Here is a 115,343-nt window from a genome sequence, read left to right on the forward strand (position 1 = left end):
ACAAAAATATATTATAAGACGTGGTATGAAAAATAATGCTGGATATTCTGCTAATAACGTTAAGTGGTATAGTATCCTCGTGGACTGTGTATAATGGTATATTATCAATACTCGGGGTAACGTGGAAACCGTTCGAGAGCAAAAATCATAGTGGAATAACATTTAGTCTGATAGTTCCAGTCAAAAATGAGGAAAGAGTGCTTCCTAGATTATTAGATCGGCTCGTAAATCTAGAATATGACAAGTCTAAATATGAAATAATAGTAGTAGAAGATGGTTCTACTGATAGAACCTTCCAAATTTGTAAAGAGTACGAGATAAAGTATAACAACCTTATAAGATGCTATAGTCTTCCGAGAGCTAACGTACCGAATGGGAAAAGTAGAGCGTTAAATTTTGCCTTAAGGATTAGTAAGGGAGAAATTATAGGTATATTCGATGGAGATACAGTACCAAGATTAGATATTTTGGAGTACGTTGAACCAAAATTTGAGGATATTACCGTTGGTGCAGTTCAAGGAAAATTAGTTCCAATAAATGTGAGGGAAAGTGTAACAAGTAGATTAGCTGCTATTGAGGAATTAATATATGAATATTCAATAGCTGGAAGAGCTAAAGTTGGGCTCTTTGTACCAATTGAAGGAACTTGTTCTTTCATAAGGAAAAGTATAATTATGGAGTTAGGCGGATGGAATGAATATTCTCTCACTGAAGATCTAGATATTAGCCTCAAAATCGTTAATAAAGGCTGTAAGATCGTTTATTCTCCCACAACTATTAGTTGGAGGGAAGTTCCAGTTAGCTTGAGGGTTTTAATTAGGCAAAGATTAAGATGGTATAGAGGGCATTTAGAAGTGCAATTAGGCAAACTTAGAAAGATCGATTTAAGAATAATAGACGGTATACTAATAGTGCTTACGCCATTCTTTATGGTCTTAAATCTGGTGAATTACTCTCTAGTATTAGTATACTCTTCTTCCCTATACATTGTCGCAGCAAGCTTAGTTTCTTTAGCCTCTCTGCTTTCATTATTACTTATAATCTTAATAGCAAGGAGACATATGATAGAGTATTTCTATATGATTCCTTCGTTCGTTTATATGAACTTTATTGTCGCACTAAACTTCACTGCAATATTTTTAGAGTTAATAAGAGCACCTAGAGTGTGGGTAAAAACTGAAAGAAGTGCCAAGGTTACGGGGGAGGTCATGGGATGATAACTGAATTTTTACTTAAAAAGAAATTAGAAGAACATTTAAGCCATGTAAAGGAAGAGAATACGATATATGTAACAGATTTAGTAAGATGCCCCAGAAGAGTAAGATATGAGAGTGAATACAAGGAGCTTGCAATCTCTCAGGTTTACGCGCCTTCAGCTATTTTAGGGGACATATTGCATCTCGGTCTTGAAAGCGTATTAAAAGGGAACTTTAATGCAGAAACTGAAGTTGAAACTCTGAGAGAAATTAACGTCGGAGGTAAAGTTTATAAAATTAAAGGAAGAGCCGATGCAATAATTAGAAATGACAACGGGAAGAGTATTGTAATTGAGATAAAAACTTCTAGAAGTGATAAAGGATTACCTCTAATTCATCATAAAATGCAGCTACAGATATATTTATGGTTATTTAGTGCAGAAAAAGGTATACTAGTTTACATAACTCCAGATAGGATAGCTGAGTATGAAATAAACGAACCTTTAGATGAAGCAACAATAGTAAGACTTGCAGAGGATACAATAATGTTACAAAACTCACCTAGATTCAACTGGGAATGTAAATATTGCATATTTTCCGTCATTTGCCCAGCTAAACTAACCTAAAATTAAAATCTCTCATCGATATAATTAAATTGTGCACACTAGACCAGTAGTTGCCACAATAGCTGGGAGTGACAGTGGAGGAGGTGCTGGATTACAGGCTGATCTAAAGACGTTTAGCGCATTAGGAGTTTTTGGTACAACAATAATAACCGGTTTAACAGCACAGAATACAAGAACAGTTACAAAAGTATTAGAGATACCATTAGATTTCATTGAAGCTCAGTTTGATGCGGTTTGCCTAGATTTACATCCAACTCACGCCAAAACTGGAATGTTAGCTTCTGGTAAAGTGGTAGAACTTGTACTGAGAAAAATTAGAGAGTATAACATAAAACTAGTTTTAGATCCAGTGATGGTTGCGAAATCTGGATCATTATTGGTAACAGAGGATATCTCGGAGCAAATAAAAAAGGCGATGAAGGAGGCCATAATATCTACTCCAAACAGATATGAAGCTGAGATAATAAATAAGACAAAGATTAATAGTCAAGATGATGTTATAAAAGCGGCAAGGGAAATTTATTCTAAGTATGGGAATGTTGTAGTTAAAGGATTTAATGGAGTAGATTACGCCATAATTGACGGAGAAGAAATAGAGTTAAAAGGTGATTACATCAGTACTAAAAATACACATGGTAGTGGAGACGTATTTTCTGCCTCCATAACTGCATATCTTGCCTTGGGATACAAACTTAAAGATGCATTAATAAGAGCTAAAAAATTCGCTACAATGACAGTCAAATACGGTTTGGACTTAGGAGGAGGATATGGACCAGTAGATCCCTTTGCCCCTATAGAGTCCATAGTGAAGAGAGAAGAAGGAAGAAATCAGCTAGAAAACTTACTTTGGTACTTAGAGTCTAATCTTAACGTTATACTTAAACTAATTAACGATACCTCGAAAGTAAATGTGGCATATATGACAAAGTATAATGATGTATTAAGTTTAGCTGGAGGATTAATAAAATATTTGGACAAGCTGAAGATTGATGGACCGATACTTAATAATGTAAATAACGAGATAACTAGAATCATGAGAGAAACACCAGATGAGAAAATAGGAATATTATTGCCATTTACTGATAAAATATTAGACGCTGCGGAAAAAGGTAAAATAAAATTAAATAAAAGTGGTATTAATGGGGACGCAATACTACGAGATAATATGGTATTAATTATAGCCAAGGATAAGGATGAGTTAATAAGAAAGTTAAAAGAGGTAGCTATAGGTTGATAATCGTAGTAGGAAGTTACAACGTTGATGTAATATTGAAAGTTAATAAAATACCTGAAATTGGAGAAACTGTAATAGCTGATGAATTATACATAACGCATGGAGGTAAAGGCTCAAATCAGGCAGTATCAGCTTCAAGATTAGGAAGCCATGTTAAAATAATCGTTGCAGTGGGAGATGATAAACATGGAACTGATGCGATCGAATTTTGGAAATCAGAAAATATTGACGTATCTAAAGTGAAAGTAAAGAGTGGTATAAACACTGGAACTGCATATATATTCGTTGACAAGAAAGGAAGAAATATCATTGTTGTAAACAGAGGTGCAAATTACTATTTGTCAGAAGACGATTTAAATAATAGCCTCGAGGGTGACATATTATTAATGCAATTGGAAATAAGGGAAAGTGTAGTTAAAAAGGCAGCAAAGGAGTTTAACGGAATAAAAATACTTAATCCCGCCCCAGCTAACCTTAAAGATACTGAAATTTTGTCATTAGTAGATATTATAACACCTAATGAAATAGAGTTCAAAGAGTTAGTAAATACTGACGATTTCGAATATGGTTTAAATCTATTGCTAAAGAAAGTAAAAAAGGCGGTGATAGTTACGCTAGGGGAAAGAGGAGCACTTCTGGCAACTAGAGACGGAAAAAAGGTACTTATACCAGCTCCTAAAGTAAATGTTATCGATGAAACGGGAGCTGGTGACGTATTTAATGCAGCGCTTTCCGTGTATTTAGAAAAGGGGTATGACCTTGAGACTGCAGTTGAATATGCGAATAAGGTTGCAGCGCTTTCCGTAACTAAGATAGGAGCTTTAGGACCAAAATTAGATGAGGTGGTGAGATTTCTTGAAGAAATCGACAAAGCGTAAAATGAAAAGTGATAGAAAAGAAGAGGAACATTGCATAGCAGGATTTTGTGATCTAGATTTTGTAGATATAACGGAGCGAGAGGATCTATGAAAATTACCTTTATTGGAACTGGAGCTGGTTCTAGTCTAGGGCTAAAAAGGGTTAAGTCCAGTATATTAATTAACGATAAAGTACTTCTTGACTTAGGTCCTGGGGCTGAGTTAAGATTAGAAGATCTAAGAATACATCCGAAAGCTCTCTTTATTACTCATTTGCATATTGATCATTTCAGTGGAGTTTTTGACTATTTAGTCCAGAGGAAAATAAGACAAATCCCCGAATTAGTAATCTATTCTCCCAAAGGCTTTTCAGAAGTCCTAAACATATACACTAGAATAGGAAATAATATTTCGGCTAAAATATATGAAAGCGACTTACCCAGCGGTAAAATTGACGAAATGGAAATATATTCGATTCAAGCTTGTCACTCGATTTATGCCGTTAGCTACATTATAAGCGATGGAAATACGAGAGTATTATATACTGGTGATACTAAAGAACCTTGTAATGCTATACTAGAAAACATAAAAGATGTTGATTTGATCATTCATGAAACAACTTGTGTAGATGACTGTAGTATTTGGGGACATACTTCAATAAAACAAATATTTGAGTTATTTAGCAATAAGAGAATTTTTGCTACACACATTCCGGCCGAAATTGAAGAAAAAATAATAAGCCTTGCTAATAATAAAATAAATATTGCTTTTGACGGGTTGTCATTAAATGTGTAGAATTTTGGCTTTTCATACTAAGGGCGAAATTTCAAAAGAATACGTAAATGCATTAATAAGGGCAAGTAGAAATGATATTTTCTCTAAATATGGAAGTCATCCAGATGGATGGGGTCTAAGTATATTTCTCAAGAGAAATGATAAATGGAAGGTAATTTATTATAGATCAGAAGATCCAATATATGAGGATCCTAACATCAGTTATCTAATTGATATTGCCAAGGGAGAGGACATAGTTGGAGTTATTCATGCAAGAAAAGCCGGTAGGAAATTTCTTACCGGACTATCTCACGCTCATCCCTATTACATGCGAGCAAACATCTATGATCTCTACTTTGCTCATAATGGTTCAGTTAGTAGAACAAGCTTTAAAGATAGCAATAGACCATTCACAGATAGCTATCTAATTCTAGAAGAGATTAAGACTTTAATAGAGAGTAATATGTCTCCATTTGACGCGTATGCAATAACTCTAGATAAACTGAAGGACTGTTCTACGAGCTTAAATTCAAGTTTGATTTATTACAATAAGAAGGAAGGACCCTCTATTCTAATTGGATATTATTATAATAGGAATAGATTATCAAAAGAGACTAATGAAGAGTATTACAAGCTATATACAGACAATAAAAGATACATCTTTTCATCAACAATAAAATATTATCTAGGAGTAGATGCAGAGGAACTTATAATGGGAAGTATTATACATCTTTAAGAGGTATAAATTCTTAAGCATGAAGATTATAATATTTATTTATGAAGGAGAGTCTCATAGAAGCAAAAGTTATGGATTATGGTAAACTAAAGGACATTCAAAAGGAAATTTTATATTACAAGCTCTATGTTGACGCATTGAAAAAGAAAGGGATTAAGGAAAAAGTGGACCCACCCCCTACCTTGCCCAAATCTATTGTATCTTCAGTGCTCACTGGAGGAATCCCTAGAGATGGCCCACTACAGATAGAATTAGTTAGTAATGATGTAGTAAAGATAAAGGAGTATAACACTTTAGTAAAAATACAGAGTGATTCTAGGCTACCGTTATATGCCATAGTAGAGTACAGGGATACTGATATAAGGGTTTATTTAGCTTATCGAGAGAATCCTAGCATAGTTGGATTAGACCTAGGCTTACGGCATCTAATAACAATTGTTGCAATAAAAGATACCAAACCATGGAAAGTGAGATTCTTTGATGAGCCTAAACTTATGGAGAAATTTGCAAATTTCTTAAGTGAAAATCAAGGAATTATTAAGTTAGAAGAAATGAAGAGTAACGCTAAAAGAATTATTTACGAAGCTGTAAGCTTTATTGAAGATTTAGAACCAAAAGTAGTTGCGATGGAGAATTTGGAATATTTTGAGACCAAAACGGGTAAAGGATTAAGAGCTTTACAGAATATGCTAGAGAACGAAATACGAAGAAGAGGTATTAGATATAGAAAAATAGACCCATATAACACATCAAGGGTATGTGCAAAGTGTGGATACAAGAAAGGTGAAATATTAGGCTCGCTATTTGTATGTCCAGCATGTGGATATAAAGCGGATAGAGATTATAACGCAGCATATAATATAGCACTAAAATGTTATTACACTTGCTAATACTAAATACTCCAATAATTCCTCAAAATATTCTTCTCTTCACTCAGATAATTCATAAATCTGGATCTCACCGAATCGTTTGACTGATATTTTTTATACTCCATTTTTATGTTTGCAAATCCTTCTAAAAACGCCTTTAAACCTTTTATTAAACCTTTATCGTAGCCCCCCTCTAAAACTGCATACTTTTTAGTGAATTTATTACTGAGTACTCCAAAACTATAGAATGTGTATTCAGTAGCGTTCACTGATGCTAGACCGTCGCCCATGTAAGAGTCAAATCCAGCAGAATAAGCGATAACTGCTGGTTTGAAGTCATCTAAAATTGCCTGGATAATTGGAATTAATTCCTCATATAAATCGTCACTACCTAAAGGAGGAATTAGTAAGTTAATCTTCGTCCCTTCTGCATCTTTCTCGCCTATCATATCTGGGAAACCGTTTCCAGGATAGATAGTTCTAGGATCTTGATGCACATCAATATGCAAAATATCTGGATCATCATAAAAAATCTCTTGAGTGCCATTGCCGTAATGCACATCAAAATCAATAATTGCAACTCTCTTTAGCTTGTACTTCTTAATGGGATATGCTACATTATTAAAAATGCAAAAACCTAGGGTAGGAGCACCAAACGCTCTACCGTTAACTCCAGCGTGATGACCAGGTGGCCTAACTAATGCAAAACCATTAGTCTCAAATGCCTCTAATGCACCACCCATTGCATAAAGTGCGGACTCATAGGTGTACCTATTAGTATAAGTATCTTCGTCTAAGTTCTCTTCTAATTTGGAGTGTTTTTCAACTAATTTAACGTAATCTTCCGAATGTATTATTTGTGGATCATCAACTTTAATAGGTTTTTTGAACTTAACCTTAAGTTGATTAATTGCAGATAATGCCTTGTCTATTCTACTGGGATTCTCAACGTGATACCCCTTTGGAGCATGATACTTGTATATATCATCATAAACAATAGTTATCATTTAGCCTATCTTTTTATAACACGTCTATTTAAGTTTAAAACATGAATCGAATACAGAGAGTACAAAAAGAATTGGAGAGAGCTAATGCAGATTACTTAATAACTGGCACTACTAGCAATATGTACTATTTAATAGGATTTTCTGAGGAACAAATGGAAAGGCCACTTTTACTTTTCATTACCAGAGACGATTATTTTCTACTTGTACCAAAACTTTATGAGGAGCAATTAAAGCAATTTCCGCTTATCGTCTACAGAGACGGAGAGGATCCTTACTCCAAGCTAAATTTGAAGGAAAATTCTAATGTTTTAATTGACGATACAACCTTCTCGCTATTTACTATAGAAATACTAAATAGATTCAAACCTGGAAGAATAGGCAGAGCCTCACGTATATTGGGAAAGCTTAGACAAGTAAAGGATGATGAGGAATTAGAAAAAATGGAGAAAGGTGTTAAGAAAGCGGAACAACTTATTTTAGAATTTGTATCGAACATAAAGGAAAATATGACAGAGTGCCAAATAGAGAGAAAATTAAAGAGTTTCTTGATCGAAGAGGCGGGTAATATATCGTTTGATCCAATAGTAACCTCCGGTCCTAACTCTTCTATGCCTCACTTAAGATGTAGTGATAAAAAGGTAAAACGAGGTGAGGCAATAGTTATAGATTATGGGATAAAGCATGATGGCTACTCTACTGACACCACAAGAGTGTTCTCCTTAGGTAAACCTAATGATCCTTTAATTTTAGAAATTGTCGAAATTGTTAAAACTGCGAATGAAGAGGCTGAAAAGCATGTAAGAGAAGGTATGAGAGCAAAGGAAATTGACTATTTTGCTAGAGAAGTCATAACTAATAAAGGGTATGGGGACTATTTTATTCACAGAACTGGACATGGTATAGGAATCGACGTTCATGAAGATCCATATATTTCGCCGGATAACGATGATGTAATAGAGCAAAATATGGTGTTTACTATAGAGCCTGGAATTTATCTACCAGGCAAATTTGGGATAAGGATAGAAGACGAAGTAGTAGTAAAAAAAGGTTATGGGAAAACACTAAACATGTTACAAAAAGAATTATACATTATATAATTTCGGCCATAATTTTTTAATTTCAGAATTTCTCTTCAAATGGTAATATTACATCTATGGTCGTTCTTAGTACTATAAAGAACGGAAGAAGGAAAACACTTAAAAGCATTTAGATATATCTTTTTGAAGGTGATTTCGGTGAAAAAGAGTTTGATAATATTACTTTTTGTAATATTATCTCCTATAACATATTTAACATTACCACTATCCTCACAATCCACTCCTATTCAAGGATATGCGACAAGTAGTGAGTTGATAACACCCGGCGAAATTGAGGTACCAATAACCTTTCATTTGATTAACTTAGGTCAAACCTTAACTGAGGTTACAATAACCCCTGCAGATACTTATCCGTTTTACCTTTACCCCTATAATAATGGAACTGAACTTACACACATACCCTTGTGGAATCAAGGACAGACAGTAAATGTTACTTACTTGTTTGATATAGCTAGTACTGCTAAGACTGGTACATATACTGATGTAGTTGTAGTTCAAGGTATCACTACCTCTGGTACCCAAGTAACTTATGATGTTTTAGTACCAGTAGTAATAGCTGGCTATGTTAATTTCTCCGCATCATCAGTATGGGGAACAACATCAAACCCAATGGTAGTAGGACCAGGAGAAAACAACATCCCACTAACAATAATACTACAAAACTTAGGTAATTCGTTAGTCACCAATATAACATTAGAACTAAACTCACAGTTTCCAGTTGGATTCCTACAAAATAACGCTACAATTTCCGCAATACCAGCAGGATATTATGGAGAGGTAACTGTAATGACTTCAGTATATCCTAATGCAACTGAAGGTTTGTATTACATCAAGCTAAATGTAATATACTATCATAATGCGACTACTACAGTATTAGTACCTATTGATATAGGATCATCTAATCAAGTGTCACTAGAGGACGCATGGGGTACACCATCAGACCCGATGGTAGCTGCGCCTGGTGAAACTTTACTTCCCCTCACTATTTACGTAAAGAATCTTGGCGAGAACCTACTATCCAATGTCATGTTAATATTGCAATCTCACTATCCAATTCAATTCCTCCAAAATTACACAATGATAGGTTTCGTACCAGCTGGAGGTTATAATTACGTTACAGTAGTAGCAAACGTCTATAAGAACGTAACACCTGGAGTATATTACGTACCAATAACCTTAGTGGCATACGATGGAGGGTTCATGCAGACTTTTGAAATGCCAGTCTACGTTTTAGGCTATGTTAATTTCTCCGCATCATCAGTATGGGGAACAACATCAAACCCAATGGTAGTAGGACCAGGAGAAAACAACATCCCACTAACAATAATACTACAAAACTCTGGGATAGTTACTGTAACTAACGCAACCTTGTTCCTACAATCACAGTATCCGGTACAGTTTCTACAGAACAATGTAACCCTTGGGAACGTCCCAGCCGGCTATCCTATACCAGTAACAGTACTAGCAAACGTTTATCCTAACGTAACAAATACCGGTGTTTACTACATAACCGCAAAAGTGATGTATTACGATGGTGTGATACAATATGTAAAGGTCCCAATATATATAGAGTCACTAAATCAAGTTTCGGTAGAGGGTATATGGGGTTCTTTATCTAATCCAATACTGGTAGCTCCGGGTGAGAACAATGTACCACTAACGCTAGTGATAAAGAATCTTGGTGAAAACCTACTATCAAACGTAAGCCTAATATTGCAATCTCATTATCCGATACAATTCCTCCAGCAAAACGCCTCCGTTGGTTTCGTTCCCGCTGGTAGCTACAATTACGTAACAGTGACGGCCAACGTGTTTCCAAATGCAACTCCAGGAGTATACTACATACCAGCAACCCTAGTGGCTTATGGTGGATTTAAGGAAAACATAATGATAACTGTTGATATCCTAGGATATGTTACAATACAAGCTCAAAGCTTGTGGGGAGAAGTAACATCCCCAATAACGGTCTCCTCAGGTGAGACTGATGTACCTTTAACGGTTTTACTCAAAAACACTGGTGACGTTAATATTCTTAATGCTACCCTAGTTTTCCAGAACGTAGAGTATCCATTAATCTTCCATCAGGCCACTGCACAAATCGGTATTGTACCAGCTGGTCAAGAGAATTATGCAACAGTTACTGTAAGTGTGTTTCCAAATGCAACTCCAGGAGTATACTACATACCAGCAACTCTATATTACTTCAATCATCAAACCACAATAACAGTTCCAATAACAATTTATTCACCTAATATTTCAGTAAATTTAGTAACTATTCCACCTCAAGTATTTCCTAGCTATTATGATGTTAGATTATTGGTAATTTTAACAAACTTTGGAGGTGGTATAGCGGAAAACGCTAACGTGAGCATTCAATCACCATTCCAAGTTATATCTTCTAATCCACTACACTTAGGAGCACTACCAGTGGGAGTCCCCATCAATGCCACATTTCTTATTAATGTTCCAAATAATACAGTGCCTAAAATCTACATTGTAAACATTACTATTAACTATGATGGTGGAAAAGAAACGTATCAATATCCATTACAGATATATCCCAAGGCTAATCTGATAGTAGTAGGAGTTTCTTATCCTTCACTAAGTGCAGGAGACAGCAACGTGCCAATTACAATAACTCTTAAAAACGCTGGAAATTCGACAGCTAAGAACGTTATAGTTAGGCTAGGAACTTCCAATCTAATATATCCTCATGTGAGTTCATCAAACCCATTGCAAGCATTAACAGCATCTGAGGTATTCGCTGGAGATATTGCACCCGGACAAGCAATAAATGTAACTTTTGTAGTCGATGTAAGTGGTGGAGCGTCTGCTGGAACTTACCCATTAGCAATTGCTTTGATATGGAATCAAACTGGTGCACTATTTCCATTTGAGCAGTCTGATACATTCTACGTAACAATATCTCCTCCATTCTATGAACAGTTCTTTAAATCACCTATTGGCATAATAACAATTATAGTAATAATAGTTATAATTATAGTGATTGCTGCCGTACTCCTAAGAGTAAGAAATAAAAGAAGATAAAAATATCTTTAAAATTATGATAAGAGCTTTTCTACTTTTAACATTGTTTTTTAGACCAATTTATTCGGAGTTAGCCTTAGTCCTCTCTTTAATACTCATACTATTAATACTTCTTCTTTCTTCTTTATCCTTATTAATAAAAATCTTAAGGCTACTGAAAAATATATATTAAACTAGAAACTAAAGAAAACATGTTAGGGTAAAATCTGTAATTTAATGATGCTGTTAATTTTACATAGGTTGAAAATAATGAAGTTAAATGGTTTATCGTTAGAATACGATAGAGCATTTGACTTAACAAGACTTTGAATGTAAGTTAGAAGATCTTTTAATAACTGCTTTGTGGACTTGTTAATTTTCGCATAGGGTTAAGAGGTCTTGCAAACATAAACTGTACATATGATCACTAATTGAAACAAAGATAATAGTAAGCTTAATGAAAAATATCCAACATATCAATTAAGCGTTTAACAATCATTTCTTTATGTAGAAGAAGTGGATTTTCTTTAGATCTAGCATTGATATATATTATCGTTATACATAATATAGAATTTTTAATTAAAAATTAAAAATATAAAAATATAATTATCATAAACCTATAATATATGCAAGCTTGCGATAGCTTAGAGGAAAAATTATAAGTTTCTAAGAGTTTCTCTGAAAATGTATATGATCCTAGAATTACTTAACATAATTGGTATAATTGCATTTACAATTTCTGGTTCTCTTAAGGGAACTAATAAGGGACTAGATATTTTTGGTGTTGTAACTCTAGGTGTAATAACTAGTTATGCCGGAGGTATAATTGCAGATATCTTACTGGGCATATATCCACCACAGATACTAAAGGAATTGAATTACCTACTACTAAGTGTAGGTATTTCCATTTTCGTCTTTTACTTCTATAAATGGTTACAGACTAATCCTATAAAGATGATAATTGCGATAAGTGATGCAGTAGGACTTTCAACTTTTGCTACATTAGGTGCATCATTAGCTTACTCTTATGGGTTAAATCCAATATCAGTTGGATTAATTGCGGCTATTGTTGGCACTGGTGGAGGTGTGATAAGAGATGTTCTTGTAAACGAAATTCCTATGGTACTTACAAAGGAAATATATGCTACTGCAGCCCTTCTTAGTGGATTTATATACTATTTCACTACTCCTTATTTACATCATGATAGTTTATTTGTAGCTTTTCTGGGTTCATTTTTATTGAGAATACTTTCAATAAAATACAATTTTAATTTACCTAAAAGGGAAGACAACAAAAGCTAATCCTTGCTATCTCTTTATATAGTAGAAATATCTCCCTCTTCTGCCTACCTTATTTTCCTTAATAAGTTGGGACAACGCATTGTAAACTTCTGGGGCAGGGTACGGTATATATTTCAATAAGTCATTAAATGTTATCCACTCCCTATCCTTTATTATTTTTTCTACAGACTGTTTAACATCTTCCATATATATTATAATATAACTAAATGTAAAATAAGTTTGTGTTAAAAAGGTTTGTAGATGTGTTATAAGATAATTTTATATTTATGGTCAATCTTTTACCACTGCATTGTTATTATACTTTAAGCCTACCAAAAAAGAAAGAGATATAAACGTTGCTTTGGAAATTGTATCTGAGTTATTCGCTTCGAGAATTGGTAAACTAATGGGTTTGCCTATTCTAGAAGTGTCTTTAATAAAACATGGGGATGAAATAGGATTATTAATGGATTATTTACCGGATAAAGCTACAGAGCAGAATATATATAATTTAGATGAAATCAAGATGAGTTTAGCATTTGAAGAATGGATTCTAAACATAGATTTAAAAGAGGATCATGTACTATCAAAGAACGGAAAGGGATTCATCATTGATCATGGACATTCATTGTCTGCTTGGAAACCATTATACTATATAATACAAATCATAGATAAAAAGGTAAGTAGATTTAATTTGTGGGCTAGTGAGGATGATTTTAGAGATGGAATAGAACTGTTATCGTCAATAGATCATAATACTATATCTGAAATTCTTAAGGAAAGCTTCTCCGAGGTAGTTGAGAGTAATTTCTGCAAATTATTTACTAGGGAAGTTGCTGCCGAGTACATGGACTTGAATATTAAGATTTTGGAAAAAAGAATGAAATATCTGAAAGATGGTAAGATTTTATTTACCTATAATTATAGGCAATAGAAATATAGCAAACATTAGATTAAAAAATACAATTATAGTTATTATTGTATATAGCTTATTTCTCTCTGACGCAAACTGCGCAATCCCTAATAACACTCTAAGTACGGGGGTAGCTATTAGAACCATTAAGCCTAAGTATATATAATCTAAACCGTATAGCTTAGGCAGTCCACTAAATATTTCAGAGGGTTTGAAAATTGAACTATTAACAATTGAATTTGAACTTGATATCTGAGTGATAGTAAAGCCGTTTGAACCATTATTCACAAATAGTAGAGCAACTCCGAAAATTATTATTATTGCACTAATTATTACGCCTATTCTTAACGTATTACCTATAATATTGTTAAAGTCCATATCCGAACCCCCTTAGTATCATTTGAATTCCTAGAAAGATGAGAATTGCAGTAAAAATGTACCTTATAGTTTTATTTGTAACTCTAACTAATATTTTAGTCCCAACAAACGCACCAATTAAAACACCCAATGCAGTACCTGCTGCCAAAAATGGCTGTATGTATCCGAATATCCAGTAAATTGAGCTCCCAGTTGCAGCTGTCACGCCAATCATGAAGTTACTAGTAGTAGTACTAACTTTCATCGGTAAGTTCATAGCCCAATCCATACCTAAAACCTTGAGCGCACCGGAACCTATTCCCAACAAACCAGAGATGAAACCAGCAAAGAACATAATTATTTCACCTAACCACCATCTAACACCATGATATTCAACCTCTTGTTTTAGGACTGTATCGTAATATTTCCCATAGAGCTCAAAAACTCTAGTTGTCCAATCTGGCTTAATGGGTTTAGGAAGTTCAAATTTAGACTTAGCAAGTTGTACATAAACCTGGGAAAGTAAGACAATTCCAAAGACAATGTATACTATAAATTCCAAGTGATGAGCGTAAATATAGGCCACTGTTAAGGCTCCAGCTATAGAGCCTGTTGTAGTAGCTATTTCAAGTCCCATTCCTATTTTGACGTTAGTTATTCTATCCTTAACGTAAGCACTTGCTGCACCACTAGAGGTTGCTATGGTTGAGATTAGACTAGCTCCAGAAGCATAGGCAATAGGCACATTTAGATATAATGTATAAATTGGTACTAAAAACGTGGCTCCACCTAAACCGGTTAAAGCGCCTAGTATACCTGAAAGAGCACTTATTAGCACAACTGTAACAAAAAATTCTATTGGCGTCAACATAAAATATACTACTAACTAAATGGTTATTAAAGTATTCTATCACTCTTCATCATATTCAACTGGATCTTTAAGTCCATTGATCCTAAACGCCATCTTCCTCATATAACAAGGCCCACATTTCCCACAATGTTTTTGCCCACCTTCATAACAGCTCCAGGTCAAATGTAGTGGGGCACCAATTTCGTATCCCAGCTTTACTATTTCGTGCTTTACTAAATTACCAACTGGCATTAATATCTCAATTCTCTTGTTTGGACCAGTTGCATATGGGCTTAACTTATTTAACATCCTTATGAATTCCATCTCGTTATCTGGATAAGCTCCAGCTTCCTCTAAATTTATTCCAGATGCTATGGCATCATATCCATAGGCTTCGGCAATTGCTAATGAAACAGAGAAGAAAATTAGATTTCTTGCAGGAACCCATTCATGTGCAAACTCTGCTCCTTCTTCTCCTTTCCTATCCTTAACTATCTCTCCTCCTCCCTTTATTAACGTGGCATGACCTATTATTTTGAATAAATCTGTATTTATTTCAAGCAGTGGTATTTGCAAATATTCGGCAATTTTCCTCACGGCCTCTCTTTCCTTTTCCTCAGCCTTATGGTGGTAATTAAAGTGTATTAGAGTAACTTCATGACCTTCTCTTAGAAGTTTAGTTGCTGCTACAGTGGAATCTAACCCACCACTTGCCACAACAAGTACCCTATACTTCTTTCTTTTTTCCATGATAGGCAACGTAGTTATTAGTTTATTCGAAGTGACCATTACTACCGAATATGGTTCCAATTTAGTTATATTTACTGGGTCGAATGGTTTTGCATCAAAATATTCGTCAAGAGATGTAAAGAATAGGGACTCCAACGAGTGGTCATAAGCCATGTATAATGGCTTAAAGTTCTGAGCTAGAAATATTCTATCAGGGTTTTTCTTATCTCCTATAACCAAAGCAAAACTTCCTTTGATTTGCTCTAATATTCCCTTTAGTGCTTCAAGATTACCGTCCCACGTCTTGTCCAAAAGTAGTGGAAGAATTGCACTATCTATCTTAGTTTTTCTTTTTAATTCATATTTTTTCTCTAATTCTAAATCATTTGCGATTATTCCATTATGAGTTACAATATATCTGTCTCCAATAAAAGGTTGAATGTCGTCCTCAGTTTTCTGTCTAACGTATTCAGTAGTGGGTTCTGCCCTATTATTAGCTATGACAACCCTAGAGTCTTCATCTAAAATGCCGTATAGTAATTCCTCTTTTTCTGAGGGCTTTCCTATGGATTTTCTTACTTTTACTGTACCATCCTTTTGAATTACAACAATACCAAAACTGTCCCTACCCCTATCTTCTGCCTTTTTGAGGATACTAGCTAATTTCAGCTCAACTTTCTCAAAATTTTTAGGGTTTAATATGAGGACTCCAGATACACTGCACACTTGTTTATACCTTTATAACTTACCTAAAAATCTGTCTAAACTCTAATTTTATCATAATTAGGTCTTCTTCTAAATTTTCGCCATCGACCATGGAGAATCCATATTTAGACGCTATGAAGGGAATGCTTTCTAATGTGTCTTCTGTTGTCACAAACGTAACAATATCTCCTAATTTACATTTGTCTTTCTGTTTAGATAGAAATGTCTCTACATCTTTTGTACTATTAAGGATATCCACCATACTTTTAACCTACATGAAATAGTTAATAAAATTGTGGAGATTCTAAGTGAAGTAAATGACAAGCTAAAAACGTTTAACGCTAAGATAGCTCACGTTCATACAGAAACTTTTCTGGAACCGGAATATGGACCATCCATAAACGAAATAGATATTGATGATAAGCTAAAGAAATCTATTATAGAATATGGAATAGAGAGATTATATAAATATCAATATGATGCATACCGAAAAATAAAAAATAAGGAAAACGTCATGATCATATCAGGTACTGGAACCGGTAAAACTGAAGCATTTTTAATCCCAATTCTAGACCTAGCATTAAAGGGCGAAAGAAGTGTTTTAGTTTATCCTACAAAAGCTCTAGCAAGGGATCAACTTACTAGAGTTTACAAATTAGCAAGAGAATTAGGATTGAATGTTGGGATTTTCGATGGAGATACACCGGAAAAAGAGAGAGAAAGATTGTATAGAAATCCTCCTCACATACTAATAACTAATCCAGATATGATACATTTAGGCCTAGCTTTAAGTACTAGATTCAGGTTTTTGTTAAGAACTGCTGATCATTTTATATTTGATGAAGTTCATGTATATGAAGGCGTTTTAGGTGCTCATATAAGAAATCTAGCTGATAGAATCAAGGAATTTAAGAACGATATTCATATAGTAGCGTCAAGTGCCACAGTAGGCGCTACAAAATACTTGTTTGAGGAGCTGTTCGGGGTTGAGGGGGAAATAATAGAGGGGATAAGAAGAAGAAAAGGAATCGCAATACATAGCATTATTGATAGTGGTAATTCTAGTAGGTGGACGTTGGCTGCTTATTTGGCGGCAGTTCTAGTTAAAAATGGGCTAAAAGTACTAGTGTTTACTGATTCTCAACAGATGGCAGAGTTAGTAGCTAAGATAGCTGATAGATTTAGAGTAAATCTAGAGGTGCATAGAGCAGGTTTAATTGCAGAAGAAAGGATAAAAGTAGAGGAGAAGCTAAGAAATGGAGAATTGGATGGAGTAGTGGCCACACCTACTTTAGAGCTAGGAATAGACATAGGAACCATTGATGCAGTAATAATGGCAGAGAATCCACCAAGTTATACTAAATACGTTCAGAGAGCTGGGAGAGCAGGGAGAAGGAATAACGCTGGTTTAGTATTTACAATCTTAGGAGATGATCCTATAGATAGTTACTATCTTAGGCACCCAGAGGAGTTCTTTACCAGAAAAATACAAGCATTAACATTTGATCCTACAAACATAGAAGTAATTAAAATTCATGCTTTAGCATATTTGGCTGAAAAATATAGAGTAAAGTTGAATAATTTACCTCCTCTTTGGAAAAAAGCATATGAGATATTAGCTACCGAAAGCAGAGCTAAAATTGTAGGTAGTTATGTCTTAGCTACTCCAGAAACTAAAAAATATGTTGCCACAACCTCTCTTAGGAGTGTAGGCCCCATAGTAAGAATATATGAAGATAAGAAGAAAATCGGCGAAAGAGAACTGCCTGCGGCATTGCATGACCTATATCCAAATGCAGTATATTTGATTTCAAAGAAGACTTACATTATAGAGGAATTTGATATTGACAGATTAATAGCAAAGGTAAGAAAAGTTAATAGTGAGTTATCGTATTACACTAAACCCCTTTATTCAATGGATCTATTGGAGTTTAATAAAAAAGATGAGAGAGAAGTATACGGAGAAAAAGTGGAATATGGGGACATGAAATTAGTCATGAGAGTGGAAGGTTATGTAACTTATGATGTATATTCTAAAAGGGGGAAAAATGAGTACTTTTATGAAAACCCTATTTCATTTACATATAATACGAAGGGGCTTCTAATATACCACCCATTAATAGATGACTTCACTCTCATAGATCATATGGAGACCTACCATGCAACCGAGCACGTATTAATATCTGCAGCCAGAGTTGCCGCAGGAGCGTCGTTAACTGACTTGGGAGGAATAAGCTATCCTAGTGGACACGTTGTAATATACGACTCCTCCATAGGAGGAAGCGGAGTTTCTAAATTATTATTTGAAAGATTGGAGCAAGCTTACGAAGTTGCATTAGATATAGTTAAGAGTTGCAATTGTGAGGATGGTTGTCCTAATTGTGTATACAGTCCATATTGTGGTAATAATAATAAATATTTATCTAGGAAAAAATCGTTAAGATTAATAGACGGGTTAATAAAGGGTACAATAAAAGGAGTAAACAAGGATAGAGAGGGAAACCCAATTGCATAATAACTTTTACAGAATATTAAAGCCAACAAAAGTAGGCAATGTTGAGGTAAAGAACGTAATAAAATACTCAGAAGGTATATCTATCTTACCAAATGCCGTACCTAGATATGAATACTTTAGGGGATTAGAGGGTGAGAATGTAATTGATTTCATTGATTATAAGGGTGTAGATGACTTAGGTGACAAGCTACGAGTAAAGGCTGGTACTAAATGGAGTGAAGTTCTGGAAAAATATAAAGTAGAATTTTGGTCTAATGCGGATTTTTCTATTGGAGGGTCTGTATTCTTTAATGACCCAATTACAGGCTTTAATGAATTTGGAAAGATAAATGGGAGAGTTGAAGTTGATGCCTACTTGGATGGCAAATATTACTCTGGACGATATAAGGGTGGAATTGTAATACATGTCTATTTGAAAAAAGAGGAAAAGGAAATAGTGTATAAAAGGTTATATGGAAACTTATCCGAATTAATTTCTATTATAAAAAGTTGGTATACTTCAAGAATACCAGTATTTAGGGAAGTTAGTCTAGTAAAGAAAGATAAGGAGAGTTATATACTGGTATCATATCCCAAAACAAGAGAAGTACTGCTACAGGGTTTATTAAGCGAGTTTAACGAAGAAAGTTCACCTATTGTTGAGAAGATAGAGTATGAGTATTGGTATCTAGGTTACTCACCTCTAAACACAATTGATAGTATAATTAATCTTGCAAAAGAATCTCAGCTGTCGGTAATACGATTTAGAAAGGATGAAATCGCTTATTCAATTTACTCTAATAAGCGACTAGAGTCTATAAGAAACACTCTAGAGTATTCTACCATAGAGGGAGAAGGCTTATTCAATGGATGCATTCTATGCGGTAAATGTGTTAGTGTTTGCCCTTACGGTAAACAAACTAATGACGTATTCCATACTCCTCTTGGTTTCTATTCAATCACATATTTTGAGAAAGAGAACGATCTGGCTAATTGTCACATGTGTGGTTTATGTGAACAAGTTTGTCCTGTAAGATTAGATATCACTAATGAATTAAGAAAAGCTACAAAAATTAATCAAATATCCCCTAAGAATCTACTCAGAAGTATTAACAGCGATCTAAGTAGTGTTCTGATAATAACATCTTTATCAGAAGAACTTAATGATCAAATAATTAAGTCTCTTATATACTTAATTAAAAAAGGTAAGAGAGTAGGTATATTTTACCTAGCAGAAGACTTTTCGAAAATAGTGAAGAATGAGTTTAGTTTAGAGGGATTGTTAAAATTTAAAGAAATTTATACCATAACACCTGAAGAATATTTCTATTTACAGAAACTAAAGAAAAGGACTGTAATAGATATATACAATATACAATTATTAGCAATGAACGACTTAAAAATGAATAAAGATAACCTTCATATACCATGCTTGTTAGGGAGTGAGTTAAACGAGTCAAATTTTACTTGCACCAATGTGTTTCTTAATATCCTTAATAATAAGGATAATATTAATAGGACAATTGATAAAAAAGTTACACTATGCCCATTAACTGCAAGGGAATTAAATATTAAAACACCGTTAGATTTAGTTGAAATAAACTTAGATGAAAATTATATTAGCGATTTTTACAAAAAGCTTGAGATCGGTACTAAAGATTTAGGAGAAGATATTGAGGAAGATTTAGGTTGGTACAAGGATATTGAGGATAGAATAGTAGATGAAGTATACTCTACACTAATAGATGGAATAATTAAAGGCGAGAACATAGAGAACTTAGTTCTACTGTATTTCAAACTAAATAGTATGGACTTAACCAAAAATATTAAAGAGATCTTAATGGATAAGTTAACTAAAATTATTTTCTCCTAACAATATAAAGCAGATGGCCAATTTCTGGTAATATCAATTCCTTCATAGCTAATCTTACAGCGTCAGGTGAACCGGGCAACAGGAAAATTACCTTGTCGTTTATTATTCCAGCAGTAGCTTTTGTCAAATATGATGCGGATTTAACTTCAGGATCATTATAGCTCACCAGTCTAAATACATCGGAAAAACCCTCGATTTCTCTATCGAATATTCTTCTTATAGTCTCTACTGTGACATCACTCTGCGTATAACCAGTACCGCCTGTTGATATAATTACGTCAGTTTGGGAATTATCTAAGGCGTTTGCAAAAGCTTTAAGTATTTTTACTTTCTCATCCGGCACTAATTCGTAACCTATTATATTATAGTTCGATTGTATAATTAACTGTTTTATAATATCCCCGGACTCATCTATTAAAGGTTCCTTTCTCACTAATTTCTCATATCTAGAAGTACTTATTGTAATTACGTAAAAGTTTATATTAGTAGGAGCGTGTTGCCTATGTTGTTTATGAGCTGACATAAGATTATTCAATCTTCAAAATGATTTTAACTTTACTATTTCAGCTATATCTAAATCCATATCGTTAAATTCATCCCTCACCAGAATCTTTCCTTTAATAAAAATTTCCATATTAGGTAATAGTTCTGTAAATCTAGTCCTAAAACTAGTTAAAATATACTCGTTGCCATGATTGTCAGTTACAAGATACTTTACTGGAATAGTAAATGGTTTAATTGATTTTAAAATTCTCACATATCCTTCAAATTCCTTTACTTCCCTAACTGGACCAAATTTTTCACATTGGACAATTTTAAATGTATATCCTCGCCCTTCAAAAATGCCTTCTAAAATCCTTTTACTTTTTAAAATCTTAAATGAAGAATAGTCTAGAGTCTCTATTTCAGACTCTTCGACAGTGGATAACGGTTTAGTGATCCCCTTTTTTCTTAACTCCTCTAAGACGTAATAATGTTCTGGTTTGAAGCTCAAGAAGTCCATATCATTACCCTTGCCTAAATACAAATAGCTCCCAGTAATTCCTACATCTCCATTAAAAAAGCGCAGGAATTCTCTTACTCTGTTATTGAATATCTTAGCATTGAATGGATCTAAGATTTCACTTTCGTTTAGGGGAACTAAAGGTACATTAAATCCTATCTCATCAACATATTTTAATAAATTGCTAAATTTAGTTCTTACTACTTCTAACGCATCATTTAACCTCTTGATCTTTACCCCATTGAATAATCTAGGTATTGCAACAGCATACCCATCTGGATGATAGCATCCTTTAATGCTCCATATTACATCTCTATATTTTAGAAAATAACCCTCAACTATCATACTCTTAGTTAACTTTTTAATAACTATGACTTATCAACATTACGATTTGAAGGTCATTATAGTCGGAGGAGGAATAGTAGGTAGTTCGATTTATAGATTGTTAAAGAAAAATGGAATTGAAGTACAATTAATTGATCCTAAAGTAAAAAGACCATTTCCAAGTCTAATCCATTCTTTGTTGTTAAAGGGAAAAGATATTGAATTAGCTAAATTGTCTTTAAATTTTTATAAAAAATTTAACATCCCTTATTACCCTTTTAAATCATACACTTTAGGTAAAATCAACTCTTCAATAATAGACTCGTGGATCTCTGCCGGAGTTAATATTAACGTAAAATATGTAAATTGGATAAATGACCAGGCCATTGAGGCCATTGGCGGAGATGGATTAGTGTCCATCGGAAGTTTAATAAACAGTACAGAAAAGATTATATATCAGTCCAATATTGTCATCGACAAGGGTAAGGGATTTGTTAAAATTAATAATAAACTATATGAAAGCGATTTGATAATTCTCTCTGCTGGAGCGTGGAGTAAATATTTAATTAACGTTAAGCTCCCTGTAAAGACTTACTATTGTTGGGCTTCACTATTTTTAAGTAAAAAGAAAGAGGTAGGATCTAATATAATATATGATTACGTTAATAACTTCTATTCTAGACCAGTTATAGGGCTTGGATTTCCGTTAGCTATTATGGGAGATGGAAAAGCTATAGAAACTACTCCTTTACAGCAAAATATCTGTATAGAAGATAAGAATGAAGTTTCCGCTAGAATTTCCAGGAGGCTAGGTGAAGTCAAGGAGTTATATACTTCTGGTAGTTTTTGTGAAGCCACGCCAGACATGAGACCAGCATATGGAAAAATAGCTGAAAATGTATATTTTATAGGTGGATTTAACGGTTATGGAGCTGAGGTAGGGCCAGGGTTAGCTCATGTCCTTGTAGAGGAGATTTTATCTAAAAAAGAAGATACTTATTTTACGGAATATAGACTAGAAAGGCTTAATGGGTATGATGGCAATTTCGAAATAGGGCAAGAACCTCATGAGTTATAGATTCTTAAATGAGCTTTTATCGTTTCATCCTCACTTATGGATAGCTTGCTAATTTCTAAATGAGACCTCTGCTTATCTCTACATTTTATGCAATCGTATAGTATCCACGCTCCTAAAAATTCGTCACCATAATAATATTTAATTCCTCTCCATCCCTCTTTGATAAGCAAACTATCGGCTACTTTCTCATTCGTAGTTGGAAATGCCACCATTTTCTCTAATTTTATGTAATACGGAGAGTAATTCTTGAAATATTTTGCGTGTATAAGTACTGAAAATGGTGTGTAAAATTCATCTATATCACTTACCTTAACTATTTGTACAATGTTATTATTGTCAACGTATATCGCTACGTTTCTATAATCTTGGAACAGATCTTCCAGAAATGACCAAGGGGAAGGTTGTGATCCTAATAGCCATGATATCATAGTTAGTAGACTTTTTAACTGGAAAATAAAAAATTATTTCGAAAATGATGAAGTGACGGTTTTCTGAGTTGTGAAGACCATTCCCCTCACTGAGGCAGATATTATATGAGATCCAAATTGATGTTTATTAGTGATCTAGAAAAATTAGCTAAAAGACTAGAGGAATTGTATGGAGATATAGAACTAGATGATATAGTACAAAGACTAATAGATTTTTATGAATTAGGATTCACAAATATTAACCACTCCAGTCTACAATTAATATTATCTGCTTACTTCAAGAGTCTAGGCTATAGAGTATTCGTGGAGTATGAGAAGAAAGGAAAACTACTTGATCTCTACGTTAGTGATGAAGATATGGGAATAGAAGTAGAATATGGTTATATACCCAATTCAGATGCCATAGATGCTGAAGAGTATCTATTAAGTAGAATTTCACTAAAAATTCTGAGGTATAGTAGTTTATCATCGAAGTTCTATATTGCAGTGCCCTCTTTTTATATGCCACCTATCCCCGAGGAATTAACAGCTGACGTAAAAGATAAAGCAAAACTGAGGAGAGTAATTGAAATAATTAGAAAATTTTATAAAATTAATGATGTAACTTTTAATGATGTAAAATTAGCTAAAATTAATGGTATAATATCTGTAGATATTAGCAACTTAAGTATAAGTGTAATCGATATTAGAAAGTATAAACAGCTAAAGGACTCTTACAAATAGATAAAGAAATAGAAACGATAAAAACGGCACAGAAATATTATCATCGATATACGGTAATAGTTCAGCAACGGTAGCAAGGATTCCGGCTATTAAACCAGGTATATTTAATACAAAGTAGCCTACTGTAGCGCAGAATATTAACATTCCCATTGATCCCCAAAGTCCTTTAACTCTCCTCTTATACACAAAATTTCTTATTATTCCGGTTATGCCATCACCAAAAGACATGAAGATTAAGGGAAGAACAGCAACGTAAATTAGATCAGTGCTAGTCCAATAATTGGGATCTAAAATAAACATTACTAATAAAACAGTCCCAAAGGAGAACGCGAAGAACACTTCCCCTAAATTTTCCTTATCCATAAACCAACTCATCTCTTTCCTTAGCACTCTTATGGTTATCAAATACGCCATAATGAGATAAGATGTAATTATTGGAACTAAGGGAGAGTTAAAAACAAATGGAGATAGTACTGCTACAATCCCCCCTCCTAACATGTGTATTGCCTTTCTAGTTACATATGCTCCGAATTTTTTTGAGATTAACTTAGAAATGTACAGAACAACAATCGCCACCCATATACTTAGCGCTATTCCCCAAGCGATATCGCTAATAGTTATTAACATCCACCATAATTCTCAATGAATCCTTTAAAAATTAATCCACAATAATCAAATTATGCAATTATACAAATACTCATTAAAGGACGGATATTTGGTTCCAAATGAAAATGGTGATGTTACAGTATTCGTGGAAGGAAATTTTATCTCAATAACTGATAAAAACGGTAATAAGATAGAAGGCGCTAGATTTAAGTATCTAGGGAATGAATACCTCCTCTTAGAAAAACTTAGGTATTTGGCGAAGTTAGTTAACGTAGATGTAGATGAGGATGTTCTTTTGGCTCACCCTACATTAAGAAATAGAACACTTGCAATAAACAAACTTATGGGCGAACTATTTGAAGTTTTCATTTATAATCTCTTGCTAGCAAAGGACTATAAGGTAAAAAGACAATTTGAAATTTATCCTTCGCTTCGTAAATTCACTCATACTAGATGGCATAATAGGCCCGACTTTATAGTAGAAGACAAGCTCGTAATTGAGGCCAAAATTCACAAAAATGATTACCTACAGACTCTAGAGTACTCTAAATATTTCAAGTACGGTATGGCAGTATTTCCATTTACTGGAGAGTGTAGAGTACCTAAAGGTTGGATTTGTATATTTAACACCACAAAGGATCAGTCTAGATTCTACTCTCTTCTTGAAGATTTATTATCTAGAGTTAAGTAATTGCCATATGGAAATTGGCACTCCCTTATTTGAAGGTTCGAAGAAAATCCTTCTACTTGGAAGTGGAGAGTTAGGAAAGGAAATGGCTATTGAGGCACAAAGAATGGGATTAGAAGTTGTTGCTTTAGATAGATACGATCTAGCTCCTGCCATGCACGTTGCTCACAGAAAGTATGTAGTAGATATGATGAATCCAAACGCTATTAAGGCAGTAGTGAAAAGGGAAAGACCAGATGCGATTATAGCTGAAATAGAGGCAATTAATACAGACGCATTAATTGAACTTGAAAGCAACGGCTTTAGAGTGGTTCCTAATGCAAATGCAGTAAAAGCTTGCATGAATAGAATTGAATTAAGAAGATTTGCTGCAGAAAAACTTAAACTTCCAACTACGAAATACGCATTTGCCGAAAATGAAGAAGAGGTAAAACGAGCTTGTAAGGATATTGGTTTTCCTTGTCTGATTAAACCGGAGATGAGCTCTAGTGGGCATGGCCATGTATTAGTCAATAAAATCGAGAATGTAGAGGAAGCTTATAGAGAGTCTATATCTCACGCTAGAGGTAAGAGTAGAAGAGTCATTGTAGAAGAGTTCGTAAAAATAGATACTGAGCTAACAGTATTAACGTATAGATATCATTCGAATTCTGATAGCATAATAACTAAGACCATTGAACCAATAGAACATAAGAGACCAAGCTATTATTATGTTGAGTCATGGCATCCTTCTAATGTAAGCCAAGGAGTGAAAGAGACTGCTAGGGGAATCGCACAAAAGGTTGCAGAAGAACTAGGAGGTCTAGGAATATATGGTGTTGAAATAATAGTTAGTGGAAATAGAATTCTCTTTAGCGAAGTAGCGCCCAGACCCCATGATACTGGATTAGTTACATTAGCTAGTAGCGATATAAATGAATTCCAAATTCATGTTAGAAGTGCAATAGGCTTGCCGACTCCAGAAGTTAAGTTAGTTTCCCCAGCGGCCTCTCATGTGATTTTAGCACAAACAGAAAATGTTTGGGGACCTAAATTTCTAAACATAGAGAAGGCAATGGAGATTCCGGGCGTACAAGTTAGGTTGTTCGGAAAACCTGTTACATACGAGAAGAGAAGAATGGGTGTAGTATTGGCAACTGGAAATAGTGTAGAAGAGGCGTTAGAAAAAGTTAGAAAGGCATCTTCAATAATATTAGTTAAGTGAATGTATCTTCTTTATTAGACTTATAGTGTTTCTTATTTTCTCCATAACAAACTGCGACGATTTAGTTGAGAAGGAGTCATGAAGAGTTTCATATTCTAAGTCGTATATTCCAGCTATCTCGGCTATTGAAATTGTCCAAATTCTGGCAGTCGCATCGTAATTATATCCACCCCCACCTAACATTATGAGCCTACCATTAGAATATTCGTGAACTAGGCGATGGATCTTGGTTACCACATCTAAATAGCCATGGGTAGATAATTTTAACTCAACTAAAGGGTCGTTAAAATGAGAATCACCACCTGCTACAAGAATAATTAGTTCTGGCTTATATCTTTCTATAGCGGGGACTACTATTTCGTCGAAGGCTAAGAGATAACCATCATCTCCAGTACCAGGTGGAAGAGGGATATTGATAGTATACCCTTCCCCTTTCCCTAGCCCGATCTCGTTCACATCCCCGGTACCCGGGAAGAAATTAGGATGAAACATGTGTAAAGAAATTTTCAAAATATTATTATCATCAATTAATAGCTCTTGTGTACCATCAGCGTGATGACCATCTATATCAACTATGGCTATTCTTGAAAAGAAACTCTCCCCTAATTTAGATATTAGAGCCACATCGTTAAAAACGCAAAAACCAGCTGCTCTATTCCTCTTTGCATGATGAAAACCTCCACCAATATTGATAGTGTGGTTAAATTCTCCACTTTTTATTAACTCTAATGCCTTTACACTACCACTTACTCTGATTAATGCCGCCTCATATATACCCTTAAACGCTGGAGTATCTCCGTCATCCAAATAGCCTTGACCCTCCTTACTTTTATATTTTACAAATTCTATATATTCTTTGGAGTGTACCAGCTGAAGAGCCTCTTCTGGAATCGACTTGGGTTCAACTAGTGTGATGAAATGAAATGCACCTCTTTCTTCTAGGAGCCTTTTAGTCATGCTTTCTCTCAGGGATTTAAATGGATGATAGTCTGGGAACGAATAGTTATAATATTCGTCTGTCCATATAAAAGCCGTTTTGTGCAAAGTATATCACTACTTTTTTATTTTTCAATTTAAAATACTTATCTAGTATGATAGATAACACACTCATCACAAAGCCGAGTTATGTTGCGCATAGTATGGATAAATTGAGCGATATTATTTCTAAGATGAAAGAAAACAAGATGTGGACTGTACCCGTTATCAAGGATAGGAAATTAATAGGTTTGATCTCTTATAAAGATCTTCTTTCTAGAAGGGTGAGTCTAGAGACTAAAGCGATAAACATTATGAGTCCCAGTGTTACTGTACAAATTGATGAGGATATTAATAGATTAATTGCAAAATTCTATACTACTAAGGCTAGAGTAATACCAGTCATAAATGAGAAGCGGGAATTTATTGGTTTAGTAACAAGGGAGTCATTACTCTCGTATTTGCTGAAAGCAAACGAAATCCCAGAAAATAGGACTGCAAGAGAATACATGACCTCTCCAGCTACATCAATAGACGAAAACGATTCTATAGCCAGGGCAAGATGGTTAATGATAAGAGATAATATAAGCAGACTGCCAGCAACTAAAGAGTATAGACTAACTGGAATCATAAGTGCAAGAGACATAGTTGATGCTTTGTACAGTGTAAGTGGAAGGAAAAGAGAGTCGATAATGAAAGATGAAGAAAGGGTTATGGCGATGCCAGTTAAAGAAATTATGAAGTACCCGGTTATAACGGCAAATGGAAAAGACTCACTGACGGATGTAGTAGAGAAACTACTTAAATTTAGAATCTCTGGAATGCCCGTTATGGAAGGCGATAGATTAAGCGGTGTAATAAGCGGATTAGATATTATTAAGGCAGTAGCTGAAAAAATGCAACTATCAATACCCATTGAAGCTAAAATACCTCAAGAGCTAAAATCCAACTTAGAGTTTAAGGCAAACATAGATGACATACTTGAAAGATATTTAAGTAAAATAGAAAGGTTAACCGAAGTTATAAACTTTAAGGTATCGTTTAAGGAAGAAATGAGGAGTAGTACGGGAAATAAAAAACTATATACTGCAATGGTAAGGGTAACTACTAAAATAGGTGATTATGTAGCTAGGGATACAGATTGGGAACCCGTAGTTGCGTTAAAGAATGCTGTAGAAAAAATAGAGGAAAGAATATTAAGAAAACTAAGAAAAATAGAAGAGAGTAACAAAAAAGGGATTAAGGCAGAAGAGGCTTGAAAATTGGAGTAGTGCAACCTTTAGAAGTTAAGTCAGCAATTTTACTAGCTGAAAAAGCATTAAAGGAGGGAGCAGAGCTAGTACTATTACCAGAAAAATGGACAAGAAATATAGATGATGTACCACTGCTTGAATTTCAGAAATTAGCTAAAAGATACACCGCTTATATCTTACCTGGAGCATTTGAAGATGGAGTATCAGTAATCACTCCAATAATTGATGATAGTGGAAACCTAAAAGGAATAGCGAAGAAAATTCACCTATTTAATGAAGAAAGAGTGAGACTCATTCCAGGTAATGAAGCAGTCCTCTTTACCTATAGAGGAATAAGGTTCGGAATCTCAATATGCTATGATATAGACTTCCCTGAAGTGGTCAGAGAATTATTTTCTAAAGGAGCCGAGATAATATTGGTACCCTCAAAAATAAGAAGCAATGGTTTAGATATTTGGAATGAATTCCTTAGGATAAGAGTCTTGGAAAATAGGATAGGAATAGTAAACGCAAACGTATACAATCCACCAGATTTCCCTGGAAGAAGTGTGGCTATCGTTCCGGAACAGAGACAAGATGGTATTGTTATACCTAAAGTAGTAGGAGAATTAGGAAGTGAAGAAAGTTATATGATAGTTGATATAGACCCGTTAAAATACATGTATCTACGAGGAGATAGATTAAAAGAGTACGTCAAATTTACAGTTAAGGAATTATAAGGGAATTTTATAAGCTAGACCTTCCGCTATTTCCTCCTTTAAAATCCTTTTGAACTTATAATCGTAATATAGTTCAAGCTTAAATCTAGGATGCAAAGTATCCCCCATAACTACCCTATCACCAGAAACCTTTCCGTTAATTATCCTAAAATCAAGACTTTCCCCTTCCCTAATTACCAAAACTTCATTTTCATAAGGCAAAACATTCATAGAAACTAGAGAAGGAATTAGATAATAACTACTTGGTAATGTTAAATTTAATAAAACCTCCTTATTAGATGATATTATTTTACTAACGACATTTGCATCAGTAAATATATTCCTTTTCCTGTTATGCGACTTAATTTTACCGTTTTCGAATTCTATAACAATATCTTCCTCTTCTCTTGAGGCTACATGATCCTCTAACTCTTGAAAACTCCTATATGCCATAAAAGTAAACCTTACGACTCCCTTCATTATTAAAGCCTTAGGAGGTATAGTAGAATTATCGATAAATTTAACCTTCGTCTCTTTACTAATTGGAATTGCATAATATGGATAATATGCGAAATCGTCTTCCTTAATGCCTAAAGTTTTTGACGCATTCTTTACAAATAGGGTTCTATCAAATTTGTAATCTTCGTATATATTCTTGACTTTAGACTCCAGACTCTTCACTACGTTAGAAATTATCTCATTTTCAAAATATGCATGAATAGCAAAAACTAAACTTAACTTGCTTGCATATTCTTTCGTTAATTCTAAAATTTTTGTAAGATTATCGTATTTTGATAGAAGTTTAAGTGAATCCATCATCAATACTACTTTCTATAACCTAAAATACTTAACGAGACTCAGAAAACGTTAAAATCTTTGAGAAAAGGTAATTTTCGAAAACCTAGACCTTTCTACAATACTTAGTTAAAAAAAATGATGATGAGCGCGCCCTTATCGGATCATGTGAAGAATACCACCGGCACTGATTCTTTCCAGAATTTCTTTTCTAGCAATTAATCTTATCTTATTAACGTCCCAAATTTTCTCTATGATTTCCATACTTTTTTTCTTAAAATTTTTACTTACGAATATTCTACTCTCTAGACCCTTAGACTCTAGTAAGTCTTCTGGATCATAACCTTTGTTACTAATTCTTAAAATTATTTTACCTCCATCACAATTAATACAAACTCCATCAATTCCGTATCTCGAAATTGGATATAATTTATGCCTAGGTGAATAGACTTTACCAGAAGGCATTACGTTATAAACAGCATCTAATCCCATCCTTAAGAATGCCGCACATAAATTCTTACCAATTATTGGAAGATCCTCATAAAGGAACGCTATGTAGGCTGAAGCTATCTCTAAGTCATCTACACCTCTTCCCAATAGTATTTTTTTAAATTCATCAGAATAAATTATTGCACTATAGAGCTTCTCAAACATACTTATACTTTTTAAAAATCTAGCATATAAATATTATCATTATAATATGGTGGACTCGTCAGTATTATCATGTAGAATTCCTTATTAAACGTTATAGATAGAAGAGTCTAGACATGATAGTCACAGTAATAAATCAGAAAGGAGGAGTAGGCAAAACAACGACTTCAGTAAATTTATCTTACTATTTAAGCAAGGAAAAGAAGACAGGATTGCTCGATTTGGACCCGGAAGGAGGAGCGACCATATCTTATGGAATGAAAAGAGAACTTAAAGAGCTCCCATTAGGCGAAAAAAGTGTAAATATCTTTAATGTGGAAGTGTTTCCAGCACACATTGGACTGTTAAAGTTAGAATTGAATGGAGATGTAGAAGAAATTAGTAACAAAATTAAGGAAATAGGGAAACAGTTCGATTTCCTCGTTATAGATACTCCACCAAATCTGGGTACGTTAGCAATATCAGCAATGTTGGTTGCTGACAGAATAGTTTCACCGGTAACACCACAACCCTTAGCACTAGAGGCAATAAAGAATCTCGACTCTAGATTAAAGAGTATAGGGAAGAACGCTTATTCTTTTACAAATTTTTCAAAAAAGGTAGTTAAGCTAGATAATCTATCATCAGTAAAATTCACAGAAATTACAATACCACCCTCTAGATTATTCATTGAAGCTTCTAGACTAGGAGTTCCAGCGTTAAGATATGAGGAAGTTAGAATAAAGAAACCTAAGCTAGCTAACTATTATCAGCAATTAGCAAAGGTGATTAGTGAATGAGTGAATTAGATTTCCTATTGAAGAAGAAAAGAAAAAGTGAGGACGAAGAGAAAATCATTAATAATAACGAGAATGCAAAAAAAGAGGAAATTACAAATGAAGAGGAAAAAATTAAGAACGATATGTTGAAGTATATTGAGAAAGATCCAAAAATAGGTGTATGGAGTTATCCCGCATTTTTAGTTCTTCAATACCTCTATCATACAGTTCCGGGATTTAAAATGAGTAGAACAGCCAAGGAAGCGTTAGAAAAGGGATTGAAAGAAATGTACCCTACACTATTTACCATTGCAGAAAAAATTGCAAAAGAGAGATTTAAAGAGTAATATCTGGTAATATTTCTAGGAAGTATTACTAATCAGGTTTAAATGCTAGAGATTATATTTATCTGTAACTGTTAAGGTGATTAGAATGGACATATGTGTAAAGGCTAGAAACGATGAAGAAGCTACAAGGGCTCTACAATTAAATTACAATTGTGTTGTGTACAGTAGACCTTTAAATAATATATTAACATTTATACCAGATCAATATATATCTGATATAAATATTAATAATGAACGTACCGTTGTAATCACAGATAGTTTAGAATTAATTAATACACTAAAAAGTAGAAATCTCAAAATTGCGTATAGAGTTAATAAGCCTTATATGAATATTTTGATATATGATTATTTTGTACTAGAGTTTATACCAAAAAATATTAGAGATCTGAGATTCTACAAAGGTAAAGTTTATATAGATAATATCGATAATTTAGATATATATAGTAAATTGGAAAACTTAAAGATATCAGGAGTATTCACCAATAACTTAGATTTTATAGTAAATCTCAAAAAATTAGGATTATATAAAAATAGGATTATATAAAAGGGAGATTTTAAGTCTAGAGAGTGTCACTCTTGACTGAAGAAAGACGAGTATAGAGCGAGGAGTTAGCGGACTTTAAAACCGCGTTGAGTTACAAAAATATATGCATAGATAGCGTTTAGGCATTGAGGAGGCCAAAATTTTGAGGTTACCATGAGTAATACCTTATAATACTAAATCTAATTATACCACTTTCCATTTTAGGGAATACTACCAGTACTAGCGTTAAATAGTAATCGGAAAATTTGCTAAATATAATATCACGTAGTCACCCTATAGAATTGCTTCTCTATGAAATTAGTAACAATGAACGGTGACTAGAGGATCTAGAATATGTGAAAATTTTATATTAGTAGAGTTAAATTATTACTTAGGAATGCACAGTTTATCATAGTTAATAAAAAAGCTATATAGTAATAATTATGTCTACGATGCTAAAAGATCTAATATACCATGAAAGAGATAAGATAAAAAATCATACTAAGTCAACGATCGATAGTTTCAACATAGACTCTCTTCTCTTAAACGTGAATTTTTAACATGAAAAAGGGAATATCATCAATCCTAGGTGCAATTATATTAATACAAATAGTAGTATCCTCTGTGGGATTAATTCTTTACTTAACTTCATTAAACGCTAAAATGTCTAACATAGCATACTCACAAATATATGAAGAACTTCAAAACGCACCTATATCTGTAATTCCCACTTACCAAGGACCAATGATAATCTCAACCAGCTCATCTCACATGGCAATAACATATATAATATATCCTAATGGGAAAATAATTCACACAAACATTCCACTAACACAGAACGGAGTATATATAAATTTCGATAATAATCCTTGGAGCGTAATAGTACTTAATGATGGAAATTGGTATAACATCTCTGCAAATGATAGACTAGTAAGTCCTAATACTACAGCACTAGGAGGGATTAGATTATATGAACCATACAGTTACACAATAAATCAAGGGAAAATTAACTTAAGCTATCTAGCTACCCCACCTATATATGGTAAAAATCTAGATCCTGCAAATTGGAACCTATTATCAGAAAGTCCAGCTTCATATACACCTTATGGAATTCAAAATTCACTAATACTTATTCCAGAAAATGGTTCAATTCCAATTATAGCAAATTTGTCCTCTGGATTGCAATACTTTGATATAGCAATCCCTTATAATAATCGTGTTTTTGTAGGTGTAGCAGCTGGGGCTACACCCGGAATATGGTATACTACGAACTCACCCCAATTCTCCTATTATCTGCCCTTAGAGTTTAGTGTGTCATACCAAGCGGATTACATAGTACCAGTTTATAACGCAACGTTTGAATATTCCACGTGGATAGATGGTGCCAGATATTATGTAACTCTAAGTTACGTGACATATAATATGATATACTTCATGAAACAAAATAATTATACAATAAAAACTCGAAATGGTGAAATACAACTGCTAAGCTATAAGTTTATAGGCTATCTTATGGCATCTAAAATAGACTACGGCTCTGTTGAGTTTGGTATATGGAGCTTTCCCACTGGTACATCAATAACTGATATACCAATTCCAGGCTATAACAACTATACATTATATTCTGGAGTAATGATAAACGCTTCGTATACCGCATTTAATGAGTCTGGTGTAGTTCCACCCTCAGCTCTTATACTACCATTACAAGGAGGTAATGGATATCTGAATAGCACAAATATAACTGAAGAGAGTTTAGTAAATGTTGAAATGATGATAAGTGGTGGCAACTTAGACTATAATTCTAACGGTACCCCGATACCTAATGTCATGAATTATACTTACTTCTGGTATTTCATAAATCCTCAAATAAAAAAATCCAATAGCGTTAACCTACTTATCTCCATTACACCTAATTCACAAGTAACTGTAGCTCTAAGAGATAGTGGAGGGTTTATATATCCAGACTATTCTTATATTGCGTACTCTTTAGCCGAAAAATACTCAGTTACACACAATTATGTGGGATTAAACGGAGGGCCTCCACTTACCGTGATTATAGACGACGTGTCTGGAACATTAATTAATGGCAGTAATCAAGGATATTTACCATTAGGTTATCCGGTAGTAAACGCTAATTATAAATATACGATAATCCCAGGTGACTATGTACAATACACTGAGACTGCTACATATCAATACTTCAAAACTATTAACTTACAAATCAACTATAATTTACCATTTATAATAATAGTCCCAGAGGATGTCTACTATCCTTACTTTGCTGTGTAAGCTGTTTAAGATAAACCGTAAAGTTTATACATTTTCATGATAATTTTTTACAGTAAAGTACTAGCAAATGGGGTAAATATCCCGACGAGCTAGCGGTGAAAAATGCTAAAGATGTGCGGGTGTTCTATATAGGTTTGTCCGTAACTTCGGTAAAGCCTAAGAACAGAGGATTAATGTTAACAATCATGAAATCCTATGAAGCCCAAACTCCTAACAGAATTAATTATTAATTTTTTGTTGTAATATTTTACATGTGATCTCAAAGTTTAGCTTTCAAAGGCTTAAGAAGGGCGCCCTAAAATACTTGGTATTAGAGTCCTTAAATGAGAGGCCAATGAGAACGTATGAAATCATCAAGACTATAGAGAAGAAATTCGAAGGTTCTTATAGACCTAGCACAGGGTCAGTATACCCAGTTCTAAAAAGCCTTGTAGAAAAAAACTTAGTAGAAGTGAAAGTCGAAAATAATAAGAAAATTTACATTATAACAGAGAAGGGGAAAAATGAGCTGCAGGAAATCAAGAATAAATCACTTAAACTTCTAGGTGATAATACGAAATTCTCAAGACAAATATTACAAGAATTATTACAAATCGCATTTTACTTATATGATAATAGATCAAAAATAGATGAAAATAATATACAAAAGATCATAGAATACTTAAGGAATTGTAGAAACCAATTAAAGAATGTCTTGTGAAATATATTTGAGTAATTCTAGAGATTTATTTACAACAGTGACTGGATCTCGATCTAGAATGAAGAGTGAAGGCTCTTTACCATAATCACCTAAATCCACAATATAATTAGGAACCTTAGACAACTTACGAATACACGAATCAACCATAAAGTTCATAGTACTATGCTCCCTATATTTTACCTCTTTAGGCTCCGAAGACCTATCGAATATACAAAGATCTTGAGACGGTAATTTCTCAATAACTTCTCTATAATACTTTAAGTTTATTGCACTTCTTATATTTCTATCATGCTTCATTACAGTTAAAATCACCCTTGCCACATGATCAGATGCTCCAAACGCTGGCAGCATACAGTATATTACTTTTTTAAATGCTGTAGTTAACCTGCCTGGAATTGCTGCAACATCATTAGCATCGGCTGCATTAGATACTGCATATCCAATATTAGTTCTAACTTCTGGAATAAGTAGATAAGCCCTTTCATTAGATACAAAAATATCTACTGCCTCCTTAAGTCTTTTTAAAACATATTCTCTTTCACTTTCATCTTGCATAGAAAATAAATAGTATCTTGGCTTATAATATTTTCAACGATCATAGACATAGTTATACTTCGTCAGACTTTAAAGAGCAAGATTTATATTTCATGAGTAATACTAAATTGTTATGCCGAAATCCAGAATGCACGGTATAAGGCTCAACAAGAAACAAGAGGAAGAGAGGAGGATTAACGCTGTAAAAGATGTGAGGAACGGGATGAGTATAAAGGACGTTGCCAAGAAGTATGACGTCTCCATCTTTACCGTGTACAAGTGGTTGAGGAAAGGTGACCTGAGCGCTAAGCCGAGGAAGGGACCCACGAAACTGAAGGACGAGGAAAAGCTCGTCCGAATCTTAGAAAAGAGCCCAAGAGATTTCGGCTTGAACTACGATTTCTGGACCTTGAAGCTCATAGCGTATATACTTGACAAGGAATTTGGGATAAAGTACAACCCGAGGAGTTTAAGCCCAGTCCTCAAGAAATTAGGCTTCAAGTACAAGAAAGGAAAGAGAACTTACGTTAGAGACGATAACGCTGTAGAAAGGTGGGTGAAGGAACAAGGGGAGAAGCTTTTAAAAAAATAAGAGAAGGGTACAAGGTACACATCTTCGATGAGTCGTACGTGTCCTACATAAACAAGGGTAAAGGCTGGATGAAGGTCGGAGGAGGGATAAAGGTCAACCCTAAGAGGAAGAGGTTTGCAGTAGTAGGCGGGATAACGATTAGTAAAGAGGGAATAACTTTCTCCTATTCGACATACAAGAAGCCCTCGCTGAACTCAAAAGATATTATACTCTACTTGAGGAAGGTAATAAAGGACGAGAAGACCGTGATAGTGATGGATAATGCTAGAATACACGGTAATGAAGTGAGGGAATTCCTTGAGGAAAATGGGGTGGAGTTTGTTTATCTGCCGCCTTACTCTCCGGATAAGAGTCCGGCGGAGGGGCCGTGGGCAGTCCTCAAGAAAAGGCTCTACTCGAAGATTTACACGGACTTCGAGACCTTAATGTGGGATGCAACGAGGTTCCTACGCTCCATATCCAAGAGAGTAAATGACCTTACGTATAGTGTGAAGAGGTGCGGTGAACCTTGGACGTCAATACTGAGTGAAGTTTTCTTGCCCTTTAAAGTCTGACGAAGTATAATAGTTTCCTTAAGTCCACGAAAGTTATCTACTCTGTTTGTAATCATATTTAACACATCGTTAAATGTAAATCCCGAATATGTGGCGAAAAACGCAAGACGTGAGAGTGTCCGGAATGTAATTATCTGAACGAATAGATAAACAGAATGATAAATATTAATATTGCCAGAAGGGTAGGACCTGGATCACCGAGAAAAACTTTATAATGGAAAAATATCAAGACGAGAGGATTTACCTATCGCGCATAGCGTTGTCTGATCGCGAGGAGGTGCGTCTCAGAGCTGAACGGCTCTACGTTCTGGAGGAGTCCTCCGTTGGATCGCGAGGAATATCTTGATGTTGTAGATCACTCCCAGGACGTGAAGGAAGACGTCGTTCCTCCAGGTCGTGGTCCCGTAGGGCCTCCAGAACGCGTTCAGGTAGGTGCCGAAGAACTCCACGTGGGCCCTCAGGGTAGTGAAGGGCTTCTCCCGCGCTATGAGCTGTGTCGGGGAGGGAGAGAATCCCCTGTCCGCGATCTTAATCCCCTTGAGCGGTGACTTGAACCTCTTGTCCGAGAAGTTGGCTGGCTTCACCGTGATGGACCTCATGAAGAGGGAGACGGAGATCACGGCCACGGCCTTAAGCCCGTAGTGCGAGACCCCTCTCTTCTTGGTCCACCTTCCCTCGAACCTCCTCTTGGTTCTCCCCAGGGAGAGCAGCTTCCCGGCCCTCTCCAAGTTACCTTCCCTCCTCTCCAGCTCCGCCTTCTCCCGAAAGGTCTCCACGCTCCTCTTCCCAGGAGGTAAGTCCAGTAGGAAGGAGTCCACTAGCCACGCCATGAAGTCCACGAGATGCGCGCTCGCAGGGAGGTAACTGGGTAGGCACTTCTCCTCAAGCTTGAAGGAAATCTCCAACAACTTCTTCCTCACCCCGTACAACCTGCCCACGAAGTCGTGCAGCGTTACTACTTCCAGTAAGTCTATAGTCTAGTATTATTTTATAAAATATTATTGAAAATAATTCCATTGTATTGGCCTTAATGAATACATAAAGCTTATCAACTTGATTAATTGATTCCTTGTTATCACTATTTATAAGAAACTTATTAATGAATTATAAAGTATAACAAATTTCTGGAAACAGTAGTGCTCTTCCCCACCTTCCTCCCCACGAACCAGGCCACGACCACGTTCACGTTGACCATTTTCACCGCGTCCCTATAGGAGCAGGAGTAGAGCACCATGACGATTAACAACTTCAGGTAAACCAGCGCGCCCTCGCCCAGAACCCTCTCCAAATCCATGGCGTCCAGCACGGGCTTGATCTCCGTTAACCATTTTTCCCTCCACGGCATATCCTCTATTGGGGGAAGAGGGTAGTACATCAAGTTTGGTATGTGTCTTAATGTTCTTGCCATGGTACTACCCTCTACTCCCATAACTTAAGTGTTACTCCAATTTAATCCAAGATAATGCTAAAAATCAATTTATTCTTGTCAATAAAAATTCAATTTTTTACATTCCGGACACTCTCACGTGCATTTTCTAAACATCACTTCATGTGTATTGACTGGTTCTTACCTAGAGATTGGAGAGGGGAAAGTTATTATTTCCAGATAAATTTTTGAATAATCCTTCCTTTTCAATGTTTTTAATGAAAAAACTTTTACAGAATCATTTGCGTTTTCTCGTAACTTGGTGAAACCTAAATCAAAGGGTTATATCAAAAATTATTATATTATTATATTATAAATAATATTAAAAACCTAAGTGAGGACAAGCTCTTTTTACTTACCACCTACATTGTAAAATAACTTCTCTCCTTAAGGACCATTAATTCCTACCTTATAACTTCGAGAAGCAGTCCCTATCTTTCTATTTATCCGATTTCTTTCTCATGTTAAAGGAGAAGATTTCTGGCCATATCATTTTAAGAGATTAACATTTATCTTTAAGGTATTAGCGTAAGTTGCCTCTTTTTTCATATAATATAGACTAAACTAAATAAACCTAATAAACTGAAAGAGTTACAAACCTTGTTAAAATAACCCTATAAAGAGTTTATAAGAAAAATATTTAAGTTAACAAGAAGCTTTTAATAGTTAGAGTTGAGTGATATGGGATTAAAAGATGTTATTGTAGATATTTTCCAACTTGACAAAGATTGGACTACAAGAATTGTTATGGGAATGTTAGTTTTAGGTGTAATATGGGGCTTATTAGGTGTTATTGATTCATTAATGGTTAGATTAGTTGAGGCTTCGTGGGGACTTTCGGCTGTCTTACCTTTAACTCCTCAAGAATATTTCGCTGGTATAACATTACATGCTGAAAGGGACTTATTCGGTTTTGCTCAACAAGTTATTTACGCAATATTTATATATTTTACAATAAAGCTTCTAAACATAGAACCTAGAGCCAAGTGGATGCTTAATCTCGGCTTTATTGCAGTTAATATTTCAATGATGTTTATGGAGGGACCAATTTTAATTATACCAGCAGCGGGTTTTGATAACTACTTCTCCGCTACAATATGGTATTATCTCTCACCACTAGGAATACCGGGTTATTCTCAATATGTTGTCAGCCCATTATTTTTCTGGGGCTGGATATTACTGGATGCTTTCACTTATATTGGTGGTTTCTGGATAGTATATCATTACTACTTAGCTAGTAAAAATATGAAAGAAAAACTTCCAGTTCCTCTTGTTTACTTCTTAATGGTCACCTTAATGTTCATGATAGGGTATTCCGGTGTTACAGCTGCTGATGTATGGGATGTTTTAGCGTTCTATCACATAGTAGGATTAGATCCAATAGCAAATCAGATAGCGTTCTGGATATTTGGCCATGCGATAGTTTACATGGCTTGGGTCCCTGCAGTAGGTGCATTATATCTACTAATACCAATGTTAGCTAACAAACCATTATATAGTGACAGAATGGGAAGAATATCTGCACTATTATACTTAATATTCTCTAACAATGTTCCTATCCATCACTTATACATGGTCAATCTTCCCATAGCATTAAAGTTACTCCAAGAAGTTCTAACATATTCCGTAGTAATACCTTCCATGATGACATTCTTTAACTTGTGGGCAACCGCAAAGGGAGCTGATGTAAAGTGGAATATTATAACCGCCTGGACTGTTACCTCATTCGCTGGGGCAATAGCAGCTGGTGTTACTGGTATATCTAACGCAACTATAAGCTTTGACGCAATAGTTCATAACACGGATTGGGTTGTTGGACACTTTCATGCAATGATACTATTCTCCATAGTGCCTGCGGCATGGGCAGTATTATACATTATGATAACTATGATGAGTGGAAGGATATGGTTCTCTAAGGGAATGGCATGGTTACATTATATTGGTTATATGATAGGCACTACATTTCTAATCGTGGGATTTGAACTAATAGGATTCTACGGCGTAGTTAGGAGGGCTGAGATTTATCCTAGAGTACCTGGGCTAATTGATGCTGAAGTAATAGCAACTGTTGGTGCAATTATAGCCGATTTAGCTACTTTAGTATGGTTCTTAAATCTAGTATTAACTTTAGTTAAAGGGAGACTAGTAAGGCTAGAGGGACTATCATTGCCTCAAGTTGCTGGTGCAGTAGCAATGAGTTTAGAATGGCCATCTTCAATCTCGTTTACTAGCCCAGTTTTGAAGTTTATAAAAACTCACAATACTAGCAAAAAAGGTCTAGCGTCAACTATAGTATTAGCAATTGTTGGTGCAATACTTATCGTAGTTAGTGCTGTTCCGTTGGCTTTTGCAGGTGATGCTTACACTCCACAAACTTGGATTTGGATTACTATTCTTACAATCGGAATTATTTTTTCAGCTATTGGTTCTCTTAAAGGTATGAAGTCTATTTGAGGTGATTAAAGTGGATAGGAAAGAAAAATTTGAACTTTATTGGGTTATATATGTAATTGTACTATTCGCAATAGTAATAGGTGCGACTGCACCTGCAGTATATACCGTAGGAGGCGATTTGTCCTCTGTCCAAGCTGGGATTATAATTCCAAACACCGCCGTTAATGAGGGAAAGGTCATACAAGGTACATTATATGCTTATCAGTATTATTTCGCCATAAAAGAAAATGGAGGGAGTATTACTTCTAACGAGCTAGGAAGTCCGTATTATTATAACATAATGGTAGCACATCCCGGCCAATATATTAACTTAACTATGTATGCTGCACCACACATGGCTACTGCTAATTTCTACTACCCAGATTACGCTACACACGTCGATGATGTTCAGATAGTTCCTGGTCTAGTTCAGTATGCACCAGTAGTGGTTCCTAATATTAGCGGTGCTTTTGCCTTTCTAAACGGTGAGTATAATGGTCCTTGGTTTAGTTATCAAGAAGGATTATTATTAGTACTACCCTATCAAGGATATATGAGCCAAACTGACGTTAGTAAGTACATTACGCAAACCCATTTGGCCCAAACAAGTACTCTGGTTGGCGATCCGTATAATCCCCCTATTGTAGTTTATAATACCACAATGACTCCAACAGTTGATCTTGTTGCGGATCAATATGCAATATTTAATAATTCTGTTCCCGGTCCAACAGCAGTAGTGCTAGCTAACTCCAATGTGACCGTAAACATGTATATTCCAACTCCTAATAGTGATCATAACTTCCTGTACAACTATTCCACCAGTGGTACCCCCTATCCAGTGAGAAATGTTTACATAGGCATTTACGCAGTGTGGTGGAATGGTAGTATAACATTAGTAAAGCAAGTTCCCATACAATATGATAAGACGATAACTTTCACTTTTACAGCCAATGCGCCGGCTTATCTATATGGTTTAATCACTCCAGTTTACTATAATTATAATTTCATGAATATGTCTAATACTCTAACCGGAGAACAATACGGATATGTAATGGGATTATGGGGTACAATTTTGGTTGAACAAGGGTGATGAATATGGTTAGCTTCTTTAAGTTATTAGGTATAGGGTATATATTAGCAATTGCATTATTAGTGTGGGAGCTAACTGAGGAAACGCTTCACGCTGCAGCTACTAGCTATATTTTACCATTTACAATTGGTGCCTTTATAGGGTTTATATCATTCTTTCTGTTCGTCTATTTTGCACCCGAAGAAGAACATAAATAATTGAAGGTAATTTCTTTTTTTAATTATTTTTGATTATCATCATACAGAGTAAAACTTTTTAAGCTAAACTAACTTAGTATATATTAGTGAGATAATATGCAACGAATTGATAAGTCCATGGCTATAAGTGGAATTGTAATACTGAGTCTTTCACTTATAATGCTACTAATGGCAATATTCTCATCCTCAATGTTAGCGTGGCTTGCACCGGAACCTAGATACTATATACCAACTTTAGGTTTTATAATATCTTCATTTTTGCTAGCTTGTTGTAAGACTACTAGTAAATAAAGAGACAAAATTCTTGTATATTTTCTCCTCAATTTCTATTTCTTCAATCCTTTTTAATAGACTAATTTGCTTAACAACAATTTTCACGGTACATGGTTTATTTCTACTCATTTTTTCAGGACCCATAAACGGTGAATCAGTCTCTGTAAGGATGAAATCTAAAGGAATTTCCTTAGCAACTTTTTGTCTAACCTTATCCCTTACTATTATTGGAGGAATTGATATTAATCCGCCGTACTCAATTACCTTATTGGCTATCTTAACGCTTCCTTCAAAACTGTGTATCACAAATCTAATCCTATAGGAGTTAATTATTTCCAAGAAATCTTTCATTCCTCCTCTTATATGGATTATTACTGGTTTGTTTTCTTTTTCGGCTATTTGCAAAAATTTCTCCAGAACTTCTATTTGTTTTTTCCTAAGATCCTCGTCTTTTATCCAAAAGTAATCTAAACCGACTTCACTTATTATCTTCCCATACCTAGTTAATTCCAAACACTTATCAATCTCATTAACCTTATCCTTTACAAATTCTGGATGAAAACCTATTGCTGGAATAATATTCTTATATTTTTTAGCTAGCTCCAGTGTATGTAAATTACTTTGGAAATCGACACCAGCATTCACTATTAATATTTGGCATTCATTTATTACGAATTCCCTATCCATGTCAAATTCCTTTACATCAATATGAGCATGGGAATCTACTAACATTAAGGAAAAAGAGAAAAAAATACTTAAAAAATTACTTCCAAGGTTCTTTCAATAACTGTATTTTTACTACTCCCTCACTTTCATCAAAAGTTACCTTTACTAGATCTCCCTCTTTAATCTGGAACTTCTGTCTCACTTTGGCTGGAATCGTTACTTGATAGTTTCTTGATACTTTTACTATTTCTTCTACTGCCATTCTATTCACCATAATACTCTATTACTTATCTAATATATAAATCTTACTCAGATTTGTAAATAATAGATACTAGTACATAAGTGAGAATGATGTAGTAATGCTTTATATCCAAAGTATATTAGTAATACTTAATAGTAACTATTTTTGTATAATACTTGCATTAGAGGTTTATAGATTCAATAGTTACCTTACTATGGTTGGAAAAAATTTTTATATGTGACTTGTTAGATTCTTTATTAGTGAGATAAATGTCTGAAACCCAATTAAGTGAGGGCACAAGAATAAAGTTACCATCTGGAAAGGATGCTGGTCTAGTAGATATTTTGTCATTTTGCTACGGTCTATCAGAAACTGATGTTACAGTACTACTTGCACTAATGAAAGGCGATGCCAGAGGTACTGAAGAATTAGAAAGTGATCTTAAGCTTTCTAAGGCTTCGATCAATAGAAGTCTAAATAAGCTACTTGAAATGGGATTAGTAATGAGGATAAAGGAGCCAGGTAATAAGGCTGGAAGACCAAGGTATTTGTACAAGGCAAGGGATTACGCTGAGCTTAAAGGTAAGATGCTTAGCGATATAAAGGATTGCGCAGATAAGATGGCACAACTAGTTGAAAAGGAATTCAAGCCATTGTAATTTTTTCAAGATTTCTCTATTTTTAGTACTTTAGATTTAAAAGCTTTAATATAATAGTGAATATTAATGTTTTGGCATAGGAGAAGAGGGTTAAAGTGGCTTATATTATACGTCTTATCTAAGGGTCCAATGACAGGTGCTCAAATTATGGATGAGATAGAGAAGACAAGTCATGGTATGTGGAGACCATCTCCGGGTTCTATCTATCCTGCATTAGACGCTCTGGAATCTGAGGGTTTAATAAGGATTAGCAGAGTCGATGGATGGAAAAAATATTATGAGTTAACAGAAGAGGGTAGAAAAGCTATAGGAGCTATGTCAGAGGAGGATAAAATCAAAGAAGCAATAGAACAATTGGAGTTCTCCGCTAGATACATAGTCGAGAATCTAGAGAAATTAAATGACGAAGATAAGCGAAAAGTGAAAAATATATTGGACGAATTAAGTAAAGTTATGCGATAGATTTTTATTTGATAAGTTATATTTACTATCAATATGCCTATTGAAGTTTATGAGTATGACAAATACATTTTATTGAAATTTTATCAAGCTGATAATAGATACAATCTATTTAATGTTGAGTTTATGACACAGATGATAGATGTTTTATCGGCAATCAATGAGAACAAGGGAAAAAGATTTCTCGTCATTAGAGGAGAAGATAACTTTGGTGCAGGTGCAGATATAAGAGAATTAATTAAAGCCTCTAATGATAGTGAATTTGCAGTTACATTCTTTACCTATATGAGGGAAGTATTTCATAAGATGCTTGATTTAAATAAAATAGTTATTTCTCAAGTGAAAAAAATAGCCTATGGAGCTTCTATGGAATTATTGTTATTCTCAGATTACGTGATATCAGAAAAAAAGGCAATGTTTGCAACACCGGGTGTGAAAATAGGCGTATTTCCCCCAGTTCTCTCATCAGTTGGCCATTTTATATTAGGCTATAATAACGTTAAGAGAATTGCAATGAAAGGTGATGTTATTGATACAAATGAGGCTAAATCTATTGGCCTAGTACATATTATTGACGACGACTTAGACAAGGCAACTTTAGATTTAATAGAAGAACTATCGACCCTTGCGCCTTCTGCAACATTGTATATAAAAAGAAATATGTTGAGGACATTTAGAAATTATATTGATAAAGCCTTTGATGATCTTATTGTACAAATCCAGAGTGAGGAGGCAAGAGAGGGGCTGTTAAGCTTTCTTAATAAGACTAATCCTCCTTGGATTTAGCTAATTTCCCTTAACCTTAAAAGTCGCCCTCCCGCATAAAGGAAGACTATAGTAAAGAGGAAGACTATAGAGACCAGTATGGGATTAGGTGATATACCATATACTATCAGATCTCTTATAATTGTTATGATTACAGATAATGGTTGATATTCAACGAATATTCTTACTATTGGCGGATATACGTTAGGAGGAAAGAACGCATTACTTAAGAACATCAGCGGAAATACTAGAACATTAGCCACTATCTCCGAAAGAAATATTTTATCCTTTGGTGTCAATCCGTAGATTATAGCTCCTAGACCGCCAAACAGTAAAGTTGCAATTACTAAAAATCCAAGAAATTCTATGCCTATTATTGGTATAAAACCAAATAGAATTCCTAAAATTATTACTGCAGTTGTGGAAATTAATGTTATAATTATCACGTAGATTATTAGCGAGATCACCCATTCATAACTCTTTAACGGCGATGTAGCTAATCTTTCGATTATTCTATCCCTAAAATAACTAGCAGAAACTCCTATCGTACTAAGTATTCCATTAGAGAGTGAGATTATTCCTATTATTCCGGATATTAAGTAATTATAATAAGTATAATTTGATATCTGTAAAACTGTAAAATCGTATGTGTTATTTACCTTTTGATAGTACTGCTCAATGACCGATTCCAATACTGGTACGAACTCCTGATTTTGCTTGCTAGTATATATTGTAAAGCTAGACCCATTCGATATAACGTAAATATAGTCATGTTCAGCTGCGTATTTTAGACTTACGTTAGTTACTCCTTGGAATATTTCTGTAGAATTCAGATACTTTGCTAGACCATAATTTCCTTCTACAGCGACAGTAACGTGAAAATAGCTACTAAATCCTCCAAATACAAGACCAAATAGTAGTGTTATGATAATAGGAAAGACGATAATCCAGAAGATTACAAATCTATTTCTTAAATTATCCTTAACTAATGCAGAAACAGTTAGTAATATCCTATTCATTGTTCTCACTATCTTCTAAAGACTTAATTAATTCTAGATAAGCGTCTTCTAAATTAGTAGCCTTAAATTCTGCCATTATTTCGTCTGCTGTTGAGACTTTTATTAATTTGCCTCCATATAGTATCGCAACTCTATCCGATAGCTTTTGCGCTTCATCTAGATAATGCGTTGTTAGGAAGATTGTTACTCCCTTATTTTTCATCATCTTTATAATTTCCCAAAATCCTCTTCTAGCCTTAGGATCTAGACCCACAGTTGGTTCATCCAAAAATAAAATTTCTTGGCTTCCTGCAAATGCAGATGCAATTCCTACTCTTCGTACATAACCCCCAGATAAATATCTTAGTTTCTGATTTTTTACCTTTTCTAAATCTAATAATGAAATTAATTCATCAACTTGCGTTTCCTTCCCATTATATAATTTGACAAAATACTCTATATTCTCCCTTACAGTCAAATCTAAAAATCCTTGATAGTCTTGTGGCATTACCCCAATCCTTTCTCTAATCTTTCCACACTCATTCGGTACCTTATATCCGATTACCTTAACCTCTCCCCTAGTTGGCTTTAGCACACAAGAGAGTATTTTCACAGTTGTTGTCTTCCCTGCTCCATTTGGCCCGAGCAATGAAAATATTTCGCCTTTATAAACTGTAAACGAGATCCCCCTTAATACTTCTTTATCCTTGTATTCTTTATATAAGTCCTTAACCTCAACTATAACATTAGTCATATATGCTAATTATTTCATAATAGTTAATGTGAATTTCGGTAAAGTTCCTATCAATAAATTTATTTATAATTTACCAATAGGGGACTGTCTCACTTGCCCATCCATAGGTGAGGACGCTGCAGTTCTTGAGGCTAAAGACAAATATTTGATAGTACATTCAGATCCAATTACGGAGGCTAAGAGTGACAGTGGCTTTCTTTCAATTGCGGTTGCATGTAACGATATAAATATGAAAGGGGCTCAATGCAGATGGGTAAATAGTATCATTTTACTTTCAGATATTTCACACTTAAATGCTACAATTTCTGCAATATCAGAAGCGTGTAACTTAATAGGCTGTAAAGTTGTAGGTGGCCATACAGAGGTCTCGGATAAAGTTAAACAAGACATTATAATTACTACTGCAATTGGTGTTTCTAATAAGTTCTTGAGTTATAAGAATGTAAAAGAGGGCATGAAAGTTGTACTGGTCGGCAGTCCTGGAATAGAAGGAACGTGGATCTTGGCTAAAGATTATGACCAGTTGTTGTTAGAAAAAGGTATAAGCAGGGAGATTATCGAAAAGGCAAAGGAGTTTAAGAAGGATATAGTAGTTCAACCGAAGGCTTTAAGTATTTTAGATTACGTGGTTGCAATGCACGATGCTACTGAAGGAGGAATAATGCAAGCGATGCTTGAGGTCGCAAAAGCCAGTGGTTATACTGTTTCGATTAATTTAGATAAGATTGTGTTGAGACGTGAGACGAAAATTATAACTAAAGCGTTAAACATTGATCCTTTAAGATTAATCTCTTCTGGGTCTTTTATCGCAGTATCTAACACTCCGGAAAAGATTCTTGAGAGGATAAGTGAGGCATATATAATAGGTGAGATAAAAAGAGGAGATCCGGTTTTAGAGATTAAAGGTGTTGGAACATTTAATCAAGATTTCGAGGAGGAATTGGTCAAGTTTGAAAGTAATTATCTTGGCTGGGGGAAGGGGTAAAAGAATAACGCTATTTAAACCGTTCTTAGTAGTTTGCGGTAAACCGCTAATTTCATGGGCTTTTGACGCGGTAAATAAGTTATCTGACAAGGTATATTTAGGCATTAACCAATCCCATCCGTTGTTCACAATATTTAAGCATTCCATTTTCAAAATATTTCCTACTCCAGATATTTCTTATGAAAACGATGTCAAATACGTGGTTGAGAGTTTAGGGCCACCAATCTTAGTTTTGCCTGTTGATATTGCATTTATTAACAATAATATTATAAATAATTTGATTGAGAGATGTGCTGTCGATATGTGTACTCTCAAAAGTTATGGTAGCTATCTCGGTGTCACATATTGGACCGGACTAAATTTTTCAAATTATACTGATATTGAAGTAAAGGAGAAGCTATATAACATAAATACTTGGGAAGATTATATTAAAGCCAATAAGGAGTGTAATATACTTTGAAAAGAATAATCATCCTTTCGCCTTTTAGAGGGCTTTTTAGATCTCTATTATATTTTTTGTTAGGCCTCATTATGGCGTTAATATCAGCAGGATATTTTTCCCAACTTTTTTCGATAGTTGGAATAAATAGAGATATTGCAATAATTATTTCAATAACTATTTCATTTCTAAGTCTATTCAGTAGCCCTTTTAACTTGGTTTTAACAGAAGTGAAAAAGGAGGCTATTGCAATTGAGGAAGATGTTGTATTTTTCTTTGGTTTTCCCATATTTATACCGCGTATATCAAGACAAAATATGAACACATTAATTGCTGTAAATCTAGGCGGAGCTCTTATCCCATTGGGAGTTTCCTTATTTTTAATGTATGAATTGCAAGCTTATATTGTATATTTTATAATAAATATAATAGTAGTAATTATTGTGTCAAAACTCTTTTCTAGGGTAATTAGAGGTGTTGGAGTTATAATGCATCCCATAATACCTAGCATATTTTCAGTAATAAGCAGTTATGTTCTTTTCTATAAGCTTCATATTCTCATACCCTTATCTGCGTATATTGGAAGCGTACTAGGGACGTTAATAGGTGCTGATTTACTTAACTTGAGAAGAATTATTAATGAGGCCAGACCACAAGTTATAAGTATAGGTGGGATGGGTACATTTGATGGTATATTCGTATCTGGTATCATATCCGTATTTATAAGTGAACTTCTAGTTATTATTTAAAATACTTTTGCTCCAAATTCTGCTCAATAATACATCACTTACAAAAAGATAAGACAGATAGTCTCAGATATTTCTTTTAATTTTTATAGTAGATGGCCTCACTTAGATTTCGAACTGATAAAGAGACCATTTAAAGTATAGAGGACGTTAGTATGTCTGCCTTAGATTTATCTCTATCAAATAGAGTAAATCATTTATAGCCATTAGAAACTATTATAGAAGGGGGCCGTAGTCTAGCCTGGACTAGGACGCCAGGCTTGGGCCCTGGTGATCGCGGGTTCAAATCCCGCCGGCCCCACTTACGGGGCTTGAAATTATGACAAAGGATATCGTAAAAAAGCTTGTTATTAATTCGATGAAAAGAGTGAAGATTGGTATATTTTACCTTGAGAACGATATGATAGAAGAGGCTCGTAAAGAAATCCAAAAATCTTGGAGGCAAATAATGTCAGCACTCTTGATACTAAACTTGTATAATGCGGAGGAAAAACAATTCACACACTATAACGTTCCTAGATCAAAGATTTTTAGTGTATCGAAGTCGTTAGAAGATAAAGGTTATAGAGACCTTATTAAAATCTCCTCAATGTACTTTTCATCACTACAAGAATTACCAAAAAGTGAGATAAAGATTCTTATAACCGTGTTTATTAAAGAAGAAATAGAACACATTAAGGAATGGTTTAAGGCAATATGGGATGAGAAATTAGATGACGAATTAAACGAGATAAAAAAAGAAAAGCAATGGCTAATACAATCCTAATAAAACTTTTACTTTGACGTTAACTAAAGATAACTTTTTAATCCATTATTAGTATTTTTATCACGCCGGAGTAGCTCAGTTGGCAGAGCGCCCGGCTGTTATGCCGGGTGCAGAAACCGGGTGGTCGGAGGTTCGAGTCCTCCCTCCGGCGCTATTCTAGAAGTTCGTCACTAGAAATTCGATACGAAAATAAATCAACACGTAAAGTATGTTTTATGCAAAATCATGTCTAATTGAGATCACGAATCTTTATGGGAGTCTATGATCCTCTGGATTGTCCATAAATGAGAGATATGAACAATAATCGATGATGGGATCGCTGGAGGAGAAGGGAATCGGTCTTATTTATCGGTTCTTGTTTTACAATCTTGGGCATGAAAATCTTCATATCTACTTTCTTTCACCTTTCTCTAAAATTCAAGACCAATTGCCAATAAATATCACAAATTAACTATAAAGATTTATATGCGCCGAGGGCGGGATTTGAACCCGCGTGGGGAGGATCCCCAGCGGCTTAGCAGGCCGCCGCCCTACCTGGCTAGGCGACCTCGGCACTACTTTAATAGTATACTTTATCCCTTTTTATGCTTTATGGGGCCAGACCCCCTACCCCATGGCCTACCTATCTATAGGTTTACCCCAGTTTCACTCTGGCTGTTGACCAGCGAACGCTGGCGTCCAGGCACGGCTGCTCCCTTCCGGGCCTCGCCGATTCCCCCAGCTATCATGGTACTTTCTCTCCCTCCGGAGAGAAAGCCCATGACCGCCAAGCCCCGCTGGGCAGCCTTCATCGCTCCACTGGGACCTACAGATAGGAGACACCATAGGGTAGGAGTTACTGGTGCCCGCATTACGCCTTGCGGGTAATAGGGATTGGCGAGATCCCCCACCCTCCCTGACCCCATCTTTATATATATCCTTATTATTTTTAAGAGTATTGATAAAGGTCAAGAGTTTACTATATTACTATTGTTGTAGTTTGTAGAATTACTGCTATTACTGCAAATATTGCCTCCATTCCCCATAAAATTATAACTACTTGATACTCCTTAAATCGACCCATTTTCATTACTATATGTGTTAATGAATGAGGTTTTTCATCCCAATATAATCTACCGCTAGAGTCTACTTTGCCAAATGATACTCCCTTGAAGTTAGTTCTTAGCTTCAATATAAATTCCACGACGTATGGTATGTAGAGAATTGCTAATGCCGTGTACATGAAGCCGGCAATTCCTATAGCTCCTATCAATGCTCCTATGAAGTATGTACCAACATTTCCTGGAAATATTTTCGCAGGATATTTATTAAATATGAGAAATGCCGATAGTGAAAAAATTGCTGAAAGCGCTATTAAGCCAGCTTGATATGTGGGACCGGTGTGCGTTAGCCCTATATAAGCCAGTGCGGATAGCATTATTATTCCCATACCTACACCTAATCCGTTTAGACCTTCTAACATATTAAAGGCGTTAGATGTTATAGTTAGCGCAAATGGTATTATTATAATATAATAGAATATTCCGAAATTTATTGGTCCTAAAAACGGAATTGATATTATGGAATGCCCGACACTGTAAACTATTAGTGGAACTGATGCGAAAATTGGCAAGAAAGCCCTTACTGATTGTCTAACGTTAAATATATCGTCCAATAGTCCAAGAAACGCTATAAGTAGTGAGGAGAGTATTACGGCGGGAATAACTCTTTCACTCCTTACATCAGTTAATAATAAGGAGAAAGATCCGGCTATAAATCCAGCTATTATACCTATCCCACCCAATAATGGTATTTCTGGCTTATCTGGTTTATTTATATCCTTACCTACGAATCTACTCTTTTTAGCTTGTCTTATTACCCAGACCGTTGTAATATAGCTTATGAAAAAGGAAATTAAAATTGGGAGTAGTATTGCAAGTATTCTCATTTACTTTCTCCTTTGAATGGTAAACTGTGCTAGATACTTTAAAGCCTTTTCAGCAGTTTTATTAGAAACAGGAATTTCACGTAAGTTTTCTATTGCAAGATCCGAGTATTTTTTAGCTAAATCGTATGCATATTGTAATGAATGTTTTCTTATTATTTCCGAGGCTCTTTCTAGATCTTCTTTTTTAGCTTCCTTGTTACCAAGTGTTGAAACCAGAATTTTCTTCTCATCTTCAGTAGCTTCACTTAAAGTTTTTATAACTAGAATTGTCTTCTTACCTTCCCTAATATCACTATAAATCGGTTTCCCTAGTTCCTTTTCATCTCCAATAATTCCTAGGATATCATCTACTATTTGGAACGATATACCCAAATTTAATCCATATTCGGTTAATTTTTTAACCACATCATCATTAGCCTTATTAATTATACCACCTAACGCTGCAGAGCATGAAAACAGCATCGCGGTCTTTCCTTTTATCATTTGTATATACTCTTCCTCAGTTACGTCAAGTCTGTTCTCAAATGACATATCCATTGCTTGACCTTCAGATATTATCTCAATAGAAGTGATAAATATAGAAAATGCCTTATAAAAAGTATTGCCGTCAAGACCCTTTAGTGCCTCATTTAAGGCTTCAAAAGCCTTTGCGTGTAAGTAATCCCCCGCAAGTATTGCCATTGGTTCACCCCACTTTACATGAACAGTTGGTAATCCTCTTCTCAGACCATCGTTGTCCATAATATCATCGTGGACTAGAGTAAAATTGTGAAGAATTTCTACGGCTGCAGCTGCCTTGTATGCCCTTTCTCTGTCCCCGCCAATTAAGTCTGAAGATGAAACCAACACTAATGGTCTAAGTCTTTTACCTCCTGCTGTAAATAAATGAAATGATGCTTCCTCAAGCGTCTTAAAATTGCTCTTTACAAAATTTTTTATCCGAAAATTTACATTGTTAACTATCTCGTTAAAATATAAACTTAGATCATCACTACTCATTTTATTCTCTCTTTCTAACTTTCTCGTATATAGATAAATTTATCCCCCTATATTCAGCCCACTCTTTAAGTTTACCCAAAATTACAATACTACTCCTCTTTAGTGCCTCAACGTTTTTAGAACCAGTAAGCATCATGGTTGCCTTCAATTCAAATATTATCTTCCTAAAGAACTGTTCTAAACTTTCTTTACCTTCTATTGCACTTTTAAGTACCGGTAAAGCCATACCAGCAATATCAGCCCCTAGCGCTATAGCCTTAGCTGCATCTAACCCACTCCTAATACCACCACTACCCACTAGGAAAGCATCAGGAATTGAATATCTTACCTCAATTATCGAAGCCGCCGTCGGCACACCCCAGTCAAGGAAGTTTTTTGCGCTTTCTGCCTTCCAATTTCCCCTTCTAATATCCCTTATCATCTCTATCGCTATCCAATTAGTACCGCCTTGCCCAGAAGTATCAAAATTCTTTATACCATAACTATAAAGAAGCTTTGCAGTTTCCATGGAAATACCATTTCCACTTTCTTTTACTATAATTGGTACAGATAGCTCCTTAGATATATCCCTCAGTCTCTCTAAAGCATAAATCTGATACTCTGGTTCGCCTTCTGGTTGAAATACTTCTTGAGCTGGATTCAAGTGAACGGCTATTGCATCAGCCTCTATCATTTGTATAGCATCTTGAAATTCCTTTAATCCATATCCCTTAACTAATTGTGGCATCCCCAAGTTAGCAATAATAGGTATCGTAGGAGCAACTTTTCTGACTATTGTAAAACTTTCCCTAGCCTCTGCCTTTTCTATTGCAACTCTTTGACTGCCTACCCCCATGGGTATTCCGAATTTCTCAGCAACCTCTGCTATAATCCTATTTATTCTTCCTAGTTCGTTCCTTCCACCCGTCATCCCAGTTACCATTATTGGCGCACTTATCTCTTTTCTAAAAAACTTTGTCTTGGTATTTATCTCACTGAACGATATACCGGGAAATCCTTGATGAACTAAAATTACATCATTTAAGAACGTTGACGAAGATAGACCGTCAACGTTTTCAAAAGCTGCAATTTCTACATGTTCAACTTTCCTATTTACTATATCAGGCATTCGGATTACCTCTTACTAAAGTACCTATATTATATCCCCTTAATGCTAAATATATATTTCCAGTTTTGCTACCATCAAAAATCAAAGCGTTTAAATTGTTTTCAAATATCTTTTTTATCTTAGAGAGTATTCCACCAGTGATATCATAATAATTCGTTTGCATTAATATACTGACCTCATCTATTCCCCTTAGCTCGCTTATGACTCCTCCACCTCTTCCTATAATTCCCGCCTTATCAATTGCGAAAAGTAATCTAGCATTAAGCCTCTTCGCAATGTCTATACTCATATCATCTGCAGAAATTATTGATCCATCAAATTTGACATCACCGTATATCAAAGGTACAAGGTCCTTCTCTAGTGCGCTCAATACAGCATCAAACGTGTAGAACTTTCCGGGAACGCTAATAGCCTTAATACCACTTTTTAAAAGATGTTTAGCCACTATGTAATTTAACTCTTGCATAGCTTCAGAAGTCCTCACAATCCTATTATCATCGAATATTGACGCCTCATAATGACCAAAACTACCACCACCATGCAATAGTATAATCTTTTTGTCAGGGTTCTCATTAACAAATTTCCTAATCTCCTCTGAAACTCTTCTTAGCACTTCTAATTTAACACACCTAGGAACGTCTTTACATGTTATTAAGCTTCCCCCTAATTTGAGAACTCTATAATCGTAACCCAATTCAGATCCCATATCCATTTCCAATTATTTATTTGCAAATATGGTAATGAATATATGGCGCTCCATAGTCCATTTTCAACTTCTATTAAATTTCTTGATTTACTCTCAATATATTCAACCGGAATAATGCCAGCTAGATGAACTAGTGAGTTATCTAAATATTTAGGATTATTATCAAAAGGATATGAGGAAATTATTTTTATTCTAATTGGTTCCAACTGAACCGTAATTGGTTCCTCACCATCTCTAAATAGAATAGGAGAGTTAAGTTGCAGTGAGGTTCTAAGTGCTTTAACCAAGAAGTTTTGAGGAAATATCGCTTCATCCACTAGGTGAAGTATTTCAAATCTCTCATCTTCACTAATTGGAATTCCACATCGCCTTATAGCGTCATTTGCTAGCTTATCAGTAATGTAAATATAGTATGAAGAGAAAGGAATCGACGAATCCCAATAAACCTCCTCTTTAATACACTCAAAACCTACTGCCTCATTGAATTGCATTATGAACTGTCTGATCGCCTCAGTATTTACAAAAATGTTTAATGGTTCTATAATTCCATCAAGCACTAGAATAGGATTATTTACTCCTTTAAGAGGGATTCCCAGAAACGGAACTTTAACTTCCAAACCGCGCTGCAAGATAACCCACAACTGAATCTTTAGGTCCCGAAGTATCACCAGAAGTTGCATGTTTTAAAATATAGGCTTTTTTACCTAACTTCTTAGCTAGAATTAGACTAACCATTATAGGACCATAACCGCATAAAGTAACATCCTTGCCTTCTACAACCTCATATAAACCTCTATAATCTAATTGCTGAATTTTTTCTATTGCTTCCTCGTCCTTTTTCATTGTAATTTCATGGGGGTCATAGTGATTCATATCACTACTAGCCAATACCACTATATCCTTATCCGAATACTTTTGTATAACCTTATAAATAGCATCTGCTAGGAATTCAGCAATCTCTGGCGTTTGCATCATAATAACAATTGGAACTATCTTAAAGTTATCATCAAAAAAGTATTGCAAAAAAGGTAATTGAACCTCAATTGAATGTTCGTATAAGTGTGACTTTTCTTCCAGATCTATTACTTCAGATTCCATAACTAATTGCATAAGAACCTCTTCATCTACTTTTACGCTACCTAATGGAGTTTCCCATTCTCCCTTAGGCCAAGCTGAAACATAAGAACCTAAACCAGTATGATTAGGACCTAATATTATCACAACGTCTGGCTTACCTTCTGAAGCTAAATAATAATATGAGTGAGCTGCAACTGGACCACTATAAATATATCCAGCATGTGGTACGATAAAAAATAAATTATCTCTTTTCTTCTTCTCGTAAGATTGTTTAGGAATATCTCTGGGACCTATATTGTGTCTGAATGACCATTCAATCTGCATTTTAAGTTTTTTAGGATCTGATTCATAAAAAGAACCTGCAACAGCTGGTAATCTCCTCATTGAACAAGCCTCATCTCGAACTCACTTACTGGTACTGCCAAATCACCATCTGGAGGAATTACTCTTCTTTCTCTGAGTATCTGCCTTGCTAATGCCCAATATAATAACGCCAACGATTTTCTGCCTTTATTATTAGCTGGTATTATGAGATCGATATAATCAATTTTAGCATCGGTATCAGCAAAAGCGACAATTGGTATTCCTACTTTAGCTGCTTCTTTTATTGCTTGAGTATCAGTTCTAGGATCGGAAACTAACAATACTTTCGGCTCTATATATGTTGACAAGTAGGGGTTTGTAAACGTTCCCGGTATTATTCTACCTACTAGCGCTCTAGATCCTACAACTTCTGCAAACTTTTGAACTGGCCTATATGCATAGGGTCTACTTGCTACCACAATTATGTCTTGTGGATCATACCTCGATAAGAACTTGGCCGCAATTCTTAATCTTTCATCTATCTTTCTAACATCCAATACATATAATCCTTCTGCTCGCACTCTATACACAAAACTCTCCATGTATTTAGTACAACTATGAGTGCCTATATGAACTCCAGCTGAAAGATATGTGTCTACTGGGACTAGTAATTCTATTATTGCACCTTTTTCGGATTTTCTTAATTCCTCTTTTTCTGCTTCAGTTAATTCTCCTCCTCTTTCTTCTTTTTCACTCAAATTGGTCACCTTCAAATTGGTCTAGTATAGTGGATTACTTCGTTAATTATATCTACGTGGGATAAAAGCATTCTTCTACAACAATATCTTTTTACTCCTAAATCATCAAGAACCTTTCCTGGATTCTCTCCAGCATTAACTCTCGTTATAAATGACTGCCATTTATCAGCAATCAATGAGCCACATGTAAAACATCTAATTGGGATTAACATTTCAATTCACCTATACGACTTCTGCCTCCATCTCCTTGCACTATATCTCATCCACTTCTCTGATTCCGTCTGCCTTGGATCTCCAGCTAACATTGTCCTATCATAAGCCCTATATATCTTCTCTAATTCCTTACTACCAGTAAATTTAACCAACGCCCTAGCTAAAGCCATCCTAGCAGCATCAGCTTGACCCATTATCCCACCACCATAAGTTATTATTTTAGCATCTATTTTTGATCTAATATCATTCCCAGCTAAAAGTAATGGTTCCATGATTTTCAATCTTACCATTTCAATTGGTATTAACTCAATTGGTACGTTATTTACGAAGACTCTTCCTTTTCCAGCATATATATAACATGTAGCTCTAGCTGTCTTTCTCCTAGCACTGGAAATAACTAATTTCTGTTCTTCACTCATCCACTCCACCCTAGCTCTTTTGAAACCACTTCTACTGTAACATACTTACCTTTAAGTCTACTCACATCAGAGTCTGGGAATTTAATAAATTGTCTCCCCTCGAATTCTTTTGGCACCCCAACATATATCTTAACGTTCTTTAACATTCTACGTCCTTTACTGCTTTTAGGTAGCATTCCTCTTATAGTCCTTTTCACTATATTTATTGGTGATCTAGGCCTTCTAATCCCATTTCTATAAGGATTAAAAAGCGTTTTTACGGTTAAAAGTAATTTGTAAGACTCAATAACTCTGTTCTTCTCTCCACTTATTACCGCTTTCTCCCCATTTACTATAATTACCTTTTTGCCTTCCTTTAAAAGCCTAACTACGTTACTAGCCATCCTACCTAAGATCTGACCTTCTGCGTTAATTATGACCACTTGCTCTTGAACTTGCGTGCTCATTGTTTCATCAACCTCACACTTCTTCCTTTAAAATCCTTAAAGGTTTCTAAAGCTTTATATATACTCATAGCTTGACCACCGGAAGCTCTAATTTTCTCTATGGCAGATTTTGAGAAATCCAATGCAATAACAGTTACTTCGTGATCCAGCTTGCCTATACCTAACACTTTTCCGGGAACTACAACTATGTCATTAGGTTTAGTGTGTTCATTTATTTTGTAAAGATTTATGTAGGGCCTTTTTCTGGAAGGTATCGATAACTCTTCAGCTACTTTTCTCCACAACGGTTTTTTGGATTTTTCTAAATTTCTGATAAGCTTTCTAACAGTTATATTTGTACTACCAGTTACTTTCATTTAACCACCTCTACCAGTTTCTTCTCTAATTCTTCAATCTTTCTTATAATGCTTTTACCAGCCTCTAATAAAATTCTCTCTGGCTTAAGCGATCCAACACTCTCGATCTCAAGAATATATTTATCTTCTACGAAGGAAATTCTAATTGAACCATTACAGTATCTCAAACACTCTTCACATAAGGTGCAGGAGAGTTCATTCTTTACTGAGAGCTTACCATCCTTTAATTCAAATACACCCTCTGGACAAACATTAACTGCTTTCTCACAGTTTGCTAATATCTCAACTTTCGGATAATATCTAACTACTGATAAAGAAACTGGTATAAACTTAGCGTGTTCTTTTCCGTATCCTAATCTTAACCTAGCCTCAAGCGATATCTTTTGATTTGTACCTAATAACACAATCGGTATATCCCCAGATATTGGAACCACTGATGGGTCTTCCGACTTTATATCTTTAGAGTATATCATCCTAGGTTCGTTCGGCGCCTCCGCTTCGATGTAAATTTTAGTATAGCATTTTTCACAATTTTCAGTACATTCGATACATTCTTCTGGCCATCTATATGTATCTAAAGCTTCCTCTGACATAAAGGGTATTAAAGCCAACCTATGTGCTAAAATCTCATCATATAAAGGACTATTATTCTCAATAAAATATACGTCGTCGACAGCCATAATTGGCACATAAAGCATCGATGCTCTCCTAATTGCATTCACAAATTCTAAAGGATAACCCTCAAAAACTAGATCTATTCTCGTATCGTCCTTATGAAGTAGGTTGATTGACATGCATAAGCCGCCTATACTCTTCTTCCTCTTCTTCCGCCAGGTCTCCTTATGGTATCATGAGGTATAGGTGTAACATCCTCAATCCTTCCTATAATGAATCCAGCTCTAGCTAATGCTCTAATTGCAGGCTGGGCACCCGGTCCAGGTGTCTTACTTCCATATCCACCTGGTGCCCTAACCTTAATATGAAGCGCCATTATACCTTTTTCAAGCGCGTCACTAGCAGCTTTATTTGCAGCCAACATTGCAGCATAGGGTGATGATTTTTCTCGATCAGCTTTTACTACCATACCTCCACTAGCTCTGGAGATAATCTCCGCGCCAGTAAGATCACTTATTGTTAGCAAAGTGTTATTCTGGGATGCGTAAATATGAGCTATTCCCCATCTGATTTCACGCCTGCTTGACACCTATCTCACCTCCTTCTTGTTGAGACATAACTGGTGGTCTTGACTTAAATGAAGAAGTAACATAATAATCTATTAGATTTTCCTCATCTACATTGACAATATATCCTGGAGATGTAACTCTTTTGCCATTAACCGCAATATGTCCATGAGTTATTAACTGCCTAGCTTGATATATCGTATTTGACAATCCTTTCTTATACACTATAGTCTGTAATCTTCTCTCTAATAGATCTTGCTCAGTTAAACTTAGAATATCATCTACGGTTGCGGTTTCTTTCTTTAATAAGCCCATCTTTAACAGTTTCCCAACTAGCTGCTTTTCCCTAACAGCTCTCTCTGCAGGCGGCAATGCTAATAATGATCTTGCTTGGTGTCTGAACTTTCTAATTATTGACTGCGCTATCCAGATTTCCCTTTTATTCCTTAAACCATATTTTCCTAATAGTTCTTGCTCATAACCTATTCTCTCTTTTATCCAAGGATGTCCTGGGGTTTCCCACTTTTTCCTACTTTTCTTCGGATCTCCCATCTAAATCACCTTAAGAGGATTTTTGTTGTTGAGAAGAAGATTGTTGAGATTGTGGTTGAGCTGCTTTCTTTCTAGCCACACCTATAGTCATACCAGTTCTCCCTGTAGTCCTAGTTCTTTGTCCTCTAACCTTTAAGCCTAACGAATGCCTAACTCCTCTCCAACTTCTACTCTTCTTCTCTCTTTCTATATCATTTCTTACATAGAAGATCAAATCAGAAGTCACTAAATGTAAATCTAAACCACTCTCGTAATCTTTACGCCTATTATATAACCAACTAGGTAACCCTTTAATTGTATGATCGCTTATTACAGATTCAACTTTCTTTACTTCAGCATCAGATAGTTCCCCTAATCTCGCATTTGGATCCATTCCTAGTTTTCGTATTATCGCTTTCGCAGTGTTGTAACCAATTCCTTTTACCATCGCTAGGGCATAAGGTAATTTCATAGTTCCATCTACATCTTGCCCGAAAATTCTAACAACATACTTAAACTGTTGACTCATTAAGTATCAGCTTGTATGGTCTATGTAAAACTAGTTTTTAAGTTTTTCAATACGTTATCCATTTTTGTTTTAGCCTCAGCTATAGCATAATCTAAACGGTTTGATATATATTCTATGCTATAAGGTGAATAATTCCCAAAATATTTCTTTATAGGAGTATAAGGACTTTCTCTAAATTGTGGCTTAAGTTCTTTCCCATCATATGTAATTATAGGATATTGTCTGAAATCATCTATATAACCTACAATTTCGCTTCTAATATTATATTGAGCCAACCTCTTTTTAACTAAATCTGGATTATCAGTAAATATAAGTATTGAATCAATTGATATACCAAAAGGATCTATGTTAATCTCATTCAGCATCTTTCTAACCTTTGGATTTATTAATGAAAGAAACTTCTCCTCATCTATTACAAAACTTAAGTTAGTTATCTTCGAAACCTCCAGAGCATCAGCACGTATCCCTCCGTTAGTAACATCTGTCATAGAATAAACGTCGCTTGACAAATAATCTCTAACTATAATACAAGTAAGTAAGTCTTTTATGTTAAGCGTCTCCGAAATTACATCAGGCATACCATTATATATTGCTGTAGTTGCAATAGTTCCACCGCCATTTCCTTCAGTCATGAGTATTTTTAGCCCCTTCTTCACTCTTTTCCTTAAGAAATCCTTAGACTTTAATATTCCTATTGAACCTACAGCACCACTTATCCTATCTCCTAAAACTAAATCGCCACCTATTCTTAATGTGCTACCAGCCAGTATTGGGATATCTAAAGCTTTACTAATAGTAGTTACACCTGCTTCAAAGTCTATCAACATTCCTATATCGCTATCATCAGAAAGGTGTATGTCCACAATTAGACCTAATGGGTATGCCCCCTTAACCATAATATCCCGCAATGTTGCTCTAGTAGCATAAAAGCCGGCTAGGAACGGAAAATAAGATAGCCTAGAATGGATACCATCTATGGAGACGACTACGTTTTCCCTAATTCCAGCATCATCATATTCTTCGATTTGCTTACCAGCTAACTCAAATAACTTAGTATGTATTAAATTATCACCTATACCTCTAGATCCTAATCCGGCTTCCCCAGCTCTTATGTTAGTTTTAGGAAAACCAAATTTATCATCGGCCTTCATGGAATTAATAACTTCAGTCAAAATAACGTTAGAGATTTCTTCTGCATTATACCTATCACTCTTATAGAACCTTATTTCCTCTATTAGTTTAGTTTTTGCTTTTTCAATGTCCGGATAAAGTCTTCTTACTATTCCCTCTAGATCCATTAACGCAAAATATAATGCCATTATAATATATTTTTCTCATCAAGTGATTAGACGTATTTTGTTTTAAAATACAATAAGAGTAAACTACTATATGTTAATTTTTACAAATATATAACCAAAAAGATTCACGTAAAAATTAAGGTCGTGTTTATCATGAAATTACGGGATAATAATAGCTTTTTTAGTAGTAGTGGCGTAATAAATATGGGACAAAAATTGCCACCTACAAACAAACCTTCTTTTGAAAAGTTATATGACTGTGAAACTGAAAGTTGTATTCAAAAACTAGTAGATGATTATATTTATAATTTAATAACTGACAATAATAATATTAATAATTATACCACATTCAAGTTATTTAAAGATGAGGATGATAATGAACATAAATTCGTTTTAAATGAAAAAGTGATGTTAAATAGTTACTTATTTATCAAAGTACTTCTAAGGAGAATACTTGAGACAGATCTCGATTTTGAATACGTAGTTGAGGACCTCGAGAAAAAATTGGGAAATACACATCCAGTTGTTCTCTTTTTGAAACAATTCAAAGATGATTAGTGCTTTTTTACTTAAACTTCTCTTTACTTTTTGGGGAAACTGATTATGAGTATCGATCAAAGGTTACAGCTTATAATGAGAAATACAGCTGAAGTTATAACTATAGATGAATTAAGGAAAAAATTAGAATCTGATGAGAAATTAAAGGGTTATATAGGATTTGAGCCAAGTGGATTATTCCACATTGGATGGCTAATCTGGACACAAAAAGTGAAAGATTTAGTAGAAGCAGGCATTAATATGACATTATTAAGAGCAACTTGGCACGCATGGATTAACGATAAGTTGGGTGGAGATATGAACCTAATAAAAATGGCTGCTGACTACGCAGTTGAGGTAATAAAGAATTACGGAGTCGACGTAGGTAAGTTGAACATAGTAGATGCTGACGATATAGTTAAGGAGAAAGATTATTGGGCTCTTGTGATAAAAGTAGCGAAAAACGCTAGTTTAGCCAGAATAAAAAGAGCACTAACAATAATGGGAAGAAGGGCAGAAGAGGCTGAAATAGATGCATCAAAACTGATATATCCAGCCATGCAAGTTAGTGACATATTTTATCTGGATTTAGACATAGCACTAGGAGGAACAGATCAGAGAAAAGCCCACATGTTAGCAAGAGATGTAGCGGAAAAAATGGGCAAGAAGAAAATAGTATCGATACACACACCACTTTTAGTAGGGCTTCAAGGAGGACAGAGAATGAACATAACAGAGGGAATGGAAGAAGACGATATACAAGCTGAAATAAAAATGAGTAAATCAAAGCCAGAATCTGCGATCTTCGTTAATGATAGTAGAGAAGATGTGGAAAGAAAAATAATGGGTGCATATTGTCCTAAAGGTGTTGCAGAAAATAATCCAATTCTTCAAATATTAAAGTATATCATATTTCCGCGTTATAATTTTGTAAAGATTGAAAGAGATATTAAATATGGTGGGGACGTTGAATTTAAGGATTACGAGGAATTAGAAAGGACTTATATTGAAGGAAAAATACATCCGATGGATTTAAAGAAGACTACTGCGAGAAAACTAAATGAGATATTAGAACCTATAAGAAAAAGTTTAGAAAAGAAACCCGAGTTCGAGGAAATGATTCAGAAGATATCCAAAAGTGTAACAAGGTAATGTAAAGGTGAGCTTCCAAATGAAATATGATATAAGGTTAAGATTTGAAGTAGAGGGTATAGTCGAAAAAACTGATGTAATAGGTGCAATATTTGGCCAGACTGAAAACTTATTTGGAGATGAATTCGACCTAAGAGAGTTGCAAGATAAGGGAAGATTGGGAAGGATTATTGTAGAGGTAAAAACTAAAGGAGGGAAAAGCGAAGGAGAAATAATTATACCATCGAACTTAGACAGAATTGAGACCGCATTAATTGCTGCAATGGTTGAAAGTGTAGATAAGGTAGGACCATACAATTCAAAATTTGAGCTTATAGAAATAGAAGACATTAGAGCTGAGAAACTTAAAAAAATCATAGAAAGAGCAAAGGGAATTTTGTCAAGCTGGAGTAAAGAGAAATCACTGGACATAAAGGAAGTAATAAATGAGATAAGTAGCGCAGTAAAGGTAGGGGAAATAACAGAATATGGACCAGAAAGATTACCCGCAGGCCCAGACGTGGACAAGGATCCTAATTTAATAATAGTAGAAGGAAGAGCTGATGTAATAAATCTACTCAGATATGGCTACAAAAACGTAATAGCAGTAGAAGGAGCCACGTCAAGGATACCGGAAACACTAATTAACTTATCTAAGATGAAGAAGACAGTAATAGCGTTTTTAGACGGAGACCACGGTGGAGATCTGATACTCAAAGAATTATTAAGTAATAATGTAAAGATAGATTTCGTAGCAAGAGCACCGATTGGCAGAGAGGTAGAAGAACTAACAGGGAAAGAAATTGCAAAAGCCCTTTCCAATATGATGCCACTTACTCAATATCTAAAGAAGGTTCAAGAGGCAGAACAAGCAATAGCTAAAAATGTTATTGCAAAAGAAGAGAAACCAATACAGTCTGAAACTACACAACAAGTAGTCCAGATAACTTTGCCACAAAATATCCTTGAAGAAATCAAGAAACTCCCTGGAACTCTAGAGGGCGTTCTCTATGATAATAATTGGAATTTGATTGAGAAAGTTCAAGTACGAGATATAATACCTAAGTTAGAGGCTTACGAAGACAATAAAGTAGCTTATATAATATTTGATGGGGTAATAACTCAAAGATTATTAGATTTAGCGTCTCAAAAAAACATTAAAATGATAATAGGAGCTAGAATAGGTGGAATAAACAAAAGACCGCAAAACGTCGATATATTGACATTTACCGATATTATTTCTTCTTAGAAGCTCCAAATAAGTCTAGTATATCAGTTATATTAGTTTTTTTCAAACTTTCCTCATTTACTCCTAAAGGCTTGAGTAGCTTTAGGGTTTCTCTAAATATCTGATCAACGTAATATTCAATATCTATTCTGTTTTTCTCTTTTACAAGAAAGAAAGGTTCAGCGCGGTCATTTAGAGGGCCAAGACCTTTTACAATAACATAACCTATTTTCGAATCTTTAGATATTAAATAGCCAGATTGAATGGCCTTTCTCGCAGCAGTTACAAAAGGTAACTGATTATTATATTCGTTGAGATCTCTTTCTATCTTCGCCCAAGTTATTAATTCTTCATTATCAAATTCCCCTCTCCTTAACTTGATTACCGTAGATTTAACTAGCTTTATCGCTTTCTTAACGTCTTTGCTAATTAATATCTCCTCTATAATCTTTCTTTTTATATTCCTAGCTAATTCACAAAGATTCATATCCTCTTCCCCTTTTCTAGCAATATCTATCTTATCTCCCTCCGATAGCCCCGCATATCTATTATTATCTAAGACCAATAATGATTTGTAAAATATTTTTACCTTAACGTCTAGATTATATAAGCTATTTATCTTAGTTATTAACTCATTTACTTTATCTCTAGATCCGCCTGTCACAAATATTAAAAGGTCATTAGCTAAAATCACATCTAAACCTGAACTTTTAATTAGATCTATAATGAATCTAATTATTTCATTACTAAATTCATCAAAAGCACTGGCAATTTCTCTCGAATACCATCTTGCATTTACCCAATGAACATAATCATTAAATGACGATATTAACTCTTCAATAACCTTTATTTTGTTAGAATCTCGAACATTACTTAACTCATCTAAAAATGTCTTGTAAAGGCCAGACGGTTCTCTCTTAAATTTGTAATTAGAAATTGGGGAACTATAACAATCATCGCACTGCTCTTTGACTAAAGTATCTGGAGCTATATTAAATTTTCTTATCACTAATGAATAAACTGAAGATATATCAAGAACATAAACATCAGTATAGATACCAACTTTTGGTTGAATAATTATATTCTTTTTTATTTTTGAAGGACGGTTAGGATTATCCATTCGAATAGGAATTAATTCCCCAGATTTTGTAGCAGTCCTTATTAGTGAAGTCTCTATTCTATTTCCCCAACTAGCTACTGATAATTTATCTAAAGGTAGACCAACTATCTTAACTAGTTCACTATAGGTAGATAGTAGATAGTTACCTAATAAATATATTGATCTAGCGTTTTCTATACTATATTCTCTAATAATTCTTCTATTCTTCTCGTTATCCCAATATCTAGAAATTTCATACCACTTAAAAGAGTAACGACTAGGAGATATACCTAAATAATTACTTACGTCGATTAAATCTACATGTCCTAATGACCTTTCATTTACTAGTAAACCAGTTAAATCTACATTAAGCCTTCCAGAAATCGAGTAGTGTCCATAAGTACCCACACTTACCTCAGAACCTATTTTCCTTCCTATATCTATTTTTACTCCTAATGAACTAGCTCTTTCTGTAATATATTTCCAGGGAAGGAGATCTGAATCATATACAAATATTATATCAGGATCATAATTTAATATGTAGTCAACGAATCTCCTTATAATTTTGAGATCGTCTATACCTTCATCTAAACTAAACTGCATAGGACCTTCCTTGCTCCATAAACTCATAACTACTATCGGATCTTTTCTAGGATTTAACGAGCCATATTTACTGTAGATCTGAAAATCGACTCCAATAGTTCTTAATTCTGGCATATTACCCTCATAATGTGAAAGAATCTTATCTAAAATGTATGCTTTCTTCGTGCGAAATCCATCAAACTTTACTTCATTTACCTCCGCTCTAAACCAAGTAAATGGCCTAAGATCAAAATCTAGTGAATATCTCATAGTATACCTTATATCCGCATCGAAAATGCCTTTTATATTATTTAGTTCGCTGATTTTTTCTCTACACTTTTTGATTTGAGTAGGCGTGGATGTTTGTATAAGTAAAGCGTCTACAATATTACCTAAGTATTTCCTTTTAACTTTAGTGATTTGGAGAGCTTCACAATTCTTTTTTATATTCTCAATTATTTCATTCTCATTGCCCTCATATATTATATAAAAATATGGTCTAAAATTATTATCTATAACCACACTACTGTTTCCTTCATCATCAACGCTCCAAATGTAAACTAGTGGAGTGTTACCCTTGATTTCATAAGAGAAATCTAATATAAAGAAATCCTTAATCATATATTACTAACTAAATGACTAGCTTTTTAATTTATTCAAAGTTTTTAACAATTAATCCAGATATTTATAATATAAATTCTTTACCATCACAAATGCGTGCTTATCTCTTCCATAATAATTCTTACGTACATACATTATAAGATAACCGTTAGCTCGATAAAAGGAAATCGCCGATAAGTTATTAGTATTGACTTCTAAATACGAATATCTAGCTCCGTTTAGCTTGAATCTCTCCTCAATTTCATTTAGAAGTTTGGCGCCAATGCCTTGTTTTCTGTATATAGGTTCGACAGCTATTGAGACTATGTGCCCTCTATAGCCATATTGAATTATACCTATTATATATCCAACTACTTTCTCTCTTTGTTTAGCAACCAAATAAAGTTTATTTGCAAGAAACAAATACGCTCTTAATAATGAATAAGGATAAGGATCTTCGAAACTTTCCGTTTCTATTTGAAAAATCTGATCTAAATCTGCCTCTGTTGCATCAGTTATAATTACCATGCTATGAAACTTTAATTTGTGAGAATATTAGAATTTGATGAGAAACGCCAAGCTGTCAAATTACATATAGAGTCAGAAGACGATTTATGGCTTTTACATTTAATTTTGGAAAAAGATGATAAAGTTGTAGCAAAAACTACGAGAGACGTGGGATTAGGAAAAGAGAGTAGAAGAATACCTATGACCATTATCCTTAAAGTAGATTACACGGAGTTTCAAGAGTTCACAAATAGATTACGAATTCATGGAATAATAGAAGATGCGCCTGAAAGATTTGGAATAAAGGGGGCTCATCATACAATTAATTTAGATATAGGAGACGAGATTATCATTATAAAACAGCAATGGAATAAGTATGTGTTAGATAGGCTTAAGAGACAAGCTAATAAGAGAAGCAGAATAATAATTGCGTTAGTGGACTTTGACGAATATCTAATTGCAATACCGTTTGAACAAGGGATAAAGATCCTTTCAGAGAAATCATTAAGACCATTAAATGAGGAAGAAGGAATAATAGAGCAAAATGCATTAGAGATTGCAACGGAGCTTGCAGAGTACGTAAAGCAATATGATCCTGATGCTATACTATTAGCTGGACCAGGATTCTTTAAAGAAGAAGTAAGTAAAAAGGTAAATGCTATTTTAAAGAATAAGAAGATTTACATCGATAGCGTATCATCTGCTACTAGAGCGGGACTTCATGAGGTTCTAAAGAGAGATATAATAGACAAGATAATGACAGATTATGAGATTGCGATTGGAGCTAAGAAAATGGAAAAAGCTATGGAACTCTTGGCTAAGCAGCCAGAACTAGTAACCTATGGCTTAGAGCAAGTAAAGAATGCTATTGAAATGGGTGCTGTAGAAACTGTTTTAGTGATTGAAGACCTATTATCCTCAGATGAACAAGAGAGGCTAACAATCGAAAGAATGCTTGAAGATATAGAAAATAAGAGGGGGGAGGTAATATTAGTACCTAAAGAATCACCAATCTATTTTGAATTAAAAAATCTTACTGGGATATTAGCTATTCTTAGATTTAGAATAAATTAGCTTCTCTCCTACTCTTAATCTTCGGGAATCAGGATGTTCTTCAACTATATAAATTTCATTTATTAAATTAGTGTAATCATTTAGAAGATCTCCGACAATACTTGGCGATATAGAGTACTCATCTGAACCAGTGGACTCACCAAAATTTTCCAGAATAGGAATTTCGCCTTTAGTCTTAACTATTGCTCTTACTACTGTAGCTTCATTAGTATACTCCTCATAGGGTTTTGAACTATATTTGATTATTCTAAAAAATCTAGTTCTAGTTTCGACAAGATCTTTATAGATAGAACTACAATAATGAACGGTAATTTTTTTATTATCTTCAAATTTTTTCAGAACATCCAAGGCAGTTTCAAAACTACCTTCTACACCAGTTATTCCATGTTTTGCATGAAATCCTTTACTATTTAGATTTAAATAATTCCTAGAATTCAGCTCTAGCTCGTTCAAATTTACAAACTTAACATTATTTTCCTCAGCCCATTTAATTAATCTAACTATTTTATCCTTCTCGTTCGGAATAGCCGGTAATTCTAAACCTATATCAATATCGTACTTTAATGCAACCTTTACCGCATTTAGATACAATTCCTTTACTGGATGAAAACGCATCTCATCTAACCCTGCATTGACTAATTCCCTCATTATATCGTCATTAACATAACGTCCAGTAGTGTAAAGATGAATATGAAAATCATACCCAAATTCATTTTTTAACTCCTCAATAATCTCGATTACTCTACCTATTTCGAGAATAGGATCACCGCCAGTTATTCCTGCACCTAAAGCTTTCATCCTATACGCCTCATATATAACGTCCATAGAGTTATTTACTTCAGTTTCATTTGCAAATATCTTATTTTTTCCAAATCTATCATCACTTACTGGACAATAATAACAGTTATCATCACATTCGCCTGTGATAAAGAGCACTAATTTCCCTCCTAATCTACAGAGTTCACATCCTTTAGGTAATTTCCCAGTATACAGTCCTATCTCTGGATTTCCTATAATGGTCAATTAACTCATCTATCTTTCTAATGACATTCACGTTTTTAATTTCTTCTCTTATCGTCTCTAACTGCCTAATTCCCTCATCACTATTAATGGGCTTGTTTGCTTGTAACTTAGGAAAACCCTCGTTGCCACCCTCTGGAAAATACCAATCTTTAAACCAAGTGAAACCTGCTGATAACAGTGAAAAACCTAAAGGAGTCTCAACAGGATGTTTCCCTATATAAAGCCTTTCACGGGTTTCATTGTCCCTAATATAAGTTACAAATAGTTTGCCTCCTGGAGAAAGGAAGTTATATACGACTTTGAAAAAAATTACCTCCAGATTTTCATTTCTTAGAATAGGATAATAGTCTATCTCTAGCCAAGGAGTATAGTAATCCCTGCCTTTAAAGTAATTACATTTCCCTATTTGTCTACCGTTGCTTAATAGAAGATCAAATGACACAAGTTCTTTTATATGAGTATTTTTCAAATTTCTTACTTCTAACTTATAGAATGCACTAAGATTTACTCCATTAAGTTCAGACATCTACCATCCTCTTGAAAAATTTATTGGACTTGTACATCTTATTAAACGCATCATAAATACTTTCGTTGCCGCCCAAATCGTATCTCAAAAATACGCCAGTATGTCCTCGTTCCATCCTCCTCGCCAATAACCTTTTCCTTTCCATTATTGTCTCTAATGAAATCTTAAGAAGTTTTGAAGCATAATCCTCATTTCCTTCTAATGGAATCTCCATATGGCCATTTTCAGTAGGGATAATTAACATTAGTTTTTTGTTAACGCCAGGAACGCGTTCATTTTTTGAGAGACCTTTTAAATCTACTAACCCACCAAATGAATAAAACTCAATCTCATTTCTCCTTAATCTGCCTAATGGAAATGATATAACTATAGTCTCTTCCTCATCTAACGATAGATAGGCCTTAGGTACGGAGTTAGGTGTAGCTTGAATAAGATACTTATGATTTACGTTTAGCGTATCCAATACGATTTGATTAGGATTAAATACTATGATATCTACGTCACTTTTTTCATTCACATCCCCTCGAGCTACAGAGCCATAAACGTATCCTTCCATTCCGTATTGTTTTAAAAGTGAAAGGATTTCAATTGCTATCTTTCTCTTCTCATTTAAAACTTGCCAATGACGATCACTATACTCTATTTGCACATCTTTTTAATTTCTAAATACATTATTAGATTTGTGGATCAAATATACTTAGCTGTAGCGTTATTCCTATCTTTTTGGTTGATTATCTATGTTTTTAGAAGAAGACTAGAGAAATATAACCTAACAGTCTACCCATTTTTCATATTATGGAGAAAAAAATCAAGGGAATATTGGTTTCCTAAGTTCTCCAGATCCAAAGGCTATAGAGCTTATGAAAAAATTGCTCTACCAATAGGTTTCTTACTTATGATAGCAGGGATCGTTACAATATTATATATAATAATAGAAATGCTAACCATCAAACCAAATCAAACTCCTACAATAGCATTAAAACCAATAATTCCAGGGGTGACGATAAGCATCTCTCAGTTACCCTACATATTACTAGCTATTGGAGTTTCAGTAGCGATACATGAAATTTTCCACGCATTGTCCGCCACATCAAATAATGTAAAAGTTAAAAATGGAGGAGTTCTATTACTTGGAATATTCCCTGGAGCATTCGTAGAACCAGATGAAGATGATTTTAATAAATCTACAAGTAATGCAAAACTTAAAATAATCGCTGCAGGAATAGTAATTAACCTAGTCTTAGCACTAATTGCACTTCCATTATCCTTTGAACTTCCATATTTACCTTCAGCACTCTCGCAAGGGATAATAATAGAAGGTGTGCTTAATAATACACCAGCAGCCAACGCATCACTTCATACCGGAGATATAATATATTCCATAAATGGTTATCGTTTAACGACATTATCTCAGCTTCATGAACTTCTTTACAACTACAGCACTATCACTATAACTCTGAAACATCCTAATGGGAGTTTAAGTAATGTAAGTGTTAACATTCCTAATCATTTCTTAGGAGTTTATGTCACATACTATATTCCAGATTATATAGCTGCAATTTTAATGTTCTTCACATGGTTATTTATAGTGAATTTTAGCTTAGCTGTATTCAATGCCGCTCCACTAATAATAACTGATGGTGGAAAACTCCTAACTGAATTATTAAAGAGAATGCTAGGCGAGAGCAACGGCGAAAAAATTTCATATTACTTGCAGTCACTATTCCTTTTGATCTTTATATTCGCAATATTTCTATCTAATCGTCCTCTAGGATAACCTTACTACTTATCATGGGGAAAGGAATAACTTCTTTGATACTGTAATTATTTGTTACTAACATAACTATTCTGTCTATACCAATACCTAAACCTCCAGTGGGTGGCATTCCATAACTTAAGGCTCTTACAAAATCCTTATCGTAAGGATGAGCCTCCTCGTCTCCTCTTCTGAACATCTCTTGTTCTTCTCTAAATAATTTATCTTGCAATATAGGGTCGTTCAACTCCGTGTATGCGTTTGCAACCTCCATACCAGCTATGAACATCTCAAATCTTTCGACTAGTCCCGGTTTATTCCTATGTGGTTTACAAAGTGGTGTAGTCTCTATTGGGTAATCAGTAATGAAGGTTGGGTTAGTTAAGGTGGGTGTGACTAGTTTATCGAACAATTTCTCTATCATCAACCCTCTAACATACTGGTTTCCTCTTGGAGTTAGATTGTATTTTTTCATTAACTCCTTAAGCTCATTGTCACTCATACTTTCAACATCCTTACCTAAAATTTCAGATAAAGAATCATACATACTAATTCTCTTGAACGGACCTTCAAAGTCTATTTCGTACTTTCCATATACTATTTTTGTACTATTTGTAACCTTCTTGACTACACTCTTAAGTAGATCTTCAGTTAAATTCATTATATCGTTGTAATCGGCGTATGCCCAATAGAGCTCTAAGAGAGTAAACTCAGGATTATGAGTTACATCGATATCTTCATTTCTAAATACCTTACCTATCTCGAAAACTTTGTTAAATCCACCTATTATATACCTTTTTAGGTATAATTCTAATGCTATTCTTAAGTACCAATCTTCATTTAAGTAATTTACATGTGTTTTAAAAGGTTTCGCTAATGCCCCACCATATACTGGTTGAACTATTGGCGTTTCAACTTCAATAAAGCCTTTGGAATAAAGAAACTCCCTAATTTCTCTTATAATTGTATACCTTATTTCCATAGCCTTCCTCGCATTATCGTTATAGAGGAAATCCACATATCTATGCGCATATCTAAATTCTGGGGAAAGCTTTGACCAATCTGGAGGTTCTATAAGGGCTTTCGATAGTAGTTGGTAATCCTTTACAAGGAGGCTTAACTCACCTTTCATCGTATAAAACAAATCACCTTTTACACCTATTATATCCCCTCTTCCAACATATATAAAGAATTTATCATATTTTTCTTTAAGTTCGTCAACTCTCATATATAATTGCAATTTCTCACCTTCATCAAATATATCTACAAAGGATGCCTTTCCATGCCTTCTTATATTAGCGACGCGTCCTGCTGTAGATATGTTAAACATGAACGGCTCATGGGATTTATTACCTTGTGATTTGGCAATTAGCTTAATATCTTTAATCAGATGAGTTACTTCGTATTTATGAGGATATGGCTCAATGCCATTTTTTCTTAATTCTTCAACGATTTTTACTCTTCTTTCGTCCCAATTCATCAACAATTAGATAGGTCGGCAGAAATTAAAGCCTATCTTCTCTCTCGTTTAGATGTATGGGCCCGGCGGGACTCGAACCCGCGACCACTGGGTCTCTCCTCTCCAGATACACTTCATCCCCATAAAGGGTCTTAAGACCCAATGTCTAGCATTAATATCTGGAGCCCAGTACTCTACCTGGCTAAGCTACGGGCCCATTACTTAATATTAAGTATAACCAAAACAAAATAAGTTTAGTGCTACCTCTTCCTCGCCTTAAAAACTGAAAATCCACGCTACCAAATCCTAAATTTAGGAGAAAAGATTGGAAAGTCATACAATTACACCATAATTGAGGTTTACTCTTAAGATACTTTACACATCTAAGTTGATATTTGTCTTGATTCGATCCAGTACTCTGAATCAAAGTAGGCTATCCACAAATAGAGAGAATTAGCAAAAAGCCGTTCCCTTGCAAAACTCTCTTAAATTTATATTTAGTTTATTTTTCCATTGTTTAACTTCTTCAAAAATTATATTAAAATTATATAAGATCTGGATCTAGACATTTACGTAATGTCCTTTGAGGAGAATTTACCTTAACATTTACGATGTAAATAAATAAAAGAATTTTTCATAAATTATTATTTTTTATGTATAATACTTCAACCTTTATGATCAATACTAAACTCTTAGGCTGAAATTTTCCTTGTGCTCTCCATTATAGCTAGAAGATATTTTCACTTTTTAATCAAACCAAAGCTTTTACCTTTGATCACTTTTTATAATATATCATAAACCTTCTTAATCATCTTGTACTTGCATAAAAAGATAAAACAAATCTCTTTTTGAAGTATATATTTTTCCAAATAGTACGAAATCTAAGATCTAATACCCATTTTAATAGTAATAATTGCTTTACCAAGATAATTTACCTAAGGTTAAGCTCAGTAATAAGACTTATATGAAAAATTATGAAAAATAGAACTTTAAAAAACTTGACCTTCGCCTTAAGACTTCTACCTTTATCTCTATGGCGTTAAATTATGTTTAAATTAACTTGAAGTTTTACCTTTAATCTCGTTTACTCTCTTAATTATTTCATCAACTAGATCCTTAGCTTCGCCAGGCTCTAAGATAGCTGCAGATGCTGTGGCTACTTGTAAACCACAAGCTTCTCCTAAGGCTTTTTTAGAGGAAACATAAACATATGGTATTTTTTTCTCATCGCATAACAGTGGTAGGTGTGCAACTATTTCCTCTGGTTGTACATCTTCAGCAATAATTACTAATTTAGCTTGACCCCTTTCTACAGCCTTTGTTGTCTCATTGGTACCCTTCTTTATCTTTCCGCTTTCCTTAGCTTTTCTTACTGCTTCTAATACTTTATCTGCTAGGTCTTGTGGTACTTCAAACTTAACATAACTAGCTTTTGACATCGCGTTCATCCTCCTCTAGTTTCGTCACGCAAGTCTTTAGAAGTATTAGCAAAAAATAAAGTTTACTATAGGATAAGACAGAAAGCTTAGCACCTTAAGGTGAAGATAAGTATCTTTAAGACCTTTATTTTTATATGTGAGAATTTCCCACCTTTTGGTTTTTCTACGAGAGATATAATATCGAATCATTGGTAGGGATTCATTAACGAAATAAAGAAGAAATCAGTCGTGTGAGAATACAACACGTAGCATATTCTCATCTTTCCTATCTACTCTTACAAATCCAAATCGGTAAAATTGTACAATTTCGTCTATCTCCAAATCTGCTGCTATTTTTTCAGCATAACCATTTATCATTTTTATCTCATCTCTTTCCGCTTTCTCTACCATTACTGGTACTTTTTCATTTGATTTTACCCATTGAACTATCTTTGCATTGACTTTCTTAGCCTCGTCTAACGTTTTGCTGTGAAATATGAGCTTACGATTATGCTTATCAACTTTAACATTGCATAATTCCATTAACCTTAGTATACTATTATCTTCTGCATCGTTAGATTCTATCAAAATTTTATCTCCTGGATTGACAATAATAGTTCTATTCATTTCTTGTTTAGAGGGAATTAAAGGTATTTTAGCATTTAGTGATTCAGGTAGCTCGACGCTAAATTCTTCTGCATCTTTTACAAACATTATTCTTTTAGCTACCGGATCTAGTTTTTTCCTATTAATTGCGGCAATGTTCTCAAAACTTATAGTAGCATCAGTTACCTTTACTCCGACATCAATTATTACGTCTTTAATTGTATCTGGTAAGATTCCTCTTCTTCTGAGTCCAGCTAAAGTTGGCAATCTAGGATCATCCCTATTGGTACCCTTCTCTAACATTCCTCTTATTTTCGACTTACTCATCATAAAACCTTCAAGTCTTAGTCTTCCAAACTGTAAGACCTCTGGAAATTCCCATCCCATGTACTCAGAAATGTATCTCTGCTTTTCTGTATTTGACATATGCTCCTTAGCTCTCAGTACATGAGTAATTCCAAGTTCATGATCATCTATTATAGAAGCAAAGTTATAGGTAGGCCATACCCAATACTTGCTCCCTACTCGTGGATGAGGATTTTTAGCAGTATCAATTATTCTAAGCATTACCCAATCTATTTGAGATGGATCTGGATCCGATAGATCGGTCTTTAACCTAACCACAGCTTCTCCTTCTTTAAACTTTCCTCCTAGCATTTTTTCAAACAGCTCCAGATTACTCTCTGGTGAAGAGCTCCTATGTAAACATTCTGGCTCTTTCATTTTACCTCTACTATCCCTAAACTTCCTGAAAATACTACTATCACATGTATCAACATACGCATATCCTTTTTCTATCAAATACCGAGCGTACTTATAGTATAACTCGAGCCTTTCCGAAGCGTAAAGTTCTTGTTCCCATTTAATTCCCAGCCATTTTAGATCCTCCTTAATCCAATCATATGCATCTAGAATTGGCCTTTTAACCTTAGGATCTGTATCATCAAACCTCAGTATGAACTTACCGTTATACATTTTAGCGTATTCGTAAGATAGAATCGCAGACCTTGCGTTACCTAAATGAAGAGGACCATCCGGATTAGGGGCAAATCTAGTTACTACTTGTCCTTTAACATTAGGAAGAGGTGGCAACACTTTTCTTTTTTCTTCATGCTTCTTCTCTTCTAATAACTCTGGATACTTTGCTTTAATTTCAGTTAACTGCTGCTCTAAAGTTAATGAGTTAACTTGTTCTATGATCTCCTTGATAATCTTTACAATTTCTCTAGCATTTGATCTTAATTCCGGCCTCTCCGCTATAATCTTACTCATCACTGGACCCGTTTCGGCTTTCCCATTATGCTTTACCGCATTTTGAAGAGCATATTTATAAATAGTTTCTCGTAATTCATTTAATTCCATCAAACTCCCCTTTTAGTAATTTATCCACAAATTCCCTTACACCTTTTCCACTTTTATTACTTGTTATATAATCGGCTATATCTTTCAGTTCATCATCAGCATTTCCTACCGCAACCTTAAATCCAACTTGTTGAAATAGTTCTATGTCAGTTGATGAATCGCCAATAGCCGCTACGTCTTCTTTCTTTAGACCAAGTAATTGAAGCAACTTCTCTACTCCTATTCTTTTCCCCGCTGGATTATATGCAATATGAACCGCATATCCACTACTTTTAATGTAAAGATTCCTTTCTTTAGCCCAATTTATCATCTCATCAGTTATTTTTGCAGGAACAAAACCGAAATCACATTCCCTATATTCATTTTGCCATGTATCCCTTAACTTGAATAAAGATTTGAATTCATCTACTAGGCTCTGCTCCATTTGCCTACACATTCTATACTTTTCTTTGTAAAATACTATACATCCGTTTTCTGCAACAAAACCACCGTCTAAATAAAGATATGTGTAAAGTCCTCTTAGAATTGGATAGGAATTTCCGCTAACTAAACTTACTTTGATCCCGCTTTTTTGTAAGAGCCTTATTGCGTAAATGGCATCTAAGTCTATTCGAGTAGATTCCCTATCTTCAGTCAGCGTTCCATCTAAATCCACTAAAACTAATTTTATCATGGAACTACATCTCTAGCTTTTTTAGCGTATTCATGATCTACATAAATTCTTCTTATAGTTAAAGTCTCTGGTATATGGTTAATTAAAGTGGACTTATACCGGATTATATTCATCTCATTATTCTTTGAAATTATATTTATTTTATCCTTATTCAGTATTTTTATTTTTTCCTCAATGGGATATATTGAACTCCTCGGAATCTGATTTCTCTCTAAACGATCTACTATCTCCTTAATTTTAATATCTCCTCCTTTCATCTCGTTATCGTAGGAAATCTCTTCATAAACCACTTTAGGACCTCTTCTATCCAAGAAATTTCTTATTTTCTGCTTTAAATAAAGGGGAGAGTTAGAGGAATAGAGATATGTGTAAAGAATCATGAAAACCCATTCATCATCCCAATAGGATATTGAGGAATCATAGACAAGACCTCTTATATTTTCTACGCTTAAGATTGACGAATCACAGCAATCGTAAATAGTTCTGAAAATTTCTCTCAGCATCAGTTCATAACCTATTATGGTCTTATGATAATATACAGCTTGATACATGTGAAGCCTGGATATGAAAAAGTTCTCTAAACTATATATACCTTTATCTTGAACAACAATTTCGTTATTATTTCCATAGAAGATGGTATCCAATAATCTATATAAATCAATATTGCCTAGTTGCACTCCAGTATGTCTAGAGTCCCTTACCAGATAGTCCATCCTATCAACATCTACGTCACTATTTACTATAGATGACATCATTGAGTTTCCGTTCAAAATTTCTATAATCTTACTATAGTCAATTGATTCATTATCAAAAAATTCCCTAAAATTAGGCGATTTGGAAATTATCATATACCTTAAATCCTTATTTGATAATCCCTTTTCTAAATATAAAGGCTCTAGGCTATGACTAAAAGGAAATTGACCTATATCATGGAGCAGTGCAGATAATTTTAGGTAAGTTGACTCTTCGTCAGTTATTATTCCTAGCTGTCTAAATTTCTCACCTAAAATTGTAGTAAGATAAAATGTCCCTAAAGAGTGACTGAACCTGGTATGAGTAGCCCCAGGGTATACCAGATATGCTAAACTTGTTTGTTTTATTCTTCGTAGGCGCTGAAATTCTGGCATATCAATTATCTTGGCCTCTCTATCGTCAAGTTCAATATACGCATGGATCTCATCATAAACTTTCTTCATTTAAACCAGATTAATTTAAAACTAGGGAAATATAAAACCCATCCCAGCTTAGTGGGGCTGCGGATCCTCACGGTATCCACGGCCCCACTAACGTGAGCGGCTTAACTTCCGGGTTCGAAATGAGTCCGGGTGTTGCCCGCTCACTGTGACCGGGTGGGCAAAAATAAGTACTCATAATCAATATAAAAAATTAACTACCCTTCTTTTCCTCGGGTACTACAGCATAGATACCCGTTATATATAGGTTACCTCCATCCTTTGGGCAAGTGCCTACTACTTTAAGTACGTAATCACCATCTTGGAAAGGTCTTTCCGTTTCGTAATCCCCATTGACACACTTAATAACCGTGTAAACGTTAACAGTTTGTTGTTGATTAGAAGACATCTATTGAGCCACCCCTGCAGTATTTCCTACACCTACTACTACTACTATATCTCCAGGCTTAGTTCTTTCCAGAATTATCTTCTTTACTAATTCTAATGCCTTTGGCGCAGCTTGGTAAATTTCTTTCCTCATTTCTGTAATCGCTTCTTCCATGCTCATCTTTACTATTACCGCATCTATCGGTATGTTGTATTTTACGGCTACTCTCTCTATGCTTATCTTTTCAGGACCAGGATCACCCATAGCGACTCCAGTACCTTCAGCTATAGCCCCAGTATTTTCACCTTCTAATTTTAACGCAGCATCTATGGTTATAATTCTCGTGACTTTACCTTTATATTCCTCAACCACATTCTCTACTGCTTCACCTGGCCTCCCTACTGTAGCCATGGGACCCTCAGCTTTTACGACGATTAATTTTCTACCTTCTAATTCAACCTCTCCTGCTACAGTATCTCTACTAGGATTCCATTTTTTATCAGCTTTCATAAATAGATAAGCTGCTACCAAAGGACCTAGCGAATCGCCCACTGGTATTCCTCGTATGAAAGTGTTCATAGCCTTAGAGTATGCTTCAGAGATCTTAACAAGTTGTGGAACAACAAATTGTAACTGATAAAGAAGAATAGCACTATTTAGCTTTTTAGCTAAAATCAAATAATGTCTCACTACTTTGTATATTAGGTTTAGCGAATTTACTACTTCTGCAGATACTTCCAATTTACTTCTATTAACATTATCTATATTCGGAACCATAAGAGTTATAAGATCCCTTATCTTATCTTCTCCACTTCTAAGTAATAATCTCATCCTACTAATTATGTCCGTCGGTTCTACATTTACTGGATCTATTATAAACATTTCAGATATTCTTTCGATAAATGGCTTTGGATCTTGAACACCTCTTTCTTTTAAAAGTTGTTCCATTTTACTTTTGGACTCATTCAAGTATTTTTCAATCATACTTAATTGTCCCTCTATGCCTCTAGCTAACATGGATACGGTCAGCCTTGTGTTAACACCTGGCAAATACAATAGGAACAATAAAACAAAGAACAACACGTATGTTAGAATGTAGTAAAGAGAGTTTGCTTGATTTAAAGATGTTTGTGCTAAAGCAATTAAACTCATTTTTATCGTTAACCTTTACTCATTCGAATTAATTAAACTTTTTTCAAAGAGACTTTGTAGACACTATAATTGAATCACCCTTAACTATAACGGTGTGCTCGAACTGAGAAACTACGCCTTTCTTGATCTCAATTAAGATCGGATATCCTCTTAATGCACCTTTTTTAACTAAATTTTTTATATTATTTCTTAATTCGTCAACATTAGTAGAAAATTCCTTAAGCCATCTCTCTGAAAACGGTAAATAATTAAAACGGGTATATATAAAATCTATAAGCTCATTCTCTCTTGAAGAAAGACCTTTTATATTAGGATTTTTTAAGGAATATATTGTAATAGACTTACCTTCTACTACCTCTCCGCCACCATCAGTGGCAAATGGTTCTATCGCGTAAACAGAATCAGATTGTATAACGCCTAATCCTCTCTCGTAAACATTGGGTATAAACACACCAGCGTGAAGTTCATAGCGTCTTATAAGATGACCTCCTAAGTTCCTTATCGGCTTATATCCCTGAGCTCGTATCACCTTTTCAATAACCCTACCAATCTCACCTATACTTAATCCAGCTTTAAAATTAGTAATTGCAGCCTCAAGAGCAGTTTTAGATGCATCTAATAGTCTTTGATACCTAGAGTCTAAACTAATAGTAATTGCAGTATCGCTAATAAAACCATCAATATGAGCTCCTAAATCTAACTTAACTACAGCACCTTCTGGAATTCTCTTTTCATCATTTATAGTTGGACTATAATGAGCAGCTTCCGAATTAATTGATATATTACATGGAAATGATGGAAACGCTTTATTTTCGATTATTATACTTTCAACCTCTTCACAAATATCTAAAACCTTAGCACTAGCTTTAACGTCTAATGAAACTTCATCTCTAGCCTTAGCTGCAATCTTACCTGCTAATAAAAGCTTATTGAGTTCATCCTCAGTCATGAATGTAGTTTTCGGGGTATAAGCTTTATTTTTTTCTCATAGAAATCTTTTGTATGGCACAGTTAAGATGGTTAGGCCATGCTGCAACCTTGTTGACATTCGGTAATAAGAATGTAATAATAGATCCAATGATTAAGGACAATCCATTAAGCCCAGTAAAACTAGACTATTTTAAAAATAACTTAGATATCATTATTGTAACTCATGACCACTATGATCACTTAGGAGATACCGTAGAGTTATTAAGAATGAATCCCAAAGCAAAACTCTTTGCAACTTACGATCTAGAAGCACATTTAGCGGAGACTTATAAAATATCAGAGGAGAGCATTATACCAGCCAATGTAGGGGGATTCGTAGAAGTTGATGGAATAAAGCTGGCGTTAACTAAAGCAGTTCATTCAAGTACACATAGTGACCCAACTGGTGCAATAGTATCTGCTGAAGGAATTACCGTATACCATGCAGGGGATACTGGATTATTTGAAGATATGAAGTTAATTGGAGAAGTATTTAAGCCTGACTACGCACTATTACCTATAGGCGGAAGATTTACGATGGATCCTTATCAAGCGTCAATAAGCGTAGAGTTGATTAAGCCTAAGAAAGGTGCTATACCAATACACTATAATACATGGGATCTGATAAAAGTTGACGTAAATGATTTTGTAAAACTAGTTAAGAACAAAGGATATAATCCCATAGTATTACAACCAGGCCAAACTATAACGTTGTGATATCAATGTTAAGTGAGAACGAAGCTAAGATACTATTTTTTTTGAAAGATCTTAAAAAAACAAATTCAGTGGAACTTGCAATAAAAATGGGCATTCCAGAAAGCTCGGTCTTAAGTTTAATTGAGTTACTAAGGGAAAAGGGTTATGTAAAAACAGAGGTAAAATCTGAAAAACATTATGTATTAACTGAAGAGGGGAGGAAAAGAAAAGAAAGTGGACTCCCAGAAGATATTTTAATAAATACGTTGAATGGACAAGAAAAAGATCTAAACGAGATAAAAAACATTCTTAATAAGGACTTTAACATCGCAATTAGTTGGGCAAAGAGAAAAGGATTAATAGATATAAAAGAAGGAAAAGTGATACCTAAAGTAAAAACTTATATGTCATCTGAATATCTTGCTCTTTCAAATCTTGAAAGAGCTGATAGTAATACAATAAATTTGCTTAAAAAAAGAGGTCTTATAGAAGAAAAGGAAAGGAAAATTGTAAGTGTAGAGTTAATAAAAGAACCTAAAGAGTCTGAGATAGGTATTTCAAATCTGAATAGAGAATTGATAATTAGTGGTGAGTGGAAGAAGTACAAGCTTAAGAAGTACAATGTAGAAGCCTTTCCTCCATATTATACTATTAGTAAAAAACATTATTTTAGAGAGTTTTTAGAAAAAGTCAAGGATATTATGATTAGCTTAGGATTTAAAGAGATTAATACAGGGTACATTGAAATGGAATTTTATAATTTTGATCTTTTGTTTCAACCTCAAGACCACCCTGCCAGAGAGATTCACGATAGCTTTTCAGTAGAAGGTTCAGGAAAAATAGAAGACAAAGATTTGCTAAATAATGTAAAGGAAATTCATGAGAAATTCTGGAAGTATGAATGGAAACAAGATATTACACTAAGGCTAATGCTGAGAAGCCAGACTACTGCTACAACTGCGAGAGTCCTAGCATCAAGACCTAAGGCTCCTCAAAAAGTCTTCACTTTAGGTAAGGTCTTCAGACCAGACGCAATAGATGCAACTCATTTGATAGAATTTCACCAATTAGATGGTGTAATTATAGACAATAATTTCACGTTTAAGGAGTTATTAGGTGTTCTGAAGGAAATATTCTATAGGTTAGGAATTAAGGAAGTTAAATTTAAACCAGCATACTTCCCCTTCACGGAACCTAGCGTAGAAGCTTACGGGTATCTGGAAAAATTAGGCTGGGTAGAGATGTGCGGGGCTGGACTGTTGAGACCAGAAATACTAAGTTCAGTTGGAATCGATAGTACAGCTGGAGCTTGGGGAATTGGAATTGAAAGACTTGCTATGAGCTTTCTCAATATTAGTGATATTAGATTACTATATTCTAACAATATAGAGTATATAAGAGATACTAAAGTGAAAATAGAGTGATATAAATGGTAACTATAGTATTAAATAAATATAAATTATTAAATAAAATAGGCATAGGTCAACAGAAACTAGAGGATTTATTGTTTAACTTAAAATCAGAGATAAAACCAGTTGACGAAAGTAATATTGAAATAGAGATAAATGCTGACCGATTAGATCTACTCTCCTCTGATGGGATAGCTAGAGCGATTAAAGGCTTGTTAGAAAAAGAGCTAGGCGAAGCAAAGTATGATATTACGGATACTGAATATAAGTTAATAGTTGATAATGTAAGAACGAGACCTTACGCGTTGGCTGCTGTAATCTATAATGCTAAAATAGACCTTCAAGAACTAATACAGTTTCAAGAAAAACTTCATAGTACCATAGGGAGAAAGAGAAAAAAGGTAGCTATAGGCATTCACGATCTAAAGAAAATAGATTCAAAGAGGATAGAATATAGGGAAGTTCCTCTTTCCTATAAATTTATTCCATTATATGAAAAGGAAGAACTTACAATTAGCGAGGTCTTGGAAAAGACTGAGCAGGGGAAACTTTATGGAAATATTTCGATATCTAATGGAGTATCACCAGCAATAGTTCAAGAAGATGGAGAAGTACTAAGCATACCTCCAATAATCAACTCTGATAAGACAAAATTGGACGAGAGCACAAAAGATCTCTTCATCGACGTTACTGGAACTTCCTTTGAAGCAGTTGCGCAAACCCTAGATATAATAGTTTCAAATCTAGCAGAAGCTGGAGGGACGATAGGAAGAGTAAAAGTAATAAAAACTGATAATTCCTTCCAACAATCTTCGCCCTTACTCATACATAAAATTCAGAATGTTAGAGAGGAATATGCAAATAAAATTTTAGGAATCAAAATCAGTGAAGAAGAGATATGTAAACATATAACGAGAATGAGAATGAATTGTAACGTAGAAAATGGAATCATAAGAGTTACAGTACCTCAATATAGGGTAGATATAATAAATGAAATCGATATAGTAGAGGATATTGCAATGAGTATTGGATATAATAATCTAGAACCCTCTAAGTATATTTCGACAAACTATGGTTCTTATGATTACTTAACATTACTGGAAAGGAAAATGAGGGAATTAAGCATCGGAGCAGGGTTTGTAGAGGTATTTAACTTTGTGCTAATTAAAAATGAAAAGATACTTGATAGTAAGTATGTGAAAATTCTCAACCCTATTTCTGAGGAATATAATGCAGTAAGGAATTCGCTAATTCCAATATTATTAGATTTTCTATCTAAAAATCAGCATGCGAAATTCCCAATTAGAATTTTTGAGACCGGAGACGTGGTAATTTATGATTCTTCGACAGATACTGGATTTAGAAATGATAAAAGGGCTGCATATGCAATAATGGACAATAAGGTAAGTTATGAAGACGTGCAAGCACCTATCCATTACATTTTGAAAACATTAGGCATAGAAGTAAATTATAAGGAAGAAAATAATGACATTTTCATTGAAGGACGTTCAGCATCAATAGTGTATGAAAACGAGAAAATAGGGGTAATAGGTGAAATTAATCCTGACGTATTAATAAGATTTGGTATTGAATATCCTACAGTAATCGCCGAACTGTATATCACGGAGATAGCTAAAAAACTTAACAAGAGATAATAATATAGGAGGTGGTGTCAAATTCCATTCATAATAACAGATGATATTCGTCTATACTATGAAATAAGAGGGCATGGAAAGCCTATTGTGCTAATTCACCATTTAGCTGGTAGTTATAAGAGCTGGAAATTCGTTATTCCAAAGCTCTCATTAGATAACACCGTGGTTGCGTATGATCTGAGAGGGCATGGTAGATCTTCAACTCCTAATTCACCTTATAATATTGAAGATCATTCCAATGACTTGAGAAGGTTATTAGTTCAGCTAGGTATAGAAAAACCAGTGTTGATTGGACACTCAATAGGTTCTTTGATTGCAATAGATTATGCTTTGAAATATCCAATAGAGAAATTAGTGTTGATTGGAGCTCTATATAGAGCGCCATCATCAGAAGTTTATGAAAAGTATGTAAGAATTGCAGTGAATTTTGGAATGAGAGCATTAGCAGAATATAGAAGATTCCACAAAGAGTTTACTGAAACATTAGCCAGCAACTATCAAGCGTGGAACTCTCTTTTAGAAGTATATGAGGAAACTACGCCAATAGGTTATAAAAACGCAGTGGAAGGATTATTAAAAGCGAAAGATTATTCAGATGAACTTATGGGAATAAATGCTAAGACCCTTATAGTATATGGGACTTATGACGGATTAATAGTAAATCTAAACGTATTTAAGAACAACATGAAAAACGTAGAAATAAAAACTATAGATGGCTACGGTCACTTTCTTAATTTCGAGAACCCATTATTATTATCGGAGATCATAAAGAATTTCTTATGATTCCGTTTAATTTCTTTATAGCATCTAATAATTCGAACTTAACTTTCTCTATTTTCACTTTAATTTCCTCCTCTTGCTTACCACTTCCCGCTATTTGAATTTCTAGAATAGGATGCGACATCTCATAACTTTTTGGATGCGTTTTTATATAAATATCATACTTTTTCACGAGTTCCTTAACATATGGTGCTAAGGAAGATTCCATCACGTTCTCAACGTATATGAAATCCTCTAGATATTTCAAGTTAGACCTATTTCTTAGCATTTTGTTTATAAAATTCTCTAACACATTCTCCATTTCTCTGGGCACCCCCGGTGTCGCTAATATATCAATGTTATTATGATAAACATATATTCCAGGAGCTATTCCCTCATTATTTTCAACAGGTATAGCTCCATAAGGCATATAAGCCATTTTCTTTCTCTCTTCCGTAATAGGAATCTTTCTGGTCATATATTTTTCCAGAATCATATCAAAGGCTGTCTTATTTAACTCCAAATTAACTCCTAACGCTTTTGCTAAGCCTTCTGCTGTCTTGTCATCCCACGTAGGCCCAAGACCTCCAGAAGATACGATAACTCTTGGCTTTCTATCTATTGCTTCCCTAAAAGCCGATGCAATCTCATCTACCTCATCCATAACTGCAGTTATTCTTCTCACAGTGAATCCCAGTGATGTGAGTCTGCGACCGATATGCGAAGCATTCGTATTTACAGTTTTTCCACTTAATACCTCATTACCTATAGTTATGATTTCCGCGAACCAGTAATCCATAAAAATATTAACTATCGAAACCAATTAAAACTTGAGCCTTTATGTTTGAGAGATTTTTATCCACCGAAACTAAGTATTTACGTACCTCAGAAATAAGAGATCTACTAAAACTAACGGAAGGTAAGAATGTAATTAGCCTTGCGGGAGGTTTACCTGATCCTCAGACTTTTCCAGTAGAAGAAATTAAAAAAATAGCAGATGACATCTTATTGAATAGTGCTGATAAGGCATTACAATATACTGCAACTGCTGGTATATCTGAATTTAGAAGAGAATTGGTGAACTTATCTAGATTAAGGGGAATTAGTGGAATAGATGAAAGAAACGTCTTTGTTACAGTAGGAAGTCAAGAAGCACTTTTCATGATATTTAATATATTACTAGATCCGGGAGACAATGTAGTAGTCGAGGCGCCAACTTATTTAGCAGCTTTAAATGCCATGAGAACTAGAAAGCCAAATTTCATATCGATAACAGTAACGGAAATGGGCCCAGATCTAGATGAATTGGAGAGAAAAATAAAAGATGCCCATAGCAATGGGAAGAAGGTTAAACTGATGTATGTGATTCCAACAGCCCAGAATCCGGCGGGTACTACGATGAATACAGAGGATAGGAAAAGACTTTTAGAGATTGCATCGAAATATGATTTCTTAATTTTTGAGGATGATGCTTATGGGTTCTTAGTATTCGAGGGAGAAAGTCCACCACCAATTAAAGCCTTCGATAAAGAAGGAAGAGTAATTTATACTAGCACATTTAGTAAAATACTTGCACCCGGTTTAAGGTTAGGATGGGTAATTGCTCATGAAGATTTCATAAAGGAAATGGAACTATATAAACAAAATGTTGATTTGCATACACCTTCATTATCACAATATATTGCAATGGAGGCTATAAGGAGGGGTATAATTCAAAATAATTTACCTAAGATAAGGAGAGTGTATAAGGAAAAAAGAGATGTAATGCTAGAGGCTATTGAAACTTATTTCCCTAATGATGCCAGATGGACTAAACCAGTTGGTGGAATGTTTGTTTTTGCTTGGTTGCCACAAAAAATAGATACTACTAAGATGTTAGAAAAAGCCTTACAAAGGGGTGTAGCTTATGTACCAGGTTCTAGTTTCTATGCTGACTATAGTGGAAAGAATACTATGAGGATCAACTTTAGTTTTCCTAAGAAAGAAGAATTAATAGAGGGAATTAAGAGGCTAGGAGATACGATAAAGCATGAGCTCTCTACTTAAAAATCTCTTCAGCGTTTATTACTACACCAGCTTTCGGTGATGGAAAAGAAACTAAAAGATCATTGGAAAATGATACTAATTCATTAAATAACTTATCATTAATTTTTTTGTCTATAAATTCGAGAACACCATCAACCTCTTTAGGAGGAATAAAGACTGTTTTAGTAGATGAAACTACCGGCCATGTGTTCATTAGTTTAGGCATTACGATCTTAGTATTTGATTTAGAAATGTCATCTATAAAAGCTCTAATCCAAGACCTAAAGGTCGTAATTATTATATTGTCCCACTCTTGTGAAAAGTGCCGAATCTCTTCTACCCCTACTATTTTTGGGTTAATCCCATCTTCCCTATATACAGCGACTTTACTTACCATATCCTTTAAATAGAGTGCAGAGATTATCCCATAAAGCCCACTACCTATTATTAAGGTATTACCACTGTGTATATATTTGGGTAGTTGGAGTGCAAAACTTACATATGGATAAAGTATATATTTTTCATTAAAACCATATTGGGGAAGGATTACTATACTGTCTAAGGGTACAGAAGCTTTTTCTGCAAGAATACCGTCTATTTCGGTTCCAATTCCGCCATATGTCTGTGAATATGGCAAAACGAGAACTAGTTTTCCTTCTAAACTCTTGTCAATATCTAATCCCACACCTTCAATTCTACCTATTCCAGTTGAACCGAGTATTCTAGTTGGATCCACCCACAATAATCCGACATATATTGAGTTTTCTAATCCATTTACTAGCACTCTTTTTGGCTTTAATAATACATAATCTCTATTAACTTGTTTTTCTGGCACGTCACTTATTGTAATACCTAAATTGAATACTACTGCTTTCATTTGAGGGACATAAACTCCTACTGCTTATTAAATTTTATAATTAAATTCATTCTACAATGGAAAAGGCAATTCATAATCTAGGTAAAGATGCTAGACTACATATTATTCATATCCTCTTGCAAAATAGGAGTAAAAAAGAACTTGCTGACGAGCTGGGTATAACTCCTGCAGCAATTACTAAGTACTTAAAGGGAATTACACATCCAAGTGATGAAATAATTGAAAAATGTATTGAAATTGCCAGTGAAGACGAAGAATATCATGAGATAATCAAAGTGATCGTTAGTGATATAACAGAGGCCTTGATGGAACTTCTCAGAGAAATAGGCATAGAAAAAATGATTGATAACGAGGATATACAGAAACTTAAAAAACTACTTGATAAAGCATTTGATAAAATGCTATCAACTTCTCCTAGCTTCGTATAGCGGACAGACAATGCAAATTTCGGAGAATTTGGAAACAACAACTCTCTTAGTACCATCATCGTTTATTACTATTACGTCACTGGGAATCCCAAGCTTACTTTCATCACTTATATTCCAAGCTTGACATACAAAGTTTATTGCATGTTTACAAGTTTTTGACTTCCATATGCCTTGAGATTTTGCTATATTGATCCAATTTAAAGTTCTAGTTATATTATCAACTAAGGCATAGAGTTTTTTATGCTCTTCATTGTTATTATCTTTCACATTTTTTAGTTCTTCCGTTAATTGCCTTATTTCTTGTTCAAGATCAGAAGTTGAAAGGAGTACAATGTTTGGTTTTAAATTATCCTCTGTAACTGAACTCATGATAAACTACTTAATATAGTATACCTTATAAAGAAATGTGCACATAAACTTAGCGAGGTAGTTAGAAATGGTGAAGGAAATCTACAGAGAGAGGATAAAAGTACTTACTGATATATGGAGTTTACTAATAGAAAGCTGGGAATCATTGAGTCGTGAAGATGTTATTGAAATTATGAAAAATGCCTATGTCAAGAAAAACATTAAACCGTTTAGAGGGTTTAATGCAGACGGGTTATATGAGAAAGAGCTAGTAAGCTTGTTTGTCGTAGGAAAATATGGACTAGGTCTTTTCGAAGACAATAAAGAAATATTTGATAAATTACTATCTAAGGAGGAATACTATGATGAGATCTCAAAGCTAATAATTAGTGGAAATGTTAATGAAGCCTTTGAAGAGTCTGGCAGTAACAAAGAGGTACTGGCTAGAGCATTAAGAACAATATTCACCAAGACAGTGTTTTCTTTTGAATCCGAAGATAAACTATATAAATCACTTAAAAATCTAAATATTTCCGACAAAGATGAGATAAAACATACCTCAAGAAGTTTTTCAAGATTCTATACTGCCTTCAAGCTTGCAGAAAGTATAGCTGAGGGCATTGTTAGGGATAGGTTAACTTATATCGCTACTAAAAAGGCTATAGCAATATCAATAGGTATTGAATATCCTTTACCGAAAGCTGATTACGTGGCGCTAATAGCTAAAGAGGTATTTAACGTAAATAAGAAGGTATTGAATAAGGTTTTGGGTGTAAAGGTATAAGCATAGATATTTTAAACTACTAAATAAATTATAATTGAGTTATGCAGAATCTCTCGCCTACGCAAAGGGAAATATTGTTAGCACTTACTGATCTATATAATAGGCAAAAAAGAATGATAAAAAGTAAGGAAGTAGCTGACATTATAGGAAAAGATGAGGGAACAGTAAGGAACATTATACTAAGCTTAAAAGTATTAGGCCTAGTTGAATCGAAACCCGGACCTAATGGAGGTTACATGCCAACACTAAAAGCATATGAAATTATTAATAATCCTACACTAACTCCAATTTTGGATAAACTAAATCTCTATAAAGGGATGATAGAAACTGATATAAAAGTAGAAAATATTGAAATAATTGATATTACTAACCCTTCAGCGAATAGGGTTCTCTTAAAGGTAGAGGGAGATCTAAGGAAATTAAAGATAGGAGATGCTGTACGGTTAGGTCCTACACCCTATAGTAGGCTGGTTATAGAAGGATTGATATTACACTTAGATGAAAATAGTAAAGAAATCGTAGTAGACGTGAAAAGAATGATAAGTATCCCTAAGGAAAAAGTCAAAAATCTTATCTCTAAGAAACTCATAGCGTTAAAACCAGAAACTAGCTTAAGAGAAGCCTCCATGATATTCTATAAGGAAGCAATAAGAGGTGCGCCTGTTATCAACCAAGACGAAAAAGTTGTAGGGATTCTTACTACTGCAGATATAATTAAAGCCTTCTTTGAAGGAAACTATACAGCTAAAGTATCAGACTATATGAAGACCAATGTAATCAGTATAAATGAAAATGAAGACTTGCTAGATGCAATTAGGAAAATGATAATTTATAATGTCGGTAGATTGTTGGTACTTGATAGTAATAATAAAGCTGTTGGTATTGTAACCAGAACCGATATTTTAAGATCAATTGCTGGTCTAGAAGGTTTGTGGACAACTTGAAAGAGAAATGTGGAATTATTTGTAATAACACTTTCTATGAGTTAAAAAATATAAGTCGTACAGAATACGAATTTATTTGCGATCCGTCTGATTTTTACACTACAGTAAAAGGCAAATGTAGTGATGATATACAAGCAATAGTGCACACCCACGAAGAAAGTTGCGAACCCAGTTACAAAGATATTACGTCAATGAAAATATGGAACATTCCTTGGATTATTATATCTAAAAAGTGTATAAAAAGTATACTATATTTAAACGGAAGTATACTCGAGCTCGATATTCACTCCCTTCTGTCTCAAGAACTCTACCACTCTCTCATGAAGCTTCTTCAGTAGTTCCCTTCTATCTTCTGCTAGTACTACATCTGAATGCCCTTTAAGAATTATACTATGGGAAAACGGACTGGGAATATTTGTGGGCCCAAACACATCAACTTTTATTTCTTGACTAGCAATTTTTTTCAGAATCTCCTTAGCTCTTAGTATATCCATATGGTCTTCTAAAATCTCTCTAATAGTCTCCTTCATTACTGGGAAATTTCCAATTTCTCTTATAGCCTTTAACAGTATCTCCGAATTTAATTCTCTCCTCTCTAGATTGGTCTCTCTTCCTTTATATCTGCGTAATATCATAAACGACCTCTCTGCGCAGTGTCTAAATCTTCTCTTTAGCATTTCTGTCCTCATAACAGCCCTTGTAACAATATCATAGACATTATCTGGGGTAATCTTTTCAAACAGACTCTTGATGTTATAATCAAATGGAACGTCTCGTTTTACACTAAGTGCAAATCCATTGTCAGTAACAGAAACTCTAACATCTGTATCTAATTCCTCACTAACTACGTATGCAAAAGCCCTAGAAAGAGCATCCAACGCTCTTCTTCCGTACAATGCGTGGAATATATAATTTCTAATTCCTTCTTCATCATCGTAAATTTCTATTAAAATTAGATTGTCAGAAGGAACTTTTCCGTTTGTGAAAAGGTATTGCTCTAAAATATAGGTGTATATTGACATGGAAGCGTGTTTGTCAATTTCATATTCCTTAGAGATGCTTTCTATTATCTCGTTATGTGTTACTCCTTTCTTAATCATCTCTGCTATCTCTCTTCTAAACTTGCCAATCTCTAGAGCTGACTCGTAGGCCAATGGTAACATTTCTGAAAACCAGCTTGGAACCGTTGGCCTTTGACCCATAGCCTCCTTTACAATTACTTTCGAACCCTTGCTTCCAATAAATTCATAAGTTCTCCCACTTAATACGAAGATATCTCCAGGTGATAATATTTCAACGAATTCCTCTTCTAGATTACCAACATATCTATTGTTTTCTGTAACTACACTTATCATAGCCTCATCCGGAATTGTACCACTATTCGTATAAAATATTAATCTACTACCTTTCTTGGGATAAATTATCTTTTCTTCTTTTATTCTTATTTTTGCGTAGACATTCTTTAACTCGACTCCAAAGAAATCCCCACTAAGATATCTTAATACTAAAGAATAGTCAGATTCGCTAAGATCTGAAAAATTATAAGATCGCCTTAAAATTTTAAACAAATCATCCCTATCTATGGGAGAAATTAAACTAGCAGATACTATTATCTGTGATAAGACGTCTAAGGGGTTTTTAGGAATGTGGATACTATCGATCTTCCTATCTCTAGCTAACTTAGCTAACACTGAACACTCAACTAAATCATCTCTGTCAACAACAATCACTCTCCCTTTGCTAATGCTTCTTATATGATGACCCGCCCTCCCTATCCTTTGTAATAACCTACTTACACTCTTAGGACTACTTAGTAGGATAACTAGGTCAATGTAACCTATATCTATCCCTAATTCTAGACTAGTTGACGATACAACAACTTTTAAAATTCCCTTTTTAAGCTTCTCTTCCACATCTAATCTCACATCTCTGCTAAGACTGCTATGATGAGCTTCTATCGCATCTACATCAAAGACCTTTTCATTTTCAGCTAACTTTCTTAACTTATATGCAACTCTCTCTGTAGCGTGTCTAGTATTTGTAAAAATAAGAGTAGTCCTATGTTTCTTTACTTCGTTCAAGATGGTCTTATATATTCCCTTGTCTACCTCACTTTCAGAAGAGTGAACTAAATCTTTAACAGGGGAAATTACTTTAATATCAACAGGCTTTACAAATCTAGCATCGACTATCCTATATTCACGATCTTTGCCCACGAGAAATTGCGCCACTTCTTCGAGAGGCGATACAGTTGCACTTAAGCCTATTCTCACAAATTCTTTCTTAGTAATTAGATTTCTAAATAGTTCTAACATAGCGGAAAGATAAGCTCCCCTTTTACTGTTAGCTAGTTCATGAATTTCATCAACTATAATCCATTTCACATCGGTTAATTTCTGACTAAACTTAGGTGAAGTTATAGATATTCCAAAAGACTCTGGCGTTGTTATTAAAATATGAGGCGGTTTCTTTAGCATTTTCTGCTTTTCATAGGGTGTGGTATCGCTAGTTCTTATTCCAACTCTAACATCTGGTAATTTTGAGTTTACTTGCCTTAACTCATTAAGAGGTTCTAATAGGTTTCTTTGCATGTCGTTATTTAACGCCCTTAACGGAGAAATGTAAATCGCATAAACCTTATCTTCTAACTCATTGTTATCACCTAACTCAAATAACGAATCTAAAATTCCTAGAAATGCAGCTAAAGTTTTTCCACTTCCTGTAGGACTCGATACTAATACGTTGTAGTTCTGCTTTATTAACGGTATAGCTGCCCTTTGAGGAGGAGTAAACGTGGTATATTTCTGCCTAAACCATTTGGCTACATATGGTCTGAGTAAATTGTATATTTCTTCATCAGAGTAGAAGTAAGTATTGCTCAATCTATAGACTCTTTGAGACTATAATTTAAAAAATATATCTTTCATAATCCTTTAATATATGCTATAAAGGTGTAGAGGAAAGCTATCGAATAGTAAGCTAGCCAAATAAAGGTTAGGAAGTCGCCTCTAAACATATAAAGGAAAGCTGATAGAATGAAAAATACACCAAAGGCTAAGATTGGATAGCCTATATTACTTTTAGCCTTCTTGCCTTTAGGAGTAACAATATACGTTCTAGTCTTCTTAAATGCGTTAATTGTACCAATAAGCAAAAATGGCGAAATTCCAACAGTATATGCAGACAACCTTCCCAAGGCTTTTATAGCTGTCACAGTATCTATCCCTGACTTCTTTGCGCTATTGACAAAAATTGAAGCATAGATTGATAGTGTTATGGCCCATATAATAAACATTGGCAAATTCATACTAAGCCTTATACCTACAAAACCAGCTATTGCAAAAATAATTGCACTTATAAATGTTAGTATAATTGGAATGTATTGAGAAAGATAAGCTATAATCTCTAATTTTTGCCAAAGTTTTATATCGCTGCTAATAATATATTTAAATCTCCAGTAAAGAACTTCCATCGTCCCCATTGCCCATCTAGTTTGCTGCACATAAAACGCTATTAAATTGTCTGGAACTTCAACATAAACAGGGGAGGAAGATGCGCAAACCTTAAATCCTTTATTTATAAGTCTAGCTCCCAGCTCATAATCATCCTGAATCATTTTGTAATCCCATCCGTTTACCGCCTCCAATGCACTACGCTTATAGATCGTCCCACATCCTATTGGCAATACTTTTAGTCCTAATTTATCTCTTCCTCTTAATATAGATTTACTAGTAAGTACTGTTGATACCATTAACGCTTTTGCTAAAGACGTGCTAATATTAGAATAGCCATGCCATTCCATAGTGATTGCATCACAGCCTAAATTCACCATGTGATTGTAAGCTTTTATTAACGAATCTTTTTCAATCCTGGCATCTACATCTAATGTTAAAATTAAATCACCAGTGCTTTTCTGTAGACCAAACGCTAAGGCACCACTTTTATATCCAAGCTTCTTTTCTCTTCTAAATATTCTTACATCTAAGTCTGGAGGAATAATTAATGTCGATAATAATTTATCAAAATATTCTTGCTCGTCATCTGATACAATTATTATTTCTAATTTGTTTCTATCCCATATTGCTTCATGTATATTATCAATTAATCCTTGGATTACTTCTATTCGTTCACCCTTTGTTGGTACTATAATTGATAATTTAGGTAGATTACTCTCGTTATTAAGTAAAATCAAATTCGCTATATCACCACTCTTACCGAATATATATAAAATGATCTGATTCCAAACTGCCAGAGAAGGTATTATAAATATTGCCAAGTTAAGTAATATATTAAGTATCATCTATTGATATTGCCTTTTGGGGAATAATAAATTCATATACGTGTCTTGTAGTCTTAGGGGGAAATCTTAAACCCCTATTGGCAATACTTATAACGTCTTCTTTATATATTGAAGGCGGTTCTAAATGGCCAACAATGTCTTTTTCCACATTTATACCTATCGAATGCAGAAAACTTTCTACCTTTTCTAGTTTCCAATAGAGTCTGTATAAATCATCATCACAAATGCGGATAGAGTCGAATTTGGCACATATTTTACCATTAGAGTAAATTGCTGATAATACGCTCTTTACAATATAGGGCTTTGAAAATCTCCTATACCATACATTAACACTAATAGAAGTAGAGTTATAGTTTACGTAAATCACCGGTATTTTTGGTAATGAAAGACGTAAAGCTGCAGTGAATCTATGATGACCATCTAAGATGACATGTGTGTTTTCATCTACTATTATTGGTTTTATAGCCCTTATTTTCTGAACTTCAAAAGAGATATTGACAACTTTATCTATTAATATATCCTCATGAGGTATTAGATCTCCAAGCTTCTCCATCTCTATGCGAATAGTACTCACAACATTCTTTAATTATACAAGAATTACATAAAGGTTTCCTAGCCTTACAAGTTTGTCTACCATGTGCAATTAACATGTGATGAAGATGGAGGAGATCATAGGCTGAAAAAAGTTCTTTTAAAGTAGATGAAATTAAACTATATTTAGCGTTAGTGGGGACTATCCCTAACCTTTTGCTGACTCTAGTTATGTGCGTATCAACCGGAAAGACCTTATATCCATAATATCCATAACAAGTCAATAGCACTACATCCGCAGTCTTCTCTCCAATTCCCTCAAGTTTTAATAATTCATCTCTCGCATTGCTAGTATTTAACAAACTATCTATTAATCCATTATACCTCTCAAGAATTATCCTTGAAATTTCCTTTAATCTTTTAGCCTTAGTTCTATAAAGACCGGAAATCTTTAACGCGCTTTCTATGTCAGCCAAATTGGCGTTAGATAATTTCTCTGGAGTAACACCAACTTTTCTTTCTAACTCTAGATAGGCTTTAATGGCTGATTTATCTGTAGAATTTTGAGATAAAATAGTTGCTACAAGTACTTTAAAACAATCTTTGGTCTTAAGCCAGACATAATACGCAATAAAATCCTCCTCTTTTATAATATAGGTAGCAGAAAGTTTATGGAAAATCGTTTCAGCAGTGCACTTCATGAATTTGATTAGGCACTTTGGCTTATAAGGAATTCTTAAACTAACTTACTATTTGATGTACGAAATAGAGATGGTCCTTAACGCAATAAAGGAAGGTGCTGTTAATCCGGGGGATGCCGTAATCAAAACTGGGTTACCTAGATATGAAGTTCTGGCATTGTTCCACATTTTAGAGGAACTAGGCCTAATAGAACCTATATACTCTAAGGGATCACACAAGGCATTTCGTCTTACTAAAAAAGGAGAGGAAATACTCGAAGGATTGAAAAAAGGATATGAGTTGTACATATTCGTAAAACCTAATCCGGTCCAGAGTTGAAATAATAGTAGTTTCCATTAATCTGTAGAATGATTACAGAGTTTCCCTCAATGAATATATTATTATTTATTATTGAGCTTAGGGGAACTAAGCTATCAGGTAGCATTTCATATTTCACATTGTACGAAATATTATTAATTATAACCTTTTCTATTGTAATTGGAACACTTCCATAATTATACACGAATGTCTCATTTACCGAATTTCCTAAATATATCAGGCTAACCTTAACGTTAACGTTGGTTAGATAATTATCGTATGCGCTATTTGCTTGGATAGAACTATTTGTATAAGTTTGCGTAAAAAATAAATATAATGGAACGATGAGTGAGAGTGTTATCATAACAACAATTAGTGTAGAAAAAATAGATGAAATAGCTTTCAACCACATCACCTAATTTACGCTATTGAAGCCAGCACGTTCTGAACCACACTATATGGTTTTCCATTGGGTAAATTACCAGCAATTTCAACAGTGTAGTACTGCCCAGCAGTTATTTTGCCGTTAATTGATGTTATGTTTTGAACTGTTTGACCAGGCTGTAAGAGATTGTTATTGAGTGGTATTATAATATTCCTAGTACCATTAAGAATTTGAATACTAGATAGATATATCTGTGTGCTGCCGGTATTGGAAATATAATATTGGATATATGCTTGACCAGTATTGGGATTGACATAAATACTTACTTGAGTCTGAAGACTCGCATTTTGTGTTAATGAACTAAATAGACCATTAGAGTACGCATAAAGTAGACCACCCAGCACTAGGGTTATTGCTAATACTATTACTGTACCTAAAATCGATGAAAGCCCTTTTCTCTTTTTTAATTTATACCCTCCTTTCATCATTAGTTGTAGCAATATTTATCTTACTCAGGGAATGTCGAAAATAATCTTACTTTGCTAGATAAAGGTTAAGATAACGTTTCCGAATAGTAATACTATTATTAGGTTCATTAGAGCTAAAACAAGTAATGGAAAATTAAAAACGGTAAATCGGGATACCTTAGCATAAATTATACTAAGTGCCATTGTATACAACACGATAATTAGATCTAAGTTGCCAACTGCCCTAATCTTACTCATTATCCCTAGTGCAAAATAGAATACAATAGGTGTTATAGTAGCTAGAATGCTGAATAGACGAAGATTTTGTAATACTTTTTTTCGCAAAGAAGTATAATTATAGAGAATTAAGGATAAATCTTTGAAAGTATAGGTGTCTGCAAAACCTTTTTTGTCAATATTTTCTATGAGTTCTAAGATAGCATTCACAATCCAGATATTAGTTCTTACATTAGATATCGCTTCGTTTTTCCTGATCTTTGCAGCGAGTTCTCCTAAGAACATCCTAAAGTGCGTATTATCTACGTTAAGTTTCAATATTGCACTTTTTATACTATAACCTATTTTTAAATAATCTGCAATATCTGATAATATATATGGTAAATTATTCAAGATTGCGTCAGCAACTGATATTTTACGATAGATAAAGAAGGAGAACATTATAAATATCGAATAAAATACTAAGATTTCATACTCTAGGCTAAGGTGAAAGAGGAACACGAGTATAAAGGGAATAGGTAATATGTAGAGCGAGTTTTTAACCTCTTTTATATCGATTTTTATATCATATCCTATATTAGGCTGTATAAGTGAAATATAAAAGAAAATGATAGGGAATAGCAAAAGAGGAAATATAAGTTCGAAAATATTTATGGATGAGGAAATATACTGAAATGCTAATAAAATCATCGGAGTAATAAGAAATAGCATGAACAAAATCTCAACTAATTCATTTACTTTTTCAACATAACCTTGAAAATTTGAATTCAAGCCATCAATAGTTTCATTTAAAAGGTCTTTCAATCTCTCGGGCATTGAAATACCTATTGACTCACCACTTGTGTATACCGTATAAATCTTACCTAAGAAGTCTCCTCTATGAGCCTTGGCTCTGCTTTCCATTGCCGAAAAAGATGATTTTCCTAAAACTTCGACCTCTTTAACAAGCAACATGGCCTCTCTTCTCAAACCTTTAAAAACCTTAGAATTCCTTATTTCTTCAAACGTTTTATATAGATTTCTTCCTAAAAGGCTATTAACATAAGCGAATAGTAAGAAAACGGGCATCTCGTTTTCTATAAGCTTTCTTTGTTCATCCTTTCTAATTTGAGTAATAAGTATAGGAAAGAAATAAATAAAAACATTCATTATATTTAACAGTAAAAAATATGGACTAATTTTCAAATATAAGATAATAGAGATACTAGATATTAGCGGCATTAAAAACAACATCACAATATATTCTTTACGGAGTCTTTCCATATCATCACCATAATATTTGATATTTTCATTTATTCTTGTATTCATTAATTCAAATAAATTCATTTTTTTAAATAGCTTTAGTTTCAACTTTATCACCTTGACTTATTTTCTTTAAATAAACACTGAACTCTTCTAGATCTAAAATATTATTACTCACAAAATTATTAAGAGTTTTAACTCTATTACTAATCTCCTTGGTTATTTCTGAAATTGGTATTTCATATGTCTTTGATATATAACTGATCCTATAGGACCTTTTAATTAAATCATCAATATTGTTAGGCATGAATGTGTTAGAGGAAAAAGACCATCTTAATACTGGCCTAAATCTTAGTTTACCTCTAGTATAGACTATTTCATAAATCGACCTTATTATACGCCTTATATTTCCATTACGATCCCTTAGCGTTCCTAAAACTATAATACCCCACAGATTTTGTAAAAATAATTTAGCAACATCCTTATTTAGAAGGCTAAGCAATCTAGTCAATGCTTCATGTGGATTTCCTGCATGAAATGTAGCCAACGAGCCATGCCCAGAAGCAGATGCATGAACTAGTGCCTCTATTTCCTTACCCCGAATCTCCCCTATAACTAGATAATCCGGTCTATATCTTAATGATAGTTTAGCTAAATCCATTAACGATACTTCAAATTGAGAGGAAATTGATTGTCTGGCAAAAAACCTTATCCAGTTATCATGAATTATGTTTATTTCTGGAGTATCCTCTATGGTAATTACCTTAAAGAAAGGATTAATCATACTTAGAATTGAATTAAGTAAAGTAGTCTTTCCAGATCCTGTAGAACCTATGATCAAAAAGAACGGCTTATAATCTAATAAAAACCAAATATAGGCTAACATTAGCGAACTTATCGATTCGTTTTTAATCAGTGATATAGGACTTATTGGCTTTAGTGGGAATTTCCTTATATCAAATGTGGAACCAGGTAATGAAACCTCACGAGATACTGTAGCTGCAACTCTATGACCCTCAGGCAGGGAAAATTCAAGGTATGGTTTAGCAATACTAACCGGTTTATCTGCCTTATTAGCGAGTTTTTCAATAACCTTTAGTACGTGATCTTCTTGCTCCAAGATTATATTAGTATATAATCTCGGGAATCTTGTAACAATCCTATGAACTACAGTGACAGGGTATGAGAATCCTTTACATTCTATTTCTTCAACATAAGGGTCAGCTAAGGGTACAGTTAACTCGTCATAACCTATTCTTTTTCTCAAATAATAAATTATTTTTTCGATAATCCCTTGATCACTAATACCCTTATTTTTCAGTATCTTAACTACTGTCTCTTCTATATTAGGTACACTAGGAGTAGAGTAGATATATTCTAATATAGAATTGAGTATCTCAATTTCATTCTGATCTAGGTTAGGTTCATTTACTTTATAATAACCTATCCCATTTTCCTCATATATGATGACTTTAGCATTTAGAACAGAATACTCTTGGAGAATATTCATGATACCATTGTTCAGAAAAAATATACTCACACAATACCGAAATTACTTAAAACTTCTTTTATAGCCTTTGCTTCACTTAAAGCCATCAAGATTGATAACTTAATAGTATCAACAAATTCGTATTGAGACTCATATGTGAAACCATGCGTATAGGCCCTAATTTTTATTGAATTGTATATAGGTTCTATCGGAAAAGTAATCTGAGTCTCTTCTTTAGATATACCCCTAAATGAGTGAGGCCCATAAAATATTTCAAAAGGAATATTAGTTTCCATATCTAATTTTACTGTTATCTGATTCTCTTTCAACTCAGCATTAACTGACTTGATGGGGTTTTTAATACCGATCACTAAGTACTCTCTAGCATAATTAGCATTATCTTTAACAATCCTAACCAAATTATATCCTTCTCTTACAACAATCTTTTCACCGTCAACTTCTATTTTTTCACCTTCTTTTCCAAACAGTATTCCTTTGTATTCTAAAGGATATTCGAATAACTGTTTCCACTCAAAAATCCCATTTTTTATTACGACAATTTCTTTCTTAACGCTATTATTTATAATAGTAATCTTATTTTGATTTAAAGTAGTCTCTTTTCTTACTATTTTTATTGGTGCTAAAAATTCTAATGACGCAATTAGTCGATCATCAACATGAGCGTAAACATTCACTGGAACATCTAAAAGCTTTAAATTGTTAATACTTAATGGTATTTTCAGTAATTTCTTACCACTATTTTCTCTAGCAAGAAACTTGAATGTCTGATTTAAAGCTTCGATGGTAAAGGTTATTTGAGATCTGGTCGGAATAGAATATTTAATATTAAAAATTAATAATGCATTCTTATCTGGACTTGTAATTAAATTTCCCCCTTCATCTGCTGCAAGTATCTTTGCACTCGAGAATTCGATTTTTGGAAGTTGAGAGGTATAAGGAATAGCATCTAGAAAAGAGAAGAATATATTTCCAGCAGAAATTTCGAGAGAATTTTTACGATATTCGAAAGGCTCTATTATCACGATTTTCTTTTTATCTTCAACTACCTTAATATCTATCATCTTACCATTTTTTATACTAAAATTATGGAAATAATTTTCATCGACTTGTAATATAATTGGGCTTTGAACACTATTATTTACATTTATAATTTTAATCGGCCTGTAGTTCTCCTCCAACTTAGCTAAACCAACAGTTCCGTCATTAGAAAATAGATAAATCCTTTTAGAGTCGAAATTGAAAGAATTCACATCGTCAAATGTAGACAACTTACTAAAATTACTGTCAAAAATGTAAAGCTTGCCTTTTTTTAGAACTCCAAAAAAGTTTCTATTGGAGTTAACAAATAACTCTGAATCTATATTTCTCTCGATCTCCCTCCAACCAGTATTATAGTACTGCTTTAAGCTTTCGCCACATAAAATTAGTAATCCTCCAGAAAACTCTCCAATTAGATATGATTCGTCAACACATATTCCAATATTTCCCTTCTTAGAAGAGACTATTAACCCATCACTTGACCTATATATAATACCATAAGACTGAATAAAACCTAGATAATCGCCTTTAAAATTAAAATATGATATATTACCCTCTCTGTCGATAACCTTAGTACCACTATCATATATTACAGAAATAAAAGACCTTGAAAGATAAATCCTCTCTCCACGATCTATATTTAATTGTTTGTTTCCCAATATTATGATTAGGTTGCGCTTTCCCACCAAGATTTTTCTATCTAGATAAGATAAGTATTTCTCATACTCCTCTCCGTTTAAGTTATATTTTCTTCCCTTAAGATATATTGGGTAAATTTCACTATCATTATACATAATATAGTCTACTACATACTCATCTTCATCCTTTCTGATTATCGTTTCCTTACCATCCTCAATCATAACAACAATATTACCTTTTCTGAAAATCCATTTGTCATCGCTTATCTTAATCCCAAACTCGCTAATATTAACAGAGGGCTGGCGCAAAACATTACATTTCAATTGGACAGAATTCTCGTTCTTTGATTCAAGCCAGCAGTTGAGGTTAGGAATAAAATTTAAACCTAATTTCTGATATAGTATAAAATCTGGAATTGTCATACATTCTTTAATCATTTTATAAAAAGACGGAGTGTAATGTGAATTTATAATTTAGTTAAATTCAAGGTTGATATAAAGAATCCCTCAGTGGAATCAATATGAGGGAAGGTTCTGTTAGATCTCTTCCCTGACTTGAATAAGGAATAGCCAGATTGATAATTAGAAAATGGTTTTTCAGCTATTTCATAATAATCTTCTATTACTTTTTCACCCTCCTCTGGAAACAATGAACATACCGCATACACAAGTTTGTTGGACTTAATCTTTAAAGCCTCATTTAGTAGGGATTTTTGTAATTTAGTGAATTTCTCTATTTTCTCGCCATTACGTAATTTCAATAAAATTGAAGGATCGTTATTTATCATTCCAGAGGAAGAACACGGCGCGTCTAATAGTATCTTGTCTGATTTTATGATGCTATTTTTTGTTGAATCTTGATATATTATGTGAACCTTACGCAAATCTACTCCACATCGTTTTAGCAAATTATACTCTTTCGATAACCTCTTTAAGTCAACATCGGCTAGGAAAGTTTCAGCCCTATTTTCTGTTAGCATCATATATAGAGAAGCTTTAATTCCAGGTGCTGAAGAGAGATCAACTAATTTTTCACTAATCTCCGGCTTAAGTGCTTCTACCACTATAGAACTAGCTTTATCATGAAGTATCAATTTAAAGTCTTTTACTATACTTAAAGAAGATAGTCTTACTGAAGATCTATTTATCTTGATCATATAATAAAAATCCTTATCGGGCTCAAACTCTATATTTTGACTCTCTAACATTCTATAAACTTTATCAATATCAGTCTTAAGCAAGTTTATACGTGCCCATATCCATCTTTCAGTTAATTTTCTTTTAAGAGCGTTAACATCTAATAATGTAAACAATTTATCCTCCATCCATTTAGGAAATTTAATTTCAATATTTTCCCTATTTTTAAGCCAATATCTTACCTTTGCCGACCTTTTGCTTTGAGGTAGTGCATAATACGATAATATTAGTCTTTTACTATATTCATATAAAAGGTTAGAATCTATCTTCCTTGGCTTATTATGCAGATATGCTCGTTTAAATGCTATCGCTAAAGGATAATTCTTCTGTTCTACGTAATATAACACAGTAGACAAAAACTTTACTATGTCCTTCAACTTAAGTGTATTACAATCTTTAACTTCTAATATTCTTATCGTTGACTAGGCATAAGGTAATATTAGGACTCACATAAGATTACTCTATATTAGATTTAACCGATAATTAAATATGAAAGACACATTACTCATATATGTAACACTAGTCTTATTGTTGATATCAGTTGCTTCAATAAAGATTAGTAATGAAGTATTACAATATGCATTAACTGTTAACTCAATTTTCATTGCAGCTGCAATGTTCGTATTAATTAGAAAAACTAGAAACTTTCATAGAATTTGAGGTGAGATTGAACTCCTACATAAACCTCTTTTTAAACAGAGTTGGAAAAAACATTCTATCGCTTGTCTTCCTTTAAGACCTAACTCTTTACTATAGTGTGAGATTCTTCCCCTTGACTCTTGTAGAGACGCTGCCTCTCTAATAACTACCTTGACTTTAGATAGGGTTTGCTCATCTAGACGTAAAGAACCAATTAGGCTTATAACTAAAGGAAGATCGCCACAATTTTTTCTCCAAAGTTCGTCCAAAGAAATGTCATAATCCTCATAACTTATTAATACATCAGCATCATTACATACTTCACTTCTAACTATCTCTAATGGATTTTTATAATTTGTAAGTGTTTTAAATAAATAATACTCCGTTGAGTTGGAACTATTGATACACAATTTAGAAAATCTACTATTTATAATCTTTAATCCAATTTTATTAGCTACAAATGCACCATTACTTATAAATCTTATATTTTCATAAAAAAGTGTTAAAGGTAAAGGTATAAAAGCCAAATCTAATTCTTTAAGTTTAAATTTCAATTCATCTTCCTTAACACGTATCAGATTAAACTCAATATTTCTATTAGTTTCATTATTCAATAAGGGGGCTATAATTTCTAACTCCTTCTCTTTCACATATCCTAGACTTAACCTCACATATTAGAATTTCTTATGAACCTTTATTTTAACTTATCTTTTAAAAGGGAACAATAAGATTATACTAAGCTAGAATGGAAGCCAAAAAAATCCTGATCGTAGGTGCCGGATACGCAGGACTTAACGCCTACTATGAACTAGGTAAACATCTAGATAAAACACTGATAGCCGATAAAGCTCAATTTATATTTTACACTGCGTATCTCCAAAAACTCATCTTCAATAAAAGTATTCAATATGCGACCAATATAAAACCAACAATTATAAATAAGGTAAAGGAAATTGATTTAGAAAGAAAAATAGTGAAAATCGAAAATGGCACAGAAATTCAAGGGCACAAATTAATCCTAGCTTTAGGCTGTAAAAGGGAATCACAATTAGATATCATAAGAAAGATAATAGAAAAGGATAGAGTAAGTATAAGTGTAGAAAACTATCTAGATGAGTATCTGGGTATTCAACTAGCTTTTTATCTGAGAAAGTTAAACAAAGAAGTCTCATACTATGGCCCAGTCTTAAAATGGTTAGGGGAAAAAGTAAGTAGTAAAGTTCTTGAATTCTTAGAGAAGAATGGAATAAGACTTTCAGAAAAATCTGATGATATTATTCCTGCTTGTGAACCTAATGAAGTAATTGGAGATTTCCTACCTGTAAATGATAAATTAGAATACAAGAATGGTGTCTTTGTAATCGGAGATATGATAAAGAATTACCCAAAATTAGGGGAATTGGCAATGAGAGAAGGTGTATATGTAGGTAGATTATTATCTAAAAAGATTAATGAAAGCTTTAGGCCTATTTTTATCAATATTATTGATACTGGCAAAGGAGAGGCCATACATATAAGGTCGAATATTTTGTGGAATGGAAATTTTGAAAGTGTTAAAGTATCAAAAATAAGAGTAATAATGAAAAGGTTTATTGAAAGGTATTATATTATCAGAAAGGGAAAAATGGGTGTGCTTTACAAATTATAGGATATCCAGGGACCCTGGGGGGAAATATCAAGGGGTTCCTCTCATCTGTCCTAAGGTCCCTGGATACCTCTACTTTATTTTTTGTATTAGGGGGTTTTAACTTTTTCCTAAAATGGAATACCTAGGATGACATCTATGTCAACCCCTAAGCCTAACACAATAGACGAGTATATATTATAATAAAATGCTCTACCAAAATCATTTTTCTGTGATGCTAAATAATACGCATATGCCATTATGAGACCATGAAGAACCGTTGCAAATATGGCTATTGGACCTAATCCATAGTAAAAGTCACCCAGAAGATCTAGCACTACGGAGAATAATTGGTTAAGTCCGGCAAATGTTAGGGCCCATCTTCCTAACACCACAGCAAAACTGTGTAAGCCCATCTTTTTGTCGAATTCAGCATCAGGTATATGATTATAGAGATCGAAACCCACAGCCCACAAAATTGTCCCAATTACAAAAAACCATGGAACTCTCAAGAGGATTTGATCTAAAGAATTATAGTACAAACCCAATACAGCCACTGCACCACTAAATACGGCTAATCCTTGGATTGATGCCAAATGATAATTAGCAAAAGCAGTATATCTTTTCATATAGGGGTATGACATTATTATTAACGCTACAATAGGAGCTAGAATGAACGCCCAGATATTAACAAAATATGAAGTAATAAAGAATAAAATCAAGGAAGCGACGATCATAGTCCTTGCTTCCCTTATTTTAATTGCACCAGTTACTAAAGGCCTATTTTTAGTTCTAGGATTCTTAGCATCTATCTCTATATCTGCTAAATTATCATTAGTCATTCCAGCAGTTCTTAAAAAGAATAAAGCCAAAAAAATCAATATTAACGTTGGAATTGGTGGAATTCCTTTAATCGCAACAAAAGCGCCTAAATAGGCCATAGGCAAACTAAAGAAAGTTTGCTCTATCCTTAAGAATCGCAAAATAATGTAAAGTTTATTTCTTGTGTTCTTGTTTAATCCGCCAGGATCCCAGCTCACACGATATAATTGTCTACAGCTGTTTTTAATGTCTTCTTTAATTGTAGATAATAATCAAGCCCATCTACTAATGCCATAACCGAAGCTTCAACTACACTCTTAGATACTCCTTCAGTTCTCCAATTCATTTTATTATCAGTAAATTCTATGGTAACTCTAACAACGCTTTCAGTATTCTTAATCTCACTAGGCAATATTACCCTATAATCTATTAGCTTAACTTCACCTATTTCTGGATATACTCTCTGAAGTGCCATTCTTAATGCTCTATCTATCGCATTAACTGGACCTACGCCCTCAGCAACTTCAAGCTGAGAATTAACTTTAACAATCCCTATAGAAAGACCATTATTTTCATTTATTACCTTCCAATATTCTAGATTTATATAGTTCTTATAAATGTTCAACTCCTTTAATGTTATTAGTATTGCGGAAGCCGGTCCAACATCAAAACTATATCCTCTAGCCTCTAGTTCCTTAATCTTATTTAAAGCCTTTTTAAGCCTTTCATCTTTCTTATCAACCGCTATTCCTAAGCCTTGTAAATATGAGACCAGATTAGCAGTTCCAGACAATTCTGAAATTACAAACTTCCTATCGTTACCCACTAATGAAGGATCAACGTGTTCATATGCTCTAGGTACCTTCATTACAGCATCTACATGAACACCAGCTTTGTGCGCAAAAGCATTATCACCAACATAAGGTTGGTAAGGATTAGGAGGTAATCCTAATATTTCATATACTATCCTTGAAACCTCTCTCAATTTCCTTAAACTCTCTTGACCATTTAATGCATTTAATCCCATTTTTAATATTAGCGTTGGTATTATCTGTATTAGGTCAGCATTGCCAGTTCTCTCGCCAATCCCGTTGATTGTTCCTTGAACATGTCTAGCTCCCGCCTTTATAGCCATTAGAGAGTTAGCAACTGCACATCCTATGTCATTATGAGCGTGAATTCCTAACTTAACCTGTAGAACTTCCCTAACTTTCTTGGTTATCTCATAAACCTCAAACGGTGGAGTTCCACCATTTGTATCAGCTAAAGCAATTACATCTGCCCCAGCGGACTCTGCAGTTTTTACTACCTCTAGTGCATATTCCGGATCCTCTTTAAAGCCTTGATAGAAGTGCTCTGCATCAAATATTACCTTAAGTCCATGCGATTTCAAATAATTAATACTATCATATACTATATCTAAATTGTCTTGTTTAGTTACCTTAAGGACTTCGGTAGCATGCAGTGACCAAGACTTACCAAATATCACAGCAACGTCCACATCCGCTTTCACTATACTATTTAAGCTAATATCTTCCTTTACACTAACATCCTTTCTTTTGGTACTCCCAAAAGCAGCTATTTTAGCCTTAGATAGTCTGTATTTCTTTATCTCTCTAAAGAACTCCTCATCCTTAGGGTTAGATCCTGGCCATCCCCCTTCGATATAGTCTACTCCAAGCTCATCTAAGAGTAATGCTATCTTAATCTTATCATTTAGAGTAAAAGATATATTTGCTCCTTGTGAACCATCTCTTAATGTTGTATCTAGAACCTCAACAGATTTCTTGGACACCGAACATAGGTGAAAAATAATGGGGAGGTTTAAAAGCTTTAATGATAATAATAGAAAATCATATTTCATTTTTAGTGCCATAATGCTAATAATCTTTTTAATAGCATTGACCCTTTTGTTAGAAATCCCAAACTATTTTCCAAATTATAAATATATTAGCCTTGTTTACAAAAGCAATCTCAAAAACGTGGAAATATCACCCAATTTGGGTATAAATATCGCAAACGTCACTATAAATGATTTTAATAATACGTTAATAGCATTTACTACAAACACTTCTACAACTAATATTTCAGTCATAAATGAATTTGGCAAGACCATTATTAACCAGCAAGGGTACATAGGAATAAAATTGCAAAATGGCTCTTACAAGGTATTTCTGATAAATACTGGACGGAATACTGCATATTTAACCTTTGATTACGGTGTGTTTAACTATAATATAGTTTCTTCATTTTACTCATCTCTAGGTTTACTTAAAGTAATCTATGAAATTATCATGGCAGGAAGCCTAATAATAGGTTTGTATTCGATTATCAGAGGAATAAGTAAAGGAAGTAATATTAGTAAGAGGTTAAGGCTGAGAAAAAAGAACTGATTTAAGCCAAATCAATACATCAGTTATGAAACTAGGTCCCATATGAGCTAAATAGTCACCTTTAGTGAAAATCAGACGCTTATTTAGTAGTTGAAATAGGTCTCTTTTTCGTAAAATCGAATAAAATCTCTCTTTTTCGTAATCTGTAAGCCTTTTTGGTTCATAAATTATAATATCTGGATCTCTCTTTAAGATTTCCTCATCTTTGGGCGTGAAATAGGCTTCGGAAATATCGTCAAAAATATTAGTACTACCTAACAGTGAAATTCCATCACTGATATGAGTTGGAAAACCTACTGTTATAGGTCCACCTAGATCAAGTTCAATATAGACCTTTATCTTTTTCTTATAACACCTAGCTCTAAGTCCATCTATAACGTTATAAAGACTATAATATAATTCTCTAGCTTTTTCATAGACTCCTAAAACGTTTCCAATGAGTAAAACGTTATTTAAAATGCTTGCAATGTTAGTGGGGACTGGTAAGGGATATACGTTAAAACCTAAACCAATTAATTTTCTCGTCAATTCCTTCTGCGCTCCTGCAGTAGTGAATATTATGTCTGGATTGATTTGCTTTAAAATATCGACATTAACGTGAGTATAACTACCTATTTTTAATGTTCTTCTCGCATCTTCCGGTCTATAACTAAAGGCATCTGTGGCCTTAACCTTTTCTCCTAAGCCTAAAAGGAATATTATCTCCGTAGAAGCAGGATCTAGACTAACTATTTTGGTTATTGGCCTTTGAATTTTTATATAATCATCTTGTAATGGATTATAAACTCTTACACTCATTTACCAAAATTAATAGAATACGTCCTATTATGTTTATTTAACTCCAAGGCAAGTTATAACTCCGAATGCTCTTCGCACATCCTTTAGTAAAACCTTAACTTTTAATTCTTTAAGCAATGCCTCACAAGAACTTCTCTCATCAACGTCAGAGCCGTATATAATATTAGAGTAATAGTATTTCGTAATTTGATGTAATTTCTTATCGTTTTTTAATGAAGAAGGAACTACTATATAATCTATTCTATCGTTTAGAATATAAAGTGATTTTAAGGTCATCCTTAAGGAATAAACAAGAACATCTAGGGGAGTAGATTCTAGATACCTTATACCAATGTAAATTCCAGAAGGTATTAAGTATAGTCTATTACTGCTCTTATCTTCCATACTATCAACATTTTCAGAAATTATTAAATCCGCTTTTGTCTTATGGTCAACTAATGAGTATCCATCATATAATATATAATTGCCCTTATAAGAGTCCACGTAGACATTAACCTTTCCTTCAGTTACCAGTTTCTTATTTAGGGAGTTCACAATCTTGCGATCATAGCCATAAATAGAAAACCCATTAAGCCAGCTAAACTCTTCTACACTATATAATCCCTTAACTCCGGTAGATGTTGTTAAGACTAAATTCGCACCTAAGGAGTCAGCTAAAAAACTGGATATTAAGGAACCACCTGAATGTTCTTTTGTCAACGGAATTACAGAACTGCCGTCTGGTACAACGTTTATTATAATTTTATTATGAAACTTTGCAAAATACTTCCTTATGGTATTATTGATAGAATTAACAGAAATTATAATATCAGGGTCATTATAGACGATCCAATATCCAAGTTCACTGAACAATCCCTTTATTTGCTTCACCAGATCTTTATTAACACCGTTAACTAGAATCCTTGATACATACAACGCATATAATTATTTTAAAAACACCTTTTTAATCTTAATTATTAAATTGGAAAGCCTATAATCAGCGACATTATATACCCTGCTAACATAAAAGGAATTACTGGGATACCCCAAGCTACCCATATGTACGTATCTGCTGAAATTTTACCTTCATTGACTAATTTTGAATAAAGCTCTCGCCAATACTTATCGTCTTCCTCTACTGAAAAATAGTCTCTCAACATTATTGAACCATCTTCCTTTACTTCAGTTAAAGGAAATAAAAACTTCGAGTTAATAAAGTCCCTTATCTTGATTCTCTTAGCAGATAATGCCAAAAGAATTTTCTTAGAAAAGGGAAGATTTCTAACATATTTATACTGTTTAACAAAATTTATTAAACTAAATATAAGAATTATTATTGATGAATATAGTACTATAACTAAAGGCTCTAGACCTATAACTAAAAAACGACTAGGAACTAGGGAAATAACCGAAGCGTTGGCAAGACTAAGTATAACGTTTAAAAATAGATCAGCACCACCTAGTAGGGAAAGCTTATACAAAATTAAGAATAGGAGATTCGTAATTATGAACGAGTATAAATATATAGGAAGAAACAAATTGTGAAAACTAAAAATTATAAATAAACAAAGAGGAGAGTAATAAATCCATATTTTTGGATCAACCTCTCTATATTTAAGATCTAGAATAGAAGTATGAATAAGCATTATGATGGAAAGGAAAATTTGGATATAATATATAACGATCACGGCAGGAAGTCCCCCTCATACAATACCCTTCTTCGGGGCTGTCAAGGGACTAGATACCCCATAGTTTATAATAAATAATATAACATATAATAAATCTTGTGCGATATACAGTTTCACATTTGCCATTACAATTAATATTGAAACATAAGCTATAAAATTTATGACTTTCCTTTTCTACCGTAGCAGTTGTTCTACTTTAACGTAGCTTAAACATTTTCATCAGACCCGGTGCACCTCCTAAATGATTTTCAATGAACTTGAGGAGCTCCTCCACGCTCTTCAGCTTAAGGGACCCGATCAGGTCCCTTACCGCGTTGACCACCATCACGAAGAGGAGCAGGTAACCGTGAAACCTTTGCCTCTTGAGGAAGGAGGAGTCCTGCATGTCCAAGGCCTTCACGTCCCTATGCAACTTCTCTATCTCCCACCTGATCTTCCAGGTAACCTCGATCATCTCGTCCTCCATGTTCAGGTCCGTGGTGTAAAAGTTGAGCCTGCTATCTTTATATTCCAGTACTAACAACTTTACTGTAATGGTATGGTCTCCCATGATCAGGTCAGCCAAGTAAGATCCGGGAGGAAGATCCCCCACGTCAGTATGGGAATCTCATTTTTCTGATATAAATGATAATATATGTAAGATTGAACCGCACCAGTTTTATTCAAATATAACTGCATATATTTTATGAAAATGACAGTTAATAAGTCAGTTTTCAATAGCATAATATAAATATATAGAATTAATTTCACGTAGCTGGAAGGAGGTGCATAGGGTTAGCTGGAGTCTAGGGGAATGACGTCTTCACTTCACGGAACGCGCGTTCTTGTTCCACTCTTACCTCCCGATCGAGGAGATTCGAGAGGGAGACCGAGAACTCCCACAACTTTACCTTCCTCTAAGAACGGATCAAGAACCAGACATTCAAGAGAAGATAGGAAAGCAGAACGAGAACCAGTTCCTTCCTCACGTGACGTTATCCAAGTTGATTAAAATGGCAATTCATGAGTAATATTAATAAGAAATTAGGATGAGATAATATTATGGTAAAGGCAATTTCAACTGAAAAGGACCTCTTGCTCAAGGTAGATAAATCCTTCCCTTGGGAAACGTTTAGGAGTAAGCTTAAGTCCCTTTACTCCAAGAAGCCCAAGTGGAACGTCATCTCACTCCTCAAAGTCCTCCTAATCAAGCTCATTTTCGACATCTCCTGGAATAACTTGGAGGGAGAAATTAGGGACAGTAAGAGGTTTATGGACTTCTTGGGCGGGAAAATTCCACCAAAGAGCACAGTATTCTCCTTCTACAAGAAACTTCAACAAACAGTTATTCAAGAAGGCGAGACGATGAGAACAACACTAATGGATGAGTTAAACAAGGCTTTGGACAAGGTGATCAGCGAGTATAGGGAAAAGGGCTTTGAACTTGAAGTTGGGAGAGAAAAAACGATAGGTTCTAGGACTACCACATAATTGACACATTCTTCCGTGAGGCCTACCCAGGAAAGAGGAGTCTTCAAAACGGTCTTGAGAAGATCTCACTTGACCTTAAGGAGATGGGGTTCAATGACGTTTTTCTCCTCATGGGTTATACTACTTCCAAGCTCAAGAACTTCACAGCCTTTAGGAAGTATAAGGGTAGTTGGGGTAGGAAGCACGGTAAGTCCTACTTCGGGTTTAAGGTCTGTAACCTTGTGGAAAGGAGGACTAATTTCGTTAGGGGCTTCAAGGTTGGATTGGCTAATTTGAGTGATCTAGCCTTTTCATTTGATAACGTTAAGTTAATGGCTGATAGGGCTTGGATTTCCAGGAAGGACGTCTTAGTTAAGGGTGTTGGTAGTGCTAGACTTCCGGTTGAGGGTAGTGGTGTTAAGATTAGGGAAGGTAAGGCTTCGTCTACAACCTTAAGGGGAGTGGTTATGGAGGTATTCTTCCTTAACCTCTATCGTGATCTCGAAATTCTTTCGACGAGGATTAGGACGAAGGTACTCGTTAATTAAACGAGGTTCGTTTACGTGTTTACTTGTTGTTATGATAAATTTTATTGCAAAACTGTACAATTATCTGTATTTTCCCTTATTAATACATATTATATTATTTTTTATACTTGAATATAATGAAGAATAGTATAATATGAGACGTTGTAATTATAATGGCTTTTAATTTTGCTCAAATCGGACAACGTCACGTCACAAGTCCTAGTCCTGACCCTAAACTCCTCAAGAGAGCGGAAGGCGTTCTCTATCCCCCACCTCTCCCTGTACATCTCGGCAAGGACTATGGCATCATAAAGATCCATCTCCTTCCTCACGAGGAAGGCAATAATCTTGCCGTCTTCCTTCCTCAGGATAATGAGATAAGCTCCACTCCCATGTCTCACGCAGAGAAATCCAGTATATCTAACTCCGCCAAAACTCACATCCACATCTTGCAACATCCCCTTGTACTTCTTGTACATCTGGGCCTTGGCAGATATGACGAAGTCCAAGCCCAACTCCAAGAGGTATCTAATCACTTCGTTCACCGCGAACTCCCTGTCCGCGAAGACTATGACGAGCCTCAGCTTGTCCTCCTCCAACTCCTTCACAATTACCTCCATCACCGCCTTGAAACCTTCAGCTACGTTCTTCACGGTCACTGGGATCACGTCCAAGAAGCTCCTCGTCCTCCCCAGGAGGAAGATCGCAGCTTGAACCAGTCCCCACGACGTCCCCTTAGTTGGCTTTATCCTACTCAAGAAACTCTTGTCAGCGTGGTATTGAGGTATGGCATGGAAGTCCACTGCTACCCTCCTGTCCCTGACTCCCCTTAACGTCATCCTCCCCATCTTCCTCAACGCATCCCTCACGTCCTCAACTTGAACCGCGTTCAACTTTCTCAACGCTCTTCTCCCATCTTTTCCCAACCTGCTCAAGTAGCTCCCACTTGCCTTAAGCAAGGCACTGAGGAGTTCCTCAGGGAAAAGTATTTTAGTGAGGACCGAGTAAATTATCTTGAGGGCGGACCTGGCGAAGTCCCGGTTGAACTTCGCCGGTTTAGTTGTATTCTCATGTTTCATATGTTCAAGTCCGCCCTCGTATATACAAACTTTTCTACAGAAATTCTCATCCTCTCAACTTTTTCTGTATTTCATTCATCTCGTTTTTTACGCAAAAAATGAGATTCCCATACTGACGTAGGGAAACGCCCCAACCAAGTAGCTCCTTCCGGTACCTAAGTCGTGCAGGGCCACAGTGAGAATCTGCATGCTGGATTCAAACCTCTTGTGCATGGAGCACCAGGCGAAGTAGTTCCCGTGCTCGCTGGCCACGTCCTCCACCCTGGCGTAGAGCTTGTGGTCGAAGGTATCGTCAATTATTGCCACGACCGGCCCGACCATCAATGTCCTCAGAGCCTCCAAGTACTTTCTCCAAGCGTCCTCCAGCTACTCCAGCGCCTTCAATAAGTTCGCGTAGTTCAGCCCGAACGAGATGGAGGCGTTCCTAATGCTGGTCCTTCCTCCGATCAAGGCCATGAGCGCTAAACCCAATGCGACCTTCCTGCTTAACCTCTCCATCCTAAGCGTCCCAACTACGA

General features: G+C 34.5%; 121 protein-coding genes, 4 tRNA genes, 1 rRNA gene, 1 other RNA gene and 6 pseudogenes (1 of these 133 running past the window's edge). 57 read left to right on the top strand and 76 right to left on the bottom strand.

The annotated features are described in order from the left end of the window. The first annotated feature begins 35 nt into the window (after window positions 1-35). The 7 genes from SSOP1_RS00005 (at window position 36) to SSOP1_RS00035 (ending at window position 6,313) form a co-directional block, all read left to right on the top strand. Complete coding sequence (locus tag SSOP1_RS00005; RefSeq protein WP_009989653.1) at window positions 36-1,217, top strand: glycosyltransferase family 2 protein; 1,182 nt, start codon at window positions 36-38, stop codon at window positions 1,215-1,217. Next, a complete protein-coding gene (gene cas4 / locus SSOP1_RS00010; RefSeq protein ID WP_009989652.1) occupies window positions 1,214-1,822 on the top strand; it encodes a CRISPR-associated protein Cas4 in 609 nt (202 codons plus the stop codon). The genes SSOP1_RS00005 and cas4 overlap by 4 nt, the downstream gene beginning before the upstream one ends. A 31-nt stretch (window positions 1,823-1,853) precedes the next feature. Next, a complete protein-coding gene (thiD, locus tag SSOP1_RS00015) occupies window positions 1,854-3,056 on the top strand; it encodes a bifunctional hydroxymethylpyrimidine kinase/phosphomethylpyrimidine kinase (protein ID WP_009989649.1) in 1,203 nt (400 codons plus the stop codon). Continuing rightward, window positions 3,053-3,934 carry a ribokinase gene (gene rbsK / locus SSOP1_RS00020; RefSeq protein WP_009989648.1) on the top strand — a complete coding sequence of 294 codons (882 nt, stop codon included), beginning with the start codon at window positions 3,053-3,055 and terminating at the stop codon, window positions 3,932-3,934. The genes thiD and rbsK overlap by 4 nt, the downstream gene beginning before the upstream one ends. An 87-nt stretch (window positions 3,935-4,021) precedes the next feature. After that, the gene (locus SSOP1_RS00025; protein WP_009989647.1) at window positions 4,022-4,708 is read left to right on the top strand and encodes an MBL fold metallo-hydrolase; all 687 of its coding nucleotides are present in this window, start codon (window positions 4,022-4,024) and stop codon (window positions 4,706-4,708) included. Further along, window positions 4,701-5,423 carry a class II glutamine amidotransferase gene (locus SSOP1_RS00030; RefSeq protein ID WP_009989646.1) on the top strand — a complete coding sequence of 241 codons (723 nt, stop codon included), beginning with the start codon at window positions 4,701-4,703 and terminating at the stop codon, window positions 5,421-5,423. Before SSOP1_RS00025 ends, SSOP1_RS00030 begins: the two co-directional genes overlap by 8 nt. Before the next feature lie 41 nt (window positions 5,424-5,464). After that, window positions 5,465-6,313, top strand: coding sequence for a zinc ribbon domain-containing protein (locus SSOP1_RS00035; RefSeq protein ID WP_009989645.1), 849 nt, complete (start codon window positions 5,465-5,467; stop codon window positions 6,311-6,313). Between the two features lie 2 nt (window positions 6,314-6,315). Here SSOP1_RS00035 and SSOP1_RS00040 read toward each other — a convergent pair whose 3' ends face one another. Next, on the bottom strand, window positions 6,316-7,299 hold the full coding sequence (locus tag SSOP1_RS00040) for a histone deacetylase family protein (RefSeq protein WP_009989642.1): 984 nt from the start codon (window positions 7,297-7,299) through the stop codon (window positions 6,316-6,318). 41 nt (window positions 7,300-7,340) lie between these two features. Here SSOP1_RS00040 and SSOP1_RS00045 point away from each other — a divergent pair, with 41 nt between their 5' ends. The 3 genes from SSOP1_RS00045 to SSOP1_RS00055 all read left to right on the top strand — a co-directional run bounded on the left by SSOP1_RS00045 (window position 7,341) and on the right by SSOP1_RS00055 (window position 12,725). Next, on the top strand, window positions 7,341-8,396 hold the full coding sequence (locus SSOP1_RS00045; RefSeq protein WP_009989641.1) for an aminopeptidase P family protein: 1,056 nt from the start codon (window positions 7,341-7,343) through the stop codon (window positions 8,394-8,396). A 138-nt stretch (window positions 8,397-8,534) separates the two neighbouring features. Then, complete coding sequence (locus SSOP1_RS00050) at window positions 8,535-11,444, top strand: COG1361 S-layer family protein (protein WP_009989640.1); 2,910 nt, start codon at window positions 8,535-8,537, stop codon at window positions 11,442-11,444. A gap of 663 nt (window positions 11,445-12,107) precedes the next feature. Then, window positions 12,108-12,725: a trimeric intracellular cation channel family protein gene (locus tag SSOP1_RS00055; RefSeq protein WP_009989639.1), complete on the top strand. Its 618-nt coding sequence runs from the start codon at window positions 12,108-12,110 to the stop codon at window positions 12,723-12,725. A 6-nt stretch (window positions 12,726-12,731) separates the two neighbouring features. Here SSOP1_RS00055 and sul7s read toward each other — a convergent pair whose 3' ends face one another. Beyond that, window positions 12,732-12,911: a winged-helix single-stranded DNA-binding protein Sul7s gene (sul7s, locus tag SSOP1_RS00060; RefSeq protein ID WP_009989637.1), complete on the bottom strand. Its 180-nt coding sequence runs from the start codon at window positions 12,909-12,911 to the stop codon at window positions 12,732-12,734. Between the two features lie 103 nt (window positions 12,912-13,014). Between sul7s and SSOP1_RS00065 the strand changes: the two genes are divergently transcribed. Continuing rightward, on the top strand, window positions 13,015-13,638 hold the full coding sequence (locus SSOP1_RS00065; RefSeq protein ID WP_009989636.1) for a hypothetical protein: 624 nt from the start codon (window positions 13,015-13,017) through the stop codon (window positions 13,636-13,638). On the opposite strand, the gene SSOP1_RS00070 is transcribed toward SSOP1_RS00065, so the two are convergent. From SSOP1_RS00070 to SSOP1_RS00085, 4 genes are read right to left on the bottom strand one after another with little or no spacing between them, the layout of a single operon-like run. Further along, the gene (locus tag SSOP1_RS00070) at window positions 13,612-13,995 is read right to left on the bottom strand and encodes a DUF1634 domain-containing protein (RefSeq protein ID WP_010922856.1); all 384 of its coding nucleotides are present in this window, start codon (window positions 13,993-13,995) and stop codon (window positions 13,612-13,614) included. The two genes, SSOP1_RS00065 and SSOP1_RS00070, sit on opposite strands and share 27 nt — an antisense overlap. Then, a complete protein-coding gene (locus SSOP1_RS00075; RefSeq protein WP_009989633.1) occupies window positions 13,985-14,845 on the bottom strand; it encodes a sulfite exporter TauE/SafE family protein in 861 nt (286 codons plus the stop codon). The genes SSOP1_RS00070 and SSOP1_RS00075 overlap by 11 nt, the downstream gene beginning before the upstream one ends. Window positions 14,846-14,884: 39 nt before the next feature. After that, window positions 14,885-16,279, bottom strand: a complete 1,395-nt coding sequence (gene queC, locus SSOP1_RS00080) for a 7-cyano-7-deazaguanine synthase QueC (protein ID WP_009989631.1) — start codon at window positions 16,277-16,279, stop codon at window positions 14,885-14,887. A 19-nt stretch (window positions 16,280-16,298) separates the two neighbouring features. Next, the gene (locus tag SSOP1_RS00085; protein WP_009989630.1) at window positions 16,299-16,520 is read right to left on the bottom strand and encodes a hypothetical protein; all 222 of its coding nucleotides are present in this window, start codon (window positions 16,518-16,520) and stop codon (window positions 16,299-16,301) included. Window positions 16,521-16,553: 33 nt separating this feature from the next. Here SSOP1_RS00085 and SSOP1_RS00090 point away from each other — a divergent pair, with 33 nt between their 5' ends. Both SSOP1_RS00090 and SSOP1_RS00095 read left to right on the top strand, forming a co-directional pair. Further along, window positions 16,554-18,773 carry a DEAD/DEAH box helicase gene (locus tag SSOP1_RS00090; RefSeq protein WP_009989629.1) on the top strand — a complete coding sequence of 740 codons (2,220 nt, stop codon included), beginning with the start codon at window positions 16,554-16,556 and terminating at the stop codon, window positions 18,771-18,773. Beyond that, window positions 18,766-20,625: a 4Fe-4S dicluster domain-containing protein gene (locus tag SSOP1_RS00095; RefSeq protein WP_009989628.1), complete on the top strand. Its 1,860-nt coding sequence runs from the start codon at window positions 18,766-18,768 to the stop codon at window positions 20,623-20,625. The genes SSOP1_RS00090 and SSOP1_RS00095 overlap by 8 nt, the downstream gene beginning before the upstream one ends. On the opposite strand, the gene SSOP1_RS00100 is transcribed toward SSOP1_RS00095, so the two are convergent. Together SSOP1_RS00100 and SSOP1_RS00105 are read right to left on the bottom strand one after the other, a co-directional pair. Then, entirely contained in the window at window positions 20,612-21,148 is a 537-nt protein-coding gene (locus tag SSOP1_RS00100) for a MogA/MoaB family molybdenum cofactor biosynthesis protein (protein ID WP_009989626.1), read from the bottom strand. The genes SSOP1_RS00095 and SSOP1_RS00100 overlap by 14 nt on opposite strands. 15 nt (window positions 21,149-21,163) lie before the next feature. Then, complete coding sequence (locus SSOP1_RS00105; protein ID WP_009989625.1) at window positions 21,164-21,973, bottom strand: hypothetical protein; 810 nt, start codon at window positions 21,971-21,973, stop codon at window positions 21,164-21,166. A 25-nt stretch (window positions 21,974-21,998) separates the two neighbouring features. Between SSOP1_RS00105 and SSOP1_RS00110 the strand changes: the two genes are divergently transcribed. Beyond that, window positions 21,999-23,030, top strand: coding sequence for an FAD-dependent oxidoreductase (locus tag SSOP1_RS00110; protein WP_009989624.1), 1,032 nt, complete (start codon window positions 21,999-22,001; stop codon window positions 23,028-23,030). On the opposite strand, the gene SSOP1_RS00115 is transcribed toward SSOP1_RS00110, so the two are convergent. Next, window positions 23,018-23,458 carry a hypothetical protein gene (locus SSOP1_RS00115; RefSeq protein ID WP_009989622.1) on the bottom strand — a complete coding sequence of 147 codons (441 nt, stop codon included), beginning with the start codon at window positions 23,456-23,458 and terminating at the stop codon, window positions 23,018-23,020. The genes SSOP1_RS00110 and SSOP1_RS00115 overlap by 13 nt on opposite strands. Window positions 23,459-23,563: 105 nt before the next feature. Here SSOP1_RS00115 and SSOP1_RS00120 point away from each other — a divergent pair, with 105 nt between their 5' ends. After that, a complete protein-coding gene (locus SSOP1_RS00120) occupies window positions 23,564-24,181 on the top strand; it encodes a hypothetical protein (protein WP_009989616.1) in 618 nt (205 codons plus the stop codon). Here SSOP1_RS00120 and SSOP1_RS00125 read toward each other — a convergent pair. Next, on the bottom strand, window positions 24,161-24,808 hold the full coding sequence (locus tag SSOP1_RS00125) for a hypothetical protein (RefSeq protein WP_009989615.1): 648 nt from the start codon (window positions 24,806-24,808) through the stop codon (window positions 24,161-24,163). The two genes, SSOP1_RS00120 and SSOP1_RS00125, sit on opposite strands and share 21 nt — an antisense overlap. A 52-nt stretch (window positions 24,809-24,860) precedes the next feature. Here SSOP1_RS00125 and SSOP1_RS00130 point away from each other — a divergent pair, with 52 nt between their 5' ends. Next, window positions 24,861-25,478 (top strand): hypothetical protein, encoded by a 618-nt coding sequence (locus SSOP1_RS00130; protein WP_009989614.1) that lies wholly within the window; start codon window positions 24,861-24,863, stop codon window positions 25,476-25,478. 7 nt (window positions 25,479-25,485) lie between these two features. Beyond that, window positions 25,486-26,679 carry a formate-dependent phosphoribosylglycinamide formyltransferase gene (gene purT, locus SSOP1_RS00135; RefSeq protein ID WP_009989613.1) on the top strand — a complete coding sequence of 398 codons (1,194 nt, stop codon included), beginning with the start codon at window positions 25,486-25,488 and terminating at the stop codon, window positions 26,677-26,679. Here purT and SSOP1_RS00140 read toward each other — a convergent pair. Then, window positions 26,668-27,723 carry an acetoin utilization protein AcuC gene (locus tag SSOP1_RS00140; RefSeq protein WP_009989612.1) on the bottom strand — a complete coding sequence of 352 codons (1,056 nt, stop codon included), beginning with the start codon at window positions 27,721-27,723 and terminating at the stop codon, window positions 26,668-26,670. The two genes, purT and SSOP1_RS00140, sit on opposite strands and share 12 nt — an antisense overlap. Window positions 27,724-27,770: 47 nt before the next feature. On the opposite strand from SSOP1_RS00140, the gene SSOP1_RS00145 reads away from it, so the two are divergent. Both SSOP1_RS00145 and SSOP1_RS00150 read left to right on the top strand, forming a co-directional pair. Further along, window positions 27,771-28,913, top strand: coding sequence for a CBS domain-containing protein (locus SSOP1_RS00145; protein WP_009989611.1), 1,143 nt, complete (start codon window positions 27,771-27,773; stop codon window positions 28,911-28,913). Then, on the top strand, window positions 28,910-29,626 hold the full coding sequence (locus SSOP1_RS00150; RefSeq protein WP_009989610.1) for a carbon-nitrogen hydrolase family protein: 717 nt from the start codon (window positions 28,910-28,912) through the stop codon (window positions 29,624-29,626). Before SSOP1_RS00145 ends, SSOP1_RS00150 begins: the two co-directional genes overlap by 4 nt. Here SSOP1_RS00150 and SSOP1_RS00155 read toward each other — a convergent pair. Next, entirely contained in the window at window positions 29,621-30,421 is an 801-nt protein-coding gene (locus tag SSOP1_RS00155; protein ID WP_009989609.1) for a hypothetical protein, read from the bottom strand. The two genes, SSOP1_RS00150 and SSOP1_RS00155, sit on opposite strands and share 6 nt — an antisense overlap. Window positions 30,422-30,556: 135 nt before the next feature. Next, window positions 30,557-31,054, bottom strand: a complete 498-nt coding sequence (gene segC, locus SSOP1_RS00160) for a chromosome segregation SegC (protein WP_009989608.1) — start codon at window positions 31,052-31,054, stop codon at window positions 30,557-30,559. A 113-nt stretch (window positions 31,055-31,167) separates the two neighbouring features. On the opposite strand from segC, the gene SSOP1_RS00165 reads away from it, so the two are divergent. The 5 genes from SSOP1_RS00165 to SSOP1_RS00185 all read left to right on the top strand — a co-directional run bounded on the left by SSOP1_RS00165 (window position 31,168) and on the right by SSOP1_RS00185 (window position 35,668). Beyond that, window positions 31,168-31,830 (top strand): ParA family protein, encoded by a 663-nt coding sequence (locus SSOP1_RS00165; protein WP_009989606.1) that lies wholly within the window; start codon window positions 31,168-31,170, stop codon window positions 31,828-31,830. Further along, a complete protein-coding gene (locus tag SSOP1_RS00170) occupies window positions 31,827-32,156 on the top strand; it encodes a hypothetical protein (RefSeq protein WP_009989603.1) in 330 nt (109 codons plus the stop codon). Before SSOP1_RS00165 ends, SSOP1_RS00170 begins: the two co-directional genes overlap by 4 nt. An 85-nt stretch (window positions 32,157-32,241) precedes the next feature. Beyond that, on the top strand, window positions 32,242-32,700 hold the full coding sequence (locus SSOP1_RS00175; protein ID WP_009989602.1) for a hypothetical protein: 459 nt from the start codon (window positions 32,242-32,244) through the stop codon (window positions 32,698-32,700). A 540-nt stretch (window positions 32,701-33,240) separates the two neighbouring features. Continuing rightward, window positions 33,241-34,968, top strand: a complete 1,728-nt coding sequence (upsC, locus tag SSOP1_RS00180; protein ID WP_009989601.1) for a UV-inducible protein UpsC — start codon at window positions 33,241-33,243, stop codon at window positions 34,966-34,968. A 253-nt stretch (window positions 34,969-35,221) separates the two neighbouring features. Continuing rightward, the gene (locus SSOP1_RS00185) at window positions 35,222-35,668 is read left to right on the top strand and encodes a PadR family transcriptional regulator (protein ID WP_009989599.1); all 447 of its coding nucleotides are present in this window, start codon (window positions 35,222-35,224) and stop codon (window positions 35,666-35,668) included. Here the strand turns inward: SSOP1_RS00185 and SSOP1_RS00190 are convergent. Next, a complete protein-coding gene (locus tag SSOP1_RS00190) occupies window positions 35,651-36,223 on the bottom strand; it encodes a thiamine-phosphate synthase family protein (RefSeq protein WP_009989596.1) in 573 nt (190 codons plus the stop codon). The genes SSOP1_RS00185 and SSOP1_RS00190 overlap by 18 nt on opposite strands. A 112-nt stretch (window positions 36,224-36,335) precedes the next feature. Between SSOP1_RS00190 and SSOP1_RS15995 the strand changes: the two are divergent. Then, a pseudogene (locus SSOP1_RS15995) lies at window positions 36,336-37,348 on the top strand (IS630-like element ISC1078 family transposase). A gap of 284 nt (window positions 37,349-37,632) precedes the next feature. Here SSOP1_RS15995 and SSOP1_RS00205 read toward each other — a convergent pair. Next, window positions 37,633-38,301 (bottom strand): annotated as a pseudogene (locus SSOP1_RS00205) (IS5-like element ISC1234 family transposase); the annotation flags it as partial. Window positions 38,302-38,489: 188 nt separating this feature from the next. Beyond that, window positions 38,490-38,777, bottom strand: a pseudogene (locus SSOP1_RS00210) (IS5/IS1182 family transposase); the annotation flags it as partial. Between the two features lie 678 nt (window positions 38,778-39,455). On the opposite strand from SSOP1_RS00210, the gene SSOP1_RS00215 reads away from it, so the two are divergent. From SSOP1_RS00215 to SSOP1_RS16000, 4 genes are all read left to right on the top strand, one after another. Beyond that, a complete protein-coding gene (locus SSOP1_RS00215; protein ID WP_048054166.1) occupies window positions 39,456-41,228 on the top strand; it encodes a cbb3-type cytochrome c oxidase subunit I in 1,773 nt (590 codons plus the stop codon). 10 nt (window positions 41,229-41,238) lie between these two features. After that, complete coding sequence (locus tag SSOP1_RS00220) at window positions 41,239-42,297, top strand: hypothetical protein (protein ID WP_009992793.1); 1,059 nt, start codon at window positions 41,239-41,241, stop codon at window positions 42,295-42,297. A 5-nt stretch (window positions 42,298-42,302) separates the two neighbouring features. Next, window positions 42,303-42,494 carry a hypothetical protein gene (locus SSOP1_RS00225; protein ID WP_009992792.1) on the top strand — a complete coding sequence of 64 codons (192 nt, stop codon included), beginning with the start codon at window positions 42,303-42,305 and terminating at the stop codon, window positions 42,492-42,494. A 96-nt stretch (window positions 42,495-42,590) separates the two neighbouring features. Next, window positions 42,591-42,785, top strand: a complete 195-nt coding sequence (locus SSOP1_RS16000; protein WP_014511479.1) for a hypothetical protein — start codon at window positions 42,591-42,593, stop codon at window positions 42,783-42,785. On the opposite strand, the gene SSOP1_RS00230 is transcribed toward SSOP1_RS16000, so the two are convergent. Together SSOP1_RS00230 and SSOP1_RS00235 are read right to left on the bottom strand one after the other, a co-directional pair. Beyond that, the gene (locus SSOP1_RS00230) at window positions 42,756-43,499 is read right to left on the bottom strand and encodes a TatD family hydrolase (RefSeq protein WP_063492716.1); all 744 of its coding nucleotides are present in this window, start codon (window positions 43,497-43,499) and stop codon (window positions 42,756-42,758) included. The two genes, SSOP1_RS16000 and SSOP1_RS00230, sit on opposite strands and share 30 nt — an antisense overlap. 31 nt (window positions 43,500-43,530) lie before the next feature. After that, window positions 43,531-43,695 (bottom strand): AbrB/MazE/SpoVT family DNA-binding domain-containing protein, encoded by a 165-nt coding sequence (locus SSOP1_RS00235; protein ID WP_014511480.1) that lies wholly within the window; start codon window positions 43,693-43,695, stop codon window positions 43,531-43,533. A 248-nt stretch (window positions 43,696-43,943) separates the two neighbouring features. Here SSOP1_RS00235 and lrs14 point away from each other — a divergent pair, with 248 nt between their 5' ends. The 3 genes from lrs14 (at window position 43,944) to SSOP1_RS00250 (ending at window position 45,578) form a co-directional block, all read left to right on the top strand. Continuing rightward, entirely contained in the window at window positions 43,944-44,333 is a 390-nt protein-coding gene (gene lrs14, locus SSOP1_RS00240) for an Lrs14 family HTH-type transcriptional regulator (RefSeq protein WP_009988847.1), read from the top strand. 66 nt (window positions 44,334-44,399) lie between these two features. After that, on the top strand, window positions 44,400-44,795 hold the full coding sequence (locus tag SSOP1_RS00245) for a PadR family transcriptional regulator (RefSeq protein ID WP_009988848.1): 396 nt from the start codon (window positions 44,400-44,402) through the stop codon (window positions 44,793-44,795). A gap of 33 nt (window positions 44,796-44,828) precedes the next feature. Further along, window positions 44,829-45,578 carry an enoyl-CoA hydratase/isomerase family protein gene (locus SSOP1_RS00250; protein WP_009988849.1) on the top strand — a complete coding sequence of 250 codons (750 nt, stop codon included), beginning with the start codon at window positions 44,829-44,831 and terminating at the stop codon, window positions 45,576-45,578. Here SSOP1_RS00250 and SSOP1_RS00255 read toward each other — a convergent pair. Next, window positions 45,575-46,576 (bottom strand): ABC transporter permease, encoded by a 1,002-nt coding sequence (locus SSOP1_RS00255; protein WP_009988850.1) that lies wholly within the window; start codon window positions 46,574-46,576, stop codon window positions 45,575-45,577. The two genes, SSOP1_RS00250 and SSOP1_RS00255, sit on opposite strands and share 4 nt — an antisense overlap. Then, window positions 46,569-47,309, bottom strand: a complete 741-nt coding sequence (locus tag SSOP1_RS00260) for an ABC transporter ATP-binding protein (RefSeq protein ID WP_009988851.1) — start codon at window positions 47,307-47,309, stop codon at window positions 46,569-46,571. Before SSOP1_RS00260 ends, SSOP1_RS00255 begins: the two co-directional genes overlap by 8 nt. 28 nt (window positions 47,310-47,337) lie before the next feature. On the opposite strand from SSOP1_RS00260, the gene SSOP1_RS00265 reads away from it, so the two are divergent. The 6 genes from SSOP1_RS00265 (at window position 47,338) to SSOP1_RS00290 (ending at window position 50,396) form a co-directional block, all read left to right on the top strand. Then, entirely contained in the window at window positions 47,338-48,294 is a 957-nt protein-coding gene (locus SSOP1_RS00265; protein ID WP_009988854.1) for an AIR synthase family protein, read from the top strand. Further along, a complete protein-coding gene (locus tag SSOP1_RS00270; protein WP_009988855.1) occupies window positions 48,260-48,754 on the top strand; it encodes an NTP transferase domain-containing protein in 495 nt (164 codons plus the stop codon). The genes SSOP1_RS00265 and SSOP1_RS00270 overlap by 35 nt, the downstream gene beginning before the upstream one ends. Then, window positions 48,751-49,482: a DUF1614 domain-containing protein gene (locus tag SSOP1_RS00275; protein ID WP_009988857.1), complete on the top strand. Its 732-nt coding sequence runs from the start codon at window positions 48,751-48,753 to the stop codon at window positions 49,480-49,482. The genes SSOP1_RS00270 and SSOP1_RS00275 overlap by 4 nt, the downstream gene beginning before the upstream one ends. A gap of 222 nt (window positions 49,483-49,704) precedes the next feature. Then, window positions 49,705-49,780: transfer RNA gene (locus SSOP1_RS00280), tRNA-Pro, on the top strand. 18 nt (window positions 49,781-49,798) lie between these two features. Beyond that, window positions 49,799-50,245, top strand: coding sequence for a hypothetical protein (locus SSOP1_RS00285; RefSeq protein ID WP_009988859.1), 447 nt, complete (start codon window positions 49,799-49,801; stop codon window positions 50,243-50,245). A gap of 64 nt (window positions 50,246-50,309) precedes the next feature. After that, window positions 50,310-50,396 (top strand) — tRNA-Asn (locus SSOP1_RS00290). A 317-nt stretch (window positions 50,397-50,713) separates the two neighbouring features. Here the strand turns inward: SSOP1_RS00290 and SSOP1_RS00295 are convergent. The 18 genes from SSOP1_RS00295 to SSOP1_RS00380 form a co-directional block, all read right to left on the bottom strand. Further along, window positions 50,714-50,798 (bottom strand) — tRNA-Ser (locus SSOP1_RS00295). 41 nt (window positions 50,799-50,839) lie between these two features. After that, window positions 50,840-51,147, bottom strand: an RNA gene (ffs, locus tag SSOP1_RS00300) — signal recognition particle sRNA. 56 nt (window positions 51,148-51,203) lie between these two features. Continuing rightward, on the bottom strand, window positions 51,204-52,172 hold the full coding sequence (locus SSOP1_RS00305; protein WP_009988861.1) for an MraY family glycosyltransferase: 969 nt from the start codon (window positions 52,170-52,172) through the stop codon (window positions 51,204-51,206). Next, window positions 52,173-53,171 carry a geranylgeranyl diphosphate synthase gene (gds, locus tag SSOP1_RS00310; RefSeq protein WP_009988863.1) on the bottom strand — a complete coding sequence of 333 codons (999 nt, stop codon included), beginning with the start codon at window positions 53,169-53,171 and terminating at the stop codon, window positions 52,173-52,175. It abuts the gene before it with no gap. Window position 53,172: 1 nt separating this feature from the next. Beyond that, window positions 53,173-54,279: a type 2 isopentenyl-diphosphate Delta-isomerase gene (fni, locus tag SSOP1_RS00315; protein WP_009988866.1), complete on the bottom strand. Its 1,107-nt coding sequence runs from the start codon at window positions 54,277-54,279 to the stop codon at window positions 53,173-53,175. Next, window positions 54,272-54,991, bottom strand: a complete 720-nt coding sequence (locus SSOP1_RS00320) for an isopentenyl phosphate kinase (protein ID WP_009988867.1) — start codon at window positions 54,989-54,991, stop codon at window positions 54,272-54,274. Before SSOP1_RS00320 ends, fni begins: the two co-directional genes overlap by 8 nt. Next, a complete protein-coding gene (locus SSOP1_RS00325; protein WP_009988869.1) occupies window positions 54,943-55,665 on the bottom strand; it encodes a hypothetical protein in 723 nt (240 codons plus the stop codon). The genes SSOP1_RS00320 and SSOP1_RS00325 overlap by 49 nt, the downstream gene beginning before the upstream one ends. Next, window positions 55,592-56,446: an AmmeMemoRadiSam system protein B gene (gene amrB, locus SSOP1_RS00330; RefSeq protein ID WP_009988870.1), complete on the bottom strand. Its 855-nt coding sequence runs from the start codon at window positions 56,444-56,446 to the stop codon at window positions 55,592-55,594. The genes SSOP1_RS00325 and amrB overlap by 74 nt, the downstream gene beginning before the upstream one ends. Then, the gene (gene rpsB, locus SSOP1_RS00335; RefSeq protein WP_009988874.1) at window positions 56,443-57,138 is read right to left on the bottom strand and encodes a 30S ribosomal protein S2; all 696 of its coding nucleotides are present in this window, start codon (window positions 57,136-57,138) and stop codon (window positions 56,443-56,445) included. Before rpsB ends, amrB begins: the two co-directional genes overlap by 4 nt. Beyond that, window positions 57,135-57,335: a DNA-directed RNA polymerase subunit N gene (locus tag SSOP1_RS00340; protein WP_009988875.1), complete on the bottom strand. Its 201-nt coding sequence runs from the start codon at window positions 57,333-57,335 to the stop codon at window positions 57,135-57,137. Before SSOP1_RS00340 ends, rpsB begins: the two co-directional genes overlap by 4 nt. A gap of 6 nt (window positions 57,336-57,341) precedes the next feature. Then, a complete protein-coding gene (locus SSOP1_RS00345) occupies window positions 57,342-57,755 on the bottom strand; it encodes a 30S ribosomal protein S9 (RefSeq protein WP_009988877.1) in 414 nt (137 codons plus the stop codon). Further along, window positions 57,752-58,201 carry a 50S ribosomal protein L13 gene (locus tag SSOP1_RS00350; RefSeq protein WP_009988879.1) on the bottom strand — a complete coding sequence of 150 codons (450 nt, stop codon included), beginning with the start codon at window positions 58,199-58,201 and terminating at the stop codon, window positions 57,752-57,754. The genes SSOP1_RS00345 and SSOP1_RS00350 overlap by 4 nt, the downstream gene beginning before the upstream one ends. Continuing rightward, a complete protein-coding gene (locus SSOP1_RS00355) occupies window positions 58,198-58,557 on the bottom strand; it encodes a 50S ribosomal protein L18e (RefSeq protein WP_009988880.1) in 360 nt (119 codons plus the stop codon). Before SSOP1_RS00355 ends, SSOP1_RS00350 begins: the two co-directional genes overlap by 4 nt. After that, window positions 58,554-59,351: a DNA-directed RNA polymerase subunit D gene (locus SSOP1_RS00360; RefSeq protein WP_009988881.1), complete on the bottom strand. Its 798-nt coding sequence runs from the start codon at window positions 59,349-59,351 to the stop codon at window positions 58,554-58,556. The genes SSOP1_RS00355 and SSOP1_RS00360 overlap by 4 nt, the downstream gene beginning before the upstream one ends. Before the next feature lie 11 nt (window positions 59,352-59,362). Then, complete coding sequence (locus tag SSOP1_RS00365; protein ID WP_009988884.1) at window positions 59,363-59,761, bottom strand: 30S ribosomal protein S11; 399 nt, start codon at window positions 59,759-59,761, stop codon at window positions 59,363-59,365. Beyond that, the gene (locus SSOP1_RS00370; RefSeq protein ID WP_009988885.1) at window positions 59,745-60,290 is read right to left on the bottom strand and encodes a 30S ribosomal protein S4; all 546 of its coding nucleotides are present in this window, start codon (window positions 60,288-60,290) and stop codon (window positions 59,745-59,747) included. Before SSOP1_RS00370 ends, SSOP1_RS00365 begins: the two co-directional genes overlap by 17 nt. Window positions 60,291-60,300: 10 nt before the next feature. Next, window positions 60,301-60,798, bottom strand: a complete 498-nt coding sequence (locus SSOP1_RS00375) for a 30S ribosomal protein S13 (protein WP_009988886.1) — start codon at window positions 60,796-60,798, stop codon at window positions 60,301-60,303. A gap of 20 nt (window positions 60,799-60,818) precedes the next feature. Continuing rightward, entirely contained in the window at window positions 60,819-62,096 is a 1,278-nt protein-coding gene (locus SSOP1_RS00380; protein ID WP_009988887.1) for an AIR synthase related protein, read from the bottom strand. A gap of 204 nt (window positions 62,097-62,300) precedes the next feature. Here SSOP1_RS00380 and SSOP1_RS00385 point away from each other — a divergent pair, with 204 nt between their 5' ends. From SSOP1_RS00385 to dnaG, 3 genes are read left to right on the top strand one after another with little or no spacing between them, the layout of a single operon-like run. Continuing rightward, entirely contained in the window at window positions 62,301-62,654 is a 354-nt protein-coding gene (locus SSOP1_RS00385; protein WP_009988889.1) for a hypothetical protein, read from the top strand. A gap of 45 nt (window positions 62,655-62,699) precedes the next feature. Further along, window positions 62,700-63,785 carry a tyrosine--tRNA ligase gene (locus SSOP1_RS00390; protein WP_009988890.1) on the top strand — a complete coding sequence of 362 codons (1,086 nt, stop codon included), beginning with the start codon at window positions 62,700-62,702 and terminating at the stop codon, window positions 63,783-63,785. A gap of 19 nt (window positions 63,786-63,804) precedes the next feature. Beyond that, the gene (gene dnaG / locus SSOP1_RS00395; RefSeq protein WP_009988891.1) at window positions 63,805-65,013 is read left to right on the top strand and encodes a DNA primase DnaG; all 1,209 of its coding nucleotides are present in this window, start codon (window positions 63,805-63,807) and stop codon (window positions 65,011-65,013) included. Here the strand turns inward: dnaG and SSOP1_RS00400 are convergent. Together SSOP1_RS00400 and rimI are read right to left on the bottom strand one after the other, a co-directional pair. Further along, entirely contained in the window at window positions 65,000-67,294 is a 2,295-nt protein-coding gene (locus SSOP1_RS00400) for a DNA-directed DNA polymerase (protein WP_009988892.1), read from the bottom strand. The genes dnaG and SSOP1_RS00400 overlap by 14 nt on opposite strands. Window positions 67,295-67,345: 51 nt before the next feature. Continuing rightward, window positions 67,346-67,801, bottom strand: coding sequence for a ribosomal protein S18-alanine N-acetyltransferase (gene rimI / locus SSOP1_RS00405; protein ID WP_009988894.1), 456 nt, complete (start codon window positions 67,799-67,801; stop codon window positions 67,346-67,348). Window positions 67,802-67,819: 18 nt separating this feature from the next. On the opposite strand from rimI, the gene SSOP1_RS00410 reads away from it, so the two are divergent. Further along, window positions 67,820-68,854, top strand: coding sequence for an mRNA surveillance protein pelota (locus SSOP1_RS00410; RefSeq protein WP_009988896.1), 1,035 nt, complete (start codon window positions 67,820-67,822; stop codon window positions 68,852-68,854). On the opposite strand, the gene SSOP1_RS00415 is transcribed toward SSOP1_RS00410, so the two are convergent. From SSOP1_RS00415 to SSOP1_RS00425, 3 genes are read right to left on the bottom strand one after another with little or no spacing between them, the layout of a single operon-like run. Then, the gene (locus tag SSOP1_RS00415) at window positions 68,825-69,877 is read right to left on the bottom strand and encodes a radical SAM protein (RefSeq protein ID WP_009988897.1); all 1,053 of its coding nucleotides are present in this window, start codon (window positions 69,875-69,877) and stop codon (window positions 68,825-68,827) included. The two genes, SSOP1_RS00410 and SSOP1_RS00415, sit on opposite strands and share 30 nt — an antisense overlap. Further along, entirely contained in the window at window positions 69,825-70,403 is a 579-nt protein-coding gene (locus SSOP1_RS00420; protein ID WP_009988899.1) for a DUF1122 family protein, read from the bottom strand. Before SSOP1_RS00420 ends, SSOP1_RS00415 begins: the two co-directional genes overlap by 53 nt. Then, on the bottom strand, window positions 70,396-71,052 hold the full coding sequence (locus SSOP1_RS00425; RefSeq protein WP_009988900.1) for a nucleotidyltransferase domain-containing protein: 657 nt from the start codon (window positions 71,050-71,052) through the stop codon (window positions 70,396-70,398). The genes SSOP1_RS00420 and SSOP1_RS00425 overlap by 8 nt, the downstream gene beginning before the upstream one ends. On the opposite strand from SSOP1_RS00425, the gene SSOP1_RS00430 reads away from it, so the two are divergent. Further along, window positions 71,026-72,180 carry a site-2 protease family protein gene (locus SSOP1_RS00430; RefSeq protein WP_009988901.1) on the top strand — a complete coding sequence of 385 codons (1,155 nt, stop codon included), beginning with the start codon at window positions 71,026-71,028 and terminating at the stop codon, window positions 72,178-72,180. The genes SSOP1_RS00425 and SSOP1_RS00430 overlap by 27 nt on opposite strands. Here the strand turns inward: SSOP1_RS00430 and lysS are convergent. From lysS to map, 10 genes are all read right to left on the bottom strand, one after another. After that, complete coding sequence (gene lysS / locus SSOP1_RS00435; RefSeq protein ID WP_009988902.1) at window positions 72,161-73,639, bottom strand: lysine--tRNA ligase; 1,479 nt, start codon at window positions 73,637-73,639, stop codon at window positions 72,161-72,163. The two genes, SSOP1_RS00430 and lysS, sit on opposite strands and share 20 nt — an antisense overlap. Window positions 73,640-73,696: 57 nt before the next feature. Further along, window positions 73,697-73,835, bottom strand: a tRNA-Trp gene (locus tag SSOP1_RS00440). 838 nt (window positions 73,836-74,673) lie between these two features. Continuing rightward, window positions 74,674-75,057 (bottom strand): 50S ribosomal protein L7Ae, encoded by a 384-nt coding sequence (rpl7ae, locus tag SSOP1_RS00445; protein WP_009988903.1) that lies wholly within the window; start codon window positions 75,055-75,057, stop codon window positions 74,674-74,676. Between the two features lie 222 nt (window positions 75,058-75,279). Further along, complete coding sequence (locus SSOP1_RS00450; protein ID WP_009988904.1) at window positions 75,280-77,004, bottom strand: glutamate--tRNA ligase; 1,725 nt, start codon at window positions 77,002-77,004, stop codon at window positions 75,280-75,282. Next, window positions 76,991-77,677, bottom strand: coding sequence for a phosphoglycolate phosphatase (locus SSOP1_RS00455; RefSeq protein WP_009988906.1), 687 nt, complete (start codon window positions 77,675-77,677; stop codon window positions 76,991-76,993). The genes SSOP1_RS00450 and SSOP1_RS00455 overlap by 14 nt, the downstream gene beginning before the upstream one ends. After that, window positions 77,674-78,873: an HD domain-containing protein gene (locus SSOP1_RS00460; protein ID WP_009988908.1), complete on the bottom strand. Its 1,200-nt coding sequence runs from the start codon at window positions 78,871-78,873 to the stop codon at window positions 77,674-77,676. The genes SSOP1_RS00455 and SSOP1_RS00460 overlap by 4 nt, the downstream gene beginning before the upstream one ends. Window positions 78,874-78,937: 64 nt before the next feature. Beyond that, window positions 78,938-79,030, bottom strand: a 5S ribosomal RNA gene (gene rrf / locus SSOP1_RS00465). Between the two features lie 33 nt (window positions 79,031-79,063). Continuing rightward, window positions 79,064-79,258, bottom strand: coding sequence for a hypothetical protein (locus SSOP1_RS00470; protein ID WP_009988909.1), 195 nt, complete (start codon window positions 79,256-79,258; stop codon window positions 79,064-79,066). Then, complete coding sequence (locus tag SSOP1_RS00475) at window positions 79,259-80,389, bottom strand: DUF1512 domain-containing protein (protein WP_010922884.1); 1,131 nt, start codon at window positions 80,387-80,389, stop codon at window positions 79,259-79,261. A gap of 43 nt (window positions 80,390-80,432) precedes the next feature. Next, window positions 80,433-81,338, bottom strand: coding sequence for a type II methionyl aminopeptidase (gene map, locus SSOP1_RS00480; protein ID WP_009988912.1), 906 nt, complete (start codon window positions 81,336-81,338; stop codon window positions 80,433-80,435). A 53-nt stretch (window positions 81,339-81,391) separates the two neighbouring features. Between map and SSOP1_RS00485 the strand changes: the two genes are divergently transcribed. From SSOP1_RS00485 to SSOP1_RS00500, 4 genes are read left to right on the top strand one after another with little or no spacing between them, the layout of a single operon-like run. Next, complete coding sequence (locus SSOP1_RS00485; RefSeq protein WP_009988913.1) at window positions 81,392-82,075, top strand: metal-dependent hydrolase; 684 nt, start codon at window positions 81,392-81,394, stop codon at window positions 82,073-82,075. 5 nt (window positions 82,076-82,080) lie between these two features. Continuing rightward, entirely contained in the window at window positions 82,081-83,478 is a 1,398-nt protein-coding gene (gene pheS, locus SSOP1_RS00490) for a phenylalanine--tRNA ligase subunit alpha (protein ID WP_009988916.1), read from the top strand. A gap of 5 nt (window positions 83,479-83,483) precedes the next feature. Next, window positions 83,484-85,118: a phenylalanine--tRNA ligase subunit beta gene (pheT, locus tag SSOP1_RS00495; protein WP_009988917.1), complete on the top strand. Its 1,635-nt coding sequence runs from the start codon at window positions 83,484-83,486 to the stop codon at window positions 85,116-85,118. A 21-nt stretch (window positions 85,119-85,139) separates the two neighbouring features. Continuing rightward, a complete protein-coding gene (locus SSOP1_RS00500; RefSeq protein WP_014511487.1) occupies window positions 85,140-85,901 on the top strand; it encodes an alpha/beta fold hydrolase in 762 nt (253 codons plus the stop codon). Here SSOP1_RS00500 and SSOP1_RS00505 read toward each other — a convergent pair. Next, window positions 85,882-86,676 carry a nicotinamide mononucleotide deamidase-related protein gene (locus SSOP1_RS00505; protein WP_009988921.1) on the bottom strand — a complete coding sequence of 265 codons (795 nt, stop codon included), beginning with the start codon at window positions 86,674-86,676 and terminating at the stop codon, window positions 85,882-85,884. The two genes, SSOP1_RS00500 and SSOP1_RS00505, sit on opposite strands and share 20 nt — an antisense overlap. Window positions 86,677-86,717: 41 nt before the next feature. On the opposite strand from SSOP1_RS00505, the gene SSOP1_RS00510 reads away from it, so the two are divergent. Beyond that, on the top strand, window positions 86,718-87,923 hold the full coding sequence (locus SSOP1_RS00510; RefSeq protein WP_009988922.1) for an aminotransferase-like domain-containing protein: 1,206 nt from the start codon (window positions 86,718-86,720) through the stop codon (window positions 87,921-87,923). Here the strand turns inward: SSOP1_RS00510 and SSOP1_RS00515 are convergent. Beyond that, window positions 87,916-88,779, bottom strand: coding sequence for an MDR/zinc-dependent alcohol dehydrogenase-like family protein (locus tag SSOP1_RS00515; RefSeq protein WP_009988924.1), 864 nt, complete (start codon window positions 88,777-88,779; stop codon window positions 87,916-87,918). The two genes, SSOP1_RS00510 and SSOP1_RS00515, sit on opposite strands and share 8 nt — an antisense overlap. A 56-nt stretch (window positions 88,780-88,835) precedes the next feature. Between SSOP1_RS00515 and SSOP1_RS00520 the strand changes: the two genes are divergently transcribed. Continuing rightward, a complete protein-coding gene (locus tag SSOP1_RS00520) occupies window positions 88,836-89,207 on the top strand; it encodes a helix-turn-helix domain-containing protein (RefSeq protein ID WP_009988926.1) in 372 nt (123 codons plus the stop codon). On the opposite strand, the gene SSOP1_RS00525 is transcribed toward SSOP1_RS00520, so the two are convergent. Next, complete coding sequence (locus SSOP1_RS00525; protein ID WP_009988927.1) at window positions 89,184-89,576, bottom strand: hypothetical protein; 393 nt, start codon at window positions 89,574-89,576, stop codon at window positions 89,184-89,186. The genes SSOP1_RS00520 and SSOP1_RS00525 overlap by 24 nt on opposite strands. Window positions 89,577-89,643: 67 nt before the next feature. Here SSOP1_RS00525 and SSOP1_RS00530 point away from each other — a divergent pair, with 67 nt between their 5' ends. Further along, a complete protein-coding gene (locus tag SSOP1_RS00530; RefSeq protein ID WP_009988928.1) occupies window positions 89,644-90,339 on the top strand; it encodes a DUF2192 domain-containing protein in 696 nt (231 codons plus the stop codon). Window positions 90,340-90,380: 41 nt separating this feature from the next. Next, entirely contained in the window at window positions 90,381-91,283 is a 903-nt protein-coding gene (locus SSOP1_RS00535) for a CBS domain-containing protein (protein WP_009988929.1), read from the top strand. Between the two features lie 254 nt (window positions 91,284-91,537). Here SSOP1_RS00535 and SSOP1_RS00540 read toward each other — a convergent pair whose 3' ends face one another. The 4 genes from SSOP1_RS00540 to SSOP1_RS00555 are packed head-to-tail and all read right to left on the bottom strand — an operon-like array spanning window position 91,538 to window position 96,815. Next, window positions 91,538-94,165, bottom strand: a complete 2,628-nt coding sequence (locus tag SSOP1_RS00540; protein WP_009988933.1) for an ATP-dependent helicase — start codon at window positions 94,163-94,165, stop codon at window positions 91,538-91,540. A 41-nt stretch (window positions 94,166-94,206) separates the two neighbouring features. Then, entirely contained in the window at window positions 94,207-95,580 is a 1,374-nt protein-coding gene (locus tag SSOP1_RS00545) for a glycosyltransferase family 2 protein (RefSeq protein WP_029552500.1), read from the bottom strand. After that, window positions 95,573-96,136 (bottom strand): ParB N-terminal domain-containing protein, encoded by a 564-nt coding sequence (locus SSOP1_RS00550; protein WP_009988935.1) that lies wholly within the window; start codon window positions 96,134-96,136, stop codon window positions 95,573-95,575. Before SSOP1_RS00550 ends, SSOP1_RS00545 begins: the two co-directional genes overlap by 8 nt. Next, on the bottom strand, window positions 96,105-96,815 hold the full coding sequence (locus SSOP1_RS00555; protein WP_009988936.1) for an endonuclease III domain-containing protein: 711 nt from the start codon (window positions 96,813-96,815) through the stop codon (window positions 96,105-96,107). Before SSOP1_RS00555 ends, SSOP1_RS00550 begins: the two co-directional genes overlap by 32 nt. 55 nt (window positions 96,816-96,870) lie before the next feature. On the opposite strand from SSOP1_RS00555, the gene SSOP1_RS00560 reads away from it, so the two are divergent. Further along, window positions 96,871-97,134 (top strand): SSO5209 family protein, encoded by a 264-nt coding sequence (locus tag SSOP1_RS00560; protein WP_009988937.1) that lies wholly within the window; start codon window positions 96,871-96,873, stop codon window positions 97,132-97,134. On the opposite strand, the gene upsB is transcribed toward SSOP1_RS00560, so the two are convergent. Genes upsB through SSOP1_RS00590 form a run of 6 tightly spaced genes read right to left on the bottom strand, consistent with a single transcriptional unit; the run spans window position 97,115 to window position 104,204 of the window. Further along, window positions 97,115-97,519 carry a pilin subunit UpsB gene (gene upsB / locus SSOP1_RS00565; RefSeq protein ID WP_009988938.1) on the bottom strand — a complete coding sequence of 135 codons (405 nt, stop codon included), beginning with the start codon at window positions 97,517-97,519 and terminating at the stop codon, window positions 97,115-97,117. The genes SSOP1_RS00560 and upsB overlap by 20 nt on opposite strands. Before the next feature lie 14 nt (window positions 97,520-97,533). Then, on the bottom strand, window positions 97,534-97,983 hold the full coding sequence (upsA, locus tag SSOP1_RS00570) for a pilin subunit UpsA (RefSeq protein WP_029552501.1): 450 nt from the start codon (window positions 97,981-97,983) through the stop codon (window positions 97,534-97,536). A 57-nt stretch (window positions 97,984-98,040) separates the two neighbouring features. Next, entirely contained in the window at window positions 98,041-99,528 is a 1,488-nt protein-coding gene (gene upsF / locus SSOP1_RS00575; protein WP_409333406.1) for a membrane pilin protein UpsF, read from the bottom strand. Window positions 99,529-99,532: 4 nt separating this feature from the next. Next, the gene (locus SSOP1_RS00580) at window positions 99,533-100,954 is read right to left on the bottom strand and encodes a type II/IV secretion system ATPase subunit (RefSeq protein WP_009988943.1); all 1,422 of its coding nucleotides are present in this window, start codon (window positions 100,952-100,954) and stop codon (window positions 99,533-99,535) included. A gap of 26 nt (window positions 100,955-100,980) precedes the next feature. Further along, on the bottom strand, window positions 100,981-103,053 hold the full coding sequence (upsX, locus tag SSOP1_RS00585; RefSeq protein WP_009988944.1) for a protein UpsX: 2,073 nt from the start codon (window positions 103,051-103,053) through the stop codon (window positions 100,981-100,983). Between the two features lie 44 nt (window positions 103,054-103,097). Beyond that, the gene (locus tag SSOP1_RS00590) at window positions 103,098-104,204 is read right to left on the bottom strand and encodes an RsmB/NOP family class I SAM-dependent RNA methyltransferase (protein WP_009988945.1); all 1,107 of its coding nucleotides are present in this window, start codon (window positions 104,202-104,204) and stop codon (window positions 103,098-103,100) included. A 112-nt stretch (window positions 104,205-104,316) separates the two neighbouring features. Here SSOP1_RS00590 and SSOP1_RS17325 point away from each other — a divergent pair, with 112 nt between their 5' ends. Beyond that, a complete protein-coding gene (locus tag SSOP1_RS17325) occupies window positions 104,317-104,487 on the top strand; it encodes a hypothetical protein (protein ID WP_009988947.1) in 171 nt (56 codons plus the stop codon). Here the strand turns inward: SSOP1_RS17325 and SSOP1_RS00595 are convergent. Further along, on the bottom strand, window positions 104,475-105,137 hold the full coding sequence (locus tag SSOP1_RS00595; protein WP_009988948.1) for a hypothetical protein: 663 nt from the start codon (window positions 105,135-105,137) through the stop codon (window positions 104,475-104,477). The genes SSOP1_RS17325 and SSOP1_RS00595 overlap by 13 nt on opposite strands. 74 nt (window positions 105,138-105,211) lie before the next feature. Between SSOP1_RS00595 and SSOP1_RS00600 the strand changes: the two genes are divergently transcribed. Beyond that, complete coding sequence (locus SSOP1_RS00600) at window positions 105,212-106,114, top strand: FAD-dependent oxidoreductase (RefSeq protein WP_009988949.1); 903 nt, start codon at window positions 105,212-105,214, stop codon at window positions 106,112-106,114. A 107-nt stretch (window positions 106,115-106,221) separates the two neighbouring features. Here the strand turns inward: SSOP1_RS00600 and SSOP1_RS00605 are convergent, their stop codons facing one another. Both SSOP1_RS00605 and cimA read right to left on the bottom strand, forming a co-directional pair. After that, window positions 106,222-107,130, bottom strand: a complete 909-nt coding sequence (locus SSOP1_RS00605; RefSeq protein WP_009988950.1) for a 4-hydroxybenzoate octaprenyltransferase — start codon at window positions 107,128-107,130, stop codon at window positions 106,222-106,224. Beyond that, window positions 107,127-108,776, bottom strand: coding sequence for a citramalate synthase (cimA, locus tag SSOP1_RS00610; RefSeq protein ID WP_029552502.1), 1,650 nt, complete (start codon window positions 108,774-108,776; stop codon window positions 107,127-107,129). Before cimA ends, SSOP1_RS00605 begins: the two co-directional genes overlap by 4 nt. Here cimA and SSOP1_RS00615 point away from each other — a divergent pair. Beyond that, the gene (locus SSOP1_RS00615) at window positions 108,727-109,305 is read left to right on the top strand and encodes a hypothetical protein (RefSeq protein WP_009988952.1); all 579 of its coding nucleotides are present in this window, start codon (window positions 108,727-108,729) and stop codon (window positions 109,303-109,305) included. The genes cimA and SSOP1_RS00615 overlap by 50 nt on opposite strands. Here the strand turns inward: SSOP1_RS00615 and SSOP1_RS00620 are convergent. From SSOP1_RS00620 to SSOP1_RS16765, 5 genes and pseudogenes are all read right to left on the bottom strand, one after another. Beyond that, entirely contained in the window at window positions 109,282-110,103 is an 822-nt protein-coding gene (locus SSOP1_RS00620; RefSeq protein ID WP_009988954.1) for an ABC transporter substrate-binding protein, read from the bottom strand. The two genes, SSOP1_RS00615 and SSOP1_RS00620, sit on opposite strands and share 24 nt — an antisense overlap. A 33-nt stretch (window positions 110,104-110,136) precedes the next feature. Beyond that, on the bottom strand, window positions 110,137-111,018 hold the full coding sequence (locus SSOP1_RS00625; RefSeq protein WP_009988956.1) for a cobalt-precorrin 5A hydrolase: 882 nt from the start codon (window positions 111,016-111,018) through the stop codon (window positions 110,137-110,139). A 41-nt stretch (window positions 111,019-111,059) separates the two neighbouring features. After that, on the bottom strand, window positions 111,060-111,728 hold the full coding sequence (locus SSOP1_RS00630; protein WP_173645071.1) for an A24 family peptidase C-terminal domain-containing protein: 669 nt from the start codon (window positions 111,726-111,728) through the stop codon (window positions 111,060-111,062). A 238-nt stretch (window positions 111,729-111,966) separates the two neighbouring features. Beyond that, a pseudogene (locus SSOP1_RS00635) lies at window positions 111,967-112,377 on the bottom strand (IS701 family transposase); the annotation flags it as partial. A gap of 178 nt (window positions 112,378-112,555) precedes the next feature. Next, window positions 112,556-112,738: pseudogene (locus tag SSOP1_RS16765) on the bottom strand (ISH3 family transposase); the annotation flags it as partial. A gap of 73 nt (window positions 112,739-112,811) precedes the next feature. On the opposite strand from SSOP1_RS16765, the gene SSOP1_RS00640 reads away from it, so the two are divergent. Both SSOP1_RS00640 and SSOP1_RS00645 read left to right on the top strand, forming a co-directional pair. After that, window positions 112,812-113,240: a transposase gene (locus SSOP1_RS00640; RefSeq protein ID WP_010922894.1), complete on the top strand. Its 429-nt coding sequence runs from the start codon at window positions 112,812-112,814 to the stop codon at window positions 113,238-113,240. An 83-nt stretch (window positions 113,241-113,323) separates the two neighbouring features. Continuing rightward, entirely contained in the window at window positions 113,324-113,767 is a 444-nt protein-coding gene (locus SSOP1_RS00645) for a hypothetical protein (protein WP_010922895.1), read from the top strand. Between the two features lie 101 nt (window positions 113,768-113,868). Here SSOP1_RS00645 and SSOP1_RS00650 read toward each other — a convergent pair whose 3' ends face one another. Beyond that, the gene (locus SSOP1_RS00650) at window positions 113,869-114,825 is read right to left on the bottom strand and encodes an ISH3 family transposase (RefSeq protein ID WP_010922896.1); all 957 of its coding nucleotides are present in this window, start codon (window positions 114,823-114,825) and stop codon (window positions 113,869-113,871) included. A gap of 111 nt (window positions 114,826-114,936) precedes the next feature. Continuing rightward, window positions 114,937-115,343, bottom strand: a pseudogene (locus tag SSOP1_RS16010) (IS701 family transposase); its annotated part runs 64 nt beyond the window's last position; the annotation flags it as partial.

The sequence above is a fragment of the Saccharolobus solfataricus genome (assembly GCF_900079115.1).
Lineage (GTDB): Archaea > Thermoproteota > Thermoprotei_A > Sulfolobales > Sulfolobaceae > Saccharolobus > Saccharolobus solfataricus.

Coding starts and splice junctions, on each gene's coding strand:
- SSOP1_RS00005 (WP_009989653.1), top strand. CDS start 36: ATGCTGGATATTCTGCTAATAACGTTAAGTGGTATAGTATCCTCGTGG.
- cas4 (WP_009989652.1), top strand. CDS start 1,214: ATGATAACTGAATTTTTACTTAAAAAGAAATTAGAAGAACATTTAAGC.
- SSOP1_RS00025 (WP_009989647.1), top strand. CDS start 4,022: ATGAAAATTACCTTTATTGGAACTGGAGCTGGTTCTAGTCTAGGGCTA.
- SSOP1_RS00030 (WP_009989646.1), top strand. CDS start 4,701: ATGTGTAGAATTTTGGCTTTTCATACTAAGGGCGAAATTTCAAAAGAA.
- SSOP1_RS00035 (WP_009989645.1), top strand. CDS start 5,465: ATGAAGGAGAGTCTCATAGAAGCAAAAGTTATGGATTATGGTAAACTA.
- SSOP1_RS00040 (WP_009989642.1), bottom strand. CDS start 7,299: ATGATAACTATTGTTTATGATGATATATACAAGTATCATGCTCCAAAG.
- SSOP1_RS00045 (WP_009989641.1), top strand. CDS start 7,341: ATGAATCGAATACAGAGAGTACAAAAAGAATTGGAGAGAGCTAATGCA.
- SSOP1_RS00055 (WP_009989639.1), top strand. CDS start 12,108: ATGTATATGATCCTAGAATTACTTAACATAATTGGTATAATTGCATTT.
- sul7s (WP_009989637.1), bottom strand. CDS start 12,911: ATGGAAGATGTTAAACAGTCTGTAGAAAAAATAATAAAGGATAGGGAG.
- SSOP1_RS00070 (WP_010922856.1), bottom strand. CDS start 13,995: ATGGACTTTAACAATATTATAGGTAATACGTTAAGAATAGGCGTAATA.
- SSOP1_RS00075 (WP_009989633.1), bottom strand. CDS start 14,845: ATGTTGACGCCAATAGAATTTTTTGTTACAGTTGTGCTAATAAGTGCT.
- SSOP1_RS00085 (WP_009989630.1), bottom strand. CDS start 16,520: ATGGTGGATATCCTTAATAGTACAAAAGATGTAGAGACATTTCTATCT.
- SSOP1_RS00100 (WP_009989626.1), bottom strand. CDS start 21,148: ATGTCAGCTCATAAACAACATAGGCAACACGCTCCTACTAATATAAAC.
- SSOP1_RS00105 (WP_009989625.1), bottom strand. CDS start 21,973: ATGATAGTTGAGGGTTATTTTCTAAAATATAGAGATGTAATATGGAGC.
- SSOP1_RS00110 (WP_009989624.1), top strand. CDS start 21,999: ATGACTTATCAACATTACGATTTGAAGGTCATTATAGTCGGAGGAGGA.
- SSOP1_RS00115 (WP_009989622.1), bottom strand. CDS start 23,458: ATGATATCATGGCTATTAGGATCACAACCTTCCCCTTGGTCATTTCTG.
- SSOP1_RS00120 (WP_009989616.1), top strand. CDS start 23,564: ATGAGATCCAAATTGATGTTTATTAGTGATCTAGAAAAATTAGCTAAA.
- SSOP1_RS00125 (WP_009989615.1), bottom strand. CDS start 24,808: ATGTTAATAACTATTAGCGATATCGCTTGGGGAATAGCGCTAAGTATA.
- SSOP1_RS00130 (WP_009989614.1), top strand. CDS start 24,861: ATGCAATTATACAAATACTCATTAAAGGACGGATATTTGGTTCCAAAT.
- purT (WP_009989613.1), top strand. CDS start 25,486: ATGGAAATTGGCACTCCCTTATTTGAAGGTTCGAAGAAAATCCTTCTA.
- SSOP1_RS00145 (WP_009989611.1), top strand. CDS start 27,771: ATGATAGATAACACACTCATCACAAAGCCGAGTTATGTTGCGCATAGT.
- SSOP1_RS00155 (WP_009989609.1), bottom strand. CDS start 30,421: ATGGATTCACTTAAACTTCTATCAAAATACGATAATCTTACAAAAATT.
- segC (WP_009989608.1), bottom strand. CDS start 31,054: ATGTTTGAGAAGCTCTATAGTGCAATAATTTATTCTGATGAATTTAAA.
- SSOP1_RS00165 (WP_009989606.1), top strand. CDS start 31,168: ATGATAGTCACAGTAATAAATCAGAAAGGAGGAGTAGGCAAAACAACG.
- SSOP1_RS00170 (WP_009989603.1), top strand. CDS start 31,827: ATGAGTGAATTAGATTTCCTATTGAAGAAGAAAAGAAAAAGTGAGGAC.
- SSOP1_RS00175 (WP_009989602.1), top strand. CDS start 32,242: ATGGACATATGTGTAAAGGCTAGAAACGATGAAGAAGCTACAAGGGCT.
- upsC (WP_009989601.1), top strand. CDS start 33,241: ATGAAAAAGGGAATATCATCAATCCTAGGTGCAATTATATTAATACAA.
- SSOP1_RS00190 (WP_009989596.1), bottom strand. CDS start 36,223: ATGCAAGATGAAAGTGAAAGAGAATATGTTTTAAAAAGACTTAAGGAG.
- SSOP1_RS00215 (WP_048054166.1), top strand. CDS start 39,456: ATGGGATTAAAAGATGTTATTGTAGATATTTTCCAACTTGACAAAGAT.
- SSOP1_RS00225 (WP_009992792.1), top strand. CDS start 42,303: ATGGTTAGCTTCTTTAAGTTATTAGGTATAGGGTATATATTAGCAATT.
- SSOP1_RS16000 (WP_014511479.1), top strand. CDS start 42,591: ATGCAACGAATTGATAAGTCCATGGCTATAAGTGGAATTGTAATACTG.
- SSOP1_RS00230 (WP_063492716.1), bottom strand. CDS start 43,499: ATGTTAGTAGATTCCCATGCTCATATTGATGTAAAGGAATTTGACATG.
- SSOP1_RS00235 (WP_014511480.1), bottom strand. CDS start 43,695: ATGGCAGTAGAAGAAATAGTAAAAGTATCAAGAAACTATCAAGTAACG.
- lrs14 (WP_009988847.1), top strand. CDS start 43,944: ATGTCTGAAACCCAATTAAGTGAGGGCACAAGAATAAAGTTACCATCT.
- SSOP1_RS00245 (WP_009988848.1), top strand. CDS start 44,400: ATGTTTTGGCATAGGAGAAGAGGGTTAAAGTGGCTTATATTATACGTC.
- SSOP1_RS00250 (WP_009988849.1), top strand. CDS start 44,829: ATGCCTATTGAAGTTTATGAGTATGACAAATACATTTTATTGAAATTT.
- SSOP1_RS00255 (WP_009988850.1), bottom strand. CDS start 46,576: ATGAATAGGATATTACTAACTGTTTCTGCATTAGTTAAGGATAATTTA.
- SSOP1_RS00260 (WP_009988851.1), bottom strand. CDS start 47,309: ATGACTAATGTTATAGTTGAGGTTAAGGACTTATATAAAGAATACAAG.
- SSOP1_RS00285 (WP_009988859.1), top strand. CDS start 49,799: ATGACAAAGGATATCGTAAAAAAGCTTGTTATTAATTCGATGAAAAGA.
- SSOP1_RS00305 (WP_009988861.1), bottom strand. CDS start 52,172: ATGAGAATACTTGCAATACTACTCCCAATTTTAATTTCCTTTTTCATA.
- gds (WP_009988863.1), bottom strand. CDS start 53,171: ATGAGTAGTGATGATCTAAGTTTATATTTTAACGAGATAGTTAACAAT.
- fni (WP_009988866.1), bottom strand. CDS start 54,279: ATGCCTGATATAGTAAATAGGAAAGTTGAACATGTAGAAATTGCAGCT.
- SSOP1_RS00320 (WP_009988867.1), bottom strand. CDS start 54,991: ATGGATATGGGATCTGAATTGGGTTACGATTATAGAGTTCTCAAATTA.
- SSOP1_RS00325 (WP_009988869.1), bottom strand. CDS start 55,665: ATGCAACTTCTGGTGATACTTCGGGACCTAAAGATTCAGTTGTGGGTT.
- amrB (WP_009988870.1), bottom strand. CDS start 56,446: ATGAGGAGATTACCAGCTGTTGCAGGTTCTTTTTATGAATCAGATCCT.
- SSOP1_RS00340 (WP_009988875.1), bottom strand. CDS start 57,335: ATGTTAATCCCAATTAGATGTTTTACATGTGGCTCATTGATTGCTGAT.
- SSOP1_RS00345 (WP_009988877.1), bottom strand. CDS start 57,755: ATGAGTGAAGAACAGAAATTAGTTATTTCCAGTGCTAGGAGAAAGACA.
- SSOP1_RS00350 (WP_009988879.1), bottom strand. CDS start 58,201: ATGAGCACGCAAGTTCAAGAGCAAGTGGTCATAATTAACGCAGAAGGT.
- SSOP1_RS00355 (WP_009988880.1), bottom strand. CDS start 58,557: ATGAAAGTAACTGGTAGTACAAATATAACTGTTAGAAAGCTTATCAGA.
- SSOP1_RS00360 (WP_009988881.1), bottom strand. CDS start 59,351: ATGTCAATCAACCTACTTCATAAGGACGATACGAGAATAGATCTAGTT.
- SSOP1_RS00370 (WP_009988885.1), bottom strand. CDS start 60,290: ATGGGAGATCCGAAGAAAAGTAGGAAAAAGTGGGAAACCCCAGGACAT.
- SSOP1_RS00375 (WP_009988886.1), bottom strand. CDS start 60,798: ATGAGTCAACAGTTTAAGTATGTTGTTAGAATTTTCGGGCAAGATGTA.
- SSOP1_RS00380 (WP_009988887.1), bottom strand. CDS start 62,096: ATGGATCTAGAGGGAATAGTAAGAAGACTTTATCCGGACATTGAAAAA.
- SSOP1_RS00385 (WP_009988889.1), top strand. CDS start 62,301: ATGGGACAAAAATTGCCACCTACAAACAAACCTTCTTTTGAAAAGTTA.
- SSOP1_RS00390 (WP_009988890.1), top strand. CDS start 62,700: ATGAGTATCGATCAAAGGTTACAGCTTATAATGAGAAATACAGCTGAA.
- dnaG (WP_009988891.1), top strand. CDS start 63,805: ATGAAATATGATATAAGGTTAAGATTTGAAGTAGAGGGTATAGTCGAA.
- SSOP1_RS00400 (WP_009988892.1), bottom strand. CDS start 67,294: ATGATTAAGGATTTCTTTATATTAGATTTCTCTTATGAAATCAAGGGT.
- rimI (WP_009988894.1), bottom strand. CDS start 67,801: ATGGTAATTATAACTGATGCAACAGAGGCAGATTTAGATCAGATTTTT.
- SSOP1_RS00420 (WP_009988899.1), bottom strand. CDS start 70,403: ATGTCTGAACTTAATGGAGTAAATCTTAGTGCATTCTATAAGTTAGAA.
- SSOP1_RS00430 (WP_009988901.1), top strand. CDS start 71,026: ATGACGATCACTATACTCTATTTGCACATCTTTTTAATTTCTAAATAC.
- lysS (WP_009988902.1), bottom strand. CDS start 73,639: ATGAATTGGGACGAAAGAAGAGTAAAAATCGTTGAAGAATTAAGAAAA.
- rpl7ae (WP_009988903.1), bottom strand. CDS start 75,057: ATGTCAAAAGCTAGTTATGTTAAGTTTGAAGTACCACAAGACCTAGCA.
- SSOP1_RS00450 (WP_009988904.1), bottom strand. CDS start 77,004: ATGGAATTAAATGAATTACGAGAAACTATTTATAAATATGCTCTTCAA.
- SSOP1_RS00455 (WP_009988906.1), bottom strand. CDS start 77,677: ATGATAAAATTAGTTTTAGTGGATTTAGATGGAACGCTGACTGAAGAT.
- SSOP1_RS00460 (WP_009988908.1), bottom strand. CDS start 78,873: ATGAAGAAAGTTTATGATGAGATCCATGCGTATATTGAACTTGACGAT.
- SSOP1_RS00470 (WP_009988909.1), bottom strand. CDS start 79,258: ATGTCTTCTAATCAACAACAAACTGTTAACGTTTACACGGTTATTAAG.
- SSOP1_RS00475 (WP_010922884.1), bottom strand. CDS start 80,389: ATGAGTTTAATTGCTTTAGCACAAACATCTTTAAATCAAGCAAACTCT.
- map (WP_009988912.1), bottom strand. CDS start 81,338: ATGACTGAGGATGAACTCAATAAGCTTTTATTAGCAGGTAAGATTGCA.
- SSOP1_RS00485 (WP_009988913.1), top strand. CDS start 81,392: ATGGCACAGTTAAGATGGTTAGGCCATGCTGCAACCTTGTTGACATTC.
- pheS (WP_009988916.1), top strand. CDS start 82,081: ATGTTAAGTGAGAACGAAGCTAAGATACTATTTTTTTTGAAAGATCTT.
- pheT (WP_009988917.1), top strand. CDS start 83,484: ATGGTAACTATAGTATTAAATAAATATAAATTATTAAATAAAATAGGC.
- SSOP1_RS00505 (WP_009988921.1), bottom strand. CDS start 86,676: ATGGATTACTGGTTCGCGGAAATCATAACTATAGGTAATGAGGTATTA.
- SSOP1_RS00510 (WP_009988922.1), top strand. CDS start 86,718: ATGTTTGAGAGATTTTTATCCACCGAAACTAAGTATTTACGTACCTCA.
- SSOP1_RS00515 (WP_009988924.1), bottom strand. CDS start 88,779: ATGAAAGCAGTAGTATTCAATTTAGGTATTACAATAAGTGACGTGCCA.
- SSOP1_RS00520 (WP_009988926.1), top strand. CDS start 88,836: ATGGAAAAGGCAATTCATAATCTAGGTAAAGATGCTAGACTACATATT.
- SSOP1_RS00525 (WP_009988927.1), bottom strand. CDS start 89,576: ATGAGTTCAGTTACAGAGGATAATTTAAAACCAAACATTGTACTCCTT.
- SSOP1_RS00530 (WP_009988928.1), top strand. CDS start 89,644: ATGGTGAAGGAAATCTACAGAGAGAGGATAAAAGTACTTACTGATATA.
- SSOP1_RS00535 (WP_009988929.1), top strand. CDS start 90,381: ATGCAGAATCTCTCGCCTACGCAAAGGGAAATATTGTTAGCACTTACT.
- SSOP1_RS00550 (WP_009988935.1), bottom strand. CDS start 96,136: ATGGAGAAGCTTGGAGATCTAATACCTCATGAGGATATATTAATAGAT.
- SSOP1_RS00555 (WP_009988936.1), bottom strand. CDS start 96,815: ATGAAGTGCACTGCTGAAACGATTTTCCATAAACTTTCTGCTACCTAT.
- SSOP1_RS00560 (WP_009988937.1), top strand. CDS start 96,871: ATGTACGAAATAGAGATGGTCCTTAACGCAATAAAGGAAGGTGCTGTT.
- upsA (WP_029552501.1), bottom strand. CDS start 97,983: ATGAAAGGAGGGTATAAATTAAAAAAGAGAAAAGGGCTTTCATCGATT.
- upsF (WP_409333406.1), bottom strand. CDS start 99,528: ATGAATTTATTTGAATTAATGAATACAAGAATAAATGAAAATATCAAA.
- SSOP1_RS00580 (WP_009988943.1), bottom strand. CDS start 100,954: ATGAATATTCTCCAAGAGTATTCTGTTCTAAATGCTAAAGTCATCATA.
- upsX (WP_009988944.1), bottom strand. CDS start 103,053: ATGACAATTCCAGATTTTATACTATATCAGAAATTAGGTTTAAATTTT.
- SSOP1_RS17325 (WP_009988947.1), top strand. CDS start 104,317: ATGAAAGACACATTACTCATATATGTAACACTAGTCTTATTGTTGATA.
- SSOP1_RS00600 (WP_009988949.1), top strand. CDS start 105,212: ATGGAAGCCAAAAAAATCCTGATCGTAGGTGCCGGATACGCAGGACTT.
- SSOP1_RS00615 (WP_009988952.1), top strand. CDS start 108,727: ATGGGGAGGTTTAAAAGCTTTAATGATAATAATAGAAAATCATATTTC.
- cimA (WP_029552502.1), bottom strand. CDS start 108,776: ATGAAATATGATTTTCTATTATTATCATTAAAGCTTTTAAACCTCCCC.
- SSOP1_RS00620 (WP_009988954.1), bottom strand. CDS start 110,103: ATGAGTGTAAGAGTTTATAATCCATTACAAGATGATTATATAAAAATT.
- SSOP1_RS00630 (WP_173645071.1), bottom strand. CDS start 111,728: ATGCTTATTCATACTTCTATTCTAGATCTTAAATATAGAGAGGTTGAT.
- SSOP1_RS00640 (WP_010922894.1), top strand. CDS start 112,812: ATGGTAAAGGCAATTTCAACTGAAAAGGACCTCTTGCTCAAGGTAGAT.
- SSOP1_RS00645 (WP_010922895.1), top strand. CDS start 113,324: ATGGGGTTCAATGACGTTTTTCTCCTCATGGGTTATACTACTTCCAAG.
- SSOP1_RS00650 (WP_010922896.1), bottom strand. CDS start 114,825: ATGAAACATGAGAATACAACTAAACCGGCGAAGTTCAACCGGGACTTC.